The organism is Acinetobacter sp. 161(2023), assembly GCF_037027805.1.
Classification (GTDB): Bacteria; Pseudomonadota; Gammaproteobacteria; order Pseudomonadales; family Moraxellaceae; genus Acinetobacter.
Map to the genome: position 1 here is coordinate 1 of NZ_JAZEYD010000005.1, position 115,343 is coordinate 115,343.

At 39.3% G+C, this 115,343-nt stretch carries 118 protein-coding genes, 4 tRNA genes and 4 pseudogenes (1 of these 126 running past the window's edge); 42 read left to right on the top strand and 84 right to left on the bottom strand.

What is annotated here, in order from left to right:
• Positions 1–41: 41 nt before the first annotated feature.
• The 3 genes and pseudogenes from WA249_RS05565 to WA249_RS05575 all read right to left on the bottom strand — a co-directional run bounded on the left by WA249_RS05565 (position 42) and on the right by WA249_RS05575 (position 2,878).
• Positions 42–1,128, bottom strand: a pseudogene (locus WA249_RS05565) (DUF6670 family protein).
• Between the two features lie 17 nt (positions 1,129–1,145).
• Positions 1,146–1,979: a CDP-diacylglycerol--serine O-phosphatidyltransferase gene (gene pssA, locus WA249_RS05570; protein ID WP_336166929.1), complete on the bottom strand. Its 834-nt coding sequence runs from the start codon at positions 1,977–1,979 to the stop codon at positions 1,146–1,148.
• A 41-nt stretch (positions 1,980–2,020) separates the two neighbouring features.
• Positions 2,021–2,878, bottom strand: coding sequence for a 23S rRNA (adenine(2030)-N(6))-methyltransferase RlmJ (locus tag WA249_RS05575; protein ID WP_336166931.1), 858 nt, complete (start codon positions 2,876–2,878; stop codon positions 2,021–2,023).
• A 117-nt stretch (positions 2,879–2,995) separates the two neighbouring features.
• Between WA249_RS05575 and WA249_RS05580 the strand changes: the two genes are divergently transcribed.
• Complete coding sequence (locus WA249_RS05580; RefSeq protein ID WP_336166933.1) at positions 2,996–3,601, top strand: 2OG-Fe(II) oxygenase; 606 nt, start codon at positions 2,996–2,998, stop codon at positions 3,599–3,601.
• A gap of 67 nt (positions 3,602–3,668) precedes the next feature.
• On the top strand, positions 3,669–4,196 hold the full coding sequence (locus tag WA249_RS05585) for a hypothetical protein (protein WP_336166935.1): 528 nt from the start codon (positions 3,669–3,671) through the stop codon (positions 4,194–4,196).
• A gap of 55 nt (positions 4,197–4,251) precedes the next feature.
• Here WA249_RS05585 and WA249_RS05590 read toward each other — a convergent pair whose 3' ends face one another.
• The 4 genes from WA249_RS05590 to WA249_RS05605 all read right to left on the bottom strand — a co-directional run bounded on the left by WA249_RS05590 (position 4,252) and on the right by WA249_RS05605 (position 8,534).
• Positions 4,252–4,497 (bottom strand): DUF2789 family protein, encoded by a 246-nt coding sequence (locus WA249_RS05590; protein WP_336166937.1) that lies wholly within the window; start codon positions 4,495–4,497, stop codon positions 4,252–4,254.
• A 176-nt stretch (positions 4,498–4,673) separates the two neighbouring features.
• Positions 4,674–5,660, bottom strand: coding sequence for a malate dehydrogenase (locus tag WA249_RS05595; RefSeq protein ID WP_336166939.1), 987 nt, complete (start codon positions 5,658–5,660; stop codon positions 4,674–4,676).
• A gap of 211 nt (positions 5,661–5,871) precedes the next feature.
• Complete coding sequence (locus WA249_RS05600; RefSeq protein WP_336166941.1) at positions 5,872–6,534, bottom strand: ribonuclease T2 family protein; 663 nt, start codon at positions 6,532–6,534, stop codon at positions 5,872–5,874.
• A 56-nt stretch (positions 6,535–6,590) separates the two neighbouring features.
• Positions 6,591–8,534, bottom strand: a complete 1,944-nt coding sequence (locus tag WA249_RS05605) for a lytic transglycosylase domain-containing protein (RefSeq protein WP_336166943.1) — start codon at positions 8,532–8,534, stop codon at positions 6,591–6,593.
• 287 nt (positions 8,535–8,821) lie between these two features.
• Here WA249_RS05605 and miaB point away from each other — a divergent pair, with 287 nt between their 5' ends.
• Genes miaB through ybeY form a run of 3 tightly spaced genes read left to right on the top strand, consistent with a single transcriptional unit; the run spans position 8,822 to position 11,891 of the window.
• Positions 8,822–10,273 (top strand): tRNA (N6-isopentenyl adenosine(37)-C2)-methylthiotransferase MiaB, encoded by a 1,452-nt coding sequence (miaB, locus tag WA249_RS05610; RefSeq protein ID WP_336166944.1) that lies wholly within the window; start codon positions 8,822–8,824, stop codon positions 10,271–10,273.
• 37 nt (positions 10,274–10,310) lie between these two features.
• On the top strand, positions 10,311–11,399 hold the full coding sequence (locus tag WA249_RS05615; protein WP_336166945.1) for a PhoH family protein: 1,089 nt from the start codon (positions 10,311–10,313) through the stop codon (positions 11,397–11,399).
• 9 nt (positions 11,400–11,408) lie between these two features.
• On the top strand, positions 11,409–11,891 hold the full coding sequence (gene ybeY / locus WA249_RS05620; RefSeq protein WP_336166947.1) for an rRNA maturation RNase YbeY: 483 nt from the start codon (positions 11,409–11,411) through the stop codon (positions 11,889–11,891).
• Positions 11,892–11,991: 100 nt separating this feature from the next.
• On the opposite strand, the gene WA249_RS05625 is transcribed toward ybeY, so the two are convergent.
• Entirely contained in the window at positions 11,992–12,876 is an 885-nt protein-coding gene (locus tag WA249_RS05625) for an energy transducer TonB (RefSeq protein ID WP_336166949.1), read from the bottom strand.
• A 232-nt stretch (positions 12,877–13,108) separates the two neighbouring features.
• On the opposite strand from WA249_RS05625, the gene WA249_RS05630 reads away from it, so the two are divergent.
• From WA249_RS05630 to WA249_RS05640, 3 genes are all read left to right on the top strand, one after another.
• Positions 13,109–13,780 carry a hypothetical protein gene (locus WA249_RS05630; protein ID WP_336166951.1) on the top strand — a complete coding sequence of 224 codons (672 nt, stop codon included), beginning with the start codon at positions 13,109–13,111 and terminating at the stop codon, positions 13,778–13,780.
• A gap of 156 nt (positions 13,781–13,936) precedes the next feature.
• The gene (locus WA249_RS05635; RefSeq protein ID WP_336166953.1) at positions 13,937–14,650 is read left to right on the top strand and encodes a DUF3108 domain-containing protein; all 714 of its coding nucleotides are present in this window, start codon (positions 13,937–13,939) and stop codon (positions 14,648–14,650) included.
• A gap of 71 nt (positions 14,651–14,721) precedes the next feature.
• The gene (locus WA249_RS05640) at positions 14,722–15,297 is read left to right on the top strand and encodes a xanthine phosphoribosyltransferase (RefSeq protein WP_004789579.1); all 576 of its coding nucleotides are present in this window, start codon (positions 14,722–14,724) and stop codon (positions 15,295–15,297) included.
• A 47-nt stretch (positions 15,298–15,344) separates the two neighbouring features.
• Here the strand turns inward: WA249_RS05640 and wrbA are convergent, their stop codons facing one another.
• Entirely contained in the window at positions 15,345–15,953 is a 609-nt protein-coding gene (wrbA, locus tag WA249_RS05645; protein ID WP_005301334.1) for an NAD(P)H:quinone oxidoreductase, read from the bottom strand.
• Between the two features lie 360 nt (positions 15,954–16,313).
• Between wrbA and WA249_RS05650 the strand changes: the two genes are divergently transcribed.
• Complete coding sequence (locus WA249_RS05650) at positions 16,314–17,561, top strand: YihY family inner membrane protein (protein WP_336166957.1); 1,248 nt, start codon at positions 16,314–16,316, stop codon at positions 17,559–17,561.
• Positions 17,562–17,666: 105 nt separating this feature from the next.
• Here the strand turns inward: WA249_RS05650 and WA249_RS05655 are convergent, their stop codons facing one another.
• Positions 17,667–18,308, bottom strand: coding sequence for a fumarylacetoacetate hydrolase family protein (locus tag WA249_RS05655; RefSeq protein WP_336166959.1), 642 nt, complete (start codon positions 18,306–18,308; stop codon positions 17,667–17,669).
• Between the two features lie 39 nt (positions 18,309–18,347).
• Complete coding sequence (locus WA249_RS05660; protein WP_016140124.1) at positions 18,348–18,845, bottom strand: YcxB family protein; 498 nt, start codon at positions 18,843–18,845, stop codon at positions 18,348–18,350.
• A gap of 223 nt (positions 18,846–19,068) precedes the next feature.
• Here WA249_RS05660 and WA249_RS05665 point away from each other — a divergent pair, with 223 nt between their 5' ends.
• Positions 19,069–19,761, top strand: a complete 693-nt coding sequence (locus tag WA249_RS05665) for a nitroreductase family protein (protein WP_336166962.1) — start codon at positions 19,069–19,071, stop codon at positions 19,759–19,761.
• Positions 19,762–19,874: 113 nt separating this feature from the next.
• Here WA249_RS05665 and WA249_RS05670 read toward each other — a convergent pair.
• Positions 19,875–19,951, bottom strand: a tRNA-Arg gene (locus WA249_RS05670).
• A 576-nt stretch (positions 19,952–20,527) separates the two neighbouring features.
• On the opposite strand from WA249_RS05670, the gene WA249_RS05675 reads away from it, so the two are divergent.
• Positions 20,528–22,609 carry a beta strand repeat-containing protein gene (locus WA249_RS05675; RefSeq protein ID WP_336166964.1) on the top strand — a complete coding sequence of 694 codons (2,082 nt, stop codon included), beginning with the start codon at positions 20,528–20,530 and terminating at the stop codon, positions 22,607–22,609.
• A 70-nt stretch (positions 22,610–22,679) separates the two neighbouring features.
• Here the strand turns inward: WA249_RS05675 and WA249_RS05680 are convergent, their stop codons facing one another.
• The 4 genes from WA249_RS05680 to WA249_RS05695 form a co-directional block, all read right to left on the bottom strand.
• Complete coding sequence (locus WA249_RS05680) at positions 22,680–23,273, bottom strand: HAD-IB family hydrolase (RefSeq protein WP_336166966.1); 594 nt, start codon at positions 23,271–23,273, stop codon at positions 22,680–22,682.
• Positions 23,274–23,380: 107 nt separating this feature from the next.
• Positions 23,381–23,457, bottom strand: a tRNA-Arg gene (locus tag WA249_RS05685).
• 38 nt (positions 23,458–23,495) lie between these two features.
• Positions 23,496–23,572 (bottom strand) — tRNA-Arg (locus tag WA249_RS05690).
• A 9-nt stretch (positions 23,573–23,581) separates the two neighbouring features.
• Positions 23,582–23,672 (bottom strand) — tRNA-Ser (locus tag WA249_RS05695).
• 261 nt (positions 23,673–23,933) lie between these two features.
• Here WA249_RS05695 and rnr point away from each other — a divergent pair.
• The 4 genes from rnr to WA249_RS05715 all read left to right on the top strand — a co-directional run bounded on the left by rnr (position 23,934) and on the right by WA249_RS05715 (position 29,225).
• The gene (gene rnr / locus WA249_RS05700; protein WP_336166968.1) at positions 23,934–26,348 is read left to right on the top strand and encodes a ribonuclease R; all 2,415 of its coding nucleotides are present in this window, start codon (positions 23,934–23,936) and stop codon (positions 26,346–26,348) included.
• A gap of 135 nt (positions 26,349–26,483) precedes the next feature.
• Positions 26,484–28,538: a M3 family metallopeptidase gene (locus WA249_RS05705; RefSeq protein WP_336166970.1), complete on the top strand. Its 2,055-nt coding sequence runs from the start codon at positions 26,484–26,486 to the stop codon at positions 28,536–28,538.
• A gap of 40 nt (positions 28,539–28,578) precedes the next feature.
• Complete coding sequence (locus tag WA249_RS05710) at positions 28,579–28,788, top strand: YheV family putative zinc ribbon protein (protein WP_016140118.1); 210 nt, start codon at positions 28,579–28,581, stop codon at positions 28,786–28,788.
• 11 nt (positions 28,789–28,799) lie between these two features.
• Positions 28,800–29,225: a hypothetical protein gene (locus WA249_RS05715; RefSeq protein ID WP_336166973.1), complete on the top strand. Its 426-nt coding sequence runs from the start codon at positions 28,800–28,802 to the stop codon at positions 29,223–29,225.
• Between the two features lie 163 nt (positions 29,226–29,388).
• Here the strand turns inward: WA249_RS05715 and WA249_RS05720 are convergent, their stop codons facing one another.
• From WA249_RS05720 to WA249_RS05740, 5 genes are all read right to left on the bottom strand, one after another.
• Positions 29,389–31,584 carry a TRAP transporter large permease subunit gene (locus WA249_RS05720; protein ID WP_336166975.1) on the bottom strand — a complete coding sequence of 732 codons (2,196 nt, stop codon included), beginning with the start codon at positions 31,582–31,584 and terminating at the stop codon, positions 29,389–29,391.
• A gap of 180 nt (positions 31,585–31,764) precedes the next feature.
• Complete coding sequence (gene rrtA, locus WA249_RS05725) at positions 31,765–32,340, bottom strand: rhombosortase (protein ID WP_336166977.1); 576 nt, start codon at positions 32,338–32,340, stop codon at positions 31,765–31,767.
• An 83-nt stretch (positions 32,341–32,423) separates the two neighbouring features.
• Entirely contained in the window at positions 32,424–33,512 is a 1,089-nt protein-coding gene (locus tag WA249_RS05730) for a hypothetical protein (protein ID WP_336166979.1), read from the bottom strand.
• 769 nt (positions 33,513–34,281) lie between these two features.
• On the bottom strand, positions 34,282–34,671 hold the full coding sequence (locus tag WA249_RS05735) for a hypothetical protein (RefSeq protein ID WP_336166981.1): 390 nt from the start codon (positions 34,669–34,671) through the stop codon (positions 34,282–34,284).
• A 6-nt stretch (positions 34,672–34,677) separates the two neighbouring features.
• A complete protein-coding gene (locus WA249_RS05740) occupies positions 34,678–34,935 on the bottom strand; it encodes an FAD assembly factor SdhE (RefSeq protein ID WP_016140114.1) in 258 nt (85 codons plus the stop codon).
• 189 nt (positions 34,936–35,124) lie between these two features.
• On the opposite strand from WA249_RS05740, the gene WA249_RS05745 reads away from it, so the two are divergent.
• A complete protein-coding gene (locus WA249_RS05745) occupies positions 35,125–36,297 on the top strand; it encodes an acyl-CoA dehydrogenase family protein (protein ID WP_336166984.1) in 1,173 nt (390 codons plus the stop codon).
• Positions 36,298–36,348: 51 nt separating this feature from the next.
• Here the strand turns inward: WA249_RS05745 and WA249_RS05750 are convergent, their stop codons facing one another.
• From WA249_RS05750 to WA249_RS05895, 30 genes and pseudogenes are all read right to left on the bottom strand, one after another.
• Entirely contained in the window at positions 36,349–37,839 is a 1,491-nt protein-coding gene (locus tag WA249_RS05750) for a flavin-containing monooxygenase (protein WP_336166987.1), read from the bottom strand.
• A 181-nt stretch (positions 37,840–38,020) separates the two neighbouring features.
• The gene (gene rplQ, locus WA249_RS05755) at positions 38,021–38,398 is read right to left on the bottom strand and encodes a 50S ribosomal protein L17 (protein ID WP_016140111.1); all 378 of its coding nucleotides are present in this window, start codon (positions 38,396–38,398) and stop codon (positions 38,021–38,023) included.
• Positions 38,399–38,416: 18 nt separating this feature from the next.
• Positions 38,417–39,424 (bottom strand): DNA-directed RNA polymerase subunit alpha, encoded by a 1,008-nt coding sequence (locus tag WA249_RS05760; RefSeq protein ID WP_003653641.1) that lies wholly within the window; start codon positions 39,422–39,424, stop codon positions 38,417–38,419.
• Positions 39,425–39,441: 17 nt separating this feature from the next.
• Positions 39,442–40,068: a 30S ribosomal protein S4 gene (gene rpsD / locus WA249_RS05765; RefSeq protein WP_336166990.1), complete on the bottom strand. Its 627-nt coding sequence runs from the start codon at positions 40,066–40,068 to the stop codon at positions 39,442–39,444.
• 12 nt (positions 40,069–40,080) lie between these two features.
• Entirely contained in the window at positions 40,081–40,467 is a 387-nt protein-coding gene (gene rpsK, locus WA249_RS05770) for a 30S ribosomal protein S11 (protein ID WP_001040166.1), read from the bottom strand.
• A gap of 19 nt (positions 40,468–40,486) precedes the next feature.
• The gene (rpsM, locus tag WA249_RS05775; protein ID WP_003653646.1) at positions 40,487–40,843 is read right to left on the bottom strand and encodes a 30S ribosomal protein S13; all 357 of its coding nucleotides are present in this window, start codon (positions 40,841–40,843) and stop codon (positions 40,487–40,489) included.
• Between the two features lie 105 nt (positions 40,844–40,948).
• Positions 40,949–41,065, bottom strand: a complete 117-nt coding sequence (gene rpmJ, locus WA249_RS05780) for a 50S ribosomal protein L36 (protein WP_000867907.1) — start codon at positions 41,063–41,065, stop codon at positions 40,949–40,951.
• A gap of 20 nt (positions 41,066–41,085) precedes the next feature.
• A complete protein-coding gene (gene secY / locus WA249_RS05785; RefSeq protein WP_336167300.1) occupies positions 41,086–42,405 on the bottom strand; it encodes a preprotein translocase subunit SecY in 1,320 nt (439 codons plus the stop codon).
• 45 nt (positions 42,406–42,450) lie between these two features.
• Entirely contained in the window at positions 42,451–42,891 is a 441-nt protein-coding gene (gene rplO / locus WA249_RS05790; RefSeq protein WP_003653650.1) for a 50S ribosomal protein L15, read from the bottom strand.
• A gap of 3 nt (positions 42,892–42,894) precedes the next feature.
• Positions 42,895–43,071, bottom strand: a complete 177-nt coding sequence (rpmD, locus tag WA249_RS05795) for a 50S ribosomal protein L30 (protein ID WP_003653652.1) — start codon at positions 43,069–43,071, stop codon at positions 42,895–42,897.
• Between the two features lie 6 nt (positions 43,072–43,077).
• Positions 43,078–43,575 (bottom strand): 30S ribosomal protein S5, encoded by a 498-nt coding sequence (rpsE, locus tag WA249_RS05800; protein WP_003653653.1) that lies wholly within the window; start codon positions 43,573–43,575, stop codon positions 43,078–43,080.
• A 2-nt stretch (positions 43,576–43,577) separates the two neighbouring features.
• Positions 43,578–43,928: a 50S ribosomal protein L18 gene (gene rplR, locus WA249_RS05805; RefSeq protein WP_003653654.1), complete on the bottom strand. Its 351-nt coding sequence runs from the start codon at positions 43,926–43,928 to the stop codon at positions 43,578–43,580.
• Between the two features lie 14 nt (positions 43,929–43,942).
• On the bottom strand, positions 43,943–44,476 hold the full coding sequence (gene rplF / locus WA249_RS05810) for a 50S ribosomal protein L6 (RefSeq protein WP_003653655.1): 534 nt from the start codon (positions 44,474–44,476) through the stop codon (positions 43,943–43,945).
• A gap of 13 nt (positions 44,477–44,489) precedes the next feature.
• Positions 44,490–44,885, bottom strand: coding sequence for a 30S ribosomal protein S8 (gene rpsH / locus WA249_RS05815; RefSeq protein WP_005038490.1), 396 nt, complete (start codon positions 44,883–44,885; stop codon positions 44,490–44,492).
• 11 nt (positions 44,886–44,896) lie between these two features.
• Positions 44,897–45,202, bottom strand: a complete 306-nt coding sequence (rpsN, locus tag WA249_RS05820) for a 30S ribosomal protein S14 (protein WP_016140109.1) — start codon at positions 45,200–45,202, stop codon at positions 44,897–44,899.
• A gap of 9 nt (positions 45,203–45,211) precedes the next feature.
• Positions 45,212–45,748, bottom strand: a complete 537-nt coding sequence (gene rplE, locus WA249_RS05825; RefSeq protein WP_003653658.1) for a 50S ribosomal protein L5 — start codon at positions 45,746–45,748, stop codon at positions 45,212–45,214.
• Positions 45,749–45,763: 15 nt separating this feature from the next.
• The gene (gene rplX, locus WA249_RS05830) at positions 45,764–46,081 is read right to left on the bottom strand and encodes a 50S ribosomal protein L24 (protein WP_002116820.1); all 318 of its coding nucleotides are present in this window, start codon (positions 46,079–46,081) and stop codon (positions 45,764–45,766) included.
• 9 nt (positions 46,082–46,090) lie between these two features.
• On the bottom strand, positions 46,091–46,459 hold the full coding sequence (gene rplN / locus WA249_RS05835; RefSeq protein WP_001982634.1) for a 50S ribosomal protein L14: 369 nt from the start codon (positions 46,457–46,459) through the stop codon (positions 46,091–46,093).
• A 92-nt stretch (positions 46,460–46,551) separates the two neighbouring features.
• Positions 46,552–46,809 (bottom strand): 30S ribosomal protein S17, encoded by a 258-nt coding sequence (rpsQ, locus tag WA249_RS05840; protein ID WP_001291845.1) that lies wholly within the window; start codon positions 46,807–46,809, stop codon positions 46,552–46,554.
• A complete protein-coding gene (gene rpmC / locus WA249_RS05845) occupies positions 46,806–47,003 on the bottom strand; it encodes a 50S ribosomal protein L29 (RefSeq protein WP_000849928.1) in 198 nt (65 codons plus the stop codon). The genes rpsQ and rpmC overlap by 4 nt, the downstream gene beginning before the upstream one ends.
• On the bottom strand, positions 47,003–47,416 hold the full coding sequence (gene rplP, locus WA249_RS05850) for a 50S ribosomal protein L16 (protein ID WP_002049688.1): 414 nt from the start codon (positions 47,414–47,416) through the stop codon (positions 47,003–47,005). Before rplP ends, rpmC begins: the two co-directional genes overlap by 1 nt.
• Positions 47,356–48,172, bottom strand: a pseudogene (gene rpsC, locus WA249_RS05855) (30S ribosomal protein S3). The gene rplP and the pseudogene rpsC overlap by 61 nt, the downstream one beginning before the upstream one ends.
• A gap of 1 nt (position 48,173) precedes the next feature.
• The gene (gene rplV, locus WA249_RS05860) at positions 48,174–48,503 is read right to left on the bottom strand and encodes a 50S ribosomal protein L22 (protein WP_004639524.1); all 330 of its coding nucleotides are present in this window, start codon (positions 48,501–48,503) and stop codon (positions 48,174–48,176) included.
• Positions 48,504–48,514: 11 nt separating this feature from the next.
• Positions 48,515–48,790 (bottom strand): 30S ribosomal protein S19, encoded by a 276-nt coding sequence (gene rpsS, locus WA249_RS05865; protein WP_001138119.1) that lies wholly within the window; start codon positions 48,788–48,790, stop codon positions 48,515–48,517.
• A 13-nt stretch (positions 48,791–48,803) separates the two neighbouring features.
• Positions 48,804–49,628, bottom strand: a complete 825-nt coding sequence (gene rplB, locus WA249_RS05870) for a 50S ribosomal protein L2 (RefSeq protein WP_004789629.1) — start codon at positions 49,626–49,628, stop codon at positions 48,804–48,806.
• A gap of 11 nt (positions 49,629–49,639) precedes the next feature.
• On the bottom strand, positions 49,640–49,960 hold the full coding sequence (rplW, locus tag WA249_RS05875; protein ID WP_003653662.1) for a 50S ribosomal protein L23: 321 nt from the start codon (positions 49,958–49,960) through the stop codon (positions 49,640–49,642).
• Positions 49,957–50,559 (bottom strand): 50S ribosomal protein L4, encoded by a 603-nt coding sequence (gene rplD, locus WA249_RS05880; protein WP_003653663.1) that lies wholly within the window; start codon positions 50,557–50,559, stop codon positions 49,957–49,959. The genes rplW and rplD overlap by 4 nt, the downstream gene beginning before the upstream one ends.
• An 11-nt stretch (positions 50,560–50,570) precedes the next feature.
• Positions 50,571–51,209, bottom strand: a complete 639-nt coding sequence (gene rplC, locus WA249_RS05885; RefSeq protein ID WP_004639526.1) for a 50S ribosomal protein L3 — start codon at positions 51,207–51,209, stop codon at positions 50,571–50,573.
• Positions 51,210–51,267: 58 nt separating this feature from the next.
• The gene (rpsJ, locus tag WA249_RS05890) at positions 51,268–51,579 is read right to left on the bottom strand and encodes a 30S ribosomal protein S10 (RefSeq protein WP_000070912.1); all 312 of its coding nucleotides are present in this window, start codon (positions 51,577–51,579) and stop codon (positions 51,268–51,270) included.
• Positions 51,580–51,831: 252 nt separating this feature from the next.
• A complete protein-coding gene (locus tag WA249_RS05895) occupies positions 51,832–52,560 on the bottom strand; it encodes a type 1 glutamine amidotransferase (RefSeq protein ID WP_336166997.1) in 729 nt (242 codons plus the stop codon).
• 168 nt (positions 52,561–52,728) lie between these two features.
• Here WA249_RS05895 and WA249_RS05900 point away from each other — a divergent pair, with 168 nt between their 5' ends.
• The 7 genes and pseudogenes from WA249_RS05900 to WA249_RS05930 all read left to right on the top strand — a co-directional run bounded on the left by WA249_RS05900 (position 52,729) and on the right by WA249_RS05930 (position 58,882).
• On the top strand, positions 52,729–53,919 hold the full coding sequence (locus WA249_RS05900) for a PLP-dependent transferase (protein WP_336166999.1): 1,191 nt from the start codon (positions 52,729–52,731) through the stop codon (positions 53,917–53,919).
• A gap of 43 nt (positions 53,920–53,962) precedes the next feature.
• Positions 53,963–55,498 carry a helicase HerA-like domain-containing protein gene (locus WA249_RS05905; protein WP_336167000.1) on the top strand — a complete coding sequence of 512 codons (1,536 nt, stop codon included), beginning with the start codon at positions 53,963–53,965 and terminating at the stop codon, positions 55,496–55,498.
• A gap of 18 nt (positions 55,499–55,516) precedes the next feature.
• Positions 55,517–55,641: pseudogene (locus tag WA249_RS05910) on the top strand (hypothetical protein).
• Positions 55,642–55,643: 2 nt separating this feature from the next.
• Positions 55,644–56,408: a globin domain-containing protein gene (locus WA249_RS05915; RefSeq protein ID WP_336167002.1), complete on the top strand. Its 765-nt coding sequence runs from the start codon at positions 55,644–55,646 to the stop codon at positions 56,406–56,408.
• Between the two features lie 87 nt (positions 56,409–56,495).
• Complete coding sequence (locus tag WA249_RS05920; RefSeq protein ID WP_199968358.1) at positions 56,496–56,933, top strand: RrF2 family transcriptional regulator; 438 nt, start codon at positions 56,496–56,498, stop codon at positions 56,931–56,933.
• 98 nt (positions 56,934–57,031) lie between these two features.
• Complete coding sequence (yihA, locus tag WA249_RS05925; RefSeq protein WP_336167005.1) at positions 57,032–57,808, top strand: ribosome biogenesis GTP-binding protein YihA/YsxC; 777 nt, start codon at positions 57,032–57,034, stop codon at positions 57,806–57,808.
• Positions 57,809–57,931: 123 nt separating this feature from the next.
• Positions 57,932–58,882 carry a metal-dependent hydrolase gene (locus WA249_RS05930; protein ID WP_336167007.1) on the top strand — a complete coding sequence of 317 codons (951 nt, stop codon included), beginning with the start codon at positions 57,932–57,934 and terminating at the stop codon, positions 58,880–58,882.
• 47 nt (positions 58,883–58,929) lie between these two features.
• On the opposite strand, the gene WA249_RS05935 is transcribed toward WA249_RS05930, so the two are convergent.
• Positions 58,930–60,195, bottom strand: a complete 1,266-nt coding sequence (locus WA249_RS05935) for a dicarboxylate/amino acid:cation symporter (RefSeq protein ID WP_336167302.1) — start codon at positions 60,193–60,195, stop codon at positions 58,930–58,932.
• Between the two features lie 108 nt (positions 60,196–60,303).
• A complete protein-coding gene (locus WA249_RS05940; RefSeq protein WP_336167009.1) occupies positions 60,304–61,176 on the bottom strand; it encodes an acyl-CoA thioesterase in 873 nt (290 codons plus the stop codon).
• Positions 61,177–61,452: 276 nt separating this feature from the next.
• On the opposite strand from WA249_RS05940, the gene plsB reads away from it, so the two are divergent.
• On the top strand, positions 61,453–64,026 hold the full coding sequence (gene plsB / locus WA249_RS05945) for a glycerol-3-phosphate 1-O-acyltransferase PlsB (protein WP_336167011.1): 2,574 nt from the start codon (positions 61,453–61,455) through the stop codon (positions 64,024–64,026).
• Between the two features lie 46 nt (positions 64,027–64,072).
• On the opposite strand, the gene WA249_RS05950 is transcribed toward plsB, so the two are convergent.
• Together WA249_RS05950 and WA249_RS05955 are read right to left on the bottom strand one after the other, a co-directional pair.
• Positions 64,073–65,056 carry a putative solute-binding protein gene (locus WA249_RS05950; RefSeq protein ID WP_336167013.1) on the bottom strand — a complete coding sequence of 328 codons (984 nt, stop codon included), beginning with the start codon at positions 65,054–65,056 and terminating at the stop codon, positions 64,073–64,075.
• Positions 65,057–65,135: 79 nt separating this feature from the next.
• Positions 65,136–65,951: an NAD(P)H-binding protein gene (locus WA249_RS05955; RefSeq protein WP_336167015.1), complete on the bottom strand. Its 816-nt coding sequence runs from the start codon at positions 65,949–65,951 to the stop codon at positions 65,136–65,138.
• A gap of 20 nt (positions 65,952–65,971) precedes the next feature.
• Here WA249_RS05955 and recG point away from each other — a divergent pair, with 20 nt between their 5' ends.
• Both recG and WA249_RS05965 read left to right on the top strand, forming a co-directional pair.
• Positions 65,972–68,017 (top strand): ATP-dependent DNA helicase RecG, encoded by a 2,046-nt coding sequence (gene recG / locus WA249_RS05960; RefSeq protein WP_336167017.1) that lies wholly within the window; start codon positions 65,972–65,974, stop codon positions 68,015–68,017.
• Positions 68,010–68,639, top strand: a complete 630-nt coding sequence (locus tag WA249_RS05965; protein WP_336167019.1) for a ComF family protein — start codon at positions 68,010–68,012, stop codon at positions 68,637–68,639. Before recG ends, WA249_RS05965 begins: the two co-directional genes overlap by 8 nt.
• A gap of 5 nt (positions 68,640–68,644) precedes the next feature.
• Here WA249_RS05965 and WA249_RS05970 read toward each other — a convergent pair whose 3' ends face one another.
• Both WA249_RS05970 and WA249_RS05975 read right to left on the bottom strand, forming a co-directional pair.
• A complete protein-coding gene (locus WA249_RS05970; RefSeq protein ID WP_336167021.1) occupies positions 68,645–69,043 on the bottom strand; it encodes an NUDIX hydrolase in 399 nt (132 codons plus the stop codon).
• 14 nt (positions 69,044–69,057) lie between these two features.
• On the bottom strand, positions 69,058–69,639 hold the full coding sequence (locus WA249_RS05975) for a TIGR00730 family Rossman fold protein (RefSeq protein WP_336167023.1): 582 nt from the start codon (positions 69,637–69,639) through the stop codon (positions 69,058–69,060).
• A 158-nt stretch (positions 69,640–69,797) separates the two neighbouring features.
• Here WA249_RS05975 and WA249_RS05980 point away from each other — a divergent pair, with 158 nt between their 5' ends.
• On the top strand, positions 69,798–70,811 hold the full coding sequence (locus WA249_RS05980; protein ID WP_336167024.1) for a magnesium and cobalt transport protein CorA: 1,014 nt from the start codon (positions 69,798–69,800) through the stop codon (positions 70,809–70,811).
• 72 nt (positions 70,812–70,883) lie between these two features.
• On the opposite strand, the gene WA249_RS05985 is transcribed toward WA249_RS05980, so the two are convergent.
• The 9 genes from WA249_RS05985 to dxs form a co-directional block, all read right to left on the bottom strand.
• Entirely contained in the window at positions 70,884–71,171 is a 288-nt protein-coding gene (locus WA249_RS05985) for an STAS domain-containing protein (protein ID WP_336167026.1), read from the bottom strand.
• 10 nt (positions 71,172–71,181) lie between these two features.
• Complete coding sequence (locus WA249_RS05990) at positions 71,182–71,823, bottom strand: MlaC/ttg2D family ABC transporter substrate-binding protein (protein WP_336167028.1); 642 nt, start codon at positions 71,821–71,823, stop codon at positions 71,182–71,184.
• A gap of 26 nt (positions 71,824–71,849) precedes the next feature.
• On the bottom strand, positions 71,850–72,533 hold the full coding sequence (gene mlaD, locus WA249_RS05995) for an outer membrane lipid asymmetry maintenance protein MlaD (protein ID WP_336167030.1): 684 nt from the start codon (positions 72,531–72,533) through the stop codon (positions 71,850–71,852).
• Positions 72,533–73,312, bottom strand: a complete 780-nt coding sequence (mlaE, locus tag WA249_RS06000; protein ID WP_336167032.1) for a lipid asymmetry maintenance ABC transporter permease subunit MlaE — start codon at positions 73,310–73,312, stop codon at positions 72,533–72,535. The genes mlaD and mlaE overlap by 1 nt, the downstream gene beginning before the upstream one ends.
• Positions 73,309–74,127 carry an ABC transporter ATP-binding protein gene (locus WA249_RS06005; RefSeq protein WP_336167034.1) on the bottom strand — a complete coding sequence of 273 codons (819 nt, stop codon included), beginning with the start codon at positions 74,125–74,127 and terminating at the stop codon, positions 73,309–73,311. The genes mlaE and WA249_RS06005 overlap by 4 nt, the downstream gene beginning before the upstream one ends.
• A gap of 90 nt (positions 74,128–74,217) precedes the next feature.
• Positions 74,218–74,427, bottom strand: a complete 210-nt coding sequence (locus WA249_RS06010) for a hypothetical protein (protein WP_026055540.1) — start codon at positions 74,425–74,427, stop codon at positions 74,218–74,220.
• 107 nt (positions 74,428–74,534) lie between these two features.
• Positions 74,535–76,520, bottom strand: coding sequence for a DEAD/DEAH box helicase (locus WA249_RS06015; protein ID WP_336167037.1), 1,986 nt, complete (start codon positions 76,518–76,520; stop codon positions 74,535–74,537).
• A gap of 407 nt (positions 76,521–76,927) precedes the next feature.
• Complete coding sequence (locus WA249_RS06020; protein WP_336167039.1) at positions 76,928–77,758, bottom strand: inositol monophosphatase family protein; 831 nt, start codon at positions 77,756–77,758, stop codon at positions 76,928–76,930.
• Positions 77,759–77,876: 118 nt separating this feature from the next.
• Positions 77,877–79,781: a 1-deoxy-D-xylulose-5-phosphate synthase gene (dxs, locus tag WA249_RS06025; protein ID WP_336167041.1), complete on the bottom strand. Its 1,905-nt coding sequence runs from the start codon at positions 79,779–79,781 to the stop codon at positions 77,877–77,879.
• A gap of 303 nt (positions 79,782–80,084) precedes the next feature.
• Here dxs and ribA point away from each other — a divergent pair, with 303 nt between their 5' ends.
• From ribA to aroE, 3 genes are all read left to right on the top strand, one after another.
• A complete protein-coding gene (gene ribA, locus WA249_RS06030) occupies positions 80,085–80,687 on the top strand; it encodes a GTP cyclohydrolase II (protein ID WP_336167043.1) in 603 nt (200 codons plus the stop codon).
• 129 nt (positions 80,688–80,816) lie between these two features.
• Positions 80,817–81,767 carry an oxygen-dependent coproporphyrinogen oxidase gene (hemF, locus tag WA249_RS06035; protein WP_336167045.1) on the top strand — a complete coding sequence of 317 codons (951 nt, stop codon included), beginning with the start codon at positions 80,817–80,819 and terminating at the stop codon, positions 81,765–81,767.
• A gap of 180 nt (positions 81,768–81,947) precedes the next feature.
• Complete coding sequence (aroE, locus tag WA249_RS06040) at positions 81,948–82,736, top strand: shikimate dehydrogenase (protein ID WP_336167046.1); 789 nt, start codon at positions 81,948–81,950, stop codon at positions 82,734–82,736.
• Between the two features lie 47 nt (positions 82,737–82,783).
• On the opposite strand, the gene WA249_RS06045 is transcribed toward aroE, so the two are convergent.
• The gene (locus WA249_RS06045) at positions 82,784–85,123 is read right to left on the bottom strand and encodes a hypothetical protein (protein WP_336167048.1); all 2,340 of its coding nucleotides are present in this window, start codon (positions 85,121–85,123) and stop codon (positions 82,784–82,786) included.
• Positions 85,124–85,378: 255 nt separating this feature from the next.
• On the opposite strand from WA249_RS06045, the gene WA249_RS06050 reads away from it, so the two are divergent.
• Complete coding sequence (locus WA249_RS06050; RefSeq protein ID WP_016140081.1) at positions 85,379–87,202, top strand: acyl-CoA dehydrogenase C-terminal domain-containing protein; 1,824 nt, start codon at positions 85,379–85,381, stop codon at positions 87,200–87,202.
• Between the two features lie 73 nt (positions 87,203–87,275).
• Here WA249_RS06050 and WA249_RS06055 read toward each other — a convergent pair whose 3' ends face one another.
• Positions 87,276–87,923, bottom strand: coding sequence for a hypothetical protein (locus tag WA249_RS06055; protein ID WP_336167303.1), 648 nt, complete (start codon positions 87,921–87,923; stop codon positions 87,276–87,278).
• Positions 87,924–88,173: 250 nt separating this feature from the next.
• Here WA249_RS06055 and WA249_RS06060 point away from each other — a divergent pair, with 250 nt between their 5' ends.
• A complete protein-coding gene (locus tag WA249_RS06060; protein WP_336167051.1) occupies positions 88,174–88,428 on the top strand; it encodes a PspC domain-containing protein in 255 nt (84 codons plus the stop codon).
• Positions 88,429–88,489: 61 nt separating this feature from the next.
• On the opposite strand, the gene WA249_RS06065 is transcribed toward WA249_RS06060, so the two are convergent.
• The 4 genes from WA249_RS06065 to WA249_RS06080 all read right to left on the bottom strand — a co-directional run bounded on the left by WA249_RS06065 (position 88,490) and on the right by WA249_RS06080 (position 92,311).
• Positions 88,490–89,590, bottom strand: coding sequence for an HPP family protein (locus WA249_RS06065; RefSeq protein WP_336167053.1), 1,101 nt, complete (start codon positions 89,588–89,590; stop codon positions 88,490–88,492).
• 132 nt (positions 89,591–89,722) lie between these two features.
• Positions 89,723–90,520, bottom strand: a complete 798-nt coding sequence (locus WA249_RS06070) for a TIGR03915 family putative DNA repair protein (protein WP_336167054.1) — start codon at positions 90,518–90,520, stop codon at positions 89,723–89,725.
• Between the two features lie 2 nt (positions 90,521–90,522).
• Positions 90,523–91,785, bottom strand: coding sequence for a putative DNA modification/repair radical SAM protein (locus WA249_RS06075; RefSeq protein WP_063097816.1), 1,263 nt, complete (start codon positions 91,783–91,785; stop codon positions 90,523–90,525).
• Between the two features lie 109 nt (positions 91,786–91,894).
• A complete protein-coding gene (locus WA249_RS06080) occupies positions 91,895–92,311 on the bottom strand; it encodes a lysozyme inhibitor LprI family protein (protein WP_336167057.1) in 417 nt (138 codons plus the stop codon).
• 29 nt (positions 92,312–92,340) lie between these two features.
• Here WA249_RS06080 and WA249_RS06085 point away from each other — a divergent pair, with 29 nt between their 5' ends.
• From WA249_RS06085 to WA249_RS06105, 5 genes and pseudogenes are all read left to right on the top strand, one after another.
• A complete protein-coding gene (locus WA249_RS06085; protein WP_336167059.1) occupies positions 92,341–92,766 on the top strand; it encodes a hypothetical protein in 426 nt (141 codons plus the stop codon).
• An 89-nt stretch (positions 92,767–92,855) separates the two neighbouring features.
• Complete coding sequence (gene glyQ / locus WA249_RS06090; protein WP_002044989.1) at positions 92,856–93,833, top strand: glycine--tRNA ligase subunit alpha; 978 nt, start codon at positions 92,856–92,858, stop codon at positions 93,831–93,833.
• Positions 93,833–95,902 carry a glycine--tRNA ligase subunit beta gene (gene glyS / locus WA249_RS06095; RefSeq protein WP_336167061.1) on the top strand — a complete coding sequence of 690 codons (2,070 nt, stop codon included), beginning with the start codon at positions 93,833–93,835 and terminating at the stop codon, positions 95,900–95,902. Before glyQ ends, glyS begins: the two co-directional genes overlap by 1 nt.
• Before the next feature lie 88 nt (positions 95,903–95,990).
• Positions 95,991–96,464 (top strand): hypothetical protein, encoded by a 474-nt coding sequence (locus WA249_RS06100; RefSeq protein WP_336167063.1) that lies wholly within the window; start codon positions 95,991–95,993, stop codon positions 96,462–96,464.
• A gap of 8 nt (positions 96,465–96,472) precedes the next feature.
• Positions 96,473–96,643 (top strand): annotated as a pseudogene (locus WA249_RS06105) (hypothetical protein); the annotation flags it as partial.
• 52 nt (positions 96,644–96,695) lie between these two features.
• Here the strand turns inward: WA249_RS06105 and WA249_RS06110 are convergent.
• On the bottom strand, positions 96,696–96,980 hold the full coding sequence (locus tag WA249_RS06110; protein WP_336167067.1) for a YciI family protein: 285 nt from the start codon (positions 96,978–96,980) through the stop codon (positions 96,696–96,698).
• Positions 96,981–97,229: 249 nt separating this feature from the next.
• Between WA249_RS06110 and WA249_RS06115 the strand changes: the two genes are divergently transcribed.
• Complete coding sequence (locus WA249_RS06115) at positions 97,230–97,679, top strand: hypothetical protein (RefSeq protein WP_336167069.1); 450 nt, start codon at positions 97,230–97,232, stop codon at positions 97,677–97,679.
• 191 nt (positions 97,680–97,870) lie between these two features.
• Here WA249_RS06115 and WA249_RS06120 read toward each other — a convergent pair whose 3' ends face one another.
• Positions 97,871–98,758 carry a DMT family transporter gene (locus WA249_RS06120; protein WP_336167071.1) on the bottom strand — a complete coding sequence of 296 codons (888 nt, stop codon included), beginning with the start codon at positions 98,756–98,758 and terminating at the stop codon, positions 97,871–97,873.
• Between the two features lie 108 nt (positions 98,759–98,866).
• On the opposite strand from WA249_RS06120, the gene WA249_RS06125 reads away from it, so the two are divergent.
• The 3 genes from WA249_RS06125 (at position 98,867) to WA249_RS06135 (ending at position 100,810) form a co-directional block, all read left to right on the top strand.
• On the top strand, positions 98,867–99,733 hold the full coding sequence (locus tag WA249_RS06125; RefSeq protein WP_336167073.1) for a LysR family transcriptional regulator: 867 nt from the start codon (positions 98,867–98,869) through the stop codon (positions 99,731–99,733).
• Between the two features lie 145 nt (positions 99,734–99,878).
• Positions 99,879–100,298: a hypothetical protein gene (locus tag WA249_RS06130; protein WP_336167075.1), complete on the top strand. Its 420-nt coding sequence runs from the start codon at positions 99,879–99,881 to the stop codon at positions 100,296–100,298.
• 80 nt (positions 100,299–100,378) lie between these two features.
• Positions 100,379–100,810 (top strand): hypothetical protein, encoded by a 432-nt coding sequence (locus WA249_RS06135; RefSeq protein ID WP_336167077.1) that lies wholly within the window; start codon positions 100,379–100,381, stop codon positions 100,808–100,810.
• A 99-nt stretch (positions 100,811–100,909) separates the two neighbouring features.
• Here the strand turns inward: WA249_RS06135 and WA249_RS06140 are convergent, their stop codons facing one another.
• Both WA249_RS06140 and WA249_RS06145 read right to left on the bottom strand, forming a co-directional pair.
• Positions 100,910–102,241 carry a S8 family peptidase gene (locus tag WA249_RS06140; protein WP_336167079.1) on the bottom strand — a complete coding sequence of 444 codons (1,332 nt, stop codon included), beginning with the start codon at positions 102,239–102,241 and terminating at the stop codon, positions 100,910–100,912.
• A gap of 35 nt (positions 102,242–102,276) precedes the next feature.
• Positions 102,277–102,585 carry a hypothetical protein gene (locus WA249_RS06145; RefSeq protein ID WP_336167305.1) on the bottom strand — a complete coding sequence of 103 codons (309 nt, stop codon included), beginning with the start codon at positions 102,583–102,585 and terminating at the stop codon, positions 102,277–102,279.
• A 584-nt stretch (positions 102,586–103,169) separates the two neighbouring features.
• Here WA249_RS06145 and WA249_RS06150 point away from each other — a divergent pair.
• Entirely contained in the window at positions 103,170–103,904 is a 735-nt protein-coding gene (locus WA249_RS06150; protein WP_336167081.1) for a hypothetical protein, read from the top strand.
• 59 nt (positions 103,905–103,963) lie between these two features.
• On the opposite strand, the gene astE is transcribed toward WA249_RS06150, so the two are convergent.
• The 8 genes from astE to WA249_RS06190 form a co-directional block, all read right to left on the bottom strand.
• Entirely contained in the window at positions 103,964–104,938 is a 975-nt protein-coding gene (gene astE, locus WA249_RS06155; protein WP_336167083.1) for a succinylglutamate desuccinylase, read from the bottom strand.
• A gap of 12 nt (positions 104,939–104,950) precedes the next feature.
• Positions 104,951–106,294: an N-succinylarginine dihydrolase gene (astB, locus tag WA249_RS06160; RefSeq protein WP_016140063.1), complete on the bottom strand. Its 1,344-nt coding sequence runs from the start codon at positions 106,292–106,294 to the stop codon at positions 104,951–104,953.
• Between the two features lie 17 nt (positions 106,295–106,311).
• A complete protein-coding gene (gene astD / locus WA249_RS06165; protein WP_336167085.1) occupies positions 106,312–107,781 on the bottom strand; it encodes a succinylglutamate-semialdehyde dehydrogenase in 1,470 nt (489 codons plus the stop codon).
• Complete coding sequence (gene astA / locus WA249_RS06170) at positions 107,781–108,812, bottom strand: arginine N-succinyltransferase (RefSeq protein ID WP_336167087.1); 1,032 nt, start codon at positions 108,810–108,812, stop codon at positions 107,781–107,783. The genes astD and astA overlap by 1 nt, the downstream gene beginning before the upstream one ends.
• An 18-nt stretch (positions 108,813–108,830) precedes the next feature.
• Positions 108,831–110,045 carry an aspartate aminotransferase family protein gene (locus WA249_RS06175; RefSeq protein ID WP_336167089.1) on the bottom strand — a complete coding sequence of 405 codons (1,215 nt, stop codon included), beginning with the start codon at positions 110,043–110,045 and terminating at the stop codon, positions 108,831–108,833.
• Between the two features lie 135 nt (positions 110,046–110,180).
• Positions 110,181–111,455 carry a Glu/Leu/Phe/Val family dehydrogenase gene (locus WA249_RS06180; protein ID WP_336167091.1) on the bottom strand — a complete coding sequence of 425 codons (1,275 nt, stop codon included), beginning with the start codon at positions 111,453–111,455 and terminating at the stop codon, positions 110,181–110,183.
• Between the two features lie 1,032 nt (positions 111,456–112,487).
• Entirely contained in the window at positions 112,488–113,921 is a 1,434-nt protein-coding gene (locus tag WA249_RS06185) for an amino acid permease (RefSeq protein ID WP_336167094.1), read from the bottom strand.
• 413 nt (positions 113,922–114,334) lie between these two features.
• Positions 114,335–115,343: the 3' portion of a hypothetical protein gene (locus tag WA249_RS06190; RefSeq protein WP_336167096.1), read on the bottom strand. The gene runs 266 nt beyond the window's last position; 1,009 of the gene's 1,275 nt are visible here — the last part of the coding sequence; its start codon lies beyond the right edge, outside the window; it ends in the stop codon at positions 114,335–114,337.

Below are 115,343 nucleotides of genomic sequence, written 5' to 3' on the forward strand. Positions count from 1 at the left end.
CCCCTTTTTCAATATTACCGCAACAACAGTTCGTTTTTTAATCAAAAATGATAAAAATAGTCATTTTTTATATAAACATGGTTGTAAAAGCATCAATTTATCTAAAATTTTCTCGTCTTGATTCTTTTCCTGCCACCTAAGGGGGCGACAATCAATATATTCACAATATCCACCCTCACCTTGTAAGCACTGTTCATTCCAGCTTAGTTGGTACTGAAAGCTTCCAACATATCCAGCAGCTAATCCAAACTTGTAGTCGCCACGGCTTTGTGCATAAAGTTCAAAAATAATTTTTCCATTTTTTTTACACTGCCAAGAAAATTCTCTGGGCAAATACATCTCTCTACCGTTTGGTGTTCTAACTTTTGGATAAACGCGATGGATATGTAAATTTACATCTTCAGTAAAGCTTTCAACAGGCTTCCCAAATTCTTGAATATCTAATCTTGAACATAAGATGATATTCCACTGATTTCTTATTTGTGAAAACGTAAGCTGAGTCGTTTCATTTAAATTAATGATTTGGCATGTATAGAAACATAAAGATAAAAAAGGTAAATGTAGAGCTCTTGCATGCTTAAACTTTCCTAATCCTTCAACTTGATACTTTTGCCCTTTATAAAAAACTTCACCCTCACACAAACATAGTGTTGACCAATAGTCCGAAACACCCCACTGCAATGCAGAGGTATTAGAGATATTTTCTGGAGTCTGAATAGTAAGATTGCAACCCATTTCTAGGTCTAAGCGCTGAAGATGGATCTTTGGGATTTTCCACTCAATCAAGTCTGTTTTATCAAACTGATATTGGTCTGAGTCAAACTGGCATTGCCGCCGAATAGAATAAGTTTTTAAATGTCCCACACTATGTTGGCTATTACTGACAAGCACAGTTGCCGTATCGATTGCCGAAGTTGTAATTGTGTGTGCGTTATAGCAAAGAGGAATGCGTGGCTGTCCAACTAGACTAATGTAATTAAAATAACGCAGTGGAGCAGGAAGATTTGGAAGGATTAAGCCTTGATAAACGATTTTAAAAAAACCACGAGAAGGTTGATATACAACCCTCTCTTTAGCATTAAGGCCCAGCTGCTGTAATTGATTAATTTGACTTATCAACTTAGGCATACTGAACCTCTTCTATTTTATGTTTTTATTGTTTCGTTACTCTTGCGTGCAAATAGTGTCGTAACAAAACCAGAGAGAGCATAGATAATTGAAACAGTCAAAATGCCCATTGGAATATTATAAGTGATTGCTGCAAAAATCAGTACTACTGGCAACATAACTACAAAGGGAACGCGTTTACGATCCATTTGTTTGAAAGAGTAATATTTAATATTGGAGATCATAAGTAATCCCACAACAACCATAATCACAGCATTAATGCTTTTAATCGTAATATCACGTAAATCAAAAATGAAAGGATAATCGCGAGCAACCCACACGAGTGAAATAATGATAATGGCAGCGAGTGGGCTCGCAATCCCGATAAAATAGCGCTTATCAACGACACCAATCTGAACATTAAAACGTGCTAAACGGAAAGCTGCACATGCTGTATAGACAAAACAACAAGCTAGTCCAATGCGACCTAAATCATGCAAACTCCAGCTATACATCAGCATTGCTGGAGCTACACCAAAAGCTAATAAGTCTGAAAGAGAATCATATTGCTCGCCAAAAGCGCTTTGTGCTCCAATCGCTCGAGCAACTCGACCATCTAGACCATCAAGTAGTGCTGCAATAAAAATAGCATAGATAGCTTGGGTAAAATCCCCATTCATACTTGCAATAATGGAATAGAAACCAGACAACAAAGCGGCTGTCGTAATTAAGTTAGGCCAAAGATAGATTCCTCGACGCTTTACTTTTTGTCCTTCCGGATTATCTTCTTCTTCAACCACTTCGAATGTAATCCCATCAAATGAATGTTCATTATGAGTTAAATCTTGCTCTGGTTTAGGCGCATTTGTCATTATTTTCTATTCCAAACATGTGCATTGATTTAAGTTAACTGTTACTCACCTACTAACCAGCGAACAGCAGCGTGACCACCAGTTTCTTGCATGCGTAGATGCGGGAATAACCACTGTAGTGCTTGGTCTGCTTGTTCCGAGAACTGCCAAGGTGGGTTAATCACTAATAGACCACAACCATTCAAACCTACAGGTGTGTCATCTGGCCATACACAAATTTCACAGATTAACTGACGACGAATTCCCGTTTTAAACATTTTCTTTTCAAAACGCTCAATCATCGGTCGGTCTTTAATTGGATACCAAACTGCAAAAACGCCTGTTGGCCATTTCTTATGAGCTTGTTGTAACAGTTCAACTAATTGCGGAAAATCTTTACGTTCTAATTCGTAAGGTGGGTCAATCATGACCAAACCACGTTTTTCTTTTGGCGGAATTACACCAAGCAGGCCTTCGTAGGCATCACGCTCATGTAAACCTGCACGTTTATCATAAATGTTGTGTCGCAATTGTTGAAAGACATCACGTTGCATTTCAAAAATTGTTGCTTTATCAATTTCACGCATACCTTGCAAAGCGAACCATGGTGAACCTGGATAACTGCCTTTGCCTTCTTCAGAGCGCAGCTGTTCTACCAACTTCAAATATTGCTGGATTGCTTCAGGTGCCTGACGCTTTTCCATTTCAGATATTTGAACTAGACGGTGAATGCCTGTAAGAAACTCTCCAGACTTTTGTGCAGGCGCCAGAGATAAATCATATTTTCCTGCACCTCCATGCGTATCGATATAACGATAAGGTTTATCTTTAGCATTTAAACGGTTGAGAAGCTGTAGCAAAAGCACATGCTTCATAACATCTGCAAAGTTGCCCGCATGGAAATGGTGACGGTAATTCATGTTGACTTTAATTCCTCAATTCAACAAATAGTTTAACATGAAAAAAATATTCTTTCGTAAGGTTGTGATCATCTAAAATAGAGCAGCTTGATATTTTTACGATCTACTCGAGGTTATATGCTCTCTCACCCGCTTCCAGACTCATGGGATCTGGATCAAATTCTAGATGATTTAAATACGCATGGCTTTGCGATTATTAATCACGCCTATTCGGATCAATATCGCGCTCAAGTCGCTAACGAGTGTAGCCATCATATTGATGAATTTAGAGAAGCTGGTATTCAAAACGGCGTAATGAGTAATATCCGTAGCGATCATATTCTCTGGATTAATGATCAACTTCCTATTGCTCAACAGCATATTGAAACCTTAACTTCTTTCTCACAGAATCTAAATCAAGCATTCTATTTAGGAATTAAAGAGGTTGAAGCTCATTTCGCCCGTTATGGTTTGGGTGAGTTTTATGCTTTACACCGAGACAATCCTCAACAAAAAAATGATCGTATTATTTCAACCGTTTATTATTTACATCCAGAATGGCAAGAAGATTGGGGTGGTCAATTACGACTGCAAGATAAAAATGAGAAGTGGCATATCGTTAATCCCGACCCAAATCGACTTGTAATATTTCAAAGTAATTTATTACATGAAGTATTACCCTCTAAACAACAAAGACTCTCCATTACAGCTTGGCTTCGTAGCGGAAATTCGATTTGGGTTTAATAGTTACTCTTTAAATTTGGTAAATGAACCCGATATAAAAGCTATTGATTAAAGAAGGTAATGGCGTATGTCTATTGAAAGTAAAACAATTGTCAGCCGAATTGGTGAAACAGACCAACTTTATTTGACTGAAAATACGCCTGAGCTTGCTTTGGAGCGTGCTGAGTTACGCATGCAACTGGTCGTATTAAGTCGTGTTCGTCAGGAACAACTTCATTTTTTACAAGAAGCGATTGTTTTGCTTGAACAAGCTCGTATGGAATATGAAGAAATGCCATTGAGCTTATACCTTAATTTGTCTCTACACTTGGCCAAAGCTTATATGCTTTATTTTGAACTAAATAAAGAAAAACGTTTTGCGTTGATTACTCAACAAATTTTGAAGCCATTAGCACACCATGAACATGCGGATATATATTTCTTCTTGGCTTATGCGTCAGCAGCTCGACAAGAGTCAGCATTAACACGACATTGGTTAACTAAATATTTATCAACAAGCACATGTGATCTTGAATTGATTCATGACCAACCTGCGTTTGACCTGATACGTCATGAGCCATGGTATAAAGATCAATTAAAAATAAAGACACATTAAACACTTAATGTAATTAGGCGTGTTTTATACATTGAATATAAAACACGCCTTAGTTTTATTTATTCAGGCTATCTTCATGTAGTTGTTCATTAAGCTCATCAATAACCACAATCCATTCATCATCTTTTTCCCAGTGGCTCTTTAAAAAATCACTTTGACTTTTTGACAAAAAAGAGGCTTCATGTAATTTCTGTTCAGCTGGCAATTGATGTGTTTTGATAAAGTCTTCAATGCTTGCCTCATCTGAATCTAAACCTAGCTGATCAAATAAAAGCTCTAAAGTAGGTTGCTGCTCAAACATTATTTTTCTCCTATAACTTATTTTAAATCATCTATTAACTAATCTAACAATAAAAGCTGTTTATATGCATGATAATGTTTATATTTTCTTGTTGTTTTTTGTGTTTCATTTCAAATGATTGAATATAAAAAAGCACTCTAAAAAGAGTGCTTTTTTTAACTTATCAAAAAGATAAATTATTTCAACATGTCAGCAATTGCTGCGCGTTCTTCTTCAAGCTCATTTAACGTAAAGTTAATACGTTCACGGCTGAATTCATCAATTTCTAAACCTTGAACGATTTTGTATTCACCATTCTCAGTTGTTACAGGGAAACCAAACATAACGCCTTCTGGAATACCATAAGAACCATCAGATGGAATACCCATAGTTACCCATTTGCCGTTTGTACCAAGTGCCCAATCGTGCATATGGTCAATTGCAGCGTTAGCAGCAGAAGCAGCAGAAGACAAACCACGTGCTTCGATAATCGCAGCACCACGTTTACCAACAGTTGGAAGGAACACATCTTTGTTCCATGCCGCATCGTTGATTTTGTCTTTTAAGCTTTCGCCATTTACAGTTGCAAAACGGTAATCAGCATACATTGTTGGAGAGTGGTTACCCCAAACTGTTAAGTGTTCGATATCAGCAACTGCAACACCAGCTTTTTGAGCAACTTGAGTCAACGCACGGTTATGGTCAAGACGCAACATAGCAGTAAAGTTTTTAGCTGGAAGGTCTGGAGCAGAGTTCATAGCGATGTAAGCGTTAGTGTTTGCAGGGTTACCTACAACTAATACTTTAACGTCACGACTAGCAACTTCGTTTAATGCTTGACCTTGACCGATGAAAATTTCACCGTTAACTTTTAACAAGTCAGCACGTTCCATACCAGGACCACGTGGACGAGAACCAACCAATAAAGCATAGTCAGCATCTTTAAATGCAACTTTCGGATCATCAGTCCCGATCATGCCAGCCAATAAAGGGAAAGCACAGTCATCAAGTTCCATCATTACGCCTTTAAGCGCTTGTTGAGCTTTTTCAACTGGAACTTCAAGCAATTGTAAAATAACAGGTTGATCTTTACCTAACATTTCACCGCTTGCGATACGGAATAATAAGCTGTAACCAATTTGACCTGCAGCGCCAGTCACGGCAACACGAACGGGTTGCTTCATGTAATTGTCTCCAATGAGTGTCCTTAATCTAGCTAAATAGGAATTCCATCTAACTAAATCATCATAAACGGCAAAGATTGTACTCTAAAGATGTGGCAGATGCATGTAAAAGCGACTCATTTTCACCAAAAGTCTGATAGAAAATACAAATTAATATTTACAAAAAGATTCAATGCATGGTCAGCATTTTTTTACGAAATGATCGTCATCTTTAGTAACTACCTTTAATTGTGATTTCACCTGGGCAATTCGATACCACATGATTTGCACATTGTTTATATTGACCTTTTACCGTGTAACACACCTTCACTTCCGTTAAAACAACATCTGAACGCGATAACTGACAAGTCAAACGAATACCATTTTGCGGCAGGCTCGGATTAAGACGAGTAAATTGCTGTTTTAAAGCTGACTGTTGAATTTCAACATTTGTCGAACTTGTAAGGCTAGCTGGAATTTTTAAACGCTCAGCAAAGTTAATAACTGTCCGGAAATATTGACTTGCATTCATAGGAACGCATCCCCCTACATTTTTCCAAAGCTGTACGCGCGCATTATTGTCAGGCATGACCCGAGCTACAACTTTGGCTTGCAATGGAGAAAGAGCGGCCGAACTTTCTGTTGAACAATCAGTTTGATTTGTTTCTGGCATAAGACCCGTAATTGTCAGTGAATATCCTTCAAGACATTTACGTTGTTTTTGTTTAGAGGGATCTAACGCACATGCGGCAGGTGTCATTTGTACATGCATGACATATCCCTGTAAATTAACAGGTTCGGCATGTAAAACGGAACTCATCAATCCTACTCCTGCACAGATAAGCCACCATGCAAGTTGCAAAATTGAACGAAGTTCCAAATATCTATATTTCATTTAATTAAAACTTGAATATGCCAATTAAAAGAAGATCCATCATCAATCACCTAAAATTAAGGCGATGTACGCATTGGAATGACTTTCATACGTTGTGACAATGATTGAGCCCCTTGGCCCAATACCACGCCATAATGTGTTGCATTAGTCATAACATGCTTGACATAGTCCCTGGTTTCTAACAATGGAATTGTCTCTGTATATTGGTCAGCCGAAATTGATTGAAAGTCCGGTTGCCAACGTCTTGCCCGATTAGGCCCCGCATTATAACCCGCCGTTGCCAAAACTGGATTATTGCTTAATTGCCCCTGAATCATCGACAAATAAAACGTACCATATCGAATATTGGTATTCATTTCATTTAATGCCGCTGGATTATAGGTTTCACCCATTTGACGCGCAATCAACTTCGCTGTATCGGGCATAATTTGCATAAGACCGCCAGCTCCAACATGAGAACGTGCAGAAGTAACAAATCGACTTTCTTGTCGCATTAAACCATAAGCCCATGCTGGATCAATTCCTGCATTGTAACTATGACTTACAACATTAGTCTTATGCGGCGTCACATAGCGATAGGTGTCATTATGTTTATTCTTTGTACGATCTGCTGCATAAATAGCGCGATCATACCACCCCATATCATGAGCACGCTTTGCAGCAGCTAACAACACACCATCATCATGTTGAAGATAAGCTTGTCGAACAGCCCAGTTCCACTCTCGGTTAGTATAAGTTGGATTTGCATTTATACGTCTTAAAGTAAAAGCACGATTAAAGTGAACATTCTGATCTAAACGTCTTAAATCACTTGCAGTTGGCTGATCATCATAAGGTTGGTGATTATAACGTTCACCCAAACGATCTTTAGCTAAAAGGTTGTGATAGTCATCGCCACTTTCAGCTAACTTTTTATAAATACGTTGCGCAGTATTTTTTGAATTACTGTCATTGCGCTGCTCTGTTGCACGTGCAAGCCAATATTGCCAGCGATCTTCTTGTTTTTGTGTCACGCTCATAGCATCGATAGCACGAATTAAACTTTCCCACGCACCAAATCGAATTGCCTGACGCGCATAAATTTCAGCTTCTTCAGGACTTAGAGGATAACCGTAACTTGCATCAAAATATTGAAGAACTTCACGATTGAAATTATTTTTCATAACCGTGGTGCCACCAATATAAGCTACCGTTCGATATAAATACTTTTGTATATTCTCTGGTGTACCTTGCGCGACGCGTTGGACATTCGAAAAAGCATTAGGTAAGTCATTATTAGCCAAACGACCTAATGCAAAAATTAAATAAGCATAGTCTGTATCATTTGTTTTAGGCGCACTCCACAAATAATTGAGTGGGTTAGCCTGAATTTGATTAAGCTGAGCCAAGGACAGATTCATACCTAAAGTCTGTGCCGTAGCAAGGGCCTGCCCTGTTAAACCAGAACGTAACTGCACCCAAAGGCGCTGTTGTTTATCTTGCTGATTCATTAATGGACTAGATAACATCAAGCGTCCTAAACCCACACAAGATTCAGGTTGTGATTCAGTAGCTAGCCAAACATCTTTGTATTCAGCAAAGACTAATGCATCACCAGTTTTCGCTCTCACCTGTGCCACTGCGCAATTTTCAGCCTGATCAGGATTAGTTACATAAAATAGTAACGGTTGTGCCGATGCAAAGTCAGATTGTTTAACTTTTTCTTCAACATAATCGGCTGCTAATTTCTCAGCCATTGCTGATTGAGGATAACGTTGAGCAAAACTTACAATCGAAGCTGAAGGTTGAAAGCCAAGATTGGTATTAAGTTTCCAATATTCTGGATAGTACCCCAATACATCATTTTGCATGGCAAGCTGATATTGGTCTAATAATGCCGTATTACCACTATTTGCAGCGTTTAATGCATCATTAAACTGCTCTTCGGCAGCATAGGTAAATGAACAACCAAGTAAACACATAGCTCCTAACCAGCTACGATGCATATATTTATTTTTCATTACACGACTATGGATTGATGAGCTCTTTCTACTTGGTCTCATAAATGTGTTAAACCCTGACTATTCACCTTCAGCGCATAGTTTAATTAGTCTTCGTGCTTTCTTTTGTTGTGTTATGTAACTATCTGATTCAACATCATTAAAATTCACATAATTTACTTCAAAAAAACCATGACATGTTCTGAAGGTTTACTGTTATCGGTTAGGTCCAAATACTGCTATAATAAATGGTTTGACCCATTTTGGGCCAATTTATTCTTTTTTAGATCGATCTGTTAGGAGCCTGCATGACGGTTCAAACCTTCATTCCCAATGGTGCCAAAGCTGCCTCAGAAAACACTGTTACCCAGCCAACGCACACCGCTGATGTTTCAATAAAAAAACTTTATATTGAAACTCAAGGGTGTCAGATGAATGAGTATGACAGTCACCGTATGGCAGACCTTTTAGGGGACTCTCACGGTTACATTTTAACAAGCAACCCTAATGAAGCAGACATTCTGCTCATGAATACGTGTTCTATCCGTGAAAAAGCACAGGAAAAAGTATTTAGTGAATTAGGACGCTGGCGCAAACTAAAAGACAAAAATCCAGATCTTGTGATTGGTGTCGGTGGGTGTGTTGCCTCTCAAGAAGGTGACAATATTCAAAAACGTGCGCCTTATGTAGACATGATTTTTGGCCCTCAAACATTACACCGTTTACCACAAATGCTTGATCAACATAATGCTCAAGTAGAAAAACCGAAAAAAGACAAAATCAAACTGGTTGATATTTCTTTCCCAGATATTGAAAAATTCGACTTTTTACCAGAACCACGTGTAGAAGGCTTTAAAGCATTTGTTTCTATTATGGAAGGCTGTTCTAAATACTGTTCTTTCTGTGTAGTTCCATATACACGCGGTGAAGAAGTTTCTCGACCTTTAGACGATGTACTCGCAGAAATTGCAGGTCTTGCTGAAAAAGGTGTTCGTGAAATTTCACTTCTTGGTCAAAATGTAAATGGTTACCGTGGTGAAACCTTCGAAGGTGGCATCTGTACCTTCCCTGAATTGTTACGACTCGTTGCAGAAATTCCGGGTATTGGACGCTTACGCTATACAACATCGCACCCACTAGAATTCTCTGATGAGCTTATTCAGTGTTATGAAGACTTACCTCAAATGGTGTCACATTTACATTTGCCGGTACAAAGTGGTTCGAATGATGTTTTAAAAGCCATGAAACGAAATCACACGATTGATGTATATATTGATAAAATTGTGAAGTTACGCAAAATTCGTCCAGATATGCATTTATCAAGTGACTTTATTATTGGCTTCCCTGGTGAAACCGATGAAAACTTTGCAGAAACATTGCAGTTTATCAAAGATTTAGACTTCGACCATTCTTATAGTTTTGTTTATTCAAAACGCCCAGGTACACCCGCATCTGACTTGCCAGACACCACACCTGAGCAAGTTAAAAAAGAACGTTTAGCTCAAGTTCAAAAAGTAATTAAGCAGTCTAGTATTGAAAAAACAGATGCCATGTTAGGTAAAATTGAACGTGTACTTATTGAAAAAGTATCGGATCAAGATCCTAATATTTTAATTGGTACTGCTGACAATACACGTCTGGTCACTTTCGTTGGTGATGCGACTTGGGTTGGCCGTTTTGCAGAGATCGAGATTACTGAAATTAAAACTTTAAATTTTGTTTACGGTGAGCTCTTGAATCTTGAACCTGACGTGGCGTAATGTAGAGGTATTCTAAAGTCTACTGAAAGGTTTTCTCTTGACTGCAGCGATTCGACGTACCGTAACATTTCCTGAAATTTCAATGGAACGTTTAAAGAGCATTCTAGGTGCCTATAATGGGCACCTGAAGCAAATTGAACAGCGTTTAGATGTCAAAATTACTCATCGTGGAGATGTTTTTCACATAGATGGTGAAATAGATGCTGTTGGGAGAGCCGAAGCATTATTGCAACGACTCTACGAAGAGTCCGAGGTATCCCAGCAAATCAGTGCTGATCTATTACACCTCCTCATTCAATCTTCACAAACTGAACGCAATTTCGAATTGGTTGGTGATGAAATGGATGAGCATGATGCGCCGCTAGATGTCTATTTCCAGACTCGAAAAGGCCGCATTAATCCACGTGGTGCCAATCAAAAACGTTATGTACAACGTATTTTACAAAGCGATATTTCTTTTGGCGTAGGCCCTGCTGGTACAGGTAAAACCTATTTAGCAGTTGCTGCCGCCGTAGATATGCTAGAACGTAACGAAATCCAGCGGATTTTACTTGTACGTCCTGCTGTAGAAGCTGGAGAAAAGCTCGGTTTCTTACCCGGTGATTTAACCCAGAAAATTGACCCCTACCTACGCCCTCTTTACGATGCCCTTTACGAAATGCTTGGCTTTGAAAAAGTTGCCAAGTTAATTGAGCGTCAAGTAATTGAAGTTGCACCTCTTGCATATATGCGTGGTCGCACACTTAACCATTCATTTGTCATTCTGGATGAAGCTCAAAACACTACCCCTGAACAAATGAAAATGTTCTTGACCCGTTTAGGTTTTGGTTCTCGTGCAGTAATTACAGGTGACATTACTCAAGTTGATTTACCTCGAGGTCAACAATCTGGTTTGGCACACGCACTTCGCGTAATCGAGAATATTACAGAAATTCATATTACCCGTTTCCATTCCCGCGATGTTGTACGTCACCAACTGGTTCAAAAAATCGTTGAGGCTTATGAAGGTTGGGATGGTGAACAACAGCGTCTTAATGCTGAAGCACGTGCTGAACGTAAAGCCCGTCAGGAAGCATTAGTCGCTGAGAACGATGCAGCAGCAGACTTGCAACATCAGGATGCTTAAGGATTCATTTTGAAAATCAGTTTAAGTTTACAGCAAGACCTTCAATTACCTGAGTTAGAGCTCAAACGAGCTCAACTCAAAAAAATTATTGAGACAACTTTACGCCACGTTGGTTATAAAGAAGACTGCGAAATTGGCGTTGCTTGTGTCGATTTAGCAGAAAGCCAACAACTTAATCTGCAATATCGAGAGAAAGATAAACCAACCAATGTTTTATCATTTCCAAGTGATATTCCCGAAGAAGTTTTACCAATGCTCGATGCCTTTCCTCTGGGTGATTTAGTCATTTGTATTCCAGTGGTATTGCAAGAAGCAGTTGAACAAAAGAAAACTGCTCAAGAACACTTTGCGCATTTATTAGTACATGGTGTTTTACATTTGCTCGGTTATGACCATGAAACCAGTGATGAAGATGCAGAGGAAATGGAAGGGATTGAAGTCGAAATTCTAGCAAAGCTGAATATAGACAATCCTTACCAAGAACAGATCTAATCATTCTTAATTAGATGAAAAATATCGTCTGTCTTCAGATGGGATTTTTCTAATTAACTAAAATCAATGTGGATAAGCTCAAACTTATCCACATTTTTTATTAATGTACTTCAAATTCTGCTTGAGCCGGATCGAAACGCCACGTACGTACAATACGTAATTCAGAAATATCTTTCATATTGGCATCGAAATGCCCAAATGGTGCGCCGCGACGTACTGAAGACTTAGCAGCTTCATCCAATACCGAATGCCCTGAACTTTCAAGCAATCGAATTGCACGAATCCCACCTTGAGCATTTAAAACAACCATTAACCGGACTTCACCTCTTAGCTGTTGTTGTTTGGCTTCTTCCGGATAATAGCGATTACCATACAACTCCACTTTTTCACGGAACTTATCTAAATAAGCAGCCGATGCATCTTTCTTCGCTTGAATTCCATCTACTGTTTTGATTTTTTGTTGCCGGCTAAAATCTTGTCTACGTTGTAAATATTGTGCTTCAAGGCTCGCAACCATCGCAGCTTTTGCCTGAAACTGACTTTGTAATTGTTCTAATTCTTTTTTCCTTTGACTCGCATCAGCTTGTTTTTGCCAACTCAAAACAGTCATTAAGACTTTTTCTTCAAATTTAAGCTCTCTTTGCTGCTGAACCTTTTGCAAACTTTCTAACTGTGCATCTCCAGTTGAAGCATCGTTGAGCATAGGATTTGGGGTATTACTAGAGGTACGGTGGGCTTCACGAAATGCGCCTGAACCTTGCTGGTCCGCTTGTGCTAAAAAGTCTGCCTGCTGAACTGGGTCATTGCTTGGTCGAATTGAAATTGCAATCTCTTTAGTCGACTGCTCTGATGGGTTAGGCATCGCAAAGTGAATGAGCAATACAAAAATATGCAGTAAGATTGCCAATATTGTCGCAGCAATAAACACTCGGTCTTGCCACCAGTGGTAAAAAGGCTCTATGGATAGACTTCTTTTGTTCAACATAATTTTAAAAGCATATAAATGCCTTTTCCCCACGGTTTAATACCGAATAAAATATAAACTGATATTCAAATCTGGATAAAAGTGTGATTCACTTCAAATATCGAGTTTTATCCATTTTCATTTTGTCAAAATGTATCAATTAAATTTGTTACACTGCAATATCAAAACTCGTTTTTTATCATAATAAAGATTGTGTTGGTTCTTAAGTAAATTATCTTCTGGAAGTTCTTTTATGCAAACGCTATTTTCCTCATTAGTCAGACGCCTTAAAAAAGTCTACCAAAAAGCAGAAGCATTCATTGAAGAAGAACGAGATTTTACGCTATCCCAAACCTTTCTGAATGCAACTTTGCAACGTTATGTCACCAATAATGTTGAGTTTTTAGATGACCTTCATACTGATCTTTACCATGACTGGCTAAGATTATATGCCACCATGCATGTAAAAGGACTAGAGACGACACTATCTGTTGATTTAAAACTGATTCAGATGGAATTTAACAAAGAACAACAGCTTTTAGTTTTTGAACAAATTAGTAATACACAAATTATTGAAGCGAAATATAAAAACTTTTGGCAAAAGATTGCCGTAAAAGCCGCAGTTTTTTACTACCATAAAATTTTGAAAAAAGATCCCTTGGGAATGATTCTTGAACGCTTTAACGTAGCAGAAGAACGTGATGAACTCATATTTCTTAACCTGAACCGCTGGTTTGGTAAAAAGGCTAGTATTATCGAGACATTAGGTAAAGTACATGTAAATTACGCACGAGTTCGTGAGGCTGAATTAGTCGTATTTGGAAATGTGAATTTAGCAGCGCTACTTTATCGTGATCAGGACGATGATTTTGAAGATGAATTAGAAGATTCTGAAATCACACCAATCAAGCAAAAAGATGTATAAAGCTGTTTGAATAAAATGAATTAACTGCCAAAAAACACAAATAGATTACACATTTAGCATAAATCCTGATTTTTTCTCCATGATCAGCAGGCATAATATGTTTAAGTTATAGATGCATCAGCACTGACTTTTCAGTCTGTACAAGGATATTTACTTATGGCAACAAAATTTCTGAAATCGTTTGGCATCGCAACAGGTATTTCAACAACTTTGCTTTTTGCAGGTTTCTCAAGCCATGCACTTGCCATGAGCCCATTTCAGGCAAATTATCAGTTCACTTATAATAATAAAGGTATGGGTTCGGCGACACGTGCCTTAAGCCAGCAAGGTAATAATTGGACTTATAATTTCACTGCAAAAGCAGGTGGAATTGCTTCAGCAAGTGAAACAAGTAAATTTAGTTTTGCTAATGGTAAAATTGGATCTCAAAGTTTTAGCCGTACCAGCAAAATTTTGATTCATAACAACACCATGAATATTAACTTTAATCCAAACAGCAAAACTATTTCTACCAAGAAAGATGATAAAGCTCGTTCATTTGCTTGGCAGGCTGGCGTACTTGACGAGCTAAATGCAGAATTACAAGTTCGTGAAGATTTAAAAAATGGTTCACTTAAAACTTCATACCCTCTTGCCGATGCAAAAGAAGTTGAAAATCGTCGTTTTGTAAAACAAGGCAATGAAAAAATTAAAACCTCTTATGGCACTTTTGATACCGTAAAAGTTGTTTTAGAACATGGCAGACCAGACCGTAATACTATTTTCTGGTTAGCACCTAAACTGGACTATTTACCAGTTAAAGTCAGCCACGTTGATGGTAAAACTTCTTATGGCCTGTTATTAACAAGTTATACGGGTAAAACGAATTAAAGCTTGCATTTTTTCGGATGCTTTTTAAAATACGCATTTGCTTTAAAAGCATCCGTCTAGAGGATTCTCCCGTGCACGCACTAGAACAGAAAATCTTAACAGAAGGTATCGTTCTATCTGATCAAGTCTTGAAAGTCGACGCTTTCTTAAACCACCAAATTGATCCTGTATTAATGCAGCAGATTGGTAAAGAATTTGCCGCTCGCTTTAAAGATGCAGGGATTACCAAGATTATTACCATTGAAGCATCAGGTATTGCACCTGCAATCATGGCAGGTTTGGAACTTGGTGTACCTGTAATTTTCGCTCGTAAATATCAGTCATTGACGTTAAAAGATGACTTATATCGCTCTAAAGTATTTAGTTTTACTAAACAAACTGAAAGCACGATTGCGATTTCAAACAAACACCTTCATTCAACTGATAAAGCATTAGTTATTGATGACTTCTTGGCGAATGGTCAAGCAGCATTAGGACTAATTGATTTAATTCACCAAGCAAATGCAGAAGTTGTGGGGGTTGGTATTGTGATTGAAAAATCATTCCAACCGGGCCGTGATTTATTGCTTGAAAAAGGCTATCGAGTTGAATCATTAGCACGTGTTCTTTCTCTTACAGATGGTAAAGTTACTTTTGTAAAAGAATAAATTGTGCAAATAAAAAAGAGCGGATATCCGCTCTTTTTTTTGGCTGTTTAAAGAGAAACTACAAGCTTTTTAACAACTTCACCCAAACGCTTACCTTGAGCTTCACACAAAATCTTTTCATCCTGACTTAAGCTCTGGTCATGGCGGGGTCCGCTTACATGACTTGCCCCATACGGTGTTCCACCTGTTTTAGTGTTAGATAAAGCTGGAATTGCATTTGGTAATCCCAGAATCATCATCCCGTGATGAAATAACGGCGGTAACATCGTGAGTAAAGTACTCTCCTGCCCACCATGCATTGATCCAGAAGAAGTAAAAACACAAGCAGGTTTATTATGTAATGCCCCATTGAGCCAAAGACTCGTCGTTTGGTCCCAAAAATATTTCATTTCACTTGCCATATTGCCGAAGCGAGTTGGGGAACCCAACGCAAGACCCGCACAATTCGCCAGATCATCTAATGTACAGTAGATATCGCCTTCTGCCGGAATACTTGATTCAGCTACCGTGACGACTGGAGCAATATTTGGCACTGTCCGAATTTTCACTGACATACCCGCTGATTCAACACCATTGGCAATTAAATGCGCCATTTCTTTAGTAGAACCATATTTACTGTAATAGAGTACAAGAATGTAAGGTTGCATCGGTTTCATAAATTTTGTTAAAAAGAACACTATACGGTATTTTTTATTTTTTTGGCGAAACCAATTTTATGAAATTCTAGAGGTGATTGATTGTTTAGCGTTAAAGGTAACACGAGCAAATTTCTCAAAATCGTTGAGTAAAAGGTTCACCAACTTTTGATGAATCTTATGATCACACAACAGAAAGCCAACTTTTTTGAAAAGATTATGGCTACAATTTTTTCTATAGCGCATAGTAAACTTACAGAACGACTTTAATTCTATAAGTTATTATTTTGCTTTAATCTACGATTTGAGTTCTTCAGCTCATACTTTGATAAGCTATTAATCGCCCAACATGATGATTAAAAAAATCGGGATAGACGACGCATGTTACAACGTTTTTTAAGTAAGCTTCCTTTTTATAATAAGACCTGGTTTCAGTTCGTTTTATATGTATTTAAACGTTTTGAAGCTGATCGGTGCCGTGAACAAGCTGGTTCCCTCACCTATACAACACTATTCGCAGTTGTACCGATGTTAACGGTTTTTTTAGTTATTATTTCTTCAATTAAAGCGTTAGAACCTGCAAGACAACAGCTCCAACATTTAATTTATAGTAATTTTTTACCTAGAAGCACTATCGCATTTGATAAAGCTTTAAATGCTTTCACAGAGAAATCGAGCAACCTAACCGTTATTGGTGTACTGTTTTTATTCGTCACTACCGTTTTAATGCTGACCTCAATTGAAACAGTCTTTAATCGTATTTGGCGTGTAAAAGAAACTCGTAGCGGCATTATAGGTTTTATGCGTTACTGGACCATCATCTCTTTAGGTCCGATTATCTTAGGAAGTGCATTCGTCATTTCCTCAACAGTCGCTTCAATGAATATTCTCAGCAATAATTTCGCAGGATATCAACTCGATGGATCTTTCATACTCTGGCTGATTTCGTTTTTATTGACCATTGTTGGCTTTTTTATTTTGTATTGGACTATTCCAAATCGAACAGTTCCAGTTTATTCAGCTGGGATAGCGGCCTGCTTAAGTGCTGTATTGTTTGAAATACTCAAAAACCTATTCAGCTTCGTAATGTCAAATTTCACCAGCTATGAACTGATCTACGGTGCATTTGCAGCGGTACCCATTTTCCTATTATGGATATTCCTTTCATGGAATATTATTTTGCTGGGGGTAGAAGTCAGTTTTGCTTTAACTGCCTTTCATTCAGGTAAAGTGCAAAAACGACATCCTGTTCTCATGTTATTAGATATTCTTGAATTGTTTTATAAAAAGCAAAAACTTGGTGAAAGTGTAAGTGATAAGGAAGCCTTAGAAATTTTAGGCCGTGGAGAAATTGGCCGTTGGCCAGCTTATGTACTTTTACTTGAAGAACAAAACTTGGTTAAACGCACTGATAAAGATGAATATGTTCTAGCACGTAATTTATCCCAAGTTGATTTCTGGAGTTTTTTCACAGCTCTTCCGTACCCATTGCCTTTACGTCAAGATGTCCAAAATGTGCATGATGACGATGAATGGATGGAAAAAATTGGACCAGCACTCATTGAGTCTAATGATTATTTGGCCGCAAAACTTTCTATTCCTCTCTCAACAATTTTTGAAGAGAAATAGAAAGATAAGACTATTTATTAATATAAAAGTCTTTCACTTCTAGACAATAAAAAACCCTATTATTGAAAAATAATAGGGTTAAAAATAGACTGTTTTAGAAAAGGATTATGCCTTTACAAAAGTTTCCCATACAAAATCTTGCGTTGCGCCTTTTAATGTCATTTTTAACTGATCACCCGAGTGTAATGGCCCAACACCAGCAGGTGAACCTGTCATAATTACATCACCCGGTTCTAGTGAAAAGACCTGATTAATATCTGTTAATAGATCACCAATCGTAAACATTAATAGTTCAGTATTTCCATCTTGACGTAACTCATCATTAATATGGAAAGTAAATTTGGTCTCTTGCCAGTTTGTAATTTCTTTTGTATCTACCCAATCAGCTAATACACAAGCACCATCAAAAGCTTTTGCACGTTCCCATGGGTGACCTTTACTTTTCAGATCATTCTGTAAATCACGCATTGTTAAATCCAGACCTAATGTCACAGCACCAATCGCTTTCAATGCTTTTGTAGGATCTGTTTCACCTTTTAAAGGCTGGTCAATCCGTAAAACTAATTCACACTCAAAATGACAACTGCCCCAAGCTGGATTCCAAGAAATACCGTCATTTAAACCAATCAAACTACTAGGTGGTTTAATAAATAATATAGGCTTGTCAGGCATAGCATTATTTAATTCTTTGACATGATCGGCATAGCTTCTGCCTACGCAAACGATTTTTGAAGGACGTGTATTCATGAGGCTTCCTTTGTTGTTGCGACTAATAATTCCAATAATTTATTTCTTAAATGTATTTTCAAATATCGTTTGATCTGAATCCTGTGCAAATGCGCGCTTTGGCACAATAATTACAGTTTTATTTTTCAACTCAAGCATGTAAGTCAACTTACCTTTAGCAAAGGTTTGCACATCCGCATATTGCACCACTTGCTTACGCTCACTGGAATAAAGCTCAAAATAATCTTGATAGAGATCAATTCCCTGCTCGCTCTTTCCAAACTGGTAACGAACAAATTGACGTTTAAATAACATCGGTAAAAGCCAGTAACGCATCAACCCTTGCATCACCAGAAAAAATAAACCTAACCCGACATAATATCGGCCTACACCAGAGAAACCTAAATAAAGTCCCCAAATAATAATTGCGATACTAATCGCAGGTGTGAGAAAACGGGTAAATTGTTTTTTCCCAAATGTTACCAATGAAAATCCATCTTGTGATTCTTCTAAATTCAAATAGTAACGTAAAGATAAAGCTGTTTTTTGCTCAGTCATTGCAATGCATCAATACTCAATAAATCGAAACTATTAGAGCATATTCATTTCAGCTTTAAAATGAATCAAAGGCTATTTTTTGTTTTGTTCAGAAGGCGCTGTTACGGTTCGGTTGCGAAATATTTTTCGTTGCATATATAGAACGTAGATTCATATTTATTGAGCTTATTTCACTTTTTAAAATTTCTACAATAAGAGCATTACCTTCTTAGTGGAATGTCTCATGTCTTTCTTTGCAAAATTATTTGGCTTAAATCAAAAAGCAACAGTCTCAAAAGATGTGGTTACGCAAACCACTCAAGAGACGAATATTTCCAATGAACCAAGCTTTTTAGAATTAATTAAAAAACGTCGTTCTATTTATTCAATAGGAAAGAACTTAAAACAGTCCCCAACTGAAATTGAAAAACTCATTCAAGAGGCTGTAAAACATAGCCCATCAGCGTTTAACTCCCAATCTTCTCGCGCTGTGATTTTATTTGATCAATCCCACCAAAATTTTTGGCATATAGTTTTAGATGTATTAAAAACAATTATTCCGGCAGAAGCCCTAACTGGAACTGAACAGAAAATTCAAAGTTTTGCGGCAGGTGCAGGTACAGTTTTATTTTTTGAAGACCAACATGTGATTAAAGGTCTACAAGAGCAATTTGAAACATATGCAGATAATTTTCCAATCTGGTCTGAGCACTCAACAGCAATTGCACAATTTGCAGTATGGAACGTGCTAGCTGAACAAGGTATTGGTGCTTCATTGCAACACTATAATCCAATCATTGATGAGCAAATTAATGCTGCGTTTAATGTTCCTGCTCATTGGAAATTAAGAGCTCAATTAGTATTTGGTTCAATTGAAGGTGAAGCAGGAGAAAAAGCTTTTATTGAAGATGAAAGCCGTTTTAAAACATTTAGCTAATCTTTCTACTTTTAATTCTTTTTAAAGCTGGTCGCTATGAGCACTGGCTTTTAATAGATTTGATAAAAAATAGGCACAAAAAAACCGCTATATATAGCGGTTAATTCTTCAAGTGGTGCGCTCAGAGAGATTCGAACTCCCGACCCCTTAGTTCGTAGCCAAGTGCTCTATCCAGCTGAGCTATGAGCGCGTACTTGATGTTGCGCATTATACGCATTTTTTAAAGCTTAGGAAGTCTTTTTTCATCTTTCCGTCATCAAACGTTTAGTTCTTAGCCAGAACTCTACTTTATATAAAATAGTAATTAAATTATTGATGTTTTTCTCAGCTAAGATGTATTTGAAATATTTTTTTTCAAATAAATTTTATAGACTTTTTGACGTATTTAGCCATATATCTAAAAGTCAAAGTCGACTATTTCGGTCAACATTATAGAAATAATATATTTCTAGTTAAGCTTTAACATGATAAACCCAAATAAAATTCATCTAATATAATGCTTCAAATGAGTGAAAATGTAAGAAAAACATAATTGATTAAAAAAATATTATATAAAAACTATTATTATTTTTATGTCTAAATTAAATAAATTGATATTTCTTTAAATGTTATTAGTATCAAAAATGTGACTAGAAATACACATTGACAGCTTTTGATATCTAACCAATACTAAATTCCAATTATTGAGATACAAATCTCATTAATTATGTAGCGCAATAAATAATACTTACTTAAAAATACATAATTATATAGGAAATAGACCAACATGTTTTTACTATCAAATCTCGTATCTTCGATCTCAAAAGTTACTCAAGGCTTGGGTAATGGCGTATCGGCAAGTACCACTGTAAACCCTGGCTCCTCTGTTGATGCACATGTTTCAACAGGCTTACTTTCAAATGTTATTTCCACAGTAACTAATACTGTTACCCACGTAACGACAGGTGTAGTTGGTACTGTTACTGGTACCGTCGGCTCAACAAATCCATTAGGAACAGTAACCAATATTGTTAGCGGTGTAACTAGTGGCCATCCACTTGATACTATTACAAGTACTATCGGCGGTGTAACTGGCGGTGCTACCGGCGGTAACCCTCTTGGTGCAGTAACTAATATTATTGGTGGCGTTATTGGTGGTGGTACATCACCTATTTCTCCAGTAGTTAACGTTGTGCAAAGTGGTATTGATGTTCTTCAAGGTGTTGAAAGCTTAAAAACTGGAATTATTAACACAGGAATTAATACGGTTGCGGGCACGGTAGTAGGTGTACTCCCTCAAACTGAACACCCTGTTACTGATATCGCTCACCTTGGCACTCTAACTTTCGAAACCTCTCGCGACACCGTGAACGGTGCTCTTGAAGTTGTATCTGATTTAGTGGGTGGTAATATCCAAGGTGCAACTGATCATGCAACGGGTGTTATCAATACTCTTGTTCATAATGGCACCACTGCGACTGGTATTTTAACTGACATTCTTGGTGGCGTAACTGGCGCTATCGGTGGTGTAACTGGTGGCGCTACTGGCGGCAACCCGCTGGGTACTGTTACTGACATTATCGGTGGTATAACGGGTGGTGCTACTGGTGGCAACCCACTTGGTGCAGTAACTAATATTATTGGTGGCGTGACTGGCGCTATCGGTGGTGTAACTGGTGGCGCTACTGGCGGTAACCCGCTTGGTGCCGTCACTGACATTATCGGCGGTGTAACTGGTGGTGCTACCGGCGGTAACCCTCTTGGTGCAGTAACTAATATTATTGGTGGCGTTATTGGTGGTGGTACATCACCTATTTCTCCAGTAGTTAACGTTGTGCAAAGTGGTATTGATGTTCTTCAAGGTGTTGAAAGCTTAAAAACTGGAATTATTAACACAGGAATTAATACGGTTGCGGGCACGGTAGTAGGTGTACTCCCTCAAACTGAACACCCTGTTACTGATATCGCTCACCTTGGCACTCTAACTTTCGAAACCTCTCGCGACACCGTGAACGGTGCTCTTGAAGTTGTATCTGATTTAGTGGGTGGTAATATCCAAGGTGCAACTGATCATGCAACGGGTGTTATCAATACTCTTGTTCATAATGGCACCACTGCGACTGGTATTTTAACTGACATTCTTGGTGGCGTGACTGGTGCTATCGGTGGTGTAACTGGTGGTGCTACTGGCGGTAACCCTCTTGGCACTGTTACTGACATTATCGGTGGTGTGACGGGGGGCGTTATTGGTGGTGGCACATCTCCTATTTCTCCAGTAGTTGATGTAGTTCAAAGCGGTATTGATGTTCTTCAGGGCGTTGAAAGCTTAAAAACCAGCATTATTAATACAGGAATTAATACAGTTGCAGACACTGTAGTTGGTGTACTTCCTCAAACTGAACATCCTGTTACTGATATTGCTCACCTGGGTACACTAACTTTCGAAACATCTCGTGACACCGTGAACGGAGCACTTGAAGTTGTATCTGATCTAGTGGGTGGTGATATCCATGGTGCAACTGAAAATGCAACTGGGATTATCAATACACTTGTTCATAACGGTTCAACTGCGACTGGTATTCTAACTGATATCATCGGTAATGCGACTGGTGCTATCGGTGGCGTGACTGGTGGTACAGCTGGCAGCAACCCTATTGGTGTCGTAACAGATATCGTGGGTAGCTTAACTGGTGGTGTGACTGGTGCAGGCGGTTCAGACGTTATTTCTAATTTATTAGGTGGATTAACTGGTAGCAACTTAGGTGGAGTAACTTCTACAGTATCGAGCGTAACAAATACGATTCATACTTTAGTACCTCAGTCATTACTTACTGATCACTTCTTAGATAATTCTTTCCATACTGTTTAATATCATTAAAAGAAAGCCACTTTTATAAGTGGCTTTCTTTTTTATTATAGTTTCAAAATATTAATTAATACTAATCAATCTCTTGCCATCTATAATATTTTTTATGGGCTAACTCTAACATTGCATAATCATTAGGCGTATCGCCATAGGCATAAATTGTAGGGTACTGGCTTAAATCATATTTATCTTTAATTCTATTTACTTTTTCTAAATAACCACAATCACCATCAATAAAATGACCTGTTAAAATACCATTATGTATTTCAAGTTGATTGCATATAACATCTAAACCTAAAGAATGACACCAACTTTCTAAATAAACGCCCAATGATGCTGATACAACAACAATCTGATCGCCTTGCTCTTTATGCCAGAGAATACGCTCCAAAGCATTTTCACGCACACAGGTAGGAAGTACCTTTTTAGCAAACTCTTGTCCCATATCTTTTAGGGAGTTCGCGTCATAGCCAACATATCCTACTTGGCAGAGCTTAGTTCGGATGGTTCTATCCGTTACCCAACCAAGCTTATAGCCAGCTATATACGGTGCAAGTCGAATACTACCAACTATTTGAGTCTTTCTGTCTAAAGAAAATTTAAGAAATAAGCTGAACGTGTCGTTATGAGTGATGGTGCCATCAAAATCAAATAAAGCTAGATTCATTTATGATTATCTCTAATATAATTAAAAAGTTATAAATTTAGATTTTTTTAAAATTACTAAAAAACAAGCACAAAAAAACCGCTATAAAAGCGGTTAATTCTTCAAGTTGGTGCGCTCAGAGAGATTCGAACTCCCGACCCCTTAGTTCGTAGCCAAGTGCTCTATCCAGCTGAGCTATGAGCGCGTAACTTGTGTGCCTTTCAGCGATTCGTTCTATTTACTTGGTGCGCTCAGAGAGATTCGAACTCCCGACCCCTTAGTTCGTAGCCAAGTGCTCTATCCAGCTGAGCTATGAGCGCATTAAGTAATGGCGGTGAGAGAGGGATTCGAACCCTCGATACCAGTAATAGGTATGCTTCCTTAGCAGGGAAGTGATTTCAGCCACTCATCCACCTCACCGGAACGAGCCGCCATAATACAAACTAAAACCACATTGATCAAGTCATCATACTGAAATTTTCTTGTTTTTTAGTTCAATGAATTATTTTTTAAGCAATTTTCTCATTATTTTCGTCTTTTTCGATCAAACGCTTGTTAAGATAGATATTATTTCTTCATCAAAATACTGTAGTGCATAACACATTATTGCAAACCTAAACGTGCAGTTCGGGTCTGCATGGCTTATGCTAAACTTATCTGCCAAGCGTGAAACCAAACGACATGACAAAAAACTGGGCTGACCCTGAAGCGAAAGCTGAAGCTGAACGTTATGACAATCCTATTCCAAGCCGTACTCTTATTTTAGATACATTGGAGCAGGTTCAAACACCACAATCTCATGCAGAGCTTGTCGATCATTTTAATATTCATGACCAAAAAAGTATCGAAGCGTTAAGTCATCGTTTAAGTGCTATGGTTCGTGATGGTCAAATCATGAAAGACGGTTTTAAATTTCAGTTGGTGGCAGATCAACCAACATATGAAGCAACTGTCTATATTAATAGTAAAGGTTTAGGTACAGCACATATTGATGGTCAAACTGACCTTTTACTTCCTGAACGTGAATTACGTTTAGTCTTTAATGGCGACCGAGTTAGAGTGCGCCAGACTTCAGTAGACCGCAAAGGTAAACCTTGGGGTTTTATTACAGAAGTTTTGCAACATCGTGTCAAACAATTGATCGGTAAATTGTCAGTTCATGAGGGCGAATATTTTATTCAACCCAACAATCCTAATCAGCACCAACCTATTCCTTTGGAAAAAGAACTCGTAAAACATGCTGAAGCGAATGTTGGCGATATGCTGCGTGTTGCAATTGATACTTATCCAACCCGCGAAGAGTTTTCAACGGCGCATATTATTCAGTCTATGGCGGACAAAGCTGATACAGAAATTATTATTCCACAAACCATTCTTGAATTTGGTTTGCCATATGAATTTCCAGATCAGGTATTAAAAGAAGCAGAAAGTTTTAAAGAACCATCTGCTCAAGACCGTGAAGGCCGCATTGATTTAAGAGATTTAGCATTAGTTACAATTGATGGTGAAGACGCTCGAGATTTTGACGATGCAGTTTATGCAGAGAAACGTCCAGGCGGCGGTTACCGCGTTGTAGTCGCAATTGCCGATGTCAGCCATTATGTTCGCTTAAACTCGGCCCTCAATGAAGAAGCTGAGGAACGAGGCACTTCGGTATATTTCCCACACTTTGTATTACCAATGCTACCAGAGGCTTTATCAAACGGCTTGTGTTCTCTGAACCCTCACGTAGACCGTCTATGTATGGTTTGTGATCTTAAGCTCTCTCGTACAGGCCGTGTAACTGGCTATGAGTTTTATCCGTCAGTTATGCACTCAAAAGCACGTTTGACCTACACACAAGTAGCGCAATACTTTGAAGGCGCAACAGATGCGATTCCAAAAGATCGCGATGTTCATAAATCTTTAAATACACTTTTCCAGCTTTATCAAATTTTGAAAAACTTGCGTGCTGACCGTCATGCAATGGAATTTGAAACCATTGAAACATATATGACTTTTGATGAGCTGGGCGGAATTAAAGAAATTTTGCCACGTACACGTAATGAAGCGCATAAGCTTATTGAAGAATGTATGTTGCTTGCTAACGTTGCTGCGGCTGAATATGCATTAGAGCATGATGTTCCAATGTTATATCGCGTGCATGAAGCTCCTGAGTTTTCACGTATTCAGAAAGTAAAAGACTTTGTGAAATTACTTGGTCTACCCTTCCCTGACCAGCCAACTCAAGCAGACTACCAAAGAGTTATTGAAGCAACTAAAGACCGTATTGATGCGCCAAGCATTCATGCCGTTTTATTGCGCTCAATGATGCAAGCTTATTATGGTGCAAAAAATGCGGGACACTATGGTTTAGCGTATGAAGCTTATACTCATTTCACTTCGCCAATCCGTCGTTACCCAGATTTATTATTACACCGTGCTATCAAGGCACATTTGAAACAAAAACCTTCTCCTCTCTCTGGTGCCGCACTAGATGATGCTGGTGAACATTTTTCTAAAACTGAACGCCGTGCAGATGAAGCTTCTCGTAGCGTAACGACTTGGTTGAAATGTCACTATATGCAACAGCATTTGGGTGAAGAGTTTATTGGTATCGTAAGTGCAGTAACCGAATTTGGTTTATTCGTGACACTTAAAGACTTATATGTCGATGGTATGATTCATATTAGCCAACTTGGTGATGACTTCTTTATTTATGACCAAGCGAGCCAAAATCTTGTAGGCCAAAATCGTGGTCAAGTTTTTGGTTTAGGTGATGAAGTTAAAATTCAGGTGGCTGGCGTAAATCTTGAAGAACGTAAAATTGATTTCCAACTTCTTCAACAAGTCACGCATGCCGGACGAGTCGTTCGTAGCCGAGCTCCACGCACAACAAAAACATCTCCACAGGCAACTGAAGAAGTTTTCAGTAAACCAACAAGTAGTGATGGCGAAAGACCTGTTCACAAAAAGAAAGAAAAAGCTAAGTCGAGTTCTTATACGAAAAAGCCTGGTAAAAAAACTTCTGCAAAAGCAGAAAGTAAACCAGAAAAAGTAAAGAAAAAGTCTAAGCCTAAAAAGAAAAAGGCCAATGCGAAATCAAAGGCTGAATAATTAAACAATAAATGTTGTCAATTCAGAAATAAGCCTCCAATGTGAGGCTTATTTCTTTTTAAAAAAGTTATTTTGTACATTAAACTTGATTTCTGGCTTGAGAGGACCTACATCTAATAACATGTTTAAAAAATAATGTGGCTCACAGCAATGACTTTCCAACAAGCGACCTTACCAACACCGCGTTTTGATCAAATTGAATTAGAAAATTTAAAACAAGACATCCAACAAGCGATTCAAGCAGGCCAAGAATTTTTAAATACGCTTACCGCTGTACCTACCGATGCCACTCAACAACTTGCTGTACTTGAACAAGTCGATACTCTTGAAAACAACCTCAGTGAATCATGGGGCGTTTTATCACATTTAAATGCGGTAATGAGCAATGCTGAAACCAGAGAGGTCTATCAATCGTTATTGCCAGCATTGAGCGAATATTACACTCAGCTTGGACAACACACGGCGCTCTACCAAACTTATCAGCACATCCATGATGGTCAGGTCTATACATCTCTTAGTCCAGCCCAACAAAGTGCTATTCGCCTCGCTTTACGTGACTTTAAACTTTCTGGTGTGGCTTTAGAGGGCGAAGAGAAAAAACGCTATGCAGATATTTCTGCTCGTCTTTCACAGCTTTCTTCTGATTTTTCTAATCATGTACTTGATGCGACACAAGCTTACTTTAAACCACTTACAGAAGCTGAGCTAAAAGGTCTGCCAGAAAGTAATGTTGAGTTATTAAAACAGTACGGTAAACAACGTGAACTCGACCAAGCTGTAGCAACTCTGGACTTTCCAGCTTACTTTGCAATCATGACCTATGCAGATGACCGTTCATTGCGTGAAGAACTTTATAGAGCCTATGTCACTCGTGCATCTGATCAGTCTGAACAAACTGAGTTTGATAACAGCAAAATTATGGAAGAAATTTTAAGTCTTCGTCAGGAAATGGCGAAACTACTTGGTTTCAATAACTATGCTGAATACTCTCTCGCAAGCAAGATGGCACCAGATGTAAAAACGGTACATGACTTTTTAGTTGATCTCGCTGAGCATGCTCGTGTGCCTGCTCTTCAAGAAGTTACTGAACTTCAAGAGATTGCTAAGCAAGATGGTGTTGACGAACTTAAACCTTGGGATAGCACTTACTATTCTGAAAAGCTTAAACAGCAACAATTCAACTTATCGCAAGAAGCATTAAAACCTTATTTCCCTGCACCTAAAGTCATTCAGGGCTTATTCCAGATCGTGCAGCGCTTATACGGTATTAACATCGTTGAACGTGAAGCTCCAGTTTGGCATCCAGATGCACGTTATTTTGAGTTAGAAGACCAAGGTCAAGTGGTTGGTGGCTTCTTCTTTGATTTATACGCGCGTACTGGTAAAAGAGGCGGCGCATGGATGAGTGGTTTCCGCTCACGCATGCAAACTGTTCATGGTTTACAAAAACCAATTTGCTACATGGTGTGTAACTTCACTCCTCCAGTAGGTAATCAGCCTGCTTTACTCACCCATGATGAAGTAATCACTTTATTCCATGAGTTTGGACATGGTTTACATCACATGCTAACCGAAGTAGATAATATTTCGGTTGCAGGAACTCATGGTGTTGCTTGGGATGCAGTAGAGCTACCAAGCCAGTTCATGGAATTCTGGTCTTGGGATAAAGAAAGTTTAGATGTTTTAAGTGAGCACACTGAGAGCAAACAAACTTTACCGCAAGAATTACTTGATGCTTTATTAAATGCTCGTTTCTTCCAGTCTGGTATGCAAACTTTACGTCAGCTTGAATTTGCATTGTTTGATTTGACTATTCACACTAAAACACCTGCTTTGAATAGTGAGCAAATTCAGCAAACTTTAAATGACATTCGTAAACAATACGCAGTTGTTCCAGCTGTTGAATATAATCGCTTTCAACATAGCTTCAGTCATATTTTCGCTGGTGGTTATGCGGCTGGCTATTACTCTTACAAATGGGCAGAAGTTTTAGCGAGTGATGCATTTGATCGCTTTGAACACGAAGGTATTTTCAACACTCAAACTGGCAAAGAATTCCGTCAGGCAATTTTAGCTGTGGGTGGTAAAGACACTGCACTTGAAGCATTTGTAAGTTTCCGTGGCCGTGAACCTAAAATTGATGCATTGTTACGTCATCAAGGTTGGACGAATGACAGCAAAACCGCTTAAACTATGGGCCTAAATTGATCGTGTGGTTAGGGTGATAAAGATGAAAAAACGTTTCATTGCTGGGGCTAAATGTCCAAAATGTGAAGCAACCGATCGGATTGTCATGCTAACCACCGCTGAAGACGAATGGATTGAATGTATCGAATGCGGTTATAGCGAAAATCGTCCGACTCATATTGATGAGCCTGAAACACCTGCTGTACCTGATGAAGTTGGAGTAATACAGTTCAAGCCTCGTCGTCCTGACTAAAGGTCTTAGAGATGCCACTACAAAGAAAACAAAACTCAAAACTATTGTGGATTTTAATTGGGGGCTTAAGCATTCTTGTAGTGCTTTTTTTCGCTGCACAATGGTTTTTCAAAAAAACCGAGTCATCCGCACCAATGGTTGATCCTCAACCTGTTTCGACACCTTCTCCTGCTAAAACCCCTGATCTATCATCAGGTTATGAACCGGTAACAGAGGCTACAAGTTCACAACAACTTGTAAATGAAGATGTACTTAAACAACCTGTACCTGCTCAAGAGTCTTTAGCAAAAGAGGAAGTGTCTAAACTCGATGACATTCATCACCAGCTAAAAGATCAGGAAGTAACCTTAAAAGCTCAGCATGCAGATGCAGATCAATTGACGAAACTCAAAGAAGAACAAGTTAAATTGCTTGAAGCCCAGCTCAAACAACAATAGTTTTTCAATGGGAACTTAAAAAGCTAAAATCATCGATCTTTAGCTTTTTTATTTTAACTAAAATAATTCTATTCATCTTTTTTCTAAATTTAATGAATCCTCTTAATAAAAAAAGCCCTCCATTTAGGAAGGCTTTTTTGTATAACCGATACTTTAATTTAAGTTAATGATACCAACCGAATAACTTAAACACATATGGCACATAAGTAACCAATACCAGTGATGAGAACAAGACAATAATTGGTAGCAACCAGCGCTCATAACGGAAATAGAAACTTGTATATTTCTCTTTCGCTTCAGCATCAGCAGCGTTCACTTCATCATCTCCGACGGACAACCGCGTGAGTAGATGGTTCAAGGCAACTGGCGGGGTTACATAACCAAATTCGAATGCAACCAACACAATCATCCAGAAGTGAATTGGATGAATACCATTTTCGTATGCCACAGGCGCAATGGTTGCAGCAACTAAAATTACAGCACCAAATGGATCTGTACACATACCAATAATAGCAAGTAGCAGTGCGATACATGCAAGTGATATATAGATACTGCCTAAATGAGTCGGCAATAATTCAACCACTTCAGAACGTTCAATTAAACCACCAACACTTGCAGACAATGCCATCAAGATAATGAGTGCGCCAATATGACCTACAGTTTCTGAAGTTGCAAAACGAAGTGCTCCGCCAAAACCAAGACGGAATTGAGAACTATGTGGATCATGCGCTCGAAGGAATGGTGATTTCTGTTCGTGTTCACGAACAATCGCCTCATGAATATTGATTGCAGGGGCTTCTTTTGGCGCCACCATTTTGTCATACAAGATCATTGCAATCAGGACTAATGGTAAAATTACTGGTGCAGTAAATTCATTCATTCCTGTGTCTAGTGCATATTTATAAATAGCAAGAACAACAGCAGTGATCAAAATGTATGGAATTACAGGTACAAAGGCACGCATCATGCCCGGAATCGCTACTTTTGGCGAATTCACACGGAATTTTTCTTCAGCCAAGAGTAATGAAACACCCAAGAAAATAAATGCTGTTAACCAAAATACATAAACACCATGGCCGAACAGCTCATCGGACGTCACATGACGACTATCAAGCATTGCAATTAAAACGACCAGTAGACATGGACGTACAACCACACCTAAAGAACCTGACATTGCTGATACAGCCAATGCATATTGACGGCGAGCGCCCGCATTCCAGACTTCTTTATAGATAATTGCACCTGCTGCAATAACAAAAATACCCGACGCACCTGTATAAGCCGTTGGTACCGCAGCTGCAATTAGAATTAACCATGTTAGAGTTTCTGGCGCCAAATTCCATGGGCGAAGCACGTTAAGGAATAAATCCATAACGCGTGTTTGAGTTAGAAGCATACCTGCCCAAATAAACAAGGCAAGGTTTAAGAAGATACCTGAGAACTCAACCAACAAGCCAAGGTAAATCCCTTGTCCCATTGGATAATCCATAAAGAATGTAAACACTATGCCCGTAATAAGTGCCATATAAGCATATAAAGGCACGCATAGTAGCGCTAAGCCAATATTCCCGCCTTCACGTTTTGCGGGAGGTGAAACAAATAGTTGATAAAGACTAATTAAAGTCAGAACAACAAACAGAATCATCCATATCCAGTAAATAGTTACTGTTTCATAGGTAGGTGTCACACCAGAGTTGATAACTGAACGATACTGGCTAATTACAGAGAAACTGAGTAGCGCATTAGCGACCACCATAAAGATGGAATAGACTTTGTAATCTATTTTTGTTGCTGGATTACGTAAGCCAATATGGTGAAATTTTAACGATGCAGTAATCGCAGAAATCAGCACCATAAAAATCAGTAAAATTGCGCGGTTTTCTGTACCAAATTTAAAAATACCAAAGAAACCTGTCTCAATAGCACGGTAAGTACGTACCCCTGAGTTAGCTTCGATATATTTAATTGTCTTGTCATACGCCTGATATTTCTCGTCACATTGTTGCTGCGCTGCGAGTAGTGATGCACGGACATCACTTTCCGATGCTGCACCAAAGAAACTCGAGAAATCATCAGATTTATTCGCTTTCATTTGTTCTTTTACTTGAGCATCGATATTTGGATGTCGTTCACAAGTCGGCTTTTCAGGTTCAGCACGCAAAAATGAATATTGCATGCCTATTGCAGGATCACCATAAAGACGCTCCCCGATACGTAATAATTGTCCGTGGATCATTTCCCCGGTACCAATGATTAGAGTCATTAATAGCAAAATGAGGATGACGAATGTTGAGATCCATTCGTTCCATATATAACCCAGCAGACCTAATCCAGATCTTTTTTCTTGATGTTCTTGCATAAATATTCCAATTTTGTTCTCTCAAAAACCTAAAAAAAACAGGAGCTTGAGTCATGCAATTTTTTTGGTCAGGGGTTAAATCCATCCCCCTTCTACCAATCCCTTTATTCAACGATCAAATTTGCATCAAACTTTATTAATAAAGAATGACTAAAATCACTTTTTTAACAGTTTGTATTGTCAATTTTTCTTTTTTAATCTTTGAGCAAGCCAATAGCATGCCCCAAAGATTGCGCCACCAATTGCTCCATATAAGTGAGCTTCTGTTAAAACCGGACTTCCTATTAACTGAGCTGTTCCTGTTTGCCCAAAGGTATTTTCCCATATCAGTTTTGCAATAATTAATCCTAAAACCAGAAAAGCAAAATTCCGTTCTTTACGATATTGCAAATAAACTAAAGCAACTGCTGTATATAGCCCATGTAAAACACCTGACAAACCAGCATATGCCTCGATATAAGGTAAATAAAAATAGAACACCAAACTAATAAACGGTGGCAAAAGAAAAAGCAGACTTAAAAGATGCCACGCTTTGGTATGCGGGAAAATAAACGGTAAACAGGCGAATGCCATCATGTTCAAAAGGAAATGAATCCACCCAACGTGTACCCAATGTGCAGTCCATAAACGCCAGAATTCGCCAAGTAAACTTTCACGCCAATAAATAAAAGTATCAGGAAACACCTGTAGACATGCAGATACAGAAATGCACACTGCGACCAAAAGCACTTTCTTATTCAGTACATGATCCTTCATGGCACACTCCTTGAAATTAAACTTCTTGCTACCATTGTAAAACTTAACAACAGTCTCGCAAGAAGTTAACCTTTCAAATATGTTTACTGCGCTGCTGGTGGAGCAGATGAATCCGCAGGAGCTTCAGATGCTGCTCCGCCATCAAACAATTCATCTAGCTCTGCTGCACCTTCATTCTTATCATCCCAGAAATGTGACATACCATCATCTCCGGTACGCACACCTGTATGCTCAGTCCAGTAACGGTCAGAAATACCGCGTACAATCAGACCAGCCATACTATCGATTAACTTAAAGTTTGGGTTGACAGGCTTATCATCAGCTTGAGATGCGGCATAGGATCTTAATGCATCACGGATTTTTGCATCATCACCACTTGCTTGAGCAGCTACCGCATATAACGCATGAGATAAACGAACACCTTTTTGCTCACCAATTTGGACTGATTGCTTTAACGTTTGGTATGGATCAGGTTTCCCTTCATCTGCCCCTGGCAATAAAGTCCAGATAACAGCACGCGTTGCGTTAGGTGCACCCCAGAATTTTTCATTATCGAGACAGACCATGCCACGCTCTACAATAGCAGCGATATCTTTTGGAACATTGACTGCGCCACCAGAGTTAATATCATTGGTTACAGCCTGAAGGCCACTAATCATTCCAAGTAAATAAACTGTTTGATCAGTATCACTACGCATCGTTGGACAAGAATCACCTAAATGGTATTTATATTTAGATTCCCAACGATCAGCAAACAACTTATAGCCCGTATATTGACGCTCAGCAGCAATTGCAGCCCAACGCTTCTGTGCAATACGTGCATCTTGCGCTTCGGTTACCTGCCCTGCTTTTGATGCACGCAAATAACGTAATTCCTGTTCTAACGCTTGGTTTTCCGCACAGACACCTGAAGCTGCATACATTAATACCGCAACACGCGTTGGATCTGCACCCATACCTTTAGTAGACATGATTGCTGGTGTTAAGGCACTACCAGTATTACAAACCATTTCAGCATCTTGCATTGCCAAAATAGGCGGAACGACGTGCTTTTCCGTAAAACCTAAAGCAACATTTGCTCCGCTTTTCACGACATATGAACAACCTGATAAAACTGAAGCTGCAAGAAAACTCACCGCCAAACCTTGGCTTATTTTTTGGACTTTAGACATCTTCCTGTCCTCTATGTAATTTGTTTTTTCCTTCTCAGATGTACATTAGCAGATGCATATCTTGAATAAAAGAGTAATTACTCTAATTGTAGCGCCTATACTTTGACACACTTCACAGCAGATAAAATTGACAGTTTTTCAGGGAAACAGAAATTTTAGGCAAAAAAAAGTAGCATTGCGACGGTTCAGCACATGCTACTTATTAACTGAGATAAGCTTTTAACGGCTTATATTATTTTTGTTCTAGATAATCCTTAAGTAAAGTTCCTGCTCTTCCTACTACCACAGCCATAAGCACTGCAATTAACAGAAACATCCACATTGAAATCTCCATGAGAGACCTCCTTACTACAATCGCACCCAGTTATAAACTGGACACTTGATGGAATTAATCGACTAAACAATTTAATAATTGACTGATCGACGACCTTGCATCCTCTGTCTCTTAACTTTGTTAAAATTAACTCTGTTAAGATGCTCCCTGAGTAAAGTTCCTGCTCTTCCGATCACCACTGCCAAAATTATGGCAATGACCAAGAACGACCATGTTGGCATCTCCATTTTGAGACCTCCGACACACTTTACGTTGGTGTTTGTACTTTAACCGATCAAATAGGCACCCATAGGTGAAATTGTCAGACAATTGTATTTCATTGTCTTTTTTCTATATTTTAATTAGACAATCCTGAACTCAAGCAAAGAAATAAAGATTAAATTATTGTTTCTTATAATTTTTAAATAAATATACAAATGTAGAATTGTCTAACAATTAATGAAGTTTTTGTAAGACTTTTAACTGTTTCCAGTACTGCAAAGGAAGTTGATCAAACCAAATTATAGCTACTTTCATGGGTGCCCCATCAAAATACATAACTATAAACATTTGATAATCAATTATTTTAGTAATTTCTACACGTGAAATAATCTTTGGTGAAGAGTAAGCCACTGACCAAGATTTTTGGTCTAAATATGAAATTTGAGAAATTCGTGATTGTTTTAAAAACAATAGAAAACTAATAGAGAAAAGGATGAGAGCTATCAACCACCAAATGGGTGATAACAATTGATAAAGTAGGATTGCTAAACTCAAGCCAATAAAAAGCTGAAATATTATCGAGAAACGACTATATTTCAGCTCAAAATTCAATTCTTTTATCAAAACAGTTTAGCCATGTACGTACTGTTTTAATTTATAAATAAATTCACGTAACTCTGTACGTGGAGGTTCAGAAACTTCCATGAACCAATCTAGTAAATCTGGATCTTCCTGTTCAACTAACTCTGCAAATAAAGCCTTCTCTGCCGGATCTGCTTGTAAATAATAGTTTTTTACATAAGGGTCAAAATAGACGTCAATTTCTTTTAAGCCGCGGCGTGCTCGATAAATTACTTTACGTTCTTCCAAGGTCATTTCGTCAGACATTTATTTCCCCATCTGCGTTGATAGTGCGCCTAGTTTACCTGATCACATTCCAAAGATCGCTAAAAATATCAAATTGACCAAATTTATCATCTTGTCCTCATAATTGAGCATTCATCACATTGTTACGCAACAAATGCTTCCGTATGTTTAGGGTTATAACATCACACCTGAACCAAGGAAGAAATACAAATGCAATCTGGTGCTATCCGTCCTATTCCAAATATGTTACCGAGACAATTATTCAATGAAGAGCATGAAGCTTTCCGTGAAACAGTGCGTAAATTCTATGAAAAAGAAGTCGTTCCCAATATTGAAAAATATGAAAAACAACAACATGTTGATCGAGATCTTTGGAATAAGGCTGGAGAATTAGGTCTTCTTTGCACCACAATGCCAGAGCAATATGGTGGGTCTGGAGTAGACCGCTTGTACAGTATGATCTTAATTGAAGAACAAGCTTATGCTATGGACTCTAGTACGGGCTTCTCTTTGCATTCAGATATCGTTGCCAATTATGTAAATAACTTTGGTAATGAAGAACAAAAACAAAAGTGGCTACCGAAAATGGCAACAGGAGAAGTAGTCACGGCTATTGCCATGACTGAGCCTGGTACTGGTTCTGATTTACAAGCAGTGAGAACCACCGCCATAGTTGATGGTGATGATTATGTGATTAATGGTTCTAAAATTTTCATTACGAATGGCTACTTATGTGACATGGTCGTAGTGGTTTGTAAAACTGGCAATAACGACAAAGGTTCAGCGAACTTATCACTTATTATTGTTGAAGCAGACCGCGCTGGATTTAGCAAAGGTAAGCCTCTTAATAAAATTGGGATGAAAGGCCAAGATACGTGCGAATTATTTTTCGATAATGTTCGTGTTCCTAAAGAAAATCTCTTAGGTATGGAAGGCATGGGCTTTATCATGCTCATGAAAGAGTTAGCTTGGGAAAGAATGCTAGTCGCTATTATTTGTCAGGCAGGCGCTGAAGCAGCATTTGCACATACCGTTCAATATACAAAAGACCGTAAAGCATTTGGCAAACCTATTAGTGCATTTCAAAATACGCGTTTTAAACTTGCTGAACTGAGAACAGAAATAGATTTCTGCCGTACTTATCTAGATCGTTGTATGGAATTACAACTTGAAGAAAAATTGAGCGTGGAAGCTGCCGCAGCTGCTAAATATAAAATTTCAGATATGTTCTCAAAAGTTGTAGATGATTGTCTTCAATTACATGGAGGTTATGGTTACATGCTTGAATATCCAATTGCGCGTGCCTACATAGATAACCGAGCAAATCGAATTTATGCGGGTACCAATGAAATTATGAAAGAATTAATCTCTAGAACACTTTAATAGCCTCATTATAAAAGGGGCATTACGCCCCTTTTATTTATCTAATCTTTATTAAGATACTAGTTTTGGCTTACGCTCACTCGTTTCTGAACGTTTATGAAAATGTAGAACACCATCTTCAAATTTTGAATTTTTTAGCGACTTTCTATCTTCTAAATAGTTATTAGTGACTTGCCATGGAGCATGCTTACCTTGTTTTGGAAGCTCATGTGCCGCACGGCTGATATAACCTGAAGATAATTTACCCATTACAGTATCTTCTTCCATTTCAGTCTTATCACCCGACGGAACTACTTCATCATAACTATTTTTGTCCATATAGTTTAACAAGCGACAAATATATTCCGCAGCGATATCAACCTTAAGGGTCCATGATGCATTTACATAACCAATAATCATGGCCATATTTGGTACATCACTTAGCATTATGCCATTATAAAGCATATGTTCAGATGAATTGATTGGTTTCCCATCAAGAGTAGCCTGAACCCCACCCATAATTTGAACTTGCAAACCAGTTGCAGAAATCACAATATCCGCATCAAGATGTTTACCAGATTTAAGTAAAATACCTTTTTCAGTAAATTTCTCAACTTGATCAGTTTCTACACTCGCTTTACCTTCACGCAAAATCTTAAATAAGTCACCATCAGGTACCACACATAGACGTTGATCCCAAGGATTGTATGAAGGTGTAAAATGCTTCATATCAACTTTACCCTTTAACTGCACTTCAATTGCTTTTAAGAGTAAGCGACGTACAGTTTTTGGATGTTTCTGAGACAATGCATAAATAGCGCGCTGCATACCAATATTACGTGCACGGGTAAATTTATAAGCTGCTTCTTCTGACATAAATCTACGCGTTTTTTCATAAATGAAGTCGATAGAAGGCACACTAGCAATATACGTAGGCGAACGCTGCAACATGGTTACATGACCCGCTCCACCTTTCGCCATTGCTGGTACTAAAGTAATTGCAGTTGCGCCACTACCAATAATAACGACTTTTTTACCCGTATAATCTAAATTCTCAGGCCAATGCTGTGGGTGAATAAGTTGCCCTTTAAATGCTTCTTGATTTGGGAAAGAAGGCGCGTATCCTTGATCATAATTATAATAACCAGTACACCCTACAACAAAATTAGCAATCCACGTCTGTTGTTTTTTCTTACCATCTTCAATTACAACTTGCCATTTCTTTGATTCAGAATCGTAATTAGCAGAAAGCACACGATAACCAAAGTGAATTTTTTCTTTTAACTTATATTCATCAATTACTTCGCCTAAATACCCTTTAATAGAAGCACCATCAGCTAATACATTCGCTTTACACCACGGCTTAAAATTAAAACCAAATGTGGACATATCTGAGTCTGAGCGAATACCTGGATAACGGAAAAGATCCCATGTTCCACCAAAAGATTCACGACGCTCTAAAATTTCAAATTGGCGTTGTGGAGAATTTTTTGATAAATGGGCAGCAACTCCAATTCCTGAGATACCTGCGCCAATGATTAAAATATCAACTTGCTTTTCCATTTTATTTTTATACCCATTGTTGAGAATATGAGTTTATTAAAGCACAATTTTGACAATACACAATGTCAAGTTTGACCGTTTATCCATTTTTTTATGTCACTTGGGGACATTTTTATATTCTTATTAATTAATGAAAATAAAAAAGACCGGTATAAAACCGGTCTTTTTTGAATAAAATCAATTATTCAGCTGAAGTTGTCACTTCACGATCTACAAGCTCAACGTAAGCCATCGGTGCTGCATCACCAGCACGGAAGCCCGCTTTAAGAACACGTAGATAACCGCCGTTACGTTCTTTGTAACGAGGGCCGAGTACTGTAAATAATTTACCTACAGTTGCAGCATTACGAGTACGAGCAAATGCTAAACGACGATTTGCTACAGTATCGTTTTTTGCTAGAGTGATTAAAGGCTCAGCAACACGACGTAATTCTTTAGCTTTAGGCACAGTTGTTTTGATCAACTCGTGTTCAAATAAAGAATTAGCCATGTTTTGGAACATCGCTTTACGATGGCTGCTTGTACGGCCTAATTTCACACCACTATTACGATGACGCATGGTGATAGTCCTACTTAATTAACGGCTACGATAGGCAAAACGGTCGTCCATACGAAGACTAGCTGGTGGCCAGTTTTCAAGACGCATACCGAGTTGTAAGCCTTTCGATGCCAAAACATCTTTGATCTCTGTTAACGATTTTTTACCAAGGTTAGGAGTTTTTAACAACTCAACTTCAGTACGTTGAACAAGATCACCAATGTAGTAAATATTTTCTGCTTTCAAACAGTTAGCAGAACGAACAGTAAGCTCTAGATCATCTACTGGGCGAAGCAAGATTGGGTCAACTTCTTCACGAGGCTCTTGAGCAACTGGAGTTTGGTCTTTCTGAAGATCAACAAAAATTGCAATTTGTTGTTGCAAGATTGTTGCCGCTTTGCGGATTGCTTCTTCAGGATCAACCGTTCCATTTGTCTCGAGGTCGATTACCAGTTTATCTAAATCGGTACGTTGTTCTACACGCGCATTTTCAACGGTGTAAGAAACACGTTTAATCGGGCTATAAGAAGCATCTAATTGCAAACGACCAACAGGACGTGTTTCGCCTTCAGGGAAACGAGAATCAGATGTTTCATAACCACGACCTTGAGCAACCTTCAAGCGCATTTTTAATGAGCCTGAAGCACTCAAAGTACCAATTAAATGTTCTGGATTAACCACTTCAACATTATGAGGTAAACGAAGGTCAGCAGCAGTAATTTCGCCAGGACCTTGTTTCTCTAATGTTAAATATGCTTCATTTTGATCGAACAGCTTAATAGACAATCCTTTTAGGTTCAGCAAGAGCTCGACGATGTCCTGCTGCAAGCCTTCTAAAGTACTGTACTCGTGCTCGACACCTTCTATCTCAACTTCAACCACAGCAGCGCCAGGTAAAGAAGACAATAGAATGCGACGTAAAGCATTGCCTAGAGTATGGCCAAAACCACGCTCTAAAGGTTCTAGAATCACTTTTGCCGAGGTCCCGCTAACCGCTTCGACCTTGATCGCTTGCGGAGTTAGAAACTCGTTTGCAGTACGCGTCATTATTGCTACCTCAAGGATTATTTAGAATACAATTCTACAATCAAGCTTTCGTTGATTTCAGCAGGTAAATCAGAACGATCTGGTGCAGCTTTAAACGTACCTTCAAGCTTAGAATGATCAACATCCATCCAAGCTGGAATACCACGTTGTGCAGCTAACTCAATCGCGTTTTTAATACGCAATTGTTGTTTAGCACCTTCGTGAACCGCAATTACATCACCAGCTTTAACTTGAATAGATGCGATGTTTACACGACGACCATTCAAAGTAATGCTACGGTGACTTACTAACTGACGAGCTTCTGCACGTGTAGAACCAAAACCCATGCGATAAACAACGTTATCAAGACGGCTTTCAAGCAATTTCAACAAGTTTTCACCTGTTGCGCCTTTAACACGAGCTGCTTCTTTATAGTAGTTACTAAATTGACGTTCTAACACACCGTAAATACGACGGACTTTTTGTTTTTCACGTAATTGTAGTGAATACTCAGATTGCTTACCACCGCGTGCCTGACCATGTTGACCAGGTGCTTTGTTAGCTTTTTTAGTTTTGACGTCAAATGGTTTAACGCCAGATTTAAGTTGCAGGTCTGTCCCTTCGCGGCGAGAGAGTTTGCATTTTGGACCAATATAACGAGCCATGAATGTTTCTCCTTACACGCGACGTTTTTTAGGTGGACGGCAACCGTTGTGAGGAATTGGCGTCACATCGGTAATGCTGTTAATTTTATAACCCACTGCGCCTAATGCACGAACCGCAGACTCACGACCTGGACCAGGACCTTTTACAAGGACATCCAGATTTTTCAAACCGTAATCTAAAGCTGCTTTACCAGCAACTTCAGCAGCTACCTGAGCAGCAAACGGAGTTGATTTACGTGAACCACGGAAGCCTTGTCCACCAGAGGTGGCCCAAGCCAATGCATTACCTTGACGATCAGTAATCGTAACAATGGTGTTATTAAAAGACGCGTGAATGTGTGCAACACCTTCAGAGACGGTACGGGTGACCTTCTTGCGTGTGCGAGTATCTTTAGCCATCTTTTAGCTTCCAGAAATCTTACTTTTTAATCGGTTTGCGCGGACCTTTACGGGTACGTGCGTTAGTTTTGGTGCGTTGACCACGGACAGGCAAGCTGCGACGATGGCGAAGGCCGCGATAGCAACCCAAATCCATTAAACGTTTAATGTTCATGGAAATTTCGCGACGTAAGTCACCTTCGGTAGGAACCTTAGCAACTTCTGCACGAATCGCATCAAGCTGAGCATCGTCCAACTCACGGATCTTAGTAGTTTCAGTAATACCAACTGCAGTTAAGATATTCTTAGCAGTATGGCGACCGACACCAAAGATGTAAGTGAGGGAGATAACAGCATGCTTGTTATCCGGAATGTTTACACCGGCAATACGAGCCATTCACTTTCTCCAAAAAGGCAGTAGAGATAATCAACCGCCCCACAAAATCTTGAGGGGCGGATATTAACCCAATTCGCCTACTGAAATCAACAGGTCTTGATTAGATTAACCTTGACGCTGCTTATGACGAGGTTCTGCGCTACAAATTACGCGAATAACCCCATTACGACGGATAACTTTACAGCTACCACAAATTTTCTTTACAGAAGCTTGTACTTTCATGATGAAACCTCTAAGTGCGCTTATCCCTTAGGATGAGCAGTCGTTTTTCTCATTAATGTTTGATTATCATATTGATGAGATGTTAAGTGCGCTTGTAGCTGAGCCATAAAGTCCATAACAACGACAACTACGATTAGTAATGATGTGCCACCCAAAGAGAATGGGATCCCAAAAGAACTTTGTAGAATCATTGGCATTAAACAAATGACCGTAATATAAATCGCACCAATAAACGTCAAACGATTAAGAATATGATCTAAGTAACGAGCAGTTTGCTCACCTGGGCGAATACCAGGCACATAAGCTCCGCTGCGTTTTAGATTTTCTGATACTTCCTTAGGGCTAAATACTAAAGCCGTATAAAAGTAACAGAAAAAGATAATTAACGCACCAAAGAGCACCAAATACAAAGGCTGTCCAGGCGACAATACTAAAGCTAAATCTTGTAAGCTACGTTTAATGAATCCAGCATTTGCATCTGCACTTCCTACCCATTGACCAAGACTCGCTGGGAACAATAGTAAAGAACTTGCAAAAATCGCAGGAATCACACCAGCCATATTAATTTTCAATGGCAAATGTGTCTGCTGTGCTGTAAATATACGACGACCTTGCTGCTTTTGTGCATAGTTTACTGGAATACGACGTTGTGCTTTTTCAATAAACACAATCGCAGCCAACACACCTACAGACAAAAGACCAAAGATCACAAGACCAATCAAGCTTGTCTGACCATTATCTACTGATGAAACTGATTGCATAATTAACTTAGGCAAACCAGAAACAATACCAGCAAAAATAATCATTGAGATACCGTTACCAATACCTCTTTCAGTGATTTGTTCACCTAGCCACATTAAGAACATAGTTCCAGCGACAAGTGATGTAACTGCTGGTATATAAAACTCAAGACCAACTGACAGAGTAATACCCTGACCAATCAAACCTGCGCACATACCAACTGCCTGAACCACTGCAAGCAATAATGTACCCTGACGCGTATATTGATTAATTTTACGCTTACCTTGCTCACCTTCCTTTTTCAAGGCTTCTAGTGAAGGAATTACGGTAGACATTAACTGCACAATAATTGATGCAGAAATGTAAGGCATAATCCCTAAAGCAAGAATAGACATTCGCTCTAAAGCACCGCCAGAAAACATATTGAATAGCCCAAGAATAGTTCCTTGGTTCGCATGAAATAAATTTTCTAACGCAGCATTATTAATGCCTGGTACTGGAATATGCGCTCCTAGTCGAAAGACCAGCAATGCACCGATTAGAAAACTCATCCGGCGAATAATTTCACGATATTTCACATGAAATGGCTGACCTTTCATCATGTTGACATGACCTGAAGAACTAGGAGACATAGACACTCGAGATTACTCCTCGACTTTGCCGCCAGCTGCTTCAATCGCAGCTTTGGCGCCTTTAGTCAATGCAACACCTTGAACAGTGAATGCACGAGTGATTTCACCAGAAAGTACGATACGAGCACGAATTTGGTCACGACGAACAACATTCGCAGCTTTCAAAGTTTCTAGGCTAACGATGTCGCCTTCAACTTTGCTTAACTCAGATAAACGTACTTCAGCAGTTTTTAAAGCGATTTGGCTAGTGAAACCGAATTTAGGTAAACGACGATAAATCGCTGTTTGACCGCCTTCAAAGCCTGGACGAACGCCACCACTTTTACGTGATTTTTGACCTTTGACACCACGGCCACCGGTCTTACCAACGCCAGAACCGATACCACGGCCTAAACGACGGTTTTCACGTTTTGCACCTTCTGCAGGTGCAAGCTCATTTAAACGCAGAGTCATGGCTTATTCCTCTACACTAACCATATAGTAGACTTTGTTGACCATACCACGGTTAGAAGGCGTATCTTGCACTTCTACAGTATGACCAATACGACGCAGACCTAAACCTTGTAAGCAAAGCTTGTGATTTTTCAAGCGATGTGAAGAAGATTTAGTCTGGGTAACTTTAATCGTTTTCATGATTGATTACCCTTGAATTTCTGCTACTGATTTACCACGTTTCGCAGCGACTTTCTCAGGAGAAGTCATATCACGCAAACCTTTGAAAGTTGCGTTTACTACGTTTGCAGCATTAGTAGAACCATAACATTTAGCAAGTACGTTATGCACGCCTGCAGCTTCTAGAACGGCACGCATTGCGCCACCAGCGATTACGCCAGTACCTTCAGAGGCAGGTTGCATGTATACACGGCTTGCACCATGACGAGCATTCACAGGGTGTTGTAAAGTAGTACCAGCAAGGTCTACAGTAATCATGTTGCGACGTGCAGCTTCAAGTGCTTTAGAAATAGCAGCTGGAACTTCACGTGCTTTACCACGACCAAAACCAACACGACCATTACCATCACCCACAACAGTTAATGCTGTGAAAGAGAAGATACGACCGCCCTTAACAACTTTGGCTACACGATCAACGGCAACCAGCTTTTCAACAAGACCTTCGTTTTGTTCAACTTTAGCCATGATTAGAACTCCAAGCCGTTTTCACGAGCAGCATCAGCCAAGGCTTTGATACGACCATGATATTTAAAACCAGAACGGTCAAATGCAACTTTAGTTACACCAGCTGCTTTCGCGCGCTCTGCGATTAAAGCACCTACTTTAGTAGCAGCATCTACATTACCTGTAGTACCGCTACGTAAAGATGCATCCAAAGTTGAAGCTTGTGCTAAAACTTTGCCACCATCTGCTGAAATAACTTGAGCATAGATGTGACGCGGAGTGCGGTTTACACACAAACGAGTCGCACCCAATGCACGGATGTGCAAGCGTGTGCTTTTCGCACGACGCAAACGGGTTTGTTTCTTTTCGTTCATAAGAACCTCGCGCCTTATTTCTTCTTAGCTTCTTTACGAAGAATGACTTCATCCGAATAACGAACACCTTTACCTTTATATGGTTCAGGAGAACGATACGCACGGATTTCTGCCGCTACTTGACCTAACAACTGCTTGTTTGCTGATTTCAAAATGATTTCAGTTGCAGTTGGAGTTTCCGCTGTTACACTTTCAGGTAAAGCGTAGTCAATTGGGTGTGAAAAACCAAGGTTAAGGTTTACAACAGTACCCTTAACCGCAGCTTTATAACCAACACCAACTAGCTGCAACTTACGTTCGAAGCCTTCGCTAACCCCTTTTACAAGGTTATTCAATACAGCGCGAGCAGTACCAGCTTGCATCCAAGCATCTTTCGATTCTTTAACTGGAGCAAGTTGAAGTTTACCTTCTTCCTGTTTTAGCTCGACCAGCGCATGCAGGTTGAAAGACAACGTACCTTTGCTGCCTTTCACTTCGACCTGCCGGCCGTTCTGAGTAACTGTTACACCATTCGGTACAGTTACTGGGGCTTTAGCCACACGAGACATGAGGAATCACCTATTAAGAAACAAAAGCAATAACTTCACCACCAACGCCCGCAGCACGTGCAGCGCGATCAGTCATGATGCCTTTGCTTGTAGAAACAATTGCAATACCTAAACCTTGCTTAACGCTTGGAAGTTTATCTTTACCGCGGTATTGGCGAAGACCTGGACGGCTTACGCGCTTAACCACTTCGATAACTGGTTTGCCTTCGAAATATTTTAAAGTAATTGTCAAAGTAGATTTTGTCTCTTCTTGAGCAACTTCTACATTTGAAATATAACCTTCTTGTTGAAGAACGTTTGCAATTGCAACTTTCAACTTAGAAGAAGGCATAGAAACAGTTTGTTTCTTAGCCATTTGTGCGTTACGAACACGTGTTAGCATGTCGGCAACGGTATCTTGCATACTCATTTAGTCGCTCCTTACCAGCTTGCCTTAACAACGCCTGGTACATCACCCTGCATTACTGTTTCACGTAATTTGTTACGGCTTAAACCGAACTTACGGAAGTAACCATGAGGACGACCAGTTAAACCACAACGGTTACGAAGACGCACCGGAGATGCATTACGTGGCAATGCCTGTAACTTTAACGTCGCTTCGAAACGCTCTTCTTCACTTGCGTTTACGTTTGCAATAGTAGCTTTTAATTCAGCACGTTTTGCAGCGTATTTCGCAACTGTTTTTTCGCGTTTCAATTCGCGATTAATCATACCTTTCTTAGCCATATCGACCTCTTATTTGAACGGGAAGCCGAATGCACGCATAAGCGCACGGCCTTCGTCATCGGTGCGAGCAGTCGTAGTAATAGTAATATCCATACCACGAATACGATCAATCTTATCGAAATCGATTTCAGGGAAAACGATTTGCTCTTTCAAACCCATTGAGTAGTTACCACGACCATCAAATGATTTCGAAGAGAAACCACGGAAGTCACGGATACGAGGGATTGCGATTGAGATCAAACGATCCAAGAATTCGTACATTTGGTCGCCACGTAAAGTAACTTTACAACCAATCGGCCATCCATCACGGATTTTAAAACCTGCGATAGATTTACGAGCAAGTGTAATTACTGGTTTTTGACCAGCAATCAACTGCATGTCGACTACAGCACCATCTAATAATTTCTTATCAGTTGCAGCTGCGCCTACACCCATGTTTAGGGTGATTTTTGTGATGCGTGGAATTTCCATCACGTTCTTAACGCTAAGTTCTTCTTTTAACTTTGCTTTAAGTTCATCATTGTAACGTGCTTTAAGTCTGGCCATCGCCTATTCAACCTATTACTTCGCTACCGCCACTGATTCACCATTTGATTTATAAACGCGAGTTTTCACGCCATCAATCACTTGGTAACCAACACGGTCAGCCTTCTGGGTTGTAGCATTTAAAATTGCCACGTTTGAAATATGAAGCGAAGCTTCTTGAGTAACAATACCGCCTTCAGCGCCAGTTACACGATTCGGCTTTTGATGCTTCTTCACTAAGTTAAGGCCTTCAACCTTAACGCGGTCTTCAGAAACAGACAATACAGTACCCTGTTTGCCTTTTTCTTTACCTGCGATCACAATAACTTGATCGCCTTTTTTAATCTTAGCCATGATTGCCTCTTATAGAACTTCAGGAGCCAATGAAATGATTTTCATGAACTGTTCAGTACGAAGTTCACGAGTCACTGGTCCGAAGATACGAGTAGCAATCGGAGCTTTGTTGTTGTTCAGGATAACTGCAGCATTATCATCAAAACGGATCACAGAACCATCTGGACGACGAATGCCGAATTTAGTACGAACTACAACCGCATTCATCACGTCACCTTTTTTAACACGTGCGCGTGGGATTGCTTCTTTTACAGTAACTTTAATAATGTCGCCAACAGAAGCATAACGACGATGTGAACCACCAAGTACTTTAATACATTGTACGCGGCGAGCACCACTGTTGTCTGCTACGTCGAGCATAGTTTCGGTTTGAATCATTGCCCTACTCCAAAACCGAGCATCACCGGTCACAATTTCGAAAGGCTCAAAGAGTACTCGAAATTGACCGATGATGCAACAAGAACGTCGAATTACTCAGCAGCTGCTTCAACTACTTCCACTAAAGTCCAAGCTTTAGTTTTAGAAATTGGGCGGCTTTCTTTAATGGTTACAACATCACCAATTTTAGCAACGTTATTCTCATCATGAGCGTGTAACTTAGTTGAACGGCGAATTGACTTGCCATACAACGGGTGTTGAACGCGGCGTTCAATAAGTACAACAATAGATTTATCCATTTTGTCACTTACGACTTTGCCGGTTAACGTGCGGACTGTTTTTTCACTCATTGTCCGTTCCCCTGTTTTTCGGTAAGGAGTGTCTTAATACGAGCAATTGTCTTACGAGCAACTTGCACTTCGTGCGATTTACCCAACTGACCAGTTGCTTTCGCCATACGAAGACGGAATTGGTTAAGCTGTTGCTCATCAAGCAAAGCTTTCAACTCTTCTACCGACTTTTCACGTAAATCTTTAGTTTTCATTACATTACCGTCCGAGTCACGATAGTGGTTTTAAACGGAAGTTTAGCAGCAGCTAAAGCAAATGCTTCACGCGCTAATTCTTCGTTCACACCTTCAATTTCGTACAGGATCTTGCCTGGTTGGATCTGGCAAACCCAGTATTCCACGCTACCCTTACCTTTACCCATACGCACTTCAAGAGGCTTTTGAGTAATCGGCTTATCCGGGAATACGCGAATAAAGATTTTACCACCACGCTTAATACGGCGGCTAATAGTACGACGTGCAGCTTCAATCTGACGCGCAGTCATACGACCACGTTCAGTTGCTTTAATTGCAATCGAACCAAATGATACTGTACTACCACGATGCGCTAGACCAGTATTACGGCCTTTGTGCACCTTACGGAATTTGGTACGTTTAGGTTGCAACATGGATTATTCTCCCTTGTCAGCAGCACGGTCACCGCGACGACCACGACGCTCTTGACCTTCACCACGACCACGACCACGTTTAGCTGGACGATCTTCAGCAGGAGCAGGGTTCATGACTTGTTTCATGCCACCTAAAATCTCACCACGGAAAATCCAAACTTTAACACCAATCGTACCGTAAGTTGTTTCTGCACGCACAGTAGCATAGTCAATGTCTGCACGTAATGTATGTAAAGGTACACGACCTTCACGATACCATTCTGTACGAGCAATCTCTGCACCACCTAAACGGCCAGACACTTCAACTTTGATACCTTTAGCACCAGCACGCATAGTGTTTTGAACCGCACGCTTCATAGCACGACGGAACATTACACGCTTTTCTAATTGAGAAGCGATTGCTTCAGCAACTAAACGCGCATCTAAGTCTGGGCGATCAATTTCATTGATACTTACTTGCGCAGGAACACCCATAATGCTGGTAAGTTCGCGCTGTAATTTCTCAATATCTTCGCCTTTTTTACCGATTACGATACCAGGACGAGCTGTGCTAATAGTTACTTTAGCAGCGCCTGATGGACGTTCGATAAGAATGTTGCTGATCATCGCATTCTTAAGTTTTTTAGTTAAAAACTCACGAACTTGAAGATCTTTAAGCAAGTATTCAGCGTATTGTTTCGGACTCGCATACCAGTTAGCGTTATGACGTTTCACAACACCTAGGCGGATACCGATTGGATGAACCTTCTGACCCATATCAAACCCCTACCTTAACGGTGATGTGACAAGTACGCTTCGTAATACGATCTGCACGGCCTTTAGCACGTGGCATAATACGTTTAAGGCTAACACCTTCATCAACGTAAATCGTAGAAACTTTAAGATCGTCAACATCTAAACTGTTATTGTGTTCAGCGTTTGCAATCGCAGATTCCAATGCTTTTTTTACTAAAACAGCAGCTTTTTTATTGCTGAAGTTTAAGATATTTAAAGCATGCGCAACAGATTTGCCGCGAATAAGATCTGCAACCAAACGTGCCTTTTGTGCCGAGATAGCGGCACCGCGTAATTTAGCAGTTACTTCCATCATGACACCTATTAACGTTTAGACTTCTTGTCAACACCGTGACCACGATAGGTACGAGTTGGCGCGAATTCACCGAGTTTATGACCAACCATATGCTCAGTAACAATTACTGGAACGTGATTACGACCATTATGAACAGAAATTGTTAAACCAACAAAATCCGGAAGGATCATCGAACGACGAGACCAAGTTTTAATCGGCTTGCGAGAGTTACTAGCAACAGCCGCTTCAACCTTAGCGAACAAGTGCGCATCGACGAATGGGCCTTTTTTCAGAGAACGAGGCATTAGTCAGATTCCTTTACTTGACGCGACGGTCGCGAATAATCATCTTAGTCGTACGCTTATTGGTACGTGTCTTGTACCCTTTAGCTTTTTGACCCCATGGGCTTACAGGTTGAATACCTTTATTACGCCCTTCACCACCACCGTGCGGGTGATCAACTGGGTTCATCGCCATACCACGTACGGTAGGACGAACACCACGCCAGCGCGCAGCACCAGCTTTACCCAATGAACGAAGGTTGTTTTCTTGGTTAGAAACTTCACCAATTACAGCGCGGCATTCAACATGAATTTTACGCATTTCGCCTGAACGAAGACGAACAATCGCGTAAGAACCATCACGACCCAACAACTGAACAGAAGCACCAGCAGAACGCGCTAATTGCGCACCCTTACCAATTTTAAGTTCAACGTTATGAAGTGTAGAACCGATAGGCATGTTACGAAGTGGCAAGCAGTTACCTGGACGAATTGGAGCATCGTTACCAGATTGTACTTTATCGCCAGCACGTAAGCCTTTAGGTGCAATGATATAACGACGCTCACCATCAGCATATTTCAACAAAGCAATATGTGCTGTACGGTTAGGATCGTATTCAATGCGCTCTACAACAGCTGGGATGCTGTCTTTATTACGTTTAAAGTCAACGATACGATAGTGTTGCTTATGACCACCACCAACGTGACGAGTTGTAATGTGACCGTTATTATTACGACCACCAGTACGTTTTTTTGCTTCAACCAACGGTGAGTAAGGCGCGCCTTTGTGAAGGTGATCATGAACCACTTTCTCTACAAAGCGACGTCCTGGAGACGTTGGCTTACATTTTTGAATCGGCATAATTTTCGTCCTTATTCCGCTGCGCTTTCAGCGGTATCGCCCAAGTCAGCCATTTCAACATCTTGGCCGGCTTTCAGGGTGACGTATGCTTTTTTAACATCAGAACGACGTCCCAATGTTTTACCAAAGCGCTTAGTTTTACCTTTAGTAATAGTAGTGTTAACTTTAACAACTTCTACACCAAAAAGTTTTTCAACTGCTTTTTTAACTTCAAGTTTAGTAGCATTGATATCTACTTTAAAAACTTGAACGCCAACAGTATCACCTAAAACTTGTGCCTTTTCTGAGAAGACTGGTCCTTTAAGGACTTGATAGATACGTTCGTTGTTCATCCGAGTTCTACCTCAATTTTCTTAGCAGCAGCTACAGACATCACAACTTTATCAAACGCGATCAAGCTTACAGGATCGATTGCAGTTGCATCCACCACATCTACATGCGGAAGGTTGCGTGCTGCAAGATATAAGTTCTCATCTACAGCTTCAGTAACGATCAATGCACGAGCGGCATTTAAATCGCCAAGCTTAGCAAGCAATTCTTTAGTTTTTGGAGCTGCAATAGCAAACTCTTCAACTAATACAAGACGATCTTGGCGAACAAGTTCAGCTAAGATACATTGCATTGCACCGCGGTACATTTTGCGGTTTACTTTTTGAGACCAATCTTGTGGACGAGCAGCAAAAGTTTTACCGCCACCAACCCAGATAGGGCTACGAGTAGAACCCGCACGAGCACGACCAGTACCTTTTTGACGGAATGGTTTTTTACCACCGCCAGAAACGTCTGCACGTGACTTCTGAGCACGAGTACCTTGACGACCACCTGCTAAATAAGCAGTAACAACTTGGTGTACAAGAGCTTCGTTAAATTCACGTCCGAAAGCAACTTCAGACAATTCAACAGCAGAGCCGGAAACAGTTTTCAAATTCACGGTATTTCCCCTCAGGCCTTGATGGTAGGACGTACGATCACGTCACCGCCAGTTGAACCAGGAATTGCACCTTTAACAACTAAAACAGAACGTTCAGCGTCAATAGATACGATTTCAAGACCTTGTACTGTTACGCGTTCATCACCTAAGTGACCAGCCATTTTTTTGCCTTTGAACACGCGACCAGGAGTTTGGTTTTGACCTGTAGAACCTAATACACGGTGAGAAACTGAGTTACCGTGAGTAGCGTCTTGGGTACGGAAGTTCCAACGCTTAACACCACCTTGGAAACCTTTACCTTTTGATTGACCAGTTACGTCAACAACTTGACCAACTGTGAACAAATCAACACCAATAGTACCGCCAACTTCACGACCTTCAAGCTCAGCTTCAGTAACACGGAACTCTTTAACCAAACGACCAGCAGCAACACCAGCTTTCGCAAAGTGACCTTTCTGAGCGTTAGTTACGCGAGATTCGCGACGTTCACCAGTAGTTACTTGAACAGCTTGATAACCATCAGTTTCAAGTGTTTTGATTTGCGTAATGCGGTTTGGATCGACTTCGATGACTGTAACAGGTACAGAAACACCTGCATCTGTAAAGATGCGAGTCATACCACATTTGCGACCGACTAAACCAATAGCCATGTGCATAAACCTCTAAAAAAGCGGCCTAATTAACTTGAAAGTTAATCAACCGAAAGCCTTAACCCAAAGCGATCTGAACATCAACACCAGCCGCAAGATCTAATTTCATCAATGCATCAACAGTTTTATCTGTAGGTTGAACGATGTCGATCAAACGTTTATAGGTGCGGATTTCGTACTGGTCACGCGCATCTTTGTTAACGTGCGGTGAAGTAAGAACGTTGAAGCGTTCGATGCGAGTAGGCATCGGAATTGGACCACAAACTTGTGCGCCAGTACGCTTAGCGGTTTCTACGATCTCTTGAGCAGATTGATCAATCAGACGATGATCAAAAGACTTCAAACGGATACGAATTCTCTGGTTAGACATACCAGTAAACTCCAAGCCAAACATATAAAGAATCACCCTTGACGCATCTCACCTATCGGTAAGTGTCAAAGGCAGTGAAAATCACTAAGGTCATGATCGATGCCACGACTGTAATGCACATTTACCACTTTCTTCGCAGCAAATGCCCCTCCTCTTGAGGGTCGCTCATTATAACGATTGTTTAAGTCTTATGCAATTCTCTTTTTCTATTTTCTCTATAAAACCTACTTTAATCGAGCATTGAGAGTTCATCTAGGCACTTATTACGAATTCAATCGCTTTATTTAAGAGTTGATTACCTTGCTCAAATTTTTGTGCTTCGGAATAGTGTAGTTCACGCGTAGATTGAACATATTCTCCATCAAAAATAGATAACTCTTCTTCATCTTCAAGTAAAAGCGCTAAAGTTGCTGGGGTCATCTCTGGATGGAACTGAAAACCCAGCACATTTTTTCCAATCTGATACATCTGATTGCGGCAAGCCGGACTTTGAGCCAAGTGTATAGCGCCTTTAGGTATTTCAAAGGTCTCACTATGCCACTGCATTACCTTTATCTTCTCTGGTAATGGAAAGCTTTCTTGAGGTAAATTTGCCACTCGCTGAACAGTTGACCATCCAAGCTCCTGATAGCGATTACGACTCACCGCCGCACCCAACGCATTAGCAATTAACTGCCCTCCCAAGCAAAGACCAATAGCTGGTTTTCCTGCTGCTAAATAACGGCGCAACCACCTCTTTTCTATTTTGAGCCATGGAAAATTCGCCTCATCATTTACACTCATGGTTCCACCCATGACCAATAACAAATCAACCTCTTCAATTTGGGGTAAAGCTTCTATTTCTAGGGACCGATCAACCGGAAGTGCAAAAAACTCTGTAGAGCTAATTGTCGCGTGGTGAGCTTTCAAAAATGAGTAACAACTCCCAAAACCCTCACCCGCGATATGTTGAAAATAGTGAACACGTAAATGCGACTTCATGCGCTTAAACCTATTGTTGTTAGAATGTTGTAGTGGTCTTTGCAAAAATAAAGCCAAGTTTTTATTTTATGAGTCTACTGTAACGAAACGTCTTATAAAACTTCGTAAATCTAGCGAAGAATCTAAATTTCTCTTAATCTAACTTTATTATCTAAAATGCAACGCACTATGAAAAAGTATAACGACCTCCAGACTCGCCTCATTCATGCCCCAAGAAAGGCTCCACAATTTATTGAAACAGTCCAACCACCCTTATTTCGTGCATCCACTATTATTTTTAAATCGACTTCGCACCTTTTTGACCGCCATTGGACGGATGATTACGACTATAGTTATGGAACACATGGCACACCCACCACCTTCACCTTAGGCGACAATATTGCGCAAATTGAAGGTGGATTGCATTGTTTGCTTGCACCGAGTGGCTTATCAGCAATTAATGTTGTGAACTCAGCCTTTTTAAGCACTCATGATGAAGTATGGGTACCAGACAATATCTATGGACCCAACCTAGAGCATTTAAATCATCTGCAAAATCAATATGGCATTATTGTTAAAGTATATAACCCGATTGACGCTTCAAGCTTTCAACCAACTGAAAGAAGTAAACTATTGTGGTTAGAGGCCGCGGGTTCAGTTACTCTAGAATTTCCTGATCTTAAGAATCTAGTCAAAAAAGCCAAAATACACGGTGTATTAACAGCCCTAGATAATACTTGGGGCGCTGGGCTTGCGTTTAATGCTTTTAATTTTTCTGATGAACATCTATCAGTCGATTTAACCGTTCATGCACTCACCAAATATCCGAGCGGTGGCGGTGATATTTTAATGGGCAGCATTGTAACTCGTGATGACAAACTCCATCATCGCCTGTTCCGTACGCATGCCACTTTAGGTATTGCTGTTTCAGGAGATGACGCAGCTCAAATTCAACGCAGTCTTGCTCATATGTCTTTACGCTATGAACAACAGTCAGCCAATGCTCAAACTTTACTTAAGTGGCTAAAAGACCAACCTCAATTTGCACAAGTACTACACCCAAGTGATGACACTGCCCCCGGCCATCAATATTGGCAAGAAATCTGCACAGATGGTCAAAGTGCTGGTCTAGTCAGTGTTATTTTCAAACCTGAATATGACATTACAGCAGTACGTCGTTTCTGCGATGCATTAGCATTATTTAAGCTCGGTTTTAGCTGGGGAGGACCAGTTAGTCTGGTCATGCTTTATGATTTAAAAATGATGAGAAAACTTGAGAATACACATTTACAACAAGGATTGTTGGTGCGCTTCTGTATAGGACTAGAAGATCCGCAAGATTTAATTCAAGATATCGAAAATGCACTGAAACAACTGTAAAAACGACAAGATCATAGTGACTCGAACCACAGGATAAAAATATATGGGTACACCGATTGTTATTGCGAAAAATATTAATGACACATCAAAAGAAATTGTTTTACTTTCCCAGTTTGCTAACCGCCATGGCCTTGTTGCGGGTGCCACGGGTACAGGCAAAACAGTTACATTAAAAGTTCTAGCAGAGAGTTTTTCTCGAATTGGTGTTCCCGTATTTCTTGCCGATGCAAAAGGCGATGTTTCAAGCCTCGCAAAAGCAGGCGAAGCTTCAGATAAGTTTAATGAACGACTAAAGCTTTTGCAGATTGATAGCGTTCCTTTCGCAGCCAATCCCGTCGTTTTTTGGGACTTATTTGGCCAACAAGGCCACCCTATTCGTACGACCATTTCTGAGATTGGGCCAATTTTGCTGGCTCGCATGCTCAACTTAAACGATACACAAGAAGGCGTTTTGGCAGCAGTTTTCCGTATTGCCGATGACCAAGGATTACTGTTAGTCGACTTTAAAGATTTAAAAGCAATGATCACCTTTGTGAGTGAACATGCTGCGGAATTTAAAGCCGAATATGGCAATTTATCTCCAGCAAGCTTAGGGGCTATTCAACGTAATCTTCTTGCTCTTGCCGATCAAGGTGGAGAGCAATTCTTTGGAGAGCCAGCTTTAAATATTTTAGATTTCATTCAAACCGATACAAATGGACATGGCTACATTAATATTCTTGCTGCCGACAAGCTCATGAATACACCAAAATTATATGCCACTTTCTTACTATGGATGCTTTCGGAGTTGTTTGAGAAACTCCCAGAAGTCGGTGATCTAGATAAACCTAAATTTGTGTTTTTCTTTGATGAAGCACACTTGCTGTTTGACAATGCCAGCCAAGCTCTACAAGAAAAAATTCAACAAGTTGTGAGATTGATTCGCTCTAAAGGTGTAGGTATCTATTTTATTACTCAAAATCCACTAGATTTACCTGAAAATGTTTTAGGTCAGCTTGGTAACCGTGTGCAACATGCTCTACGCGCATTTACACCTAAAGACCAAAAAGCAGTAAAAACTGCCGCAGATACGTTCCGTTCTAATCCTAATTTTAAAGTGGATGAAGCGATTACACAGCTAGCCGTTGGTGAGGCACTCATTAGCTGCCTAGATGAGCAAGGTACCCCACAAATTGTAGAGCGCGGCTGGGTCATGCCCCCTTACTCGGCATTTACACCAATCACTCCAGAAGAGCGTCAAGCTTTAATTTCACAAAGTATTATTGCTGGCGTCTATGAGCAAGCTGTAGACCGTGAGAGTGCTTATGAGATGTTACAGAATAAAGTCGCTGAACGTGAACAGCAGAAACAAGATGCAGAGCTTGCCAAAGAACAAGATGCCTTAGCAAAACAGCAGGCTAAAGAGCAGGAAAGATTGGCACGCGAACAATTAAAAGAGGAAGAGCGAGCAGCACGTGAAAGAGCCAAACTTACCCAAGATATTGTTGGTACCTTTGCAAAAAGTGCCGCTCGAAGCTTAGGAGGTAGTACAGGACAGAAACTTGTAAGAGGTCTGCTTGGTTCTTTATTCGGAAAATAAAAAATATTTAATAACATTATGTTAATTTCAGGGGATTTTATATTCCCTAATTTTTTTATGGTTTTTCTTGAAAAACTATTGCCATTAATCTTTTAAAGATGTATTTTAAATACATCTTATATAGCCAGATAAATAAGGTCTAGCCATGACTCCACAACAAATTGAACTTGTTAAATCTACTGTACCGGTTTTACGTGAACACGGTGTTACGCTAACTACATATTTTTATAAGCGTATGTTGAATAACAATCCCGAATTAAAAAATGTTTTTAACTTAGATGACCAAACCAGTTTACGCCAGCCGCGCGCGCTTGCAGCAGCAGTACTCGCGTATGCTGAAAATATTGAGAACCCTACTGTTCTCGCTAAAGCTGTTGAACGTATCACCACTAAACATGTGAGCTTGGATATTCAGCCCGATCAATATGCAATTGTTGGTGACAACCTACTTCATTCAATTAGTGAAGTACTTAACGTGCCATTTGAATCAGAGCTTATCGAAGCATGGAAGCAAGCTTATCTACAATTGGCAGATATCTTGATTGGCGTTGAAAAACAAAAATATGAACAACTTGAAAGTTTAAAAGGGGGATGGGCTGGCTGGCGTCCATTTGAAATTACACAAATTGATCCTCTTGAATCTGGCAAACGTTTCACTTTAAAAGCAACTGATCATGAGGACGTACTAACTAGTCCTACAAATGCTTTTATTTCGGTAAAAGTACAAGTGCCAGAGCAACAACTTGAACAGCCGAAAGCTTTTAAATTTACAGAAGCTCAAGAAAATAACTCATATCACTTCGAAGTTCAGCCTGAAGAAAACCATACTGAATTTTCAGTTGCTAATATTTTACTTGAGCATTATAGAGTTGGTGATCAAGTACAGGTTTCAGCTCCTTTAACGCTGTAATGTAAAAACCTCTTGCCTGAAAGTTTTCTTATTTAGACTTTCAGGCTAAGATGATCATCCTTTTATTCTCATCCCTTTTTGGTGATCATGCAGCTTAATAAATTTACCGATTATGCCTTACGACTATTAATGTATGTTGCACGCCCCAGTGATGCACCCTACACGATTGCAGAAATCGCGAAAGATTTGCATGTTTCACAAAACCATTTGGTTAAAGTTGTTCACTTTATGGGCAAACAAGAATGGATTATTACCATTCGTGGAAAAGGCGGTGGAATTCGCTTAAATCCAGATGCACTTAATTCAAATTTAGGTTCAATTGTTCGAATATTACAGGGTGATAATCAAATCGTTGAGTGCAATACACCACCTTGTGTATTACGCAGTCACTGTGGTTTAAAAGGTATTTTAGATCAAGCTCTAGAAAGCTTTTATCAAAGCCTAGACCAATACACACTTGGAGAGGTTTTGCAGCAATCAAAGTCTACCCCGTCTGACTCTCCTATCGCTTTTTTGCAAATTTAATAAATATCCTTTATGGGGTAAATTTATTGAAAATTAGCAAGAATACCCAAGCTCCTTTATACTAGGCACGAGCCCTCTCATTTAAAAAGTTATTTTTTATGCGTCGTAGTGAAAAATCGAAAGACACCAAAGCCAGACTCGCACCCAAGCAAAAGATCAGCTATGAAAAAGCACCAGATCCAGCGATCACAGCCTATGCTGTGCAATCATTAAACTGGTTGCGCCAAGCTGAGTTTCTAATGAGTGCACCTAAATTGGCACTTTGTGTTGAAGATACTGGCTACGAGATTGCTTTTGCAGGACGCTCAAATGCTGGTAAGTCTAGTGCGATTAATGCATTAACCAATCAGAAACAACTAGCACGCGCCTCTAAAAAACCTGGCCGTACTCAGATGATTAACTTCTTTAGTCTAGGCAATCCCGATCAGCGTTTAGTCGATCTTCCAGGTTACGGTTATGCAGCTGTACCTGAAGATATGAAAAAGGTGTGGCAAAAAGAATTAGAAAACTATCTAATCCACCGCCAAAGCTTACAAGGCTTAGTTTTACTTATGGATATTCGCCATCCTCTACAGCATTTCGACCTGATGATGTTAGAGTGGGCTTATTCACGTCATCTATTCGTTCATATTCTATTAACAAAAGCAGACAAACTTAATCGCGGCCCTGCAAATAAAGTATTGCTTGAAGTTAAACAGCAACTAAAAAAAATGAAGCTTGATTTTTCTATTCAGCTTTTCTCTTCACTTCACAAAATAGGCTTAGAAGAGCTAGCAAGTGTTATGGGTGGACGTCTGCATTTCACACTAGATCAACAGCCAGAGTTTGATGTCGATTCAATCCCTGAAGCGACAGATGAGGATGCTGAAAGCTAAATTATCCTCACAGATACAATTTCTTCATTAAATTTATACTCAATTGTCCCCTATTGCTAAACACAAATGTAGGGGCTTTTTTTATACTCGTTATAACTTCATCGAGTTAAAAATCAGGACTAAATGATGAAATTGTTATCTTTTTTGAAGAACAAGGCTTTAGGTTCTTCTATTGATTATAAAATTCTTCCACGTAAAGTAAAATTTGACTGGAAAGATACCCCTGTCGACTGGATTCCTAATCAGCCTTTCGCAAGTTATTTTATTAATGAAATTAATAACATCTTGCCTGCTGGTGAGTTCTGGTTTTGCCGTTTGTATAACAAGGTTTTACCACAAATCACAGATGAAAAACTCAAACAGGATGTACAAGCATTTATCCGTCAGGAAGCTATGCATGCCAATGCACACACCTCTGCAAATAAAGAATATTTAAACGTACGTAATATTGATATCCAGAGAAATCTGGACATCATGAACTATTTATTTACGACAGCTTTAGCAGATAAGCCTTTTGATAAAGAAGTTCCAAATTTCTTACAAGGCCAATGGGATTTATTCCGTTTAGGTGTTGTTGCCACTGTTGAACATATGACCTGTGTGTTAGGTAAATATGCTCTATATAACAAGCGCTGGGAAGAATTAGGCGCTGACCCTGAAATGGTCGATCTAGTTAAATGGCATGGTTCAGAAGAAATCGAACACCGTACCGTAGCCTTTGATTTATATCGTCATCTTGGTGGTGGTTATATTCCGCGCTACTATTTAAGCCTTGCAGTGATTGTGCTGGTACTTGGTTTATGGGTAGACGGTGCTGCACATATTATGAAACAAGATCCACGCTTTTCAGATGCCGCTAAATCTAGATTTTTCCCAGTGTGGGTTGCTTTAGAGTGGTACAAAATTAGCCGAAAAGATAATCAGGTTCTACCAAACCCAATCTGGCTTATTTCACAACAAATTGATTACCTCATGCCTTGGTATGATCCAGTCAAAGAAGGTAGCACTGAAGATGCGGTTAGCTATTTATCGCAATCTCCAGCAGCAAAAAGAGCAGAGCTTCAAGCTGCTTAAAAATAAAAAAGCAGGATTTTAAATCCTGCTTTTTTTATTTCGAGATATTAAACACTGATATCTTTATCTTTCGTATAGCGGTCTACAACAACACTAATCATCATATCGCCCTGCACATTTACCACCGTTCTTACCGTATCTAATAGGCGATCAATTGGCAGTAAAATGGCAATTGCTTCAGCTGGTAAACCTACCGATTGTAAAACCATAATCATAGTCACCATGCCAGCACTCGGGATTCCAGGTGCACCAAGTGATGCGATCATTGCTGTTAAACAAACAATAATTTGCTGTGTCATATTTAAATCTAGTCCCACCAAATTTGCCACAAACAGTGCAGCTGCCGCTTCATATAAAGCGGTACCATCCATATTAAGCTGAGTGCCAAGTGGAATAACGAATCCGGCCGTTTGAGGGCGCACGCCTAAGTTTTCTTGTGCACACTTCATGCTAAGTGGCATCGTGGCAGAGCTAGAACTGGTTGCAAATGCTGTAATTAATGCTGTACGTGTTCCTTTGAAAAAAGTCCAAGGGCTCATACGACCAAAAATCCAAAGTAATAGTGGTAAAACAACAGCGCCATGGAAAATGGTTGTACCTGTTACAACGACTGCAAACTCAGCCAAACGACTTAATACCGAAATGTCTTCCGTTGCCATTAACTTTGCTAATAAAGCAAAAATACCCAAAGGCGCTAATTTCATGACCCAGCCAACCAGTAGCATCATCATTTCAAAGAACTGGTGACTCAATAAACGAATACTTTTAAAACGCTCCCCACCCTGTACCAAAGCGACACCGACGAATAAAGCAAAGACCACAACGGCTAAAACGTTACCATCACTAAAAGCTTTAAATGGGTTGATTAAAGTATTTTGAATAAAATTCGTGAAAAAACTAGCAGGGTTTAAACTATCTGGCGCTTGATAATTTTGCATAGATGTCTGGAAAATAGAAATATCTATGCCACGTCCAACCTCAAATAAATGAGCACAACTAATACCTAAAATTAGGGCTAAAGTCGTTGTAGTTAAACAGCATAAAAATGTAATTTTCCAGACTGGTCCTAACTGTCCGCCCGCTTGTAAGTTTGATACCCCTACAACAATCGAACTAAAGATTAAAGGCACCAAAAGCATTTTAAGAAGCCCAATAAAAACACTACTTAATATTCCAAGCCCATATAAACTATGTTTTACAAAAGCTGTGTCTGGATACATGGTGAGTAGAAAACCAAAGGCTAAACCCAAAATGGCGGCAATCAAAATTTGTGTATTTAAGTTCATATCAGCATTATTTTTTTCAGTTGGCAATCCTGTTGCAAATATGACATGAGCTCGCTTTTCATACGAGCAATTTTTTGTCACATCGTTTCAATTAAAAATAAAAAAGCCATCTGGTTAGATGGCTTTTCAAGAGGTTTATTGAGTTTCAATTTCCCGCAAACGAATTAACCCCTCCTGTACTGTGCTGCATACAAGTTGGCCATCTTGCCACATACGACCGAAATTGAGTCCTCTTGAAGCCGCACTCACTGTGGCTTCCATGTCATAAAGCATCCACTCATCTGCACGCAATGGACGGTGGAAATAAATTGCATGATCAATACTTGCACATTGCAAACTTGGAGAAATATAACTTAAGCCATGCGGTCTTAAAGCTGTTGTCATTAAGGTAAAGTCTGAATAAAACGCAACAATTGCTTGATGCAAGGCAATATCATCTAATTGTTTTGGAATACGATCATGGGTGCGAATATAGTGTGCATTATAGGGAGCTTCTGGTTGCGGCTGAAACGGGTTTACCGGATCAATTGGACGAATTTCTACATGACGCTCACGCATGAAACTAGCACGAACATTTTCAGGTACAAAGTTTAGAATACCCTGTTTCAGCTCATTTTCAGATTTAAGCGTTTCTGGTGCAGGATACTCAGGTTCTTGATGTTGATAGTTCAAACCTTCTTCTGGATTGGCAAAAGAAACCATCGCTGAAAATATGACTCGCCCATGCTGAATTGCACGAACTTGACGACTTACAAAACTCTTCCCATCCCTTAAACGGTCTACTTCATAGATAATCGGGGCATTAATATCGCCGCCATACAAAAAATATGCATGCAAAGAATGCGCTGGGCGATCGGTTGTATAAGATGCTGCACGTAAAGCCTGACCCAAAACCTGCCCACCAAAGACACGTTTACCGACAAGATTACGGCTCATGCCACGGTAAATATTTTCTTCTAGCTTTTCTAAAGTGAGAAGCTCGACTAGTTCTTGGGTTAACGCATTCATGAGAGATACCTTCATATTTCAGGTAAAAAATCGTATTAAAGGACAGATGTGTAAAATCTATTGTGCCATAAAAAACTATTTGAACATGGAACAATCAGTCAACTTCTGAGGAACATTACCCTTAAAACTGCTAAAAATACGATTTTTAACGATAAAATATGCCAAAAGCATTATAATTTATAAGCTATTAGCATATTGTTTTTTTCAATAAATGCCTCAAAATAATTACCCTCCGCATTTGGTGCTGGGATTTGTCTTTAAGAAGTAGGAGTTCTTATGTCCAAGAGTGGGTTTGGTCAAATGTATCGTCGGCTTTCGAGTAAGCTACTTGACCTCGTGGTAACACCACATGTTCTTGGGGAAGTTCCTACTGAACCAGTATCAGAAACAACAGAAACAGAAGCAAAGACTGACCGCCAGAAAGTGGTGTGCTATGTCTTACAAAACCATTCTCGAAGCAATGCTTTGGTGGTAGATGGTGAAACGCGTCGTTTAAATTTAAAACCTGCGTTAGACCCATTAGTTGTTGGCACTCATCAGGAAAAAGCATCAGTTTTATTTTTACAGCACAATGATGAAAATAATTTACTGAATCCTCCTCCTCATGCTTTTCCACCACGCTTATTAAAATTAATTGAAGTCTTACAAGAAAATCCTGAACTTGATATAGAGCTTGTTCCAGTTACCGTTTTATGGGGCCGCTCACCAGATAAAGAAGATTCTTGGTTTAAACTTTTATTTTCAGATACATGGGCTACACCAAGCACCGTTAAGCAATTGGTCAACATTGGCTTACATGGTCGACAATCTTACTTAGAATTTCATGAACCACAATCACTACGTGAATTGGTTGAATATGCTCAACAGCATTATCCGAACCTTTCACCAGCCACTTATATTGTAAGTACGTTAAATGATTACTTAGATCGTCAACGTGAAGTGGTCTTAGGTCCCGATTTATCGGATCGCCGTAATGTCATGCAGTCGGTTGTGAAATCTCGCGATGTGCAAGAAGCAATCCGCCGTGAAAGTATTCGCGGGAAAGTCAGTATGCTCGAAGCTGAACGTCGTGCGATTGGCTATGTCAATGAAATCGTATCGGATTATTCACATTCAGCAGTCCGCTTTGCCGATCTTGCTTTAACGCGCTTATGGACCCAGCTTTATGACGGCGTAGATGTGCATAACTTCAGCACTGTTCGTGAACTAGCAAAAGATTATGAAGTGGTTTACACACCTTGTCACCGCAGTCACATCGACTATTTATTATTGTCTTATGTGATTTATAGACGTGGCCTTATGGTTCCGTATATTGCTGCGGGTGATAACCTAAACCTGCCTTTCGTTGGACAGCTTTTACGCGGCGGTGGTGCCTTCTTTATTCGCCGTTCTTTCCGTGGCAATGGCCTTTATACAACGGTATTTAAAGAATATTTATATAGTATTCTTTCTCGTAATACACCACTTGAGTACTTTATTGAAGGTGGGCGTTCGCGTACAGGACGCCTATTACCGCCTAAGACTGGCATGCTAGCCATGACGGTTCATAGTCATTTACGTGGCCGTACAAAGCCAATTGTATTTGTACCAACTTACATTGGTTATGAACGCCTCATGGAAGGCTCGACTTACGTAGGCGAAATGCAAGGTAAACCGAAAGAAGCTGAATCAATTTTTGGTATTGTAAAAACCTTACGAAAAATTGAACGTATTTTCGGTAAAGTCCATGTGAACTTTGGTGAACCTGTTTTCCTTGATGATCTGCTTAAACAGCATAATGCAGAAAACATTTTTATCGAGAAAAATGACGACCCAATTCCTCAAGCAGTTTCAGATGCAGTAAATAGCTCTGCACATGCAATTTTAGAAAATATTAACCGAGCTGTGGTGATTAACCCTGTCTCTTTACTTTCTATTATTTTGCTTGCAACTCCAAAGCATACGCTTGATGAAGAAATCTGTATTAAGCAGCTTGAAGCTTACCGCGATCTGGCATCAAACTTCCCATATGACCAACGTATGGAAGTAACGCCACTTTCTGGTAAAGAAATTATTGCTTATGGTTTAAAGCTTAAACTCATTAAACGAGTTCAGCACGCACTCGGCGATATTATTGGAATTGAAGATAACCAAGCAGTTCTTCTGACCTATTTCCGTAATAACATTTTACACGCCTTTGTTTTACCTTCCCTGGTTGCATCACTTGTTGAACACAATGGAAAAATTAGCCGTTCAGATTTAAACAACGTCATCTATACCCTGTATCCATTCTTGAAGGCAGAGTTATTCCTTAAATGGAAGAGTAGCGAACTTAAGGAACAGATCGAGCAATATGCAAATGCATTGGTTCAATCAAATCTTATTCAGCAAGATGATGAAGGTAACTTGATTAGCTCTGCACCAAATACCGAAGAGCATAATCAGCTTGTTGTTTTAGCTACTCCTGTTAAGCAAAGTCTTGAGCGTTACTACATGACACTTGCACTCATTACTCAACGTGGTTCGGGTAATATTTCTGCTAAACAGGTTGAAGAATTAAGTCATTTACTCGGACAACGTTTGTCAGTTCTATATGAATTTAATTCGCCAGAGTTCTTCGACAAAGCTTTATTCCAAAGCTTCCTAAAAGTACTTACACAGCAAAATTACATTCGTACAAACGACCAAGGCCAAATCGAGTTTGATGAAAATTTCCGTCAAATGGCTGCTGGCGCACAGTTGGTACTTGATGAAGTAACCTTACAAATGTTGCAGCACATCACAACCTTTACCGACGAAGAATTAAAAGATGCGCTTGAAGCTATGGCATCTCAACAAGCAAAACGACGTTTAAAGCGTAAAAAATCTTAAGATTTTTATTCAAAATAAAAGGCAACTTCGGTTGCCTTTTATTTTATTAGCGAATTGGGCATTCAAAATAGCGTGGATCATCCATACAACGCAGACGCTTCATAAGTTGAACAAAATAAGCATCGTAATAACCTGAAAGAACATACTGATTACGTATTTTTGCAACCATAACGTCATAGCTCTGCTTTTCATAAAAAGAAACATCCACCCAGTAATAGGCTGGTAAATGGTTTTCCCACTGGGTCGCACGGTTAGTCAGTAATTGGCTGTTTTGAACAAACCATCCTCGAATTTTTCGGCCAAAATGAGCAGGATAAGCTTGTGGTTTAATAATTAAATTGACGCCGAAATATGCCAAAGGAAAGTTAATGACTTGGACATCTGGTCCAAATTCTTTTTGTAAATTATATGGCAATAGTCCATATATGGGAGCTGGAACAATATCGATTTTGTCTTGCTTAAACTGAACAATCGCATTAGATAAATCAACATAAACTGGCTGAGCACCTACACTTCGTACCAATGCTTGTTGTGGTGGATTGTTAGGTAACACACCAATACGCTGATTTCTTAATTGAGCAACTCTAGAGATTTTTTTATTTTTTAGGACCATATAGGCTGTGCCAATAGGAATCATTCCTACCGCTTCATAGTCCTTAGAAATTAGTCTTTTCTCAACTGTTGGATGATTCAAAAGCTGTAATAAGCTCTTAGCAGTACGATTATTGGGAATAATTCCGATACCAGCGGTACTTCCCATAAACTGGTTATAGCGATAAGTATTAAAATTAGATGCCGCTAAACCTGAACATTTACCATCATCAAAAGCTTGTATGGCCTGCTGTTCTTTTTGATAGGTAACTACTTTAAATTTGACTTGATACTGCTGAGCATACAACCGAATGTCATTTAAACGACGTGTAATATCCCCTTGGGAACCAATCGGATCATATGCACACCATACCTGATCATCGGCCCAACTCGCAACAGCTGTTACGCTCAAAATAAGAGCTAAACAGATTTTTTTCACTTTCAACCTTTTTATCTTTATCGGCAATTTGACTGCCTCATCAGGTATTTATGTTCTTATTTAAAGTTTAATCAAAATTTTATTTAGTGCTATGAACATTTAAACATAATAAATAGTCATTAAAGCAAATTGGATGCTCTAATTGAAAACCCGTTTCGGGCAAATGTTTCGCATAAATTCTTTTACCTGAGATTTGGTTTGATTCTAACGTTAACTCTGGTAATTCCAATTGTTTTTGGAACCACACGATAACTTCATGCAAGGGCAATGGTTGGTTATTAGTCACAATATAGCTCGTTTGATGATTTTCATAATCAGCCATAAAAGCCAAAAATTTTGCTAAATCATCAATATGTATTCGATTGCTATAATGTATATTTGGATAACTTTGACTATTTTCAGCCATCTTCTTTAAACGGGAAACTGAAGTTCCGTAAATCCCAGTTGGGCGAATAATTACACATTGTGTTGGATAATGTTTTTGCCAAAGCAACTCCATATTCCGCAATATATGGCCTTGTGCATCATTTGGCTGAATTTCACTAAAATCATCAATGATCTCCCCTGCATTTTCACCATATACTCGCGTAGATGACACTACGATTATTTTTTTTACTGGATGTATTTTTAATGCATCTCGAATCGGTTCAATACTATTTACATAAGTATGTTGGTAGCCCTCAACCGTACTCTCGTTTGGAGAAAGTAAAATATATACGACATCTACAGGTTCAATTTTACTTAAATCAAGTTTAAAGATATCTTGAACAAGATGGGTTGCGTAACTATCCGTTTTTACACTACGGCTGATTGTGGTAATTTGATGTTCTTTCTCAAATAGTTGTTTAGCAACACGCTGAGATGTTTTACCATAACCGATAAATAATATATGCATAGAAAACTCGTTGAGGGGACATGACTTCAGTCCATCAGTTACAAGGCGTTGGATCGGCTTCAGCAGCCCTGCTCGAAAAACTAAATATTTTTACCACAGATGATTTACTGTTTCATCTGCCACGTGATTATGAAGACCGCAGTACAATTATTGCAATGAATCAACTTGTGGTTGGACGTAGCTATTTACTCGAAGGTGAGGTCAGATCAATTGACTTCCCTCCGGGAAAACGAAAATCTATGGCGGCCTTGGTTCAAGATGAATTCGGCAAAGTTACCTTACGCTTTTATCATATTTATAAAAATCTGACTGACAAAATAAAACCAGGTCATCGCTTACGTATTTTTGGTGAAGTTCGTGTCGGTGCTCGCGGCCTTGAGATGTATCATCCTGAAATTCAGCTTATTAATGAACATACGCCCCTACCAAAAACTCAGCTTACAGCAATTTACCCAAGTACTGATGGACTGACTCAACCCAAATTACGTGAATATGTAAAACAAGCTTTAAAGCATCATAGTGATGCCTTACCAGAGCTGCTCCCAAAAAAATATACTAATGGCTATGCGCTTAAAGAGGCTCTGTATTACATTCATGAGCCTCCCGTTGATGCCAATATGCTCCAGTTGGCCCAAGGTTCACATCCAGCCCAACAACGACTTATTTTTGAAGAACTGGTTGCACACCAAATTAGTTTACTTAATCGCCGTGCTTATATTCGTCAAATTGCATCTCCAGCTTTTTCAAGTAGCAAAATATTAGCTAAAAAGTTATTAGAAGCTTTGCCATTTCAAATGACCAATGCACAAAAACGTGTATCTAAAGAAATTTTAAATGATTTGAAGCAGAACCAACCGATGCTTCGATTAGTGCAAGGCGATGTAGGCGCTGGAAAGACCTTAGTTGCTGCTGTAGCCGCTTGCCATGCTTTAGAAGCTGATTGGCAGGTTGCATTAATGGCCCCTACTGAGATTCTTGCAGAACAGCACTATCTGAATTTTAAACGTTGGTTTGAGCCTTTAGGCATTACAGTTGCGTGGTTGTCTGGAAAACAAAAAGGTAAAGCGCGTGCTCAAGCAGAGAAGCAAATTAAAGAAGGCCACGCTGAACTTATTATTGGTACACATGCTCTATTTCAAGATAGCGTTGGATTTGCAAAATTAGGTTTGGTAATTATTGATGAACAGCATCGTTTTGGCGTAGATCAGCGTTTAGCTCTACGTAATAAAGGTGCTGAGCAGTTCACCCCACACCAACTCGTCATGACAGCTACCCCTATTCCAAGAACACTGGCAATGAGTGCATATGGCGATTTAGACACCTCAATTATTGATGAGTTGCCACCGGGTCGTACTCCAATTCAAACCGTTACGATTCCACTTGATCGTCGTGAAGAAGTACTTCAACGGATTGCTTCAAACTGTAGAGATGGGAAACAGGCATATTGGGTATGTACACTGGTTGAACAGTCTGAAACTTTAGATGCTCAAGCAGCAGAAGCAACCTATCAAGAGATGAAAGAACGCTTCCCTGAGCTTAATATTGGCTTAGTGCATGGCAAAATGAAAGCTGACGAAAAACAAGCTGTCATGCAAGCGTTTAAGAATAATGAATTACAACTTCTTATTGCAACCACAGTCATTGAAGTTGGGGTCGATGTTCCCAACTCTTCTATTATGGTCATTGAAAATGCCGAGCGTTTAGGACTTTCTCAGTTACACCAATTACGTGGTCGTGTAGGTCGAGGCGCCCAAGCAAGCTTTTGCGTACTTTTATACAAAACACCTCTCTCTCAAAATGGGCAAGAGAGACTTTCCATTTTAAGAGAAAGTAATGATGGCTTTGTGATTGCAGAAAAAGATCTTGAGTTACGCGGACCGGGTGAATTACTAGGTACTAAACAAACTGGGGATATGGGTTTTAGAGTGGCTCGTTTAGAGCGAGATGATCACTTACTCAGTCAAGCTCATTATGTAGCTCAGCAAGTCTTAAAAGATTATCCAGAACAAGCAGATGCGTTATTAAAACGTTGGCTTCCAGAAGCGCCTCGTTACGCGTATGTTTAGTTTCTTAAATCCGCAGCATCTTATTCAATTGCTCTCACCTTGCTTATTATGCGAGTCAGGTGTCCGAGAAAAACATTCGCTCTGTAAGGACTGTTGGAAGCAGTTACCTTGGCTTAAGCAAACAATTCAACGCAATGATCAATCAGTTCTTGTGGCCTGTGATTATGAATATCCAGTTAGCCGAATCATTCAGCAGTTTAAGTATGAACAAAAATTACATTATCAAATCTTGTTAGGGGAAATTTTACAACAACTCAAATTTCCCAAAGTACAGGCTATTGTGCCTATGCCTATTTCGAATCAACGTTTAATCGAACGTGGTTTAAATCAGTCGTTGTTACTCGCAAATATCTTAAGTAAACAATTAAAAATACCTGTTTGGCAGCCGGTGCAGCGCCTTGCTGAGCATTCGCAAAAAGGGCTTTCTCGACTGGAACGCTTTGAGAACATTGAACAACAGTTTATTGCGCTTACTCAAGAAAAACGGCGTTATCGCCGTGTTCTTATCATTGATGACGTGATAACCACAGGAAGCTCTATTCATGCGCTTAGTCAAGCACTTAAACAATTAGGCTGCACATCCGTCCATGCCGCTTGTCTAGCGGCAACTTTGACCAGTTAAAATGATTAATCCGTAGATAGATGCTGCTCACACCAAGGAATAACAATTTCACGGGTTAATGGTGCGAGGTGCATTTCTGAATCATTCAAGTCTACCCATTTCATTTCTGCAATTTCGGCTGCAATTTTAGGTGCCTGATCGAGCTGAACAAGATATAAATGACTGACCAGAATATGATCTGGCTCATTCGCCGCTGCTGTTTCGAAACGACCAAGAAATTGCTCAATTACACAAGAACTTCCAACTTCTTCTAAAATTTCTCGCTGCATTGTGACATCTGGTGCTTCATTGGGTTCCAGTTTGCCACCCACTTGCATAAAAGCATGAGTATTACGCTTTCTTACGAGCAACAACTGATTTTGCTCGTTCAAGATCACTGCAGCAGCGACCGTAATTGTTTTCACTTATTTAACCTCGTTTATGGTTGAACATCAGCATTTATCCATTTTGGAGCAGGAGCCTGATATTGCTCAAATTGTTGAAGAATATCTTCAATTTTGTCTGATGCGATCAATTTATCAACGAACCGTGCTTGGCTAAATCCATTATCTACCGTCCCTTGAATCATTTTAAGTAAATCTTCATAAAAGCCAGCTACATTTAAGAAAGCACATGGCTTTTGATGAATACCTAATTGCGCCCACGTCCATTGTTCAAAGATTTCTTCCAATGTACCCGCACCGCCAGGTAAAGCAATGAAACCATCGGAGAGATCTGCCATTTTGGTTTTACGCTCATGCATATTTTCGACCACATATAATTTGGTTAAGCCCGGATGAGCTAACTCACGATCGACCAAAGCACGAGGAATCACGCCAATGACTTGTCCACCTGCTTGCAAAGCACTATCAGCGACAACGCCCATTAAGCCTGAGCGACCACCGCCATAAACCAAGGTCTTACCTTGTTTTGCGATAGCCTCACCAGTAATTTTGGCAACTTGTTGGAAAATTAGGTTTGAACCAAGAGATGAACCACAGAAAATACAAATTGAATTCATAGTGTAAAAAACCGTTTTATTGAACTGTCATGCTGACAAACTAAACTATCGATAGAGTTTTTTTTTGCAAAATAGCGTATTAGCAAGTGTTTTTCGGCAAATCCTTGTCTAAAATACACCCATCCATTTCCATCAGACTGCGTGAGGAAAAAAGACACATGCTTGAAGCCTTTTATGCCACAGAACGCGGAAGTCTGGAAGATGCCACCATCAATGGTGGATTTGATCTACATCCCGAATTAGTCTGGCTTGATCTTATTGCACCCTCGCAAGAAGAGCAACAATGGGTACTAGATGCCTATGACCAAAATTTACCTACACTAAAATCGCTTGAAGATATTTCATCCTCAGCACGATTCTACCGTGATGATGATGGTATTTTGCATATCAGTACTTATTTTTTAACGAAAAATAAAAACTATCAAGTGGATGGTGACGCAGAAGATTCATCACATATTTTAGCGATGGTGCAAACGGTTGCATTTATTCTACACAAAGACCGTCTCTTTACGATGCGGGGAGAAAAATTAGTTGCCTTTCGTGCCTTTCGTGCACGCGCTCGCCGAAATGACTATGACATGGACTATAAAGATCCAACATGGATTTTATTAGGTCTTCTTGAAGCAAAACTTGATGAACTTGCAGATATCTTAGAAGATATCCACAAAGATTTAGAAAAATACTCTACAGAAGTTCTGAACAATCACCAACGTGAAAAGATTCTAGATCTAGATGACATGATTACCCGCCTAGCTCAACAAGAAGACGTGCTAGGAAAAGCACAGCTCTGTTTGATTGATTTACGACGAGTACTTACTTTTTTATCACGTCCACGCGCATTAGGTAGTCATATTTACGATGCAGATATTCGAGAACTTAGTGAAGATGTTCGCTCACTCGTAGAACATGATGCTTTCTTATTCCAAAAAGTACGATTCTTGCTTGATACGACATCTGGATTCATTAATACCGAACAGAATGACACAATCCGTCGATTCTCGATCCTACCAAGTATGTTAGCTCCTCCCATGCTTATTGCCAGCATCTATGGGATGAATACAGAAGTATTACCTTTTGCCCATGGTAAAAGCAGCTTTATAGCAGTTTTATTAATTATTGTCGGCTTTTTTATTGGTCCTATCATTTATTTCCGTTGGAAAAAATGGATCTAAGCTTTGGAATGAAATACTAATTCTCAGCAAAAAAAAGCACCTATATTTAGGTGCTTTTTTATATCTTGAACATCAGATCAAATGTAGATCTTCCTGCAAATGGCAGGCTTGAATGATCTTCAGCATTTTCTCAGGTACATTTTTGAGATGCAAACCAGTTTTTTGTGGAGTCGCTCGTAACCATTGAACTAAAACAGCCAATGCCAAGGTACTACCTTGCTCAAGCTCTGTTAAATCTACCACCAGAGGGAAGCTTTGCTGCTTCTTAATGATAGCTAAACCAGCTTGATACTGTTGTTCCGCATTTTCAAAATCAATTTTTCCCGAAACAACCAATTGCTGGTTGAGATACTGAATCACTCGTCACCTACTATTTTTGTTTGTTCTGATTAACAGCAGCATCTGCATCCGGTTTAAAGGTTGCAATTGCTTTATTCAAATCACCGCCATTACGCTTCACAGTTGATGCAAACTGATTACGGAACTGTAATCCTAGATCAATACCAGAAACGTTGATATTACGGATTTTCCATTGAGTACCTTTATCATCTAACTGGAAAGATACAGGAATTTTGTCGCCGTTATGACTAAAGTCCAAAGTTACTACTGGATTTTTACCTGCAGTTGCCTTGTAAGGACGCATGGTATAGCTTTGATTCGTATATTTAGCAAATGCACTACCGTAATTTTCAATTAATGTATTACGGAAGTTTGTTTCAAACTGAGCACGTTGTGCCGCTGTACTATACTGATTTGTTGCGTAAGTGCCCATTACAATGCGTGTAAATGCTTGTGAATCGACATACGGGTCTAAATTCTGACGTACAATAGTCTTTACTAATGCTGGATTACTTTGCAATTTTGCATGATCAGCTTTTAAACGACTGATCAAACCATCAGCAACACGCTTGATAAAATCAGGTGGTGCTTCTGAAGGTGCAGCAAATGCTGTACCCACAATCATGGTAGACAAAAGACTTGCTGTCAGGGTTTGTTTAAACAACGTATTCACCAGGAACCACTCCTTCAAATAATCTTTTACTCAACAAATGATGCTTGTGCACTGTCTTTAGTAGTGCTTGCAGGAGCACTTGCTTCTGTTGAGCCTGAACCGGCAGCAACTTTACCAGCCCCACCACCAGTAATAAATTTACTAATTAAATCTTCTAAATCCATAGTTCCTTGAGTGTTTGAAAACGTATCACCTCGTTTTAGGTAGTTCAAACCACCGCCAGGTACAACTTTCAAATATTTCTCACCCAACAAACCATTGGTTGCTACCATTATATAAGCATCTTCATCAATACTTGTGATGGAGGTCATGTTACTCGTCAGTTGCTGTTCCATTGCTTTTTGTTGCGCTGGAGAAGCCTGCGTATAATCTGAGCTATAACGTAACTCTTCAAGCGCATTCTTCTGAACTTCTTTTAATTGTTCAGGATTGAAACTTGTCAATTTTCCATCTAAACCAAATGTTACGGTAGCCAAACGCGTAACTGGATCAAGTGTAATTGAATCAACACGACCAATTGTAACACCACTCATTGTTACTTTAGCACGTGGCTTTAGCCCATTGACGTTATCAAATTGAGCCTTCATGGTATAACTATCAGTTAAGTTCGTACCGACAAGCCCACTAACTTTCATTGCTAAAAAAAACAATGCAATGCCGAAGATAATGACAAAGATACCAACGGCCAGTTCACTACTACGTGATTTCATTAAATCCCTCCGAACATGACCGCAGTCAACACGAAATCAAAACCTAAAACACATAATGAAGAATATACAACCGTCCGGGTCATTGCCGTTGCAATGCCTTCTGGTGTCGGATCACAGGCATAGCCTTGATAAACAGCGACCCATGTACAAATCAAAGCAAAAACAATACTTTTAATAATCGTGCCATTGAAAATGTCATGTCCGAAGCGCACTGTATTTTGCATACCACTCCAGAAGGAGCCTTCATCAGCACCTAAAAAGTCAACACCGACCATCTTGCCACCAATAATACCAATAGCTGCAAATATCACAGTTAACATTGGCAAACTGACAATACCTGCCCAAAGACGTGGTGATACGATTTGCTTTAAAGGGTCAACACCAATCATTTCCATACTGGCAAGCTGTTCGCTTTGCTTCATTGAACCAATTTCGGCAGTCAATGCAGAACCTGCTCGTCCTGCAAATAGCAATGCAGCAACCACAGAAGCAAGCTCACGGAGTAGTGTCAACGAAATCGCTGTACCCAACATCGACTCAGCACCAAAAGTGACCAAAATGCTATACATCTGCAAGCCAAGAACAGCACCAATAAACAAACCAGAAACGGCAATAATAAGTAAGGACATCACACCTACGCGATGCATTTGGTAAACAAAACGACCAAAACCGCCCTTGGTAGGAAATGAAAAAATAATCTGCAAGAGCATTAGTGCCGCAGCACCAATGCCTCGAATCCGCTCAATAACGAGTCTACCTAACCAGGCAATCGTATTCATGGACGAACCTCGTTATCTAAATAAGCTTGGGGGCTAAACTGATATTCAACTGGCCCTTCTACCGAACCAGTTAAGAACTGTTTTACAAATGGCGAAGCATGTGCCTTGAGTTGCTCAGGTGTACCTTCACCCTGAATTCTGCCTTCAGCGACAACATAAATATAGTCGGCAATCGACAATGTCTCTGCCACATCATGCGAAACAATAATTGTTGTTAAATTTAATGCTTCTCGTAATGAACGAATCAAACGTGTCAAAACTCCTTTTACAATAGGGTCTTGACCAGCAAAAGGTTCATCGTACATGATTAAATCTGGATCTAGTGCTATGGCGCGAGCCAATGCCACACGACGATTCATACCACCTGAAAGTTCTGTCGGCATTAATTTTTCAGAACCGCGCAAACCCACTGATTCAAGTTTTAATGCAACCAGTTCGGCAATGAGATTTTCAGGAAGCTTTGTATGCGCTCTGATTGGAAACGCCACATTTTCATAAACGGACATATCCGTAAATAAAGCCCCACTCTGAAATAACATTCCCATACGTGCACGAGCGGAAAAAAGTTCCTGACGAGACATTTTGGCAATATCTTTAGCGTCGAGTAAAACTTCCCCCTGATCTGGAACTAGCTGTCCACCAATCAGACGTAATAAAGTTGTTTTACCTGTACCTGAAGGTCCCATAATGGCCGTAATCTGGCCTCGACGTATATTTAAACTAATATTGTCATAAATGACGCGTTCCCCTCGATTAAAACTCAAATTTTTCACTTCAATAAGTGGTTGAGGAGAGAGAGGAGTTTTATTATTCATAATGGCAATCGTTCCTGCACTTTTATGCACGCATACTATAACACTGAAAATTAGCAAACTTGTTGTAATTTTAACAAAAGCAAATCTAACTTATTTTATAGAAATAGAAGAAGTATGTTCGTAAAAAGAGGTCAATTCAGAAGCTTGGAATTGCTCAACAGAACTTCCATTTATAAAAGCATAGGCAAAGTAAACACCATTACACAAAACGAGTGCAATAAAAAGATAAGGCAAACCATGCTGAACCAAAAGGTTCTTCAATTGTGCCATTATTGTTTCTTTTCGCTTACTTTTACGCATTATTTAATAAAAAATTGAACCAATTCACATTTTGTTAGTTTATAACAAAACTGAAAAATAAAAAAGGCCAGTATTTTTACTGGCCTTTTTTTCAAACTAAATATTGATTAGCGGTCGAATTTACGACGCGGCGGTTTATCATCGAAGCTACGACGCGGACGATCTTCGCCACCAAAGCTACGTTTTGGACGATCATCACCACCGCCGAACGCTGGACGTTCACCACGTGGTTTGTCATCAAAACTACGACGCGGACGATCTTCACCGCCAAACGCTGGACGTTCACCACGTGGTTTGTCATCAAAACTACGACGTGGACGATCTTCACCACCGAAGCTACGTTTTGGACGATCATCACCACCGCCGAACGCTGGACGTTCACCACGTGGTTTATCATCGAAGCTACGACGTGGACGATCTTCACCACCAAATGCTGGACGTTCGCCACGTGGTTTGTCATCAAAACTACGACGTGGACGATCTTCACCACCGAAGCTACGTTTTGGACGATCACCAAAACCACCTTCACGACGTGGTTTATAATCTACGCGATTACCACGGTTATCATCATTCGATTCAAAACGCGGTTTATCATTGAAACCACCTTCGCGACGTGGACGATCTGAAGTGAACTCACGACGTGGACGATCTTCAAAACCACCTTCACGACGTGGACGGTCTGAATTGAATTCGCGACGCGGACGATCTTCACCGCCGAACGCTGGACGCTCACCACGTGGCTTATCATCAAAACTACGACGTGGACGGTCATCACGACCACCTTCACGGCGTTTGAAATTGCTTTCGCCTTCAAAACGACGACCACCACCAAAACCACCGCCGCCACTACGACGACCATCACGACCACCGCCGCCATTACCACTACGGCCACGACCACCGCCATCACGACCTGAACGAGCAGGAGGTGGAGATGGCTCTAAGCCTTCAATTTCAGAAACACTTAAACGAGCTTCTAAATATTCTTCAAGAGCACGAATCTTACCGCGTTCACGATAAGTCGCTAAAGTAATTGCTTGACCAGTACGACCAGCACGACCAGTACGACCAATACGGTGTACATAATCTTCATGCTTCATCGGAAGACCGAAGTTAATTACGTGAGAAATAGTCGGAACGTCAAGACCACGAGCAGCAACGTCAGTTGCAACTAAGATTTTTGCACGACCTTCACGAATACTACGTAAACGACGGTTACGAACTGTTTGTGGCATTGCACCATGAAGCGCAACTACAGAATGACCTGCTTCAGCAAGTTCTTCTGCCAACATATCTGTATCTTCTTGCGTGCTAGCAAAAACAACAGCTTGATCTAAGTTTTCATCACTTAACCAATGAGTAAGTAATTTTTTCTTATGTTCAAAGCCATCAGTCCAATGCAATGTTTGCGTAATATCTGTATTGGTTGAATGACCTGTTTCAATTGCGATACGCATAGGATCTTTCATCATGCATGATGCAAGACGGATAATACGATCAGCAAATGTTGCAGAGAACATTAATGTTTGTTTACGGTTAGCCGCTAATTCGCTAATTGCTTCTAAGTCTTCAGAGAAACCTAGGTCAAGCATACGGTCAGCTTCATCAACGATTAAAGCATCTACTTGATCCAATTTAATTTGACGACGATTCACCAAGTCAAGTAAACGACCAGGTGTTGCAACAACAACTTGCGCGCCTTTTAATTGTTGAATTTGTTTTGCAAATGGCATACCGCCCATAATCGCAGCAATACGAACACCTTTCATGTGACGTACAAGTGCAATTGCGTCTTGACTTACTTGCTGTGCCAATTCACGAGTTGGTGAAATTACCAAGATATTCGGTTGAGTCACTGCCTTCATACGGTCTTTGAACGGTACAACAGTCTCTTGACCAGCTAAAGCATTTAATGTTGGGAGTAAGAATGCAGCAGTTTTACCAGAGCCAGTTTGGCTTGATACGAGAAGGTCTTTACCTTCTAAAGCAGCAGGAATTGCTTGTTCTTGTACAGCAGTCGGGGCAGTAAAACCTAAACCTTCAAGCGCTTGTTGTAAGGTTTCATGCAAAGAAAATTCGGCAAAAGTTTTGCTCATAGAGAGTTTCACCCTTGTGGGTGCTCCATTTTTAATAAATACAAAAAAATAGACATCGGCAAAAAGCGGCAAAGCAAAATTAGCTGAAACGTTTTTTCAGCAGCAATCCGAGTAACGACGATGTGGACTAAACGCACGCTTGATTACGGCCGAACCTGAAGAATCGCTGAGCGATTGGGGCGCAAGTAATGGTCCTCTCTATGGACAGCGTGCGCTTACAATGAATAGAACAGAATGTTCAGGTAATGAACGGAAATTTAAGTGCGTTGGCGGATTATAGCAGAAATAATTTAAAAGTCACCTGTTTTAATCAACTTTGTTCATATTTCTTGAATTAATTTAATTTACTCTTCATTTAAAACACAAAACCCTCTGATTAAAGAGGGTTTTATTTATAATAGGCTAAATTATTTTGCAGCTTTATCCCAAGCTGGAACAACAGTTTGCATTAAAGGTTTTAACATTTTAAGCGAACATGCAAGTACTTGACCATTTTCAAATGAGTTATTACCGCCACGCGCGTCAACAACTACACCGCCTGCTTCTTTAAGAATAAGTTCACCAGCAGCAATATCCCATGGCTTTAAACCAAGCTCAAAGAAACCATCAAAACGACCAGCAGCTACATATGCTAAATCTAGAGCAGCTGAACCGCCACGACGGATTTGCGCACCAGCTTCAGTAACCGCTAATAAAGATGCGAAATGCTGCTCTGCATAAGATACGATTTCGCCAGCACGTTTAGCGCGGTAAGGATGGCCTACTGCCAAGAATGTATTTTCTAAAGTATCTTTAACATTGGCACGAATACGGCGTTGATTCATAACTGCACCGCGACCACGGCTAGCAGAGAATAACTCATCACGTACTGGATCGTAGATTACGCCGTGTTGAGTAACACCTTTATGCTGAACTGCAATTGAAATACAGAAATGAGGGAAACCATTAATAAAGTTTTGTGTGCCATCAAGCGGGTCAATTACCCAGCACCACTCTGCATCATGGCCTTTGCCTTCTTGCAAACCAAACTCTTCACCTAAGAAGCTATGGTTTTTATAACTTTTACGTAACGTATCAATCGCTAACTGTTCTAAATAACGATCTACACGTGTTACCGGGCCATCAATGCCTTTCTCTTCAACTTGTAAATCGAGTTTATGACGATTTTGATGCGCTTTTAAAAGCTCTTGACCAACTGTTTGAGCCGCACGCGCAGCCATAACCACCATAGGTTCCATTGAACACCCACTAGACAAATTTGAAGATTTTGACAAAGAATAATGCATAAAAGCGCAGATATTTTAGCAAATATCTGCGCTTTTAGGGGGAAAATGTTTCAAAAATTTTATTGGAGGTTTAAACCACCTGATTTAGCTTAAGCCAAACTTTCTCAATTGAGCTCAAAATACCTTTAGCATCTAATCCACAATCTTGTAGCATTTGTCCGTGTGAAGCCTGTTGTAAAAACAAATCTGGCAAGCCTAAATTAATGATAGGTTTCACAATTTGTTCTTGTGCCATAAACTCATTGACAGCGCTACCCGCGCCACCCATAACGGCATGCTCTTCAACAGTGACAAATAAATGAGTGTGTTCAGCTAAATCACGAATCATTTTTTCATCAAGCGGTTTCACAAAACGCATATTTACAACACGCACACCCACATCATGTTTTTGTGCAAATTGTTCGGCAGCTTCTATGGCAACCATAACACGACTACCAAATGCCAAAATTGTAATCTGCTCATCACAAGCAGATTTAATTTCAGCAACGATTTCAGCTTTACCTAATTCAATAGCAATCAACTCTTGCTGAATTTCAACACCTACACCTGCACCACGTGGGTAACGCACCGCAGCTGGTCCATTATAGGCATAGGCTGTATGAAGCATCTGACGGCATTCGTTTTCATCTTTTGGCGCCATGATGACTAAATTTGGAACTGTACGCATGTATGCATAATCATATGCACCTGCGTGAGTTGGACCATCTTCACCAACCAAACCTGCGCGGTCAATGCCGAAAGTCACATCAAGGTTTTGCAATGCAACATCATGAATAAGCTGATCGTAACCGCGCTGCAAGAATGTTGAGTAGATTGCAACAACAGGTTTTAAGCCTTCACAAGCCATTCCTGCTGCAAGTGTTACTGCATGCTGTTCAGCAATTGCAACATCAAAAAATCTCTGCGGAAATTCTTTAGCAAATTGAACCATGCCTGAGCCTTCACACATCGCAGGTGTGATCGCAAGTAGACGCTCATCTTGTGCAGCTTCATCGCATAACCACTGACCAAACACATCAGAATATTTAGGCGGTGTTTTACCTGCTGAAGTCGCATTAATTTTGCTAATTGCATGGTAGGTAATCGGATCCACTTCTGCTGGAGTGAAACCTTTACCTTTTTTAGTATAGACGTGGACTAAACGTGGGCCTTTACGCTTCTTGAGAGCATTAAATACTTGAGCCAGTTGATTTACGTCGTGGCCATCGAATGGGCCAAAGTAATCGAAACCAATTGCTTTAAATAAATTATCTGCCGCATCTGTTGCTGATTGATGCAAACGAGAGTTATAAGTCCATTTTGGATGTGGCTGTATATATGCTTCGCCATCTTCGTTAACGTTAACTAAATGGCCTTTTTCCCAAATTGCAGCCAAATGTTTAGCAAAGCCGCCTGTGCTACAAGAAATTGACATGTCATTGTCATTCAGCACAACAATTAAATCAGCATTATGTGCAACAGCATCGTTCATGGCTTCAAACGCCATGCCTGCTGTCATTGCACCATCACCAACAATACAAACGACTTCACACGGGTCGTTTTGATAGCGACGTGCTAACGACATTCCCAAGCCAGCTGAAATTGCTGTTGATGAATGTCCTACGCCGAATGTATCGAAAACTGATTCTTCTCTGGCTGGAAATGCTGCTAAACCGTTTTTAGAACGAATCGTGGTCATTTGTTCACGACGACCTGTCAGCACTTTATGCGGATATGCCTGATGTCCTACATCCCAAACTAATCGGTCATTTGGTGTATTAAAGCAATAATGCAGCGCAACCGTCAGCTCAACCACGCCGAGATTAGCACCGAAATGGCCACCACTCTGGCCTGCTGCATATAAAATATATTGACGCAACTCATCAGCCACTTGAACCAATTGACTATGCTCGAGCTGACGTAATTGTTGAGGATGATCAATTGCATCTAACAATGGCGTAACAGGGCGTTGAGTTGGAATTTCGGTATACAACATATGTGGCAAAGCCTTTATAAGCCTGGCAAATCCTAAGCTGGGTCAAAATGGGTCGATCATACAATCGAATGAAGTCACCTTCAATCAGCCACATTTGCGAACGAGGTCATGCAAAGCAGTCTCTCATACATCATGGGTATGGTTGGCAGATTATCCTGAATAATCTGACTATTTATCAACTATTATCGTCATCTTTATACAAAAAAGAAAACCTTAGTGTGCAAAATGATTATGACAATTCGACCAATCTCCCAGCATTACGCTATACTTTAAACCGTTTTCGGTTAAAAGATGAGTTAATCTGTGCCTATAGAGTTCATTGCAACATCAAAACTCCCGACCGCTTTTGGTGAATTCAATATTTCTGTGTTTCAAGATCCAGTATCAGGTGAAGAACATGTGGCACTTTCTAAAGGGTTAGAAAATCCGCCTACAGGCCCTGTTTTGGTTCGTGTACATTCAGAATGTTTAACAGGTGATGCTTTTGCATCATTAAAATGCGACTGTGGTCCTCAATTGCAGGCAACTCAAAAGCTCATCAACGAAGCAGGCCAAGGCGTTATTTTATATTTACGTCAAGAAGGCCGTGGTATTGGGCTTACAAATAAAATTCGCGCCTATGCTTTACAAGATCAGGGTCATGACACCGTAGATGCTAATTTACTTTTGAATCTACCTGCCGATGCACGTCGTTACGACATGTGCAGCATCATGCTAGATCATTTAGAAGTAAAAGAAGTTAAATTAATTACCAATAATCCTTTGAAAATTCAGGCACTCAAAGATCAAGGCATTAATATTGTTGACCGCGTTCCATTAACAGTTGGACGCAACCCTTTTAATGAACAATATTTAAAAACCAAACGTGAACGTATGGATCACCTTTACCAGAAAGATGATTTTTAAAACAACATAAAAATTTTAAAAAACAATCATAAGGGATTTTTGATACATTTCTCAAAAATCCCTTACTTTTTTTATGGTTTTGTGTTTTGATGTACCTATCTCCTATCTCAATCATCTTTGAGGGTCACTATGCAACATCCGACTTCCACAGATATTCAACGTGTCCGCGAATTTCTCCTCGATTTACAAGCCCGCATATGTACTGGTTTAGAACAACAAGAAAAAGCTGGCGGCGGTACGAGTGAATTTATTATTGATGATTGGGAACGTCCGGAAGGTGGTGGTGGACGTTCACGAGTACTGCAAAATGGCACAGTGATTGAAAAAGGTGGTGTGATGTTCTCTCACATCAACATTAGTAAACTGCCTGCTTCCGCTACAGAAAGACACCCTCAAATTGCTGGTGCTAAAGCTCAAGCGCTTGGTGTTTCCTTAGTAATTCACCCTAAAAACCCGAATATTCCGACTTCTCATGCCAATGTACGTTTATTCGTTGCAGAGCCTGAAGGACAAGATCCAATTTGGTGGTTTGGCGGTGGTTTTGACTTAACACCGTTCTATCCAGATGAGCAAGATGTTATAGATTGGCATCAAGCCGCTCACGACTTGTGTCAGCCTTTTGGTGACCATGTCTACACTGAACATAAAAAATGGTGTGATGATTATTTCTATTTAAAACATCGTGATGAGCAACGTGGCGTTGGTGGTTTATTTTTTGATGATCTCAATGGCTGGGATTTCGAAACTTGCTTTAAATATATTCAAGCTGTAGGTAATGGCTATTTAAATGCCATTCTGCCAATTTTTGAAAAACATCGTGAACAGCCTTACACCGAAGCTCAACGTGAATTTCAGCTTTACCGTCGCGGTAGATATGTCGAATACAACTTAGTGTACGACCGCGGAACATTGTTTGGCTTACAAACAGGTGGACGTATCGAATCTATTTTAGTTAGCCTCCCTAACCTTGCAGGTTGGTCGTATCGCCCAGAATGGGATGAAGACTCTCCAGAGAAACGTTTAACTGACTATTACCTAAAACCACGTGACTGGTTAAATCTAAAAGAAAAAGTCGCTTAATTTTTTGCTTTTTGGAGATTCTTTGGCTTCCACCCTAGAGAATCTCCTTTTTTATTTTCAATTTTCTGAACCTCATTCAAATATTTTTTCTTATTCCAATTTGGCTTATAGTGAGGCCTGCTGAATATTCAGCACACGTTTTTAACTGCTTCATGCCATTTTAAAATTTTGGATATAAGAATGACCAAACAGTTTGCAGTAATTGGCAACCCAATCGAACAATCACGCTCTCCTGAATTGCATCATGCTTTCGCTCAAAAAACAGGTGTTGATCTCGACTATCAAAAACGTCTTGCCCCTCTTGATTGTTTTGAACCGAGTATGCGTAGTTTCTTTGCAAATGGTGGAAGTGGCATGAACGTTACCGTACCATTTAAAGAACAAGCTTTTGCTTTGTGTGATGTGTTAACCGAACGCGCTCAAATTGCGAAAGCGGTGAATACATTATGGATGCAGAATGGCAAATTGCACGGCGATAATACTGATGGCCAAGGCTTAGTAGCCGCAATTCAAGCCTTAGAGTGGAACCTAGAAAATACAAATATTTTAATTTTAGGGGCTGGCGGTGCAACTCGTGGTGTTATTTATCCATTGGTACAGGCTGGTGCTAAAAAGATAGTGATTGCAAACCGTACTCTCGCTCGTGCAGAGCAATTGGTAGATGACTTAAAAGCAGCAGTTCCTCAAGCTCAATTACAAGCAATTTCTCTAAGTGAGTTAGAAGGGAATTTTGACATTGTGATTAATGCAACTTCTGCAAGCCTTTCAGGTGACGCACTACAATTACCTGAAAAACTACAATTCAAATATGCCTATGAAATGGCTTATGGCAAGCCATCTAGCTTCCTTGAGCAAGCTAAACAACGCAATGTGCCATATTCAGAAGGTTTTGGGATGTTAGTGGGTCAGGCTATTGAAGCCTTCTATATATGGAATGGTGTGAAACCTGAATTAAAAGATTTTCTATAAAACAAAAAAGAACCTACTTAAAGTAGGTTCTTTTTTAACTACATTTATTATTTTTGGGTCGTAACCATCTGCTGATAAACATCTCGGAAAATCTCATAATCAATAAATTCATTATGTTCAGGTTTTAAATTCTGAATTGTTTTTTCCGTAAGTTGCTGTTTACGTGCAGCAGCATAGGCCTTACCTAAAATATCAGCTGTTTGTGATAACAATGGTTTTTCTTCAGCAGAAGCACCATTTTGTTGTTCAAATTTTAATTGATATTGTTTTGAGAAAAGCTGCTCAGGCTGCTTATATTGTTTCTGTAATTTTTGCCATGCTTCACGCCCTGCCTTACCTTGCATTGTTGTAATCACAATATGGTCCACAGCACGACCTAAATCATTATCAAATTGCTCTTCTTGCTCAAGATGATGCTTTTTCTGCAATGCTTCAATATGCTCTAAAGCCTTACCTTGAGGATTATAAGTTTCTTCTTCAGAGAACCAGTAAGCATAAACTTCAGCAATTTCTTGCAACTGTTGAACTGAATAATAATTAATATATGACGGTTTTTCGGCAGTCAATTTTGCAATAAACACAGCCTTATACGTTTTGTCATAGGCACGTGTTGCATCATAAGTTTGGTTAGCCAACAGTGCTAGGCTCGAATCTAAATCTTGTACATCGCTATGTGAACCAACTGGATGTTCAGAAACATCACTCTGTCCAAGTTTTTCACTAAAGCCTTTTACAAAGTTTTCAAATAGCGAACCTTTGCTTGCTTCAGCAACTGATTTAGCTTGTTTAAGCTGCTGTTGGTCAATTGAAGTGGCTTTACCATAATTTAAAATTTGCATGTCCGCTTTAATATTAAAGCGATGGTTAAATTCAGCTGGTGTATATGCAACATCGTAATCAGCATTTACTAAACGGCCTTTTTCATCGAGTCCAACATCAATCGTAATTGGATTTCTTTGTTTTGGTAAAGCTTGTTCAATCTCGGCTTTATGTTTTAACCATAAAACTTTAAATGCATCATCACTCACAAACTGGTTCTGATCATAAGCAGCAAAAGTTTGTTTTAGTGCAGCTCGACGAGCTTTAATCTGAGTTTTTTCAGTATTTACAGCGCTTCGATCAAGCACATCAATACCGTAAATTTGACAGTAATTAATATCACCTAAGGCAACTGGTTTCTTAAGAGTCTGTAATTCAACACACTGCTCTTCTGTAAGTGTAGCAACTTCTTCATCTTGTGCAGTTGGTTCAGCATCTGCTACAGCAGTATCCTCAGCTTGAGCTGAATCAGATGCCTCGTCTGCCACTTCTTCTTGAGCTGCACTCGCTTGTTCTTCATCACCTTCCTTAGAAGTCAATGTATTGCCAAAATGAGCATTAATGAGTGAATAAAGTTGCTGGCTGACTGCCGCTGCATCTTCAGAAGAAACCTTCTGTCCCTCAGCACTGCCCGCTTTTTTCTTAGCTTCCAAAGCAGCAAGTTCAGTTGCTATAGATTCAGCAATCTTTTGGTCGTCAAATCCTAAAACACTTTTTTGCAAATATTTTTCATTGACTTGACCATAGAGTTCCGATTGCAGCAATAACTCTTCAACCGTATCTTTTAATCGAATTTTCTCTACAATTCCGGCTTTACGCTCAGCATCACTAACGGATAAACGCTGTAAATTTTGTGGTTCAGCCAAACGGTAAGATACCGCGCTAGAAGCTTTCGCATATTCAATAAACTTCTTCATATCGACGTTTGTAAACAGATTTTTATACTTTGAAAAATCGACATAAGCTAAGTTGTTTTGATTTTCCTTATTGACCAAATAAGGCATTAATCCGAAATAATTAACGTAAAATTTATAATCTTTCAGATCAATGACCATTGGCAATTTTGCCTGCACCAACAAGGTCGGTTTCTCATATCTTGCAGTGAGATTAAAAGACCCCATTTTTTGACGATAATGAACTGAACCATCGTAACTAAATTGGAGATCATTTAATAAATTAATTAATACGGCATTTACTTTTTCTGAACGTGATTCGTCAGATACACCCGAAACAGATTGCTCATTTGCAATTGCGGCATAAAGCGCCTGCTTCTGTTTTTTATTCAAATTAGTTTTTTGTTCACGTAAATATTGATCTACTTTTTTTTGCACTTCAGCGTCAAGTTGAGCCGTTTTCACTACAGAACTATTTTTCTTAGGCTGATTTGAATCAACATTAACTTTAAAATGCCCACGGTAGTCATAGCTTGGGTATTCATACATTGCATTCATACCCTGAATGACTTTTTGATCTAAGTTGGCAGATGCCGCTGATGGACGTAGGTTATGCTGCGCGCACGCGGTCAAACCCAAACTAAATAAACATAAACTGAGATATTTTAAATGCATAACCTTTTTTAAAACCTTATAGCTTTATCTTTTTAGCAAAACTTGCTAAAAATAAAAAATAGTTGTTTTTTCACATAAAAGTATAAGTCCTGAATGTAGCAGAAAATGTATTTTCAGGTGTATTTATTTTCGACAAAATTCGCTTTTCTGACATTTCTTTCGGATGTGATTATCATTGTATTTTTATCAAGTGAGTGAATAATCAAATCATCGATTCAGATAATCCCACAATGATTCAAAATTAGGATTAAAGCCATGCCAGCATATAAAGCCCCGCTACATGATATTCGTTTCTTAATGAATGAAGTATTAGATTACCCTGCTCACTATAAAACTTTATCAAATGGTGAAAATGCAGACCCAGATACCGTTGATATGATTCTTGAAGGTGCGGCAGATTATTGTGAAAACGTATTGTCGCCACTTAACCAATCTGGTGATGAAGAAGGTTGCCATTTTGACAACGGCGAAGTCACTACGCCAAAAGGCTTTAAAGAAGCTTATGACCAATTCGTAATGGGCGGTTGGCAAGGTCTTTCTTACCCAGAAGAATTTGGTGGTCAAGGTCTGCCAATGTCATTAAATCTGATTAAATCGGAAATGATGGGTACGGCAAACTGGTCATTTACGATGTACCCTGGCTTAAGTTCAGGTTGTATGAATACCATCTTGCAATTCGGTACCGATGAGCAAAAACAAACCTATATGCCGAAACTTGTTGAAGGAACTTGGAGCGGCACAATGTGCTTAACCGAACCTCAATGTGGTACAGATTTAGGGCAAGTTAAAACTAAAGCTGAACCTCAAGCAGATGGCACTTATAAAATCTCTGGTACAAAAATCTTCATTTCTGCCGGTGAACATGACTTAACTGAAAATATTATTCACATCGTACTTGCACGTCTTCCAGATGCGCCTGCTGGTACTCGTGGTATTTCATTATTTATCGTACCTAAATTCATCCCTACTGCTGACAGCGGTATCGGTGAACGTAATGCAGTGACTTGTGGTTCAATCGAACACAAGATGGGCATCCGTGCTTCTGCTACTGCCGTGCTGAACTTTGATAATGCAACTGGTTATTTAATCGGTGAAGTGAACAAAGGCCTACATGCAATGTTTACCTTCATGAACACAGCACGTATTGGTACTGCTGTTCAAGGTATTGCGCACGCCGAGTTATCTTTCCAAGGTGCGCTACCTTATGCGAAAGATCGTATGTCTATGCGTGCGCTTTCAGGCAAGAAAGATCCAGACAAAGTTGCTGATGCAATTATTCATCATGCTGACGTGCGTCGCCTGTTGTTGACTCAAAAAGCAATTGCTGAAGGTGGCCGTTCAATGATCTATCATGCTGCAAAACTTGCAGACAAAATGACAGATGCATTAACTCGTGGCGATCAAGCTGCTTATGAAGACTACGATGACAAACTTGGTTTCTACACCCCAATTTTGAAAGGTTTCTTGACTGAACTTGGTTTAGAAGCAGCAAACAACGGTATGCAAGTTTACGGCGGCCATGGCTACATTAAAGAATGGGGCATGGAACAAATCGCTCGTGATGCTCGTATTTCAACGTTATACGAAGGTACAACAGGCATTCAAGCACTTGACTTGATTGGCCGTAAAGTATTGCTTAGCTCAAAAGGCAAAGTGGTTCGTGACTACACTGCTGAAATCTTAAAATTCTGTGCTGCGCATGCACGCAATAAATACTTACGTCGTTTTGCTTGGGACTTAACTAAGCTTTGTGCTCAGTGGAATACTTTAACTGTTCGTATCATGCTTGCTGCACGTAAAGACCGTGACATCGTATCTTCTGCTTCTGTAGACTTTTTAATGTTCTCTGGTTACGTGATGATGGCTTACTTCTGGGCTCAACAAGCAGTCATTGCTTCTGAGAAACTTGAAGCCGGTGACGGTGCAGAAACACCTGAATTCTATAAAGCAAAAATCAAAGTTGCAGACTTCTACTTTGACCGTATGTTGCCTCGTACCCAAGGTCATGCAGAGTCAATGGTGACCACCTCTCGCACATTAACATCATTACCAGTTGAACACTTCAGCTTCGACTACTAATGATTTTTAAATAGAGAAACAAAAAGAGCGCAATTCATATTGCGCTCTTTTTTATTCAAGTAAGATTAAATATTTATTCTTTAGTTAAAACATAAGCTTTGTTTGGAACAAAATAGTTTTGCTCTAAAAATTCACGATTTTTTCCATAATCGCTATAAAACAGTTTTTCCAGATTTATAACCAATTTTTTGTTTGAATCAAAATTAAAATAAAAATTAACTTTAGATAAAGGACATTGAATCGTTAACTCATGCTCTTTTTCATCTACCTTCCAATTTAAAGAAGGACACAATTGATTTACAGCGGCACTTTTAGCCCCATCTTTACTTCCCACGCGGCCAAAATGAATAACATTCCAATAAGCCGATCCATTGGGTAATAAATTTAAAATGTATTCTGCTTCGCCCGACTCACAATCAGCAAACGCATCTTCACATGAAATTCGGGTGTGATATCGCCCGACATATTGCAATAAGGTTCCGCTCAATTTTTTGGTTTGATCTAAATTTTCTTCAGGTAAAAAAGTACGCCCTGCCACATAATCTAATGTTTTTGTAGATGTACTATTTTTAATTAAATTTTCTTCATTCGTAGAATTAGAGCTGGCATTAGAGTGATCTTTTGAGTTGGTATGGTTTACGTCGCAAGCACTCAGTGTCAGGCACATCATAGCCCCTACAACTAAATGCTTAACTAAGAACCTAGACCGCTTCAAAGACATATACATTATTCACAGATAACAGCAATAGCCATGTTTATATTCATTTCAGGCGCTAATCACTTGCTGTAATAAACCTTTAAGCCCTGAAAAGGTGCATTTTAGTTGATGTTGGTTTCCTTCATTCCAATCCTTTACATATTTTAACCATTTTACTTTTAAAAGGACTTTAAACCTTATATTTCGCCACCATATTTTTATTAAACAAGAGTTCAATAGCTTCTTGTAATTATTTATCTTTAAGGAGAATTAGATGGCCAATTCTGGTTTATATCGCTCGAACCGACATAGCATGATCGCCGGTGTAATGGGTGGTATTGCTGAACGTTTTGGTTGGAACGTGACTTTATTACGCATCATTTTTGTTTTGATCTCAGTTATGAGTGCGGCCTTTCCAGGAATTTTAGTTTACTTAGTTTTATGGTTAGTCATTCCGAAAAAACAGCCAGAGCATATTGAAGGCTATCGTCCCTCCGTTCGAACTGTACATGAAGAACAAACACATTAATTAACTTTGGTCGCTACGGTTGCATCCCCTAATCAACCGTAGCTTTTTTTTATTCTTAAAATTATAGCTTTCTATTTAACTGTTGCTGTAACGCAGCAATCATATCTGCACGACTAATTATTCCAATGAGCTTACGCTCTTCAACCACAGGAATATAGTTAAACGACTTTTCAACAAAGTAAGGCACCAAATCTTGAATAGGTTGAGTTGGCAGTACCGTGACCACTCGACGACTCATGATTTGTTTTACATAATGTTGCCAAGAGTTTCTTGGATCAGCTGCGCCTTTGAACCACTCCACGACTTCATATAACGCTAAAGTTCCTACCAAATGGTTTTCTGCATTTACTACAGGTAGGCTCATCAAGTTCACTTGTTTAAACTTATCTAATGCCTGATGAATATCATCATCTTCATGTAGTTTGATGACATCACGGCTCACAATATCCTGACAGGTATATTGATTTACTATTCGTTCATTGGCATGTTCTTGAGCTTCTAAAATGATCTTTTCTAAGTCGTACTGACTAATATCTAAAAGCTCAGTGTGATGCCCTAATGCATACTCAATATCTTTCGGCTGAATAGATACTTTTTGAGTCGGTGTAGGGTCTTTACTGCGGTCATTAAAATGAGCAGTAACCGGATAATGCCGCCCAATTAATCTATTAAAAAAGACGGCGAAACCGAGTAAAAGAAGCGAGTTGAGTAAAACTGGATAAAAAATAAAATAAAATCCTAATTTATGAATTGCCGCCCCACCTAATACAGCCGTAATGGCTACAGCGCCACTCGGTGGATGTAAAGAGTCGGTGGTCATCATTAAAAATATGGCAAAGCCCACTGCGACACTAAAAGCGGTGGTTAAATCAGGAATCCACTGCGCACAGGCAACACCAATAATTCCAGCTAAGGTATTACCAACAATCACATTCCATGGTTGAGCCAAAGGACTGGTCGGCACAGCAAACAATAGAACAGATGAGGCGCCCATTGGGGCGATGTACCAAGCATTAATTCCACCCAGAACATACCAGCTAATTAAGGAAGAAATTGCTAAACCACACAACGCTCCAATACCACAAAGTAATCGTTCCTTTAAAGGTAAAACCTTAAAATTTGGCTTTAAAATCTGTAGCCATTCTCGCTGTATAACACTCACAGTACACCTTTGGGGATATGCCGTTATTTATAACGGGCAAAAGTATACGCCCAAAGTCACATAAAATGCATTTAAATTATACCTTTTAAGAATAAGAAAACTTGCTGAACTATTTTTTATGATTTTAACACTTTAATATTCCATCAATTTTTCATTTAAGTAACGCCAGTAACGTTTTGGTAAATATTGCACATGAAGTTTTATATTTTGGCGTTCAGTAATATTAACGCTGTTAAAATAATCTTTCCAAAGCTGGTCATACAAAACTTCTTGCTCGTCTAACTCAAGCTGAAAGCTTTGACTCATTCCATTTTTTAAATTACGGTCAACTTTTGAGGCTTCGAGTGAAACTTCATGTATTTTACGTAAATCATAATAAATTCCAAACTTACGTTTCTCATCATAAATCAGCCAACGTTGATCTTGATACCGCCGTTTAAAATGAGGCTGAATAAGCGGTAAAACATTAAAATCAGGACGTACTAAACTCAAAAAAAGCTCATCTTTGGTTTTCTTAAACCGAATAAAAGCTTCCATTCGATGCTTCTCTCGCCCGACCTTTTTCGTCCACTGCGCAATCGCTAAAACACTTAGATGTGAATAATCTTTTTCTACGGAAAAATGACTAGTAAACACATAAATACAATAATTAAATAAATGCTGATAGGCGTCTAAAGATTCAGATAAATAAGCAAAATAAAATTGTTTTAACGAAGAAGATGAAAGCTTTTTTTGCAGTGCGGACCAAACACGCTCGGCATACTGCTCATTATTTGCAACCTCAATTTTATCGGCAAATAAGCCATGTTGTGCAGCATCATTTAAACAGAGCCTGACCTGTAATTCTTTAAATTGAAATGCACGAAAAACACAGCTCAGCAGCCCCACCATTGAACCATCAAAATAGTAAGCTACTTCATTATTAAACATGGCTAAAACCCAAGGCTTAATTGTGGTGAAAGCTGTTGCACATATTTCGAGGAACCCTGCGTTAAAATCTGTTGCCGAATGTAGCCAGAAGATAGTTCCTTTTGGAATTTTGGACTGTCTTCACAGCGAATAAAGAATTTTGCACGCTGATAAGCTACGCCGAGTTTTTTAAGTAAATCGATATGGATTTTTCCAAAACGGCGAGCCTGCACAATTTTTTTAGCCGATTTAACCCCAATGCCTGGCACACGCAAAATCATTTGATAATCGGCACGATTTAAATCTACTGGAAACTGTTCAGGATGCCTTAACGCCCAGCTTAATTTCGGGTCTACATCCAGATCTAAGTTTGGGTGTTTTTCATTGACGATTTCATTGACCTGAAAACCATAAAAACGCATCAGCCAATCGCTTTGATAGAGTCGGTTTTCCCGTAGTAATGGCGGTGCAGAACCCACTGCTGGCAAGTAATTATTTTCAGTATTAATTGGGATATAGCCCGAAAAATAGACGCGTTTGAGTTTAAATTCTTTATAGTGTTTGTCTGCCATAAACAAGACATCTTGGTCTGACTCTTGATGAGCACCCACCACCATTTGGGTAGTTTGCCCTGCTGGTACATATTTCGGTACATGCTTAATGATTTGGCGTTCATCTTTAAGCTGAATAAGTCTGTCACGGACCAAACCTAAATCTTTTTGTACTTCCTGATGTGATTTTTCTGGTGCAAAAGTTTTTAGGCCAACCTCGGTCGGCATCTCTAAATTAATACTCATACGGTCAGCATATAAACCTGCTTCATGAATCAGTTCAGGCGATGCCCCTGGAATGGTTTTTAGGTGAATATAGCCATTAAAATTTTCTTCAAGGCGCAACTTTTTCACAACTTGAAGCATACGTTCCATTGTATGATCCGCCGATTTAAAAATGCCCGAGCTTAAAAATAAGCCTTCGATATAATTACGGCGGTAAAAATTAATGGTTAAATCGACGACCTCTTGTACCGTAAATGCCGCACGCTGAACGTCATTAGAACGACGTGAAACACAGTAGGCGCAGTCAAAAATACACACATTACTAAATAGAATTTTTAAGAGAGATACACAACGCCCATCTTCAGTATAGCTATGACAAATTCCTGAATGGCTGGCATCACCTAGGCCTTTGTCTTTATTTTTACGGTCACTGCCACTTGATGAACAAGACACATCATATTTGGCAGCATCGGCAAGAATCTGTAGTTTTTCTCGAATGCGATCAGACATATCAAACGACTCATTTATGGCATCGTTTAAAAAATATCATTTTGTATTCTTAAATTTAATCCAGTGAAGGACGCTAAGCGTCATGAGGTGACGTTTAAAATAATCCGTCTTAATTAACGTATCCTTCAAGTTGCTTTACACGCGCTGCATACTCTTGCATTGGGCAATACGAATACATCGGTGAGCCAATGTATGAACCGGCATTACTACATTCCTGATCGACATAAGCTTTCCAAAGTCGCTGAGATTTTAAAATATCTTGGTAACGTTCTGGCTGTTTGTATTCTTCGCTTTGTGTACGAATTTGATCAATGAGAGCAACAATTTTTTCTTCATAAGTCTTTTTAGCTTGTTCAGAACAACTATGCACAACCATGTTGTTAATACTTTCAAGCTGCATTTCCTTAATGGTCTGATCTACACATTGGTTGTATTCATCTTGCTCATCAGTAGTAGTTTGTGCATATAGCCATGGACTATAGAAAAGGCTGGATAAAACAATAAGCTTGCAGCAAAATTTCAGCATAATTAATTCTCAATTCTATAATTCTTAATATGCTTCAATATAACAAAAAAACGCTTATTCACGCACTTGCGCTTGTACCCATCCCATTGCTGAGTTTATCTGCCTTAGCGGTAATGACATTAAGTGTTGAATTTAGCCTTTATTCGATTGGAGTTATTTTACTAGCCCATTTCTTGTTTTATTTACTTTTTTATGGCCTTCTGGTTATTCCATTCACGTATATCATTTCCTATTTTCTCGCCCGTAAAAATCGGTTAAATCTGATGAGTATTTTCATCAGCTCAACTGCGATCTGGATTTTGGTTAGTCCGATTGCACGTTTGATTTTTGTCGGATCATTCCCTTCTCCTTGGTGGCATATTTATAAGATTTACAGTTTTTATCTCATGATTTTATTTACCAGCTTTTGCTACTGGTTAAGCTTGCAGTGGCTAAGCTGGAAACAAATAGGCTAATCGCGCATTCCTTTGATTAAGCCTTTGCCACTCCCCCACAAAATCCTTATACTTAGGGGCAATTTTTCTCATAAATTCGTGGATGCTACATGAGTCGCGCCATCTCGCACATTGATACATTTCAGGGCTTAATTCTTGCCCTACAAAACTATTGGGCCGAACAAGGCTGCGTCGTACTACAACCTTACGACATGGAAATGGGCGCTGGAACATTCCACACCGCAACATTCTTACGTGCTTTAGGGCCTGAGACTTGGAACGCGGCATACGTTCAACCTTCACGTCGTCCAAAAGATGGTCGCTATGGTGAAAACCCGAACCGTTTGCAACACTACTACCAGTTCCAAGTAGTACTTAAGCCAAATCCAGACAACATCCAACAGCTCTATCTTGATTCTTTAAAAGCAATCGGGATCGATACGCTTACTCACGACATCCGCTTCGTAGAAGACAACTGGGAATCTCCGACGCTAGGTGCTTGGGGCTTAGGTTGGGAAGTTTGGCTTAACGGTATGGAAGTGACTCAGTTCACTTACTTCCAACAAGTCGGTGGTGTTGAATGTTACCCAGTAACAGGCGAAATCACTTACGGTTTAGAACGTCTTGCGATGTACCTTCAAGGTGTTGATTCGGTTTATGACCTTGTTTGGACGAAAGGCCAATTTGGTACTGTGACTTACGGTGACGTATTCCATCAAAATGAAGTTGAGCAATCGACTTATAACTTTGAATACGCTCCAGTTGAAAAACTATTTGAACTGTTTGATTTTTACGAATCAGAAGCAAACCGTTTGATTGAAGCAAAACTTTCTCTTCCTGCTTATGAGCAAGTTGTTAAAGCATCTCATACCTTTAACTTGCTTGATGCACGTGGCGCAATTTCTGTGACTGAGCGTCAACGTTACATTTTACGTGTACGTACTTTAGCGCGCGCTATTGCACAAAGTTATGTACAAGCACGTGCAGAGCTTGGCTTCCCAATGGCAGAACCACACTTACGTGATGAAGTATTGGCACAGCTAAAAGCACAAGCTGAAAGTGAAGCAGCAAAGGCGGAGAAAAACTAATGAGCAAACATACTGTTTTATTCGAACTTGGCTGTGAAGAGCTTCCACCGAAAAGCTTAAAAAACTTACGTGATGCATTACAGGCAGAAACGGTAAAAGGCTTAAAAGATGCTGGCTTAAATTTCGCATCTATCGAAGCTTATGCAGCTCCACGTCGTTTAGCACTTAAAATTGTTGATATCGACGCTGCTCAAGCTGATACACAAAAACGTTTTGACGGTCCTGCTGTTCAAGCGGCTTATGATGCAGAAGGTAAACCGACTAAAGCACTTGAAGGCTTTATGCGTGGTCAAGGTATTACAGTTGATCAGCTTTCTACTTTCCAAGCAGGTAAAGTTGAAAAAGTTTGCTATTTAAAAGATGTGAAAGGTCAAAGCCTTGATGCTTTACTTCCACAGATTTTACAAACTGCGCTAGATAACTTACCAATTGCTAAGCGCATGCGTTCTGCGGCAAGCCGTACCGAATTTGTACGTCCAGTGAAATGGGTTCTTTTACTCAAAGACGACCAAATTGTTGACGCAACTATTCAAGATCATAAAGCTGGCAATGTGACTTATGGTCACCGTTTCCATGCACCTGAAGCTGTGACTTTAGCGCATGCAAATGACTACTTAGCTGCTTTAGAAAAAGCTTACGTTGTTGCGAACTTTGAAAAACGTCAAGCAACCATTCAAGAACAAGTGAAAAAGTTAGCTGATGAAGTTAACGCGACTGCGATTGTTCCAGCTGATTTACTTGATGAAGTAACAAGCCTCGTTGAATGGCCAGTTGCTCTTCGTGCAAACTTTGAAGAGCGCTTCCTTGCTGTTCCTCAAGAAGCACTCATTACAACGATGCAAGACAACCAGAAGTATTTCTGCTTGATCAATAGCGAAGGTAAATTACAACCTTACTTCATTACTGTTTCAAATATTGAGTCTAAAGACCCGATTCAAATTATTGAAGGTAATGAAAAAGTTGTTCGTCCTCGTTTATCTGATGCTGAATTCTTCTTCTTACAAGATCAAAAGCAACCGCTTGCATCTCGTAAAGAAAAACTAGCAAATATGGTATTCCAAGCACAACTTGGTACGCTTTGGGATAAATCAACACGTATTGCAAAACTTGCAGTTGCGTTGTCTCCGATCACTGGTGCCAACACAACCGATGCTGAAAAAGCTGCATTACTTGCTAAATGCGACTTAACCTCAGAGCTTGTTGGTGAATTCCCAGAACTTCAAGGTATTGCGGGTACTTACTACGCGCGTATTGAAGGTGAAAATACTGAAGTTTCAGAAGCTTTAGGTGAGCAATATTTACCAAAATTTGCTGGTGATGTTTTACCAAAAACCAAAACAGGTACAACGATTGCCCTTGCTGACCGTTTAGATACCCTTGTTGGTATTTTTGGTATTGGACAAGCGCCAACAGGTTCTAAAGACCCGTTTGCTCTTCGCCGTTCAGCAATTGGTATCTTACGTTTAATCATTGAAAATGAATTAGATGTAACAATTGAAGAGCTAGTTAATCTTGCACTTCAAGGTTATGGCGACATCGTTAAAGACCACGACAAGACTCTTGCTGATGCTGTTGCATTCTTGGAAGGTCGTTACCGTGCTAAGTACGAAGACCAAGGTGTTGCTGTTGACGTACTTCAAGCTGTTCAAGCACTTGCACCGAAGTCTCCACTTGATTTTGACAAGCGTGTAAATGCTGTAAACCACTTCCGCGCTCTGCCTGAAGCTGCTGCACTTGCTGCTGCAAACAAACGTGTTGCTAACATTCTTGCAAAAGAAGCTGCACCAGAAGGTTCCGTAGTCGAAGCGAACTTGGTTGAAGATGCTGAAAAAGCATTATTTGCTGAGCTTCAAGCAGTTACTCCAGTAGTTGAGCCATTACTCGCGGCAAAAGACTACACAGCTGCACTTTCTAAGCTTGCAGCACTTCGCGCGCCGATTGATGCATTCTTTGATGGTGTAATGGTAATGGCGGATGATGCTGACCTGAAAGCAAACCGTTTACGTTTATTGGCTCAGTTGCGTAACTTGTTTACTGCTATTGCTGATGTGAGCGTGTTGCAGGGTTAAGTATTTATAATACTTGATCTTTAAAATAAACCCCGCTATAAAATTAGTGGGGTTTTTTAATATTAAAAATAAATCAGCAGTCATCATAATGAATACCTCTTCAATTAAAAATTTTTACCGTATAGATGCTTACCTTGTGCTTTGCCACACGCTTTTGCTGGCATTCGGTTATGGCCTATGGAAGCTATATCCTCATATACAGACCAAACCAGATATGAGCGGCCTATTCTTTATGATTATCTCTATTTTGGGTGGTTTTGCAGGGCTGATTACGCTAGCTGTGTCTCTGCCTCGTTTAGATCGTTCTGTTCGTAATTTATCAGTGAATAAATTTGTTTTGGCTCTGCTGTATTGGATTTCTAGTACCATTATTTTTGTGCTATTTGGCATTAGCAAATTCTTCTTCAATAATCCGCTCATTTTGCTGTTTTTTGTTTTGGTTTTTTTCAGCAGTGTTTATCTTTCGGTGATCCGCCTTGCAGATATGCGTAAAAAAGACTGGCTGATCTTAAGCGGAATTTTTGGAGCTATTGGGCTGTGCTTCTTTTTACCTAAGCTTTAAAAAACGGTTTAAGCAAAAATGCTGAGCTTGTAGTGCCTTACTCATATAACAATACCTTCTTTGATGGCGTAATGGTAATGGCAGATGATGCTGACCTGAAAGCAAACCGTTTACGTTTATTAGCTCAGTTGCGTAACTTGTTTACTGCTGTGGCTGATCTGAGTGTATTGCAGGGTTAATTAGCTCATTATTAAATAAAGGGATCTTTTATAGATCCCTTTATTTTTTGAGTTAAACAAATGCTTTAATTTCTTCTAAACTTTTCGATGGCTCAAACCACATAAAATCATAATCAGCCACATCATGAATATAAAACGGATCATTTTTCATAATTTCTTCAGCTTCTTGAATCGAAGAGCTTAAAACTAAAATCACTCCACCTACCCTATTTTCTCGACGCCCCGATGCCAAGAATTTCTTCTGTTCATAGAAATTATCTAAAAATGCAATATGCTCTTTGAGTACAGCATCAACTTCGGTTAATGGTTTTTTATAGGTCAAGGTAACAACAATCATCTCATTCTCTTAAAGCAAGTAGCGTATGACATAACATCAATCTACAGATCTTTGAATTATCTATAGCTTATTCAATAGTACGCCTATTCCCCCAATAACAGAATAGCTAAAGCGTCCTTACTTTTTTATTTTGCTATCTATTAAAAGTATTTTGCATATATAAGTCGTTATAATAATTTGATATTTTCAAAAAATATCGTTATAAGTCTGCGGGGTTTATCACTTAATATCATCTAGAGTCATAAATAAATGAAGAAGAATATTTTATTACTTGTTATTTCTATCTTATCAGTTGGACAAATGGCCTGTTCTATAAATCCTCGTCGGATCACTTTACCTGACACTACAAATCCACCCGCTATAGAAAAGATTAATATAGTTGGAATGTCTCGAAATGAATTTCTAAATAAATTTCATCCACCTGTAGTAAGTAGACTCATTGGTGATAAAAGGGTAGATACGATCACTTCCTATAAAATTAATAATAAACCAAAAGCATATGGAGTAGCTTTATATAACGGCTTAATAGCGAATATAATCCTATCGACACTACATAATGTAATGCCGAGTAAATTACCGCTCGATTCCGTGGACGAAGCGGTATCAATCTCAGACTCAGTACTAAACAGAGAGAAAATAGTAATTGAGATTACATATGATTCTTCTAGTCATATCGAAAAAGTTGAAAGAGTTGAATAATTTAATTTTAAATATTAATTTCTGACTACGACTCAACTTTCTCAGGGTGGAGTAATCAAAGTAAATTCTAAAAATTATTGAGACATGCTGATTTAGGTATTTATTTTTTAATGAAATTAACACCCTCATTTTAAAATCAGCTCTCAATAACTATAATATTAAATTACTATCTGTTGAGTTGGATGAAAGAATTATTTTTTCCAATTCATCCACACCAAACTCCCCACAATAATCACTCCACCTAGCAACACCATCATTGATGGTTTCTCATTTAAGAAAACAACGGCTAAACTCATTGCAACAATGGGCGAGCAATACAAAAAATTCGATGCAATCGTTAACGGCATATTTTTAAGTACATATCCCCAAAGTACATAAGCCATCGCACTTGGGAAAATACCCAACAAGATAACCGACATATTGGCCTGCCAAGTCGCATGTAAAATCTCATCAGGCAAATGAGCACTATAAAATAGTAAAGGAAGAGTGCCGAACCAGATGATGTAGCACATCATGCTCAAGGCATCATAATTTAAAGCAAATTTCTTATATAAATTAAAGTACAGACCCCATGCAATTGCAGCTAAAACAATTAATAAACTATAAGGACTTGGCACACCAAAACCATGATCTCCACTGACCACCAATACGGCGCCACAAAGTCCAAGCAAAATACATAACCATTGTTTGAAACCGATTTTTTCTTTAAAAAGCAAAGCTGAAATAATAAAGGTAAATAGCGGAATAGATTGACTCAAGATGCTGGATGCAACCGCACTCACATATTGCTGTCCCGTATTTATAAGCAAATGATGTAGCGTTACAGAGAAAAATCCTAATACGCCAAGCGCAGGAATATCTTTCCACTTTAAAGGCTGAATTCCTTTTTTCATAATCAGTAAAAATAAGAAAACCGATGCAATTAAAAAACGGAGCAAGGCAATATGCTGCGGCGTATATGAATGCAGCGCACTATGTACGCCTATAGGTGAATAGCCCCAACAAAAGACGGTCACAGCAATACATACATAGAGCTTAACTGCGGGAGGCTGGGTTTCGGCAGCAAGAGAAATTGCCATGGTAAATCTGCACTAATGAAATGTTACTCTTTAATGATATGCGCATGGATAGTTGAATAAAATTAACTTATATTGAGTTTAATATTCATTAAAAGTGAATGATTGAACATGGATATCGCTCAATTAAAAATGCTCCAAACCGTGGTTGAATGCGGAACTATGGCCAAGGCATCCCTACAGCTTCATTGCGTACCATCTAACATTACAACACGTATTAAACAACTCGAAGAAGAACTCGGTGCGCCGTTGTTTTATCGTGAAGGGAAAAGTTTAAAACTCACTCCCTCTGGAGAAATCTTCCTTAATTATTGCCATAAAATTTTAGCGCTCTGTGATGAAGCGAAACGAAGCATTCACCCTGATGCCCCACCTTCTGGCCCATTAAAAATTGGAGCGATTGAATCTTCAGCTACCACTCGCCTACCTAATTTGTTGGCGAAATATCATCAACGTTTTCCAGAAGTTTCCATTCAAATTATTACGGGTACATGGAAACAGTTACTCGTTGATATTTCTCAACATAAACTTGATGGTGCGATTGTCGCTGGCAATATTGAATTTCCGATGCTAAATAAACTTAGTATTTACCAAGAAGATATGGTCTTAATTGCTTCTCACTCTTTGGGAGAAATTAATTGCCAAGAAGACCTCATCGGTAAAGAAATCTTTATGTGGACTGAAGGCTGCCCTTACCGCGCAGCTCTCGAAGAATGGCTTAAACTTAAGAATATTTCCCTTCCAATCACCAGCATTACCAGTTATGCCACCATTATTGGCTGTGTCAGTGCAGGCTCAGGTGTGTCTTTAGTGCCAAAGAGCATTTATGAGCAGTATAAAAATTTATCTCATATCCAAAGTTATAAATTTGAACATCTTGCCTTTATGCAAAATCACTTTTTCTGGCATAAAAATGTGAGTAACCACAAGGCGAGAGACATGTTTATAGAGTTAATTAAGTCTGAATTTTGTTTATAAGTAATCAGAATAAGATTCTATTGCTATTAAATGATGATTTCTCGTAATCGAATCGTATGGGTTTTATCTCATGGCTGCACAAGTTTTATTTTTAACAGTAAGATCAGCACTTCATCTTTTAAAATAATTGGGGAGATTGATCCATATGAAAACCTTACAAGTGTTATGTGTTGCAAGCTGTATATTGGCTTCATCAACCTTATTTGCACAAACCACGCAACCTCAACAAGTGGGTGAAACAACTTCTAAAGAACAACCCTACGGTGACAACCCGAGTTTAGGTCGTGTACTGTTATATAAAACAGGAAAAGGCATACAAAATTTAGGAGACTCTATTCAAGGGGCTTCTGATAAAACTTCAAATAAAATTAGTGAAAAATGGAAAAACACCAAAGACTTTACGGCTGAAAAAGCAGAAGTCGTTCAACAGAAAGCAGATACAGCAAAAGCTTTTACCGAAGAGAAAATAGATCAGGCTAAGCAAAATATTACCGGTAGTCGAAATGGTCAAAGCATCCCAATAGAGCAAGGCGAATTAAGCAAATCTAGCACGACCACCAACTAAAATTGGGCTTGAGTAGCGCAATCATTTCACGCTTTTCAAGAATGAATATCTTCAAATACAAAGAGCTAGGAATCTGCCTTATGAATAGTCACAAACTTCTCTTTTCAACACTATGCTGCTTAGCATTAACTGCGTGTGCCACCACAAAACCGGTTTCTTCTTATTCTCAAGCACAAGTTTTAGAACAAGACACCAATATTGAAGCCTATCCAACCACGACAGGTAATGTAGCGAAGCTTATTAAGCATGACAAACAAGCTTGTATGATTGAATTTACAGGTTATTTGGGGGGAGGCCAAGTGACTGAGCATTGGATTTTCAACGATAAAGGCCTGATTTCAGCTCAATCATTTACTGAACAATATCCAGATTCATCTGGCATATTAAGTCAAGCCATCAATTCGACAACGAAAAGCTCAACGACTTTTAATACTCAAGATCCAGAGATTCAAAATAATTTTAAAAAGCTCCAAAGCAATTTTAGTAAAGCTAATTTAGCAAAGTGTGATTAAAAAAAATTCATAAAAAAACTCGTTGCAGAAGTAATCTTTTGCAACGAGCCATAGCCATTTAAATTTCTTGGACCTAATAAAAAATTATAAATATGCTATTTAGTTAACGGTTAAACCATTGGTTGCCGCCAGTAAATCAATACGTGGGAAAACTAAGCCTGTTCTTGTGTCTGTAATAGGTTTACCCGTAGTTCTTAAACGGTTAATGGTTTGGTCTATAGTTTCAGTTGGCGTAACACTGTTTGCTCTTAATAAAGCAATCGCACCAGCCACATGCGGTGTCGCCTGAGAAGTACCACCCATGGTATAGCCACCCGCAGTAATCATTGCCCCTGGTGCTAATAAAGTCACAAGTCTACCGCCATTACTAAAGCATGCGACCTTGTCCGCTGCCGTGGTTGGGTCAGAACATTTCACCGGATTACCCCATGACACGCCGCCAATATTACTGTCATATACAGCGCCCACTCTTACCGCTCCTGCCACACAAGCAGGTGACGAAATACCATCAGGGAATGCATCATTACCAGATGCTACTACGGGTACCACACCAGCAGCTCGTGCATTTGCAAATGCTGTTGCATAGCTACTATTACTACATTCAGATGTGTATTTAACACCCGGAACACCAAGGCTCAAATTTATCGCTTTAATATTGTATGTTTTAGCGTTATTTACTGCCCAGTTAATGCCTGCAAGGATATCACTATCATAGGCTGAACCTGATCGAAAAACGTCTATTCCAATAATTTTGGTTTTAGTAGCAACTTTAGACACAATCGCTGAAACATTACTACCATGACCATTATCGTCAAGTGCGCCATCATCTGGAGCACTATCAAATGAATAAACGACACGACATGTACTTGAAGGTGTATTCACTGCCGTACAGCCAAAATCCGAATGCAAATAATTTACCCCTGTATCTAGTACAGCAACACTAGAACCAGTTCCATTAAAGCCTTTGGTATTGGCCTGAGGTTGATTAATTAAAGGCAGGCTTTCTGTGGTCGTAGCCTGATTAATCCTGTTTGGATATACGGCTTTAACGTTCGGATCGTTTAGCAAATCAACTAAAGCTTCTCTATTACTAATTCGATAAAAAGCTAAAGGCAAATTATTGTAGTCCCGAAGTACTTGTACCCCTACACCACGATGAAACCTTGACTGTATATTCTTTTTATTTGTAGCAATATAACTTCGCCGCTCCAAACCTGAAGCTACACTTTCCAAAGGAATATTGTATTCAACAATAAGATCATTAGACTCATTGGTGACCAAGGCATCTAAATCAATTTTACCCTGAAACACTTTTTGTTTTGCTGTCTGATTTAACTGCTGTTTAGCACCTTTAGAGTCCAAAGGAAGAGCAGATGCAGTTGTACTTAAGATCGTACATAGACCTAATAGAAATAACGTTTTACTTTGCATTATTTTTCTCCGTAGTTTTTCAACTAACAATTTACTTATTTCGCTTTTATTTCATTTGCTGGATCTTTTTCTGGATCAATCGGTTGAATAGAAAGATCACTTTTTGTGTCATAAAAAGGAACAGTATCTGCTGATACTGGTTGGGTTTGAGTCGAATTTAAAGATACGTTTTTGGGTTGAGCAGGCTCCTTAAGTTTAGAAAGTAAAGATGAAGTATCTGGTTGTGATGAATTCGGCTTCTGTAAAGCAGAATTGAACACCTCAGATGCACCACTTGTTGGCTTAAAATAGAGAACAACGGCGATTAAGCCGACCACTATGAAAAGGGAAGCAATAATTTTCATCATTTAAGATCTCTGTTTTTTTGTTTATAGACATCTATATTTATTTTTGATTATTCGAAATAAAGTGCTATTTCTTTAGACATATTTCATGTGAAATTTCTATTTCATGAAATATATAAACATGAGAAAAGCTAAAAACACCTTTTCCCGAATAAGCAAAAATACAGTTCTGCCCTGTACGTTTATATTTCTGGCAGAATATGGTTCAGAAAAGCGCAAAAAAGCGCCTTATTCTCATAATAAGCAATAAATATGCCGTTATCTCGAATAAAAAATGAAAAAAGAATCATCTTTATAGATATAGAAAAATGGTCATGTTGAATGCTTTTGGTTGTTTTTATTTCGGAAAATAAAAAGAGAGAAAATATTTTGCTCGTTTTTAAAACATAAAATATCGATATCTATTTCACTTTATTATTAATATTTTTTCTTCTCCACAATTTCTCCCTTATGTGTTTATTGAGTGTAATGCTGTTGTAACGTTTTGATGAAGATGATTCCCAAGCGAATCAAGGTTTGACTATGATGCGATTGCGTTTATGAAATACCTCACTAAAAGGGTATATTCTTTGAAGGATATCGCAATGAAAATGATGAAAACAGCTATCGTTACGGCAAGTGTTCTTGCTTCTGCCTCTATTTTTGCACAAAGTGCGGGCGTTAATGCAGATGCTTCTGCTCAAGTCAATGTACAACCAGGCGGACTTGTTAGTGGCGTAGCCAATACAGTCAAAAACACTGCACATACTGTAGGTCACACTGCAAAGCATGCTGGTCATGTAGCTGCTGATACTACGGTTGAAGCTACTAAAAAAACAACAGGTAAAGTGACTGAACTTTCTTCTAAAGCTGCAACCAACACTAAACACTTAGCAACTGAAGCAGCAACAGGTACTAAAAATTTAGCGACTAAAGCTGCAACTGGCACTAAAAACCTAGCAGTTGAAGCTAAAGCTGATACTAAAGCACATGTTAATGCTGTAAAAGCTAAAGTTGCAGACAAACAAGCAGACCAAAAAGAATTTACTGCTGAAAAACAAGCTAATGCTCAAGCGCATGTAGATGCAGTAAAAACTCGTGTAGCTCAAAACCAAGCTGAGCAAAAAGAATTTGTAGCTGATACTAAAGCGGATGCTCAGGCACAATTAAATGCAGCTCAACCAGCTCACGCAATTAATGCTCAAACTGGTGTGAACCTTGGCGTTAACGTTGCTCCAGTTGGAATTAGTGCAAATGCAAACGTAAATGCAGGTGCTCAAGGCTCTACACAAAAAACTGAAAAGAAATCTTTCGTTAAGGGTCTTCTCGGTACTAATTAATCAGTTATAAATAAAAAAGGGCGATTAATCGCCCTTTTTTATTTATCTAAATTAACGATTCAACTCGTTTCAGTTAAAACCAAGCCCGCACGTAAACCGATTTTTACATTTGGGTTTGGAAATAAGATCCAGACCTGATCTTGTTCAACCACATAATTACCAGAAGGTTGCATCGCAATGATTTCACCTTTAGTAAACGTCGAGAAGTTCGGAGCATCAGCCGATAAATTCATTTGGAAATCTTCATCTTTTTTAATTAAAGAGTCAGACACCTGAAACATTCGAATTTTTGATTTATGTCGCGTCGGTAAAGCTTGTTCAGAAACCACATTACGAATGACTTCATCAATTGCGGCAAACTGGCTCAAGTCATTTTGTCCAAATGGTAAGGCTTTACCCAACTCCAAAGTTGCACTCGCAGCTTTAAAGCTTTCACTAGTAAAATGTGTGAACGTTTTACCCGCAGCGCGGTGATAAACCAAAGCATCTAAATCGGCAGCTTCAAGACTTTCAGTCAAATCAACATCGTAGTCGTATGCCTGATAAGGTAATAAAGCAAACGTTGGTAATAATGAAGCACGAATGGCTGTATGCAGATCGTAGTGATAGCGCTTAGCTTCACTCGCACTTTCCTGAAAGAAAGTAGCAACAGCGTGTTCTAAAACCTCAGCTCGCTTAGATTCCTCAGTCACGGGAAGATTTTTATATCCACCACAAAACATTCGGTTTACATCATCATGCACATAACGATTACCTTGACGCATTGCAAAAGGATTACCCAATACAAGCAATAATCTCACTGCAAGTTTTAAGCGTCCAGCAAACAAATCGGTGCAAAGTTGAGACAATAACTCAATTGGCGCTGTTTCATTACCATGTACCCCAGCTGACAGTACGACGGCTTTGTCGTACTGTGCGTTTGGCGTACATTCAAGAAGTCCCTCACCTAACCAACGCCAAGAAAAATTATCTTGTTTTCCTTCACGTGTTGTAGGTTGCCCACCTTGTAAGGTTAATGCTAGAAAATCTTGCATGTCACCTCCTCATTATTTTTGGAAAGGATAAACCGAACCTAAACCTAAAATTTTAGTAAGCTCGTCCAGTGCCATACGGCTTTCCATGAGTAAATGCGGATCTGCTAAATCTTCTTGTGCTAAACGATCACGATAGTGTTTATCGACCCATTGATTGAGTGTGCCAAACAATTGATCATTCATTAATACTTTTGGATTTACAGCATTTAACTCAGTTTCGTTTAAAGCTACGCGTAAACGTAAACATGCCGGACCACCACCATTACGCATACTTTCACGTAAGTCATATACCTGAATAGCATCAATTGGTGTGCCCATCTGAACCATATCGTTCAAATAACCCCAAACTGCCTTATTCTGGCGAGACTCTTCCGGCACAACAATGGTCATTCCACCATCTGGACGAGTTAAAATCTGGCTATTAAATAAATAGGTCGCTACTGCATCATCAACGGTAACGCGGTTTTCAGGAACTTCAATCGAAATAAAGTCTTCACCGATACTTGCCATTTTCTGACGAATTTCAGCAAAAGCCTGATCTTGATTTAAGAATGCATGCTGATGATGAAATAAAACCTGTTGGTTACTTACCGCGATCACATCGTTATGGAAAACGCCTTGATCAATCACATCCGGATTTTGTTGAACAAAAACGGTATGCGCATCATCTAAACGATGTAAACGTGCAATTGCTTCACTTGCTTCACGCGTCTGACGAGCCGGATAACGTTTTGGTCCCGGTAAACCATTATTTAAATGTTGTTGACCATACACAAACACTTGAACACCGCGCTTAGCATAATCACCACCTAAACGATTGTGATTTGCTGCACCTTCATCACCAAACAAAGCCACTTGTGGCAACGCTTCATGGTGTACAAAGTGACGTTCATTTTTAAAGATTGCTTGCAAAACCTGACTTGTAGTTTCAGCTTCAATTGAACGGTGAAACTTATTGTTCAGGTTAGCTGCGGTAAAATGCACGCGTTCATCTTGGCTATCTGCCGAAGGTGAAACAGTTGCCGCATTTGCAGTCCACATTGGCGAAGCCGAACTTAGCGATGATAATAGCTCAGGTGAATGACGCATTGCTTGAGCAACAACACTAATGTCATCTCCTGTAAAACCTAAACGGCGTAACATTGGAACATGTGGACGCTCATGCGGAACAAGCACACCTTGTTTCATGCCCAGATCAGCCAAGGCTTTCATCTTTAACAAACCTTGTTTGGCTGCTAATTTTGGATTCGAGGCATTATTACGGTTTTTTGTCGATGCTTCATTACCAAAAGACAAACCCGCATAGTGATGTGTTGGCCCCACTAAACCATCGAAATTTACTTCATATCCTTTCATTTTTCTTTCCCTAGTGTTTAAGGCAACACAATCCCTGGAGATAATTTTTCTGGTAAGGTTAAGCTGTCACTTTCAAGTGAAGCCATTGGCCAAGCACAATAATCAGCTGCATAAAAGGCACTTGCACGGTGGTTACCAGATGCTCCGACACCACCAAACGGTGCAGCACTTGAAGCACCTGTTAATGGCTTATTCCAGTTCACAATACCGGCACGCGCTTCAATAAGTACTTGATCAAACAGTTCACGTTTTGGTGAAACCAGACCAACTGACAAGCCAAAGCGAGTTGCATTCGCAATTTTCAATGCTTCATTAAAGTTGTCATAACGTTGAATCGTGGTAAGTGGACCAAAATATTCTTCATCTGGAATATCTGTTACACCTGTTATATCAACAATGCCTGGCGTAAGTAACGAACTATCTTCTTGCGGACGTGTCATTGGCAACAAGCTTTTTGCGCCAAGCTCAAGCAATTTTTGCTGAGCAAGCATCATATTTGATGCAGCAACTGACGAGATAACACCACCCATAAATGGTTGTTGCTCATCGTTCCAACGACCAACTTTTAGGTTTTTAGCAACTTCAACAAAACGTTGAATAAATGCATCACCTTCTGCACCATTTTTGACTAAGATACGGCGTGCACATGTACAACGCTGACCCGCTGAAACAAATGCAGATTGAATAGTGAGATTAACCACAGCATCGACATCAATAATTTCATCAATAATCAATGCATTATTGCCGCCCATTTCAAGCGCAAGGATTTTCTCAGGTGCACCCGCCATTTGCTTATGCAAGTGATAACCTGTGTTTGCACTTCCGGTAAACAATAAACCGTCAATTTCATGTGAAGCAGCTAGCGCTTCACCAGTGGTACGACCACCTTGCACCAAGTTCATCACACCATTTGGCAAACCAGCTTGCTGCCAAAGTTTTACAGTTTCTTCAGCAGTCCAAGGCGTTAATTCACTTGGTTTAAATACCACGGTATTGCCTGCAAGTAACGCAGGAACAATATGTCCGTTTGGCAAATGGCCCGGGAAGTTATATGGACCAAAAACGGCAAGCACACCATGTGGACGGTGACGTAAAGATGCTACACCATCAGCCATTTCAGTTGAGCTTTCACCTGTACGCTGATGATAAGCACGAATTGAAATTGCAACTTTGCCAATCATTGATTGGACTTCAGTTAATGTTTCCCAAAATGGTTTACTGGTTTCTTGGCTAATCACTTCTGCCAAATGCTTTTTATTTTCTTCAAGCAAAGCCGCGAATTTCTCAACAATCGCAACGCGCTCTGCAAAAGGTAAACGCGCCCATGCAGGAAATGCTGTACGTGCAGCTTGGCAAGCTTTCTCAACATCAGCAGTCGTAGCCTCAGCACCTGACCATACAGTTTGGTTATCAACCGGATTTGTTTTTACAAATGTTATACCGCTGCCTTGTAACCAGACACCGTTTATAAATAAAGAGTTTGACATCAGGAAACTTCCATAGGATTTAGTGATAAAACACGAACAGCATGACCTTCTTGTACACCGAGTTTTTCAGCTTGTTCATGTGTTAAATTTAGAGTGTTATCTACGAGATCAAGCTTCATTAGCATGGCCCGATAGTCGTGATAATTATCATTGGCAACAAGGTATTGTGTTTTGCCTACCGTTGCTTCATTCGTAATTTTTACGGTTAAAAATTGACTTTCTTTAACTGCACGCAACTCATCAATATTGGCTTCAATGGTTGGACCCGCATCAAAAATATCGACATATCCTTGATAACGTAAACCTTCTGATTCAAGCACATGATAAGCAGGCAAAGTATGTGGATGCATTTTTCCAATTACTTCTTGCGCATCTTTTGGCAAGAGATCTACATAGACTGGAAAACGTGGCATAAGCTCTGCAATAAATACTTTTTGCCCAATTCCACTTAAATAGTCTGCTGTTGAAAAATCCATATTAAAGAAATGGTGACCAATCGCATCCCAAAATGGAGAACATCCATTTTCGTCTGAGAAACCACGCATTTCAGCAATTAACTTTTTCTCAAAATATTGCTTAAAGGCAGCAATAAACATAAAACGGATTTTCGATAAGAACTTACCGTTTTGGTTTTCACGACGCTCTGGATCTAAAAATAATGTACAGAGTTCGCTACTACCCGTTCTATCATTACTCAAAAACAAGGTAGGTAATGACTTATAAACATTTAATGCTTTTGAAGCGTGTACTTGAGTACCAACATGAAAGTTGTACCAAGGTTCAATAAGTCCTACAGCAACTTCAATTGCACTTAAACCAATAACACGTTGAGCTTCTGTGTCTTCAAGAACAAACAGATAGCCTTGTTCACTTTTATGGACATTGCCATTTAAAGTATTGCGAGTACGTGAAATTCGAGCCGAAAGTGTATCCATATTTTGCGGCAAGGAAGTCAGGCCTACACCCGACTTACCCGCTAATTTATAAATATCTTCAAGGTCTCGAAACTCGGCATGACGGACGATCATCATGGCTAGCTTTCCTTTTTTTTATTTAGCCAATTTTGCCAATGCTCTTTTTAAACGAGCAATTCCTTCATCAATATCTTGTTCAGGAATGATAAGCGACGGAGTAAAACGAACCACATTCGGGCCTGCAATTAAAGCAAGTAAACCTTCTTCACCCGCCCAAGTCGTAATATCTTTAGCTTTTCCTGCATACTCAGCTTTTAATTCACAACCAATGAGTAAACCTTGACCACGAATTTCTTCAAAAATCTGATGTTCAGCGTTTAATGCATTTAGTGAGTCGAGGAAATATTGATGACGATGCTTCACACCTTCAAGTACTTCAGGCGTATTAATAAATTCAAATACTGCACCAGCAACCGCACTTGCTAACGGGTTACCACCGTAAGTCGTACCATGTGTACCCACTGAAAAATGTGAAGCAAATTTATCAGTTGTTAACATCGCACCGACTGGGAAACCACCGCCTAGTGCTTTTGCAGTCGTTAACACATCTGGCATAACACTAGAGTTCATGTAGGCATAAAGTGCACCTGTACGGCCTACACCAGTTTGTACTTCATCAAAAATAAGTAAGGCACCAAACTCATCACACAGTGCACGTAAACCTTTTAAAAATTCGATGTCAGCAGGAATAACGCCGCCTTCACCTTGGATCGGTTCAACAATGACTGCACATGTTTGCTCATTAATTACCGCTTTTGCAGCTTCTAAATCATTAAAAGCAACGTGGTTAATACCATTTGGAAGTGGCGCAAAGTCTTGTGAATATTTAGGTTGACCACCTGCTGAAACGGTAAATAAAGTACGACCATGGAAAGCATTATTAAATGCCACAATGCCGCTTTTGCCAGCAACACCACTGTCTAGACCGACTTTACGAGCTAGTTTTAATGCAGCTTCGTTCGCTTCTGCACCTGAGTTACAGAAGAAAACCTTGTCTGCAAATGTATTTTCGGTGAGTTGTTTTGCAAGGCGTAGAACTGGTTCATTTGTATAACCATTGCCTACATGCCAAAGTTTTGTTGCTTGTTCTGTTAAAGCATTCACTGCCACTGGATGCGCATGACCTAATGCGTTTACTGCAATCCCGCCTGCAAAATCAATATATTCTTTATTTTCTTGATCCCAAATACGTGAACCTTCGCCACGTACAGGAATGAAATTTGCCGGTGCAAAAACTGGAACCATCCAGTCGTTAAAGTTGCTTCGAGTTACAGAAATTGGCTGTTCCATGCTTACCTCAGTATTTATTTAATATATTCGATAACACTTAAATTTGAATAATTCAGAAAAAGGGGCTGAACAAATAACCCTATAACATCCTTAATATTTGCTCAGACCACTTTTCCTAAAAGTAATTTCCGCAGATTAGCCTGGGAAAATACCACGCTCTTTACGAGCTTTTAAAATACGCTCACATGCCAAGATGTAAGCTGCTGTACGTAAAGTACAAGCGTTGCTGTTCGCTGTGTTCCAAACGTCATCCATAGCTTGAACCATCAATTTGTCTAAACGCTCATTGATTTCTTCTTCGGTCCAGAAGTAGCTCGCCATGTCTTGAACCCATTCGAAGTAACTTACAGTTACACCGCCGGCGTTACATACAACGTCAGGTACTACAACAATTCCACGCTCAACTAACACATCTTCAGCTTTAGGATAAGTCGGGCCGTTTGCGCCTTCTAAAATCAACTTAGCTTTAAGTTTTTCAGCACGTTCAACAGTGATTTGACCTTCCAATGCAGCAGGAACAATAATGTCAACTTCTGCTGTCCAGAAATCTTCATCAGCAATTGATTGCGCGCCAGCGAAACCGCCAACACCACCTTGATTTGCATTTACGTGATCACGTAACGCGTCAAGATCAATACCATCCGCATTGAAAATAGTGCCTGTGTGATCTTGAACGTGTGTAACTTTCGCTTTTGATTCAACAAACAAGAAAGCAGCTTCACTACCAACGTTACCAAAACCTTGAATAGCGACTTTCGCGCCTTCAATTGGTAAATTGATTTTTGCAGCTACTTCACGGCCTGTAACAAATACACCACGACCAGTCGCTTTTACACGACCTAAAGAACCACCTAAGTGAACTGGTTTACCAGTTACAACACCAGTTACTGTGTAACCTTGGCTTGTAGAGTAAGTATCCATCATCCAACCCATGATATTGGCATTTGTACCAACGTCTGGAGCAGGGATATCTTTTTGAGGCCCGATAATGTGACCGATTTCAGTCGTATAACGACGAGTCAAACGCTCTAATTCACGATTTGACAATTTACGTGGATCAACACGGATACCACCTTTCGCACCGCCAAATGGCAAGTTCAAAACAGCAGTTTTAATTGTCATCCATGCAGACAACGCCATCACTTCATTCAAATCAACATTTGGATGGTAACGAACACCACCTTTACCAGGACCACGAGACAAGTTGTGTTGTACGCGGTAGCCTTCAAAGTGCTGGATAGAACCATCGTCCATTACAATTGGTACGTCTACAATAAGCGCACGTTTTGGACGTTTTAAAGTGTCGATAAACTCTGACAAGTGGTCTAAGTACGGAGCAACACGGTCAATTTGTGCCAAGTAAGTTTGCCATGCATCGCTGTGATCATTAACGTATGAAAGATCTGCCATCTTTTTTCCTATATACCTTCATAGATTCAGATTTGATAAATCTGCAATCTTTATTATTTAGCAACCAAAACCTTGAAATAACAATGCTTTAGTTTATTTACTAAATCTTTTGCCCTTCTAAAGCATCAGACTTTTTAAATTCCATTTGTTGATACTAAAAGTACGATCTACTTTTATATATCGATATCTTTTACAAGTTTTCTTTTGTCTAAATTGCTGTTTATAAAGATACCTTTATAAAAGCAAAAACTAACCGCAACCAACTAAAACCAGCCGGCTGAAATATGAATACAAAAGAAGTGACATAACCGTTTGGGAGTTAAAAAGAACTATGATTTACAAAAATCATGAGTCCAGAAAATTATTTTTGACTAATCGATAGATCCCTCCATTAGTCTTTTTAAAAATAAACTTTGTTCAATAATCCTACAGATTAATTATCCCTACACATACTGCTTAAAATTAAGCCGAAACATAGATATAAAATCTTCCAATAAATATAGCATAGAGCACGCTCATTTAGAACATTTTAAAATAAATAAGCAGAGAAAAAATAATCAAATCGCACTATCTTTTATAATAAAAAAACAACAAATATTAAAAAACACTTAACTCTAATAAAAAAAATTTATAGAAAATGAATATTCATAAATACAAAAAATGTAAATATTTTTAACGTTATATAACAGTAACTTAATAAATTTAATTTTTTAAAAAAACATCAAAAAACAATCTATTCTCCACAATAAATCCATATTAAGACTATTACACCCTTCTATTCTAAAAAACCAAAAACACCTCCTTATTAAATAACAAGACTAAACATAGACTTAATCAAATATTTATAATAAATAAATATTAATAAAAATCCGACAAATGGTGAATTTACCAAACAACATTTGTTTCTATGATTAAAAAGAAAAATTCATTTTTAAAAAAAATATATACATTTCACCCTTTTTATTTTTCTACAGACCACAAAAAAGGCCCCAAATGGGACCTTTTGACTACGCTTGTGAAAGCATACTTTGCTTAGCTCTGCACCACATCTTTCTTGTGATAAAAAATAAAGTAGCTCGCATAACATAAAATAATAAAAACAACACAACAGATAAAGCCGACCCGCATCGAAGGATCCGCCACCATACTAATACAAGTAATAGCACAGAACAGACCGCCCACAATTGGCGTCAAAGGAAACAAAGGAGCAGCAAAACGTAAATCTTTTGCAGTTTTACCAGATTTATACCACTGTCTACGAAAATTAAATTGAGATACGCAAATTGCAATCCACACAACCACCATGGTAAATGCTGCAACACCCAATAAATTTTTAAAGATCGTCTCAGGGGCAAACTGCTCTGAAAGCAATCCAGGTATTGCACCAAACATCGTCACAGTAATGGCAACAATCGGTGTTCCTGAAGGAGTAAGCTTTGAAAATATTTTTGGTAATTGATTTTTTACTGAAAGTGACCACATCATTCGTGAAGCAGCAAATAAACCAGAATTGGCAGCCGAGAGTAAAGCCGTAATGATTACAAAGCGGATAATATCTTCCGCATAAGGAATACCAATGTAATTAAACACAGTCACAAAAGGGCTATTACTTACTTCGTTTGCATTCAAACCTGCAAGCTCGAATGGCAATAGCGAAGTAATCACAACAATGGTACCAACAAAGAAAATTAGTAGACGCCAAATGGCTGCATTAATCGCCTTTGGAACAGTTTTTTCAGGATTTTCAGTTTCACCCGCAGCTACTCCGATTAATTCGGTGCCCGAAAAAGCAAAATTAACAATCAGCATGGTTGCAAAGATTGGGAACAATCCATGCGGAAACCAACCTTGAGCGGTTAAATTACTAAATAACGGTGCAGTTTCATGTCCGTGGTAAGGTATAAAACCAAAAATTGCCAACAAACCCAAACCAATAAAACAGATAATCGTAACAACTTTGACAAGTGCCAACCAAAACTCTGACTCGGCAAACAATCGTGTTGAACTAACATTTAGGAAAAAAACCAAGGCACCAAAACATAGTGTCCAAGCCCAAACAGACGTAGAGGGAAACCACTCTCGAACCAGTAAAGCTGCGGCAGTAAACTCGGTTCCTAAAGTCGCGGTCCAAGTTAACCAATAGAGCCAAGTAATCATATAACCTGTGCCCGGACCAATATAGCGACGAGCATACTCACCAAATGATCCTGATTCTGGTACATGTACTGCAAGTTCACCCAGACATAACATCACGGTATAGGCAATTAAACCGCCTAAAAAATAAGAAATAATTGCGCCAATTGGGCCAGCTTGGGAAATTACATCACCCGACCCTAAAAAAAGACCTGTACCTATGGCACCGCCAAGGGAGATCATCACCAAATGTCGAGTACTCATTGCTCGTTTCAAAGGTGCAGAACTTCCATGTTGCGATGCATCATTATTCCGATAATTTAATGATTGCATATAAAAAACTGTAACGACAATTTAGTAAAAAATCATTTTAGGATAAAAAAATAAATATGCAATTATCTTTGAATAGTGAACTTATTTTAAGCAACCCTTTTCTCTTTAAATAAAATAGACAATAAAAACAATTTCTTATAGAAAAACATAGTTATTTATGTATTTTAATTAACCTTATACTATTTCTATAATTTATATATAAGCACAACCCATTTATTTTAAAATATACTATTTATAGGTACCTCTGCTTATATCCACTTTTAATAAGCTAAATATTCGCAGATCAAATGTACTATTTATTTAAATAATGAATTTTAAATTAATATACAAATAAGTTTATGAAAAAATATTTTTTAAGCAAAAAATAAAGCTCAAACCTAAAGGTTTGAGCTTTATTTAACCGCTATAACGTTTTAATAGCTGATTGAGATCAGTTGTTCAGTAGGCTGTATTGAACCTTCTATAAATTCACACATCCCGTGTTCATCACAAGATAAATTCAATTGTTTATAGCTGATTGCAAAAAAATCGGAATATTTTTTGACTACAAATGGGCTCATGTCAGATGTTAAAGGCTCTTCGTACTTAAACAATTTAATGACTTTGCGATCATTCATTCCTAACAAATAAGTTTCGTTATTTAATTCAATGTGAACTACACCAGTGTGTTCAGCCACAATTGGAATCAAATAAGACTTATTTGCCAACAAAACATCTAGAGCATAACTCTCAAACTTTGAATTAATGAGGTTGAAGACCAAAATTGAACCAAAGCTATTCTGTAACCCTTCTGTGTAACTCGCCTCTTGCTGAATTTGTATCTTAATACCCAGTTTTTGAAAGTCTAAATCAGTTGCCTGCTTTGCTTTCATAAGGCTACGAGTAATAGCCTGTTTAAGTGGGTTATCAAAATAACGCTCATCAAGCTGAAAATCATTTTGGCGTAATATTTTAAACAACATGTCGTCATGATGCGAAAGAACATGTGTAAGTACATTACGGAAATAAAATTTACTTTGCTTTTTGACCTTGCGAACTTGTTGATAAAAATAAATTTCATCAAAGTCATGTTCAATAAAATCATGCAATAAACTTGAACTTGCTAATACTGACAATGCTTCATGACCAGTAAATGGCAAATGAATCGTATGTAAGCTTGGCAACAACGCTTTTATTTTTAGGTAATGTTCACGGTCAGTCGAAAAATACGGATCATAAACAATAACGTATTCACGTGCTGCATCCACATCTTGCGGCTGGATCTGCATCTCTTTATTTGCCACAGCATCGAAAAACTCAGCATAGCGTCGATCTTCAACCTGATCAGGATCAATTGAATATTGAGGTACAAATGCAATCACACGGTTCATATTCAATAAATTAGAATATTTGATTGCTGCATAGCCGCCCATTGAACCGCCA

What these genes read in the sequence shown, in the direction of transcription:
- pssA (WP_336166929.1), bottom strand. Translation starts at nt 1,979, where the DNA reads ATGACAAATGCGCCTAAACCAGAGCAAGATTTAACTCATAATGAACAT.
- WA249_RS05575 (WP_336166931.1), bottom strand. Translation starts at nt 2,878, where the DNA reads ATGAATTACCGTCACCATTTCCATGCGGGCAACTTTGCAGATGTTATG.
- WA249_RS05580 (WP_336166933.1), top strand. Translation starts at nt 2,996, where the DNA reads ATGCTCTCTCACCCGCTTCCAGACTCATGGGATCTGGATCAAATTCTA.
- WA249_RS05585 (WP_336166935.1), top strand. Translation starts at nt 3,669, where the DNA reads ATGTCTATTGAAAGTAAAACAATTGTCAGCCGAATTGGTGAAACAGAC.
- WA249_RS05590 (WP_336166937.1), bottom strand. Translation starts at nt 4,497, where the DNA reads ATGTTTGAGCAGCAACCTACTTTAGAGCTTTTATTTGATCAGCTAGGT.
- WA249_RS05595 (WP_336166939.1), bottom strand. Translation starts at nt 5,660, where the DNA reads ATGAAGCAACCCGTTCGTGTTGCCGTGACTGGCGCTGCAGGTCAAATT.
- WA249_RS05600 (WP_336166941.1), bottom strand. Translation starts at nt 6,534, where the DNA reads ATGAAATATAGATATTTGGAACTTCGTTCAATTTTGCAACTTGCATGG.
- WA249_RS05605 (WP_336166943.1), bottom strand. Translation starts at nt 8,534, where the DNA reads ATGAAAAATAAATATATGCATCGTAGCTGGTTAGGAGCTATGTGTTTA.
- miaB (WP_336166944.1), top strand. Translation starts at nt 8,822, where the DNA reads ATGACGGTTCAAACCTTCATTCCCAATGGTGCCAAAGCTGCCTCAGAA.
- WA249_RS05625 (WP_336166949.1), bottom strand. Translation starts at nt 12,876, where the DNA reads ATGTTGAACAAAAGAAGTCTATCCATAGAGCCTTTTTACCACTGGTGG.
- WA249_RS05630 (WP_336166951.1), top strand. Translation starts at nt 13,109, where the DNA reads ATGCAAACGCTATTTTCCTCATTAGTCAGACGCCTTAAAAAAGTCTAC.
- WA249_RS05635 (WP_336166953.1), top strand. Translation starts at nt 13,937, where the DNA reads ATGGCAACAAAATTTCTGAAATCGTTTGGCATCGCAACAGGTATTTCA.
- wrbA (WP_005301334.1), bottom strand. Translation starts at nt 15,953, where the DNA reads ATGAAACCGATGCAACCTTACATTCTTGTACTCTATTACAGTAAATAT.
- WA249_RS05650 (WP_336166957.1), top strand. Translation starts at nt 16,314, where the DNA reads ATGTTACAACGTTTTTTAAGTAAGCTTCCTTTTTATAATAAGACCTGG.
- WA249_RS05655 (WP_336166959.1), bottom strand. Translation starts at nt 18,308, where the DNA reads ATGAATACACGTCCTTCAAAAATCGTTTGCGTAGGCAGAAGCTATGCC.
- WA249_RS05660 (WP_016140124.1), bottom strand. Translation starts at nt 18,845, where the DNA reads ATGACTGAGCAAAAAACAGCTTTATCTTTACGTTACTATTTGAATTTA.
- WA249_RS05665 (WP_336166962.1), top strand. Translation starts at nt 19,069, where the DNA reads ATGTCTTTCTTTGCAAAATTATTTGGCTTAAATCAAAAAGCAACAGTC.
- WA249_RS05675 (WP_336166964.1), top strand. Translation starts at nt 20,528, where the DNA reads ATGTTTTTACTATCAAATCTCGTATCTTCGATCTCAAAAGTTACTCAA.
- WA249_RS05680 (WP_336166966.1), bottom strand. Translation starts at nt 23,273, where the DNA reads ATGAATCTAGCTTTATTTGATTTTGATGGCACCATCACTCATAACGAC.
- rnr (WP_336166968.1), top strand. Translation starts at nt 23,934, where the DNA reads ATGACAAAAAACTGGGCTGACCCTGAAGCGAAAGCTGAAGCTGAACGT.
- WA249_RS05705 (WP_336166970.1), top strand. Translation starts at nt 26,484, where the DNA reads ATGTGGCTCACAGCAATGACTTTCCAACAAGCGACCTTACCAACACCG.
- WA249_RS05710 (WP_016140118.1), top strand. Translation starts at nt 28,579, where the DNA reads ATGAAAAAACGTTTCATTGCTGGGGCTAAATGTCCAAAATGTGAAGCA.
- WA249_RS05715 (WP_336166973.1), top strand. Translation starts at nt 28,800, where the DNA reads ATGCCACTACAAAGAAAACAAAACTCAAAACTATTGTGGATTTTAATT.
- WA249_RS05720 (WP_336166975.1), bottom strand. Translation starts at nt 31,584, where the DNA reads ATGCAAGAACATCAAGAAAAAAGATCTGGATTAGGTCTGCTGGGTTAT.
- rrtA (WP_336166977.1), bottom strand. Translation starts at nt 32,340, where the DNA reads ATGAAGGATCATGTACTGAATAAGAAAGTGCTTTTGGTCGCAGTGTGC.
- WA249_RS05730 (WP_336166979.1), bottom strand. Translation starts at nt 33,512, where the DNA reads ATGTCTAAAGTCCAAAAAATAAGCCAAGGTTTGGCGGTGAGTTTTCTT.
- WA249_RS05740 (WP_016140114.1), bottom strand. Translation starts at nt 34,935, where the DNA reads ATGTCTGACGAAATGACCTTGGAAGAACGTAAAGTAATTTATCGAGCA.
- WA249_RS05745 (WP_336166984.1), top strand. Translation starts at nt 35,125, where the DNA reads ATGCAATCTGGTGCTATCCGTCCTATTCCAAATATGTTACCGAGACAA.
- WA249_RS05750 (WP_336166987.1), bottom strand. Translation starts at nt 37,839, where the DNA reads ATGGAAAAGCAAGTTGATATTTTAATCATTGGCGCAGGTATCTCAGGA.
- rplQ (WP_016140111.1), bottom strand. Translation starts at nt 38,398, where the DNA reads ATGCGTCATCGTAATAGTGGTGTGAAATTAGGCCGTACAAGCAGCCAT.
- WA249_RS05760 (WP_003653641.1), bottom strand. Translation starts at nt 39,424, where the DNA reads ATGACGCGTACTGCAAACGAGTTTCTAACTCCGCAAGCGATCAAGGTC.
- rpsD (WP_336166990.1), bottom strand. Translation starts at nt 40,068, where the DNA reads ATGGCTCGTTATATTGGTCCAAAATGCAAACTCTCTCGCCGCGAAGGG.
- rpsK (WP_001040166.1), bottom strand. Translation starts at nt 40,467, where the DNA reads ATGGCTAAAGATACTCGCACACGCAAGAAGGTCACCCGTACCGTCTCT.
- rpsM (WP_003653646.1), bottom strand. Translation starts at nt 40,843, where the DNA reads ATGGCTCGTATTGCCGGTGTAAACATTCCGGATAACAAGCATGCTGTT.
- rpmJ (WP_000867907.1), bottom strand. Translation starts at nt 41,065, where the DNA reads ATGAAAGTACAAGCTTCTGTAAAGAAAATTTGTGGTAGCTGTAAAGTT.
- secY (WP_336167300.1), bottom strand. Translation starts at nt 42,405, where the DNA reads ATGAAAGGTCAGCCATTTCATGTGAAATATCGTGAAATTATTCGCCGG.
- rplO (WP_003653650.1), bottom strand. Translation starts at nt 42,891, where the DNA reads ATGACTCTGCGTTTAAATGAGCTTGCACCTGCAGAAGGTGCAAAACGT.
- rpmD (WP_003653652.1), bottom strand. Translation starts at nt 43,071, where the DNA reads ATGAAAACGATTAAAGTTACCCAGACTAAATCTTCTTCACATCGCTTG.
- rpsE (WP_003653653.1), bottom strand. Translation starts at nt 43,575, where the DNA reads ATGGCTAAAGTTGAACAAAACGAAGGTCTTGTTGAAAAGCTGGTTGCC.
- rplR (WP_003653654.1), bottom strand. Translation starts at nt 43,928, where the DNA reads ATGAACGAAAAGAAACAAACCCGTTTGCGTCGTGCGAAAAGCACACGC.
- rplF (WP_003653655.1), bottom strand. Translation starts at nt 44,476, where the DNA reads ATGTCTCGTGTGGCTAAAGCCCCAGTAACTGTACCGAATGGTGTAACA.
- rpsH (WP_005038490.1), bottom strand. Translation starts at nt 44,885, where the DNA reads ATGAGTATGCAAGATACCGTTGCCGACATGCTAACACGTGTTCGTAAC.
- rpsN (WP_016140109.1), bottom strand. Translation starts at nt 45,202, where the DNA reads ATGGCTAAGAAAGGTATGATTAATCGCGAATTGAAACGCGAAAAAACA.
- rplE (WP_003653658.1), bottom strand. Translation starts at nt 45,748, where the DNA reads ATGGCCAGACTTAAAGCACGTTACAATGATGAACTTAAAGCAAAGTTA.
- rplX (WP_002116820.1), bottom strand. Translation starts at nt 46,081, where the DNA reads ATGGCTAAGATTAAAAAAGGCGATCAAGTTATTGTGATCGCAGGTAAA.
- rplN (WP_001982634.1), bottom strand. Translation starts at nt 46,459, where the DNA reads ATGATTCAAACCGAAACTATGCTCGACGTAGCAGACAACAGTGGTGCT.
- rpsQ (WP_001291845.1), bottom strand. Translation starts at nt 46,809, where the DNA reads ATGAGTGAAAAAACAGTCCGCACGTTAACCGGCAAAGTCGTAAGTGAC.
- rpmC (WP_000849928.1), bottom strand. Translation starts at nt 47,003, where the DNA reads ATGAAAACTAAAGATTTACGTGAAAAGTCGGTAGAAGAGTTGAAAGCT.
- rplP (WP_002049688.1), bottom strand. Translation starts at nt 47,416, where the DNA reads ATGTTGCAACCTAAACGTACCAAATTCCGTAAGGTGCACAAAGGCCGT.
- rplV (WP_004639524.1), bottom strand. Translation starts at nt 48,503, where the DNA reads ATGGAAGTAACTGCTAAATTACGCGGTGCCGCTATCTCGGCACAAAAG.
- rpsS (WP_001138119.1), bottom strand. Translation starts at nt 48,790, where the DNA reads ATGCCTCGTTCTCTGAAAAAAGGCCCATTCGTCGATGCGCACTTGTTC.
- rplB (WP_004789629.1), bottom strand. Translation starts at nt 49,628, where the DNA reads ATGCCGATTCAAAAATGTAAGCCAACGTCTCCAGGACGTCGCTTTGTA.
- rplW (WP_003653662.1), bottom strand. Translation starts at nt 49,960, where the DNA reads ATGAACAACGAACGTATCTATCAAGTCCTTAAAGGACCAGTCTTCTCA.
- rplC (WP_004639526.1), bottom strand. Translation starts at nt 51,209, where the DNA reads ATGGCTATTGGTTTAGTCGGTCGCAAATGTGGTATGACTCGCATCTTT.
- rpsJ (WP_000070912.1), bottom strand. Translation starts at nt 51,579, where the DNA reads ATGTCTAACCAGAGAATTCGTATCCGTTTGAAGTCTTTTGATCATCGT.
- WA249_RS05895 (WP_336166997.1), bottom strand. Translation starts at nt 52,560, where the DNA reads ATGAAGTCGCATTTACGTGTTCACTATTTTCAACATATCGCGGGTGAG.
- WA249_RS05900 (WP_336166999.1), top strand. Translation starts at nt 52,729, where the DNA reads ATGAAAAAGTATAACGACCTCCAGACTCGCCTCATTCATGCCCCAAGA.
- WA249_RS05905 (WP_336167000.1), top strand. Translation starts at nt 53,963, where the DNA reads ATGGGTACACCGATTGTTATTGCGAAAAATATTAATGACACATCAAAA.
- WA249_RS05915 (WP_336167002.1), top strand. Translation starts at nt 55,644, where the DNA reads ATGACTCCACAACAAATTGAACTTGTTAAATCTACTGTACCGGTTTTA.
- WA249_RS05920 (WP_199968358.1), top strand. Translation starts at nt 56,496, where the DNA reads ATGCAGCTTAATAAATTTACCGATTATGCCTTACGACTATTAATGTAT.
- yihA (WP_336167005.1), top strand. Translation starts at nt 57,032, where the DNA reads ATGCGTCGTAGTGAAAAATCGAAAGACACCAAAGCCAGACTCGCACCC.
- WA249_RS05930 (WP_336167007.1), top strand. Translation starts at nt 57,932, where the DNA reads ATGATGAAATTGTTATCTTTTTTGAAGAACAAGGCTTTAGGTTCTTCT.
- WA249_RS05940 (WP_336167009.1), bottom strand. Translation starts at nt 61,176, where the DNA reads ATGAATGCGTTAACCCAAGAACTAGTCGAGCTTCTCACTTTAGAAAAG.
- plsB (WP_336167011.1), top strand. Translation starts at nt 61,453, where the DNA reads ATGTCCAAGAGTGGGTTTGGTCAAATGTATCGTCGGCTTTCGAGTAAG.
- WA249_RS05955 (WP_336167015.1), bottom strand. Translation starts at nt 65,951, where the DNA reads ATGCATATATTATTTATCGGTTATGGTAAAACATCTCAGCGTGTTGCT.
- recG (WP_336167017.1), top strand. Translation starts at nt 65,972, where the DNA reads ATGACTTCAGTCCATCAGTTACAAGGCGTTGGATCGGCTTCAGCAGCC.
- WA249_RS05965 (WP_336167019.1), top strand. Translation starts at nt 68,010, where the DNA reads ATGTTTAGTTTCTTAAATCCGCAGCATCTTATTCAATTGCTCTCACCT.
- WA249_RS05975 (WP_336167023.1), bottom strand. Translation starts at nt 69,639, where the DNA reads ATGAATTCAATTTGTATTTTCTGTGGTTCATCTCTTGGTTCAAACCTA.
- WA249_RS05980 (WP_336167024.1), top strand. Translation starts at nt 69,798, where the DNA reads ATGCTTGAAGCCTTTTATGCCACAGAACGCGGAAGTCTGGAAGATGCC.
- mlaD (WP_336167030.1), bottom strand. Translation starts at nt 72,533, where the DNA reads ATGAAATCACGTAGTAGTGAACTGGCCGTTGGTATCTTTGTCATTATC.
- mlaE (WP_336167032.1), bottom strand. Translation starts at nt 73,312, where the DNA reads ATGAATACGATTGCCTGGTTAGGTAGACTCGTTATTGAGCGGATTCGA.
- WA249_RS06005 (WP_336167034.1), bottom strand. Translation starts at nt 74,127, where the DNA reads ATGAATAATAAAACTCCTCTCTCTCCTCAACCACTTATTGAAGTGAAA.
- WA249_RS06010 (WP_026055540.1), bottom strand. Translation starts at nt 74,427, where the DNA reads ATGCGTAAAAGTAAGCGAAAAGAAACAATAATGGCACAATTGAAGAAC.
- WA249_RS06015 (WP_336167037.1), bottom strand. Translation starts at nt 76,520, where the DNA reads ATGAGCAAAACTTTTGCCGAATTTTCTTTGCATGAAACCTTACAACAA.
- WA249_RS06020 (WP_336167039.1), bottom strand. Translation starts at nt 77,758, where the DNA reads ATGGAACCTATGGTGGTTATGGCTGCGCGTGCGGCTCAAACAGTTGGT.
- dxs (WP_336167041.1), bottom strand. Translation starts at nt 79,781, where the DNA reads ATGTTGTATACCGAAATTCCAACTCAACGCCCTGTTACGCCATTGTTA.
- hemF (WP_336167045.1), top strand. Translation starts at nt 80,817, where the DNA reads ATGCAACATCCGACTTCCACAGATATTCAACGTGTCCGCGAATTTCTC.
- aroE (WP_336167046.1), top strand. Translation starts at nt 81,948, where the DNA reads ATGACCAAACAGTTTGCAGTAATTGGCAACCCAATCGAACAATCACGC.
- WA249_RS06045 (WP_336167048.1), bottom strand. Translation starts at nt 85,123, where the DNA reads ATGCATTTAAAATATCTCAGTTTATGTTTATTTAGTTTGGGTTTGACC.
- WA249_RS06050 (WP_016140081.1), top strand. Translation starts at nt 85,379, where the DNA reads ATGCCAGCATATAAAGCCCCGCTACATGATATTCGTTTCTTAATGAAT.
- WA249_RS06055 (WP_336167303.1), bottom strand. Translation starts at nt 87,923, where the DNA reads ATGTCTTTGAAGCGGTCTAGGTTCTTAGTTAAGCATTTAGTTGTAGGG.
- WA249_RS06060 (WP_336167051.1), top strand. Translation starts at nt 88,174, where the DNA reads ATGGCCAATTCTGGTTTATATCGCTCGAACCGACATAGCATGATCGCC.
- WA249_RS06070 (WP_336167054.1), bottom strand. Translation starts at nt 90,520, where the DNA reads ATGTTTAATAATGAAGTAGCTTACTATTTTGATGGTTCAATGGTGGGG.
- WA249_RS06075 (WP_063097816.1), bottom strand. Translation starts at nt 91,785, where the DNA reads ATGTCTGATCGCATTCGAGAAAAACTACAGATTCTTGCCGATGCTGCC.
- WA249_RS06080 (WP_336167057.1), bottom strand. Translation starts at nt 92,311, where the DNA reads ATGCTGAAATTTTGCTGCAAGCTTATTGTTTTATCCAGCCTTTTCTAT.
- WA249_RS06085 (WP_336167059.1), top strand. Translation starts at nt 92,341, where the DNA reads ATGCTTCAATATAACAAAAAAACGCTTATTCACGCACTTGCGCTTGTA.
- glyQ (WP_002044989.1), top strand. Translation starts at nt 92,856, where the DNA reads ATGAGTCGCGCCATCTCGCACATTGATACATTTCAGGGCTTAATTCTT.
- glyS (WP_336167061.1), top strand. Translation starts at nt 93,833, where the DNA reads ATGAGCAAACATACTGTTTTATTCGAACTTGGCTGTGAAGAGCTTCCA.
- WA249_RS06100 (WP_336167063.1), top strand. Translation starts at nt 95,991, where the DNA reads ATGAATACCTCTTCAATTAAAAATTTTTACCGTATAGATGCTTACCTT.
- WA249_RS06110 (WP_336167067.1), bottom strand. Translation starts at nt 96,980, where the DNA reads ATGATTGTTGTTACCTTGACCTATAAAAAACCATTAACCGAAGTTGAT.
- WA249_RS06115 (WP_336167069.1), top strand. Translation starts at nt 97,230, where the DNA reads ATGAAGAAGAATATTTTATTACTTGTTATTTCTATCTTATCAGTTGGA.
- WA249_RS06120 (WP_336167071.1), bottom strand. Translation starts at nt 98,758, where the DNA reads ATGGCAATTTCTCTTGCTGCCGAAACCCAGCCTCCCGCAGTTAAGCTC.
- WA249_RS06125 (WP_336167073.1), top strand. Translation starts at nt 98,867, where the DNA reads ATGGATATCGCTCAATTAAAAATGCTCCAAACCGTGGTTGAATGCGGA.
- WA249_RS06130 (WP_336167075.1), top strand. Translation starts at nt 99,879, where the DNA reads ATGAAAACCTTACAAGTGTTATGTGTTGCAAGCTGTATATTGGCTTCA.
- WA249_RS06135 (WP_336167077.1), top strand. Translation starts at nt 100,379, where the DNA reads ATGAATAGTCACAAACTTCTCTTTTCAACACTATGCTGCTTAGCATTA.
- WA249_RS06140 (WP_336167079.1), bottom strand. Translation starts at nt 102,241, where the DNA reads ATGCAAAGTAAAACGTTATTTCTATTAGGTCTATGTACGATCTTAAGT.
- WA249_RS06145 (WP_336167305.1), bottom strand. Translation starts at nt 102,585, where the DNA reads ATGAAAATTATTGCTTCCCTTTTCATAGTGGTCGGCTTAATCGCCGTT.
- WA249_RS06150 (WP_336167081.1), top strand. Translation starts at nt 103,170, where the DNA reads ATGAAAATGATGAAAACAGCTATCGTTACGGCAAGTGTTCTTGCTTCT.
- astE (WP_336167083.1), bottom strand. Translation starts at nt 104,938, where the DNA reads ATGCAAGATTTTCTAGCATTAACCTTACAAGGTGGGCAACCTACAACA.
- astB (WP_016140063.1), bottom strand. Translation starts at nt 106,294, where the DNA reads ATGAAAGGATATGAAGTAAATTTCGATGGTTTAGTGGGGCCAACACAT.
- astD (WP_336167085.1), bottom strand. Translation starts at nt 107,781, where the DNA reads ATGTCAAACTCTTTATTTATAAACGGTGTCTGGTTACAAGGCAGCGGT.
- astA (WP_336167087.1), bottom strand. Translation starts at nt 108,812, where the DNA reads ATGATGATCGTCCGTCATGCCGAGTTTCGAGACCTTGAAGATATTTAT.
- WA249_RS06175 (WP_336167089.1), bottom strand. Translation starts at nt 110,045, where the DNA reads ATGGAACAGCCAATTTCTGTAACTCGAAGCAACTTTAACGACTGGATG.
- WA249_RS06180 (WP_336167091.1), bottom strand. Translation starts at nt 111,455, where the DNA reads ATGGCAGATCTTTCATACGTTAATGATCACAGCGATGCATGGCAAACT.
- WA249_RS06185 (WP_336167094.1), bottom strand. Translation starts at nt 113,921, where the DNA reads ATGCAATCATTAAATTATCGGAATAATGATGCATCGCAACATGGAAGT.